The 87,865-nt window shown below is 71.4% G+C and carries 83 protein-coding genes; 55 read left to right on the top strand and 28 right to left on the bottom strand.

Annotated features, from left to right (window positions below; genetic code table 11):
- Positions 1-1,370 (bottom strand): helix-turn-helix domain-containing protein (locus AB0P41_RS33850; RefSeq protein ID WP_365935970.1); only part of this gene is annotated, 1,370 nt, incomplete at its 3' end.
- A gap of 131 nt (positions 1,371-1,501) precedes the next feature.
- Between AB0P41_RS33850 and AB0P41_RS33845 the strand changes: the two genes are divergently transcribed.
- A complete protein-coding gene (locus AB0P41_RS33845) occupies positions 1,502-3,352 on the top strand; it encodes a DUF6350 family protein (RefSeq protein ID WP_365935972.1) in 1,851 nt (616 codons plus the stop codon).
- A 24-nt stretch (positions 3,353-3,376) separates the two neighbouring features.
- Here AB0P41_RS33845 and AB0P41_RS33840 read toward each other — a convergent pair whose 3' ends face one another.
- Positions 3,377-4,309 carry a hypothetical protein gene (locus AB0P41_RS33840; RefSeq protein WP_365935969.1) on the bottom strand — a complete coding sequence of 311 codons (933 nt, stop codon included), beginning with the start codon at positions 4,307-4,309 and terminating at the stop codon, positions 3,377-3,379.
- Positions 4,310-4,547: 238 nt separating this feature from the next.
- On the opposite strand from AB0P41_RS33840, the gene purN reads away from it, so the two are divergent.
- The 3 genes from purN to AB0P41_RS33825 all read left to right on the top strand — a co-directional run bounded on the left by purN (position 4,548) and on the right by AB0P41_RS33825 (position 8,388).
- Entirely contained in the window at positions 4,548-5,204 is a 657-nt protein-coding gene (gene purN / locus AB0P41_RS33835; protein WP_356712748.1) for a phosphoribosylglycinamide formyltransferase, read from the top strand.
- Positions 5,191-6,762, top strand: coding sequence for a bifunctional phosphoribosylaminoimidazolecarboxamide formyltransferase/IMP cyclohydrolase (gene purH, locus AB0P41_RS33830; RefSeq protein ID WP_365935968.1), 1,572 nt, complete (start codon positions 5,191-5,193; stop codon positions 6,760-6,762). The genes purN and purH overlap by 14 nt, the downstream gene beginning before the upstream one ends.
- Before the next feature lie 168 nt (positions 6,763-6,930).
- Positions 6,931-8,388, top strand: a complete 1,458-nt coding sequence (locus tag AB0P41_RS33825) for a DUF2079 domain-containing protein (RefSeq protein WP_365935967.1) — start codon at positions 6,931-6,933, stop codon at positions 8,386-8,388.
- Positions 8,389-8,449: 61 nt separating this feature from the next.
- On the opposite strand, the gene AB0P41_RS33820 is transcribed toward AB0P41_RS33825, so the two are convergent.
- On the bottom strand, positions 8,450-9,058 hold the full coding sequence (locus tag AB0P41_RS33820; protein WP_356712754.1) for a hypothetical protein: 609 nt from the start codon (positions 9,056-9,058) through the stop codon (positions 8,450-8,452).
- 233 nt (positions 9,059-9,291) lie between these two features.
- Between AB0P41_RS33820 and AB0P41_RS33815 the strand changes: the two genes are divergently transcribed.
- The 4 genes from AB0P41_RS33815 to AB0P41_RS33800 all read left to right on the top strand — a co-directional run bounded on the left by AB0P41_RS33815 (position 9,292) and on the right by AB0P41_RS33800 (position 13,466).
- Complete coding sequence (locus tag AB0P41_RS33815; RefSeq protein ID WP_365935966.1) at positions 9,292-10,170, top strand: bifunctional methylenetetrahydrofolate dehydrogenase/methenyltetrahydrofolate cyclohydrolase; 879 nt, start codon at positions 9,292-9,294, stop codon at positions 10,168-10,170.
- Between the two features lie 19 nt (positions 10,171-10,189).
- Positions 10,190-10,828 carry a DUF3017 domain-containing protein gene (locus AB0P41_RS33810; protein WP_356712758.1) on the top strand — a complete coding sequence of 213 codons (639 nt, stop codon included), beginning with the start codon at positions 10,190-10,192 and terminating at the stop codon, positions 10,826-10,828.
- Positions 10,829-11,245: 417 nt separating this feature from the next.
- The gene (locus tag AB0P41_RS33805) at positions 11,246-12,304 is read left to right on the top strand and encodes a DUF2690 domain-containing protein (RefSeq protein ID WP_365935965.1); all 1,059 of its coding nucleotides are present in this window, start codon (positions 11,246-11,248) and stop codon (positions 12,302-12,304) included.
- A 172-nt stretch (positions 12,305-12,476) separates the two neighbouring features.
- Entirely contained in the window at positions 12,477-13,466 is a 990-nt protein-coding gene (locus AB0P41_RS33800) for a malate dehydrogenase (protein WP_365935963.1), read from the top strand.
- Between the two features lie 84 nt (positions 13,467-13,550).
- On the opposite strand, the gene AB0P41_RS33795 is transcribed toward AB0P41_RS33800, so the two are convergent.
- Together AB0P41_RS33795 and AB0P41_RS33790 are read right to left on the bottom strand one after the other, a co-directional pair.
- Positions 13,551-14,288 (bottom strand): isocitrate lyase/phosphoenolpyruvate mutase family protein, encoded by a 738-nt coding sequence (locus AB0P41_RS33795; protein WP_356712763.1) that lies wholly within the window; start codon positions 14,286-14,288, stop codon positions 13,551-13,553.
- Positions 14,289-14,328: 40 nt separating this feature from the next.
- Positions 14,329-14,841, bottom strand: a complete 513-nt coding sequence (locus AB0P41_RS33790) for a carboxymuconolactone decarboxylase family protein (RefSeq protein WP_365935961.1) — start codon at positions 14,839-14,841, stop codon at positions 14,329-14,331.
- Between the two features lie 46 nt (positions 14,842-14,887).
- Here AB0P41_RS33790 and AB0P41_RS33785 point away from each other — a divergent pair, with 46 nt between their 5' ends.
- The 3 genes from AB0P41_RS33785 to AB0P41_RS33775 all read left to right on the top strand — a co-directional run bounded on the left by AB0P41_RS33785 (position 14,888) and on the right by AB0P41_RS33775 (position 17,880).
- On the top strand, positions 14,888-16,294 hold the full coding sequence (locus tag AB0P41_RS33785) for a PLP-dependent aminotransferase family protein (protein WP_365935959.1): 1,407 nt from the start codon (positions 14,888-14,890) through the stop codon (positions 16,292-16,294).
- A 114-nt stretch (positions 16,295-16,408) separates the two neighbouring features.
- On the top strand, positions 16,409-16,684 hold the full coding sequence (locus AB0P41_RS33780; RefSeq protein WP_365935957.1) for a hypothetical protein: 276 nt from the start codon (positions 16,409-16,411) through the stop codon (positions 16,682-16,684).
- Positions 16,685-16,692: 8 nt separating this feature from the next.
- Positions 16,693-17,880 (top strand): glutathionylspermidine synthase family protein, encoded by a 1,188-nt coding sequence (locus tag AB0P41_RS33775; protein WP_365935955.1) that lies wholly within the window; start codon positions 16,693-16,695, stop codon positions 17,878-17,880.
- Positions 17,881-17,902: 22 nt separating this feature from the next.
- Here AB0P41_RS33775 and rocD read toward each other — a convergent pair whose 3' ends face one another.
- Positions 17,903-19,108, bottom strand: coding sequence for an ornithine--oxo-acid transaminase (gene rocD / locus AB0P41_RS33770; protein WP_365935953.1), 1,206 nt, complete (start codon positions 19,106-19,108; stop codon positions 17,903-17,905).
- A gap of 292 nt (positions 19,109-19,400) precedes the next feature.
- Between rocD and trpS the strand changes: the two genes are divergently transcribed.
- On the top strand, positions 19,401-20,414 hold the full coding sequence (trpS, locus tag AB0P41_RS33765; protein WP_365935951.1) for a tryptophan--tRNA ligase: 1,014 nt from the start codon (positions 19,401-19,403) through the stop codon (positions 20,412-20,414).
- 89 nt (positions 20,415-20,503) lie between these two features.
- On the top strand, positions 20,504-21,094 hold the full coding sequence (locus AB0P41_RS33760) for a 2'-5' RNA ligase family protein (protein WP_365935949.1): 591 nt from the start codon (positions 20,504-20,506) through the stop codon (positions 21,092-21,094).
- Positions 21,095-21,118: 24 nt separating this feature from the next.
- Here AB0P41_RS33760 and AB0P41_RS33755 read toward each other — a convergent pair whose 3' ends face one another.
- Positions 21,119-21,877, bottom strand: coding sequence for a decaprenylphospho-beta-D-erythro-pentofuranosid-2-ulose 2-reductase (locus AB0P41_RS33755; protein ID WP_356712778.1), 759 nt, complete (start codon positions 21,875-21,877; stop codon positions 21,119-21,121).
- A gap of 160 nt (positions 21,878-22,037) precedes the next feature.
- Between AB0P41_RS33755 and AB0P41_RS33750 the strand changes: the two genes are divergently transcribed.
- Positions 22,038-22,970, top strand: a complete 933-nt coding sequence (locus AB0P41_RS33750) for a YihY/virulence factor BrkB family protein (protein ID WP_365935947.1) — start codon at positions 22,038-22,040, stop codon at positions 22,968-22,970.
- Here AB0P41_RS33750 and AB0P41_RS33745 read toward each other — a convergent pair.
- Entirely contained in the window at positions 22,918-24,165 is a 1,248-nt protein-coding gene (locus AB0P41_RS33745; protein WP_365935946.1) for a D-alanyl-D-alanine carboxypeptidase, read from the bottom strand. The genes AB0P41_RS33750 and AB0P41_RS33745 overlap by 53 nt on opposite strands.
- A gap of 121 nt (positions 24,166-24,286) precedes the next feature.
- Here AB0P41_RS33745 and AB0P41_RS33740 point away from each other — a divergent pair, with 121 nt between their 5' ends.
- From AB0P41_RS33740 to AB0P41_RS33730, 3 genes are all read left to right on the top strand, one after another.
- Positions 24,287-24,532, top strand: coding sequence for a hypothetical protein (locus AB0P41_RS33740; RefSeq protein WP_365935944.1), 246 nt, complete (start codon positions 24,287-24,289; stop codon positions 24,530-24,532).
- 54 nt (positions 24,533-24,586) lie between these two features.
- The gene (locus AB0P41_RS33735) at positions 24,587-25,918 is read left to right on the top strand and encodes a metallophosphoesterase (RefSeq protein WP_365935942.1); all 1,332 of its coding nucleotides are present in this window, start codon (positions 24,587-24,589) and stop codon (positions 25,916-25,918) included.
- A 134-nt stretch (positions 25,919-26,052) separates the two neighbouring features.
- Positions 26,053-27,606: an ABC transporter substrate-binding protein gene (locus AB0P41_RS33730; RefSeq protein ID WP_356712788.1), complete on the top strand. Its 1,554-nt coding sequence runs from the start codon at positions 26,053-26,055 to the stop codon at positions 27,604-27,606.
- On the opposite strand, the gene AB0P41_RS33725 is transcribed toward AB0P41_RS33730, so the two are convergent.
- From AB0P41_RS33725 to AB0P41_RS33695, 7 genes are all read right to left on the bottom strand, one after another.
- Complete coding sequence (locus AB0P41_RS33725; RefSeq protein ID WP_356712790.1) at positions 27,593-28,300, bottom strand: TetR family transcriptional regulator; 708 nt, start codon at positions 28,298-28,300, stop codon at positions 27,593-27,595. The genes AB0P41_RS33730 and AB0P41_RS33725 overlap by 14 nt on opposite strands.
- A 71-nt stretch (positions 28,301-28,371) precedes the next feature.
- Positions 28,372-28,962, bottom strand: a complete 591-nt coding sequence (locus AB0P41_RS33720) for a hypothetical protein (protein ID WP_356712792.1) — start codon at positions 28,960-28,962, stop codon at positions 28,372-28,374.
- Between the two features lie 176 nt (positions 28,963-29,138).
- The gene (locus AB0P41_RS33715; RefSeq protein ID WP_356712793.1) at positions 29,139-29,906 is read right to left on the bottom strand and encodes a succinate dehydrogenase iron-sulfur subunit; all 768 of its coding nucleotides are present in this window, start codon (positions 29,904-29,906) and stop codon (positions 29,139-29,141) included.
- Entirely contained in the window at positions 29,906-31,660 is a 1,755-nt protein-coding gene (sdhA, locus tag AB0P41_RS33710) for a succinate dehydrogenase flavoprotein subunit (protein WP_356712795.1), read from the bottom strand. Before sdhA ends, AB0P41_RS33715 begins: the two co-directional genes overlap by 1 nt.
- Positions 31,661-31,690: 30 nt before the next feature.
- Positions 31,691-32,170: a succinate dehydrogenase hydrophobic membrane anchor subunit gene (locus AB0P41_RS33705; protein ID WP_356712797.1), complete on the bottom strand. Its 480-nt coding sequence runs from the start codon at positions 32,168-32,170 to the stop codon at positions 31,691-31,693.
- 5 nt (positions 32,171-32,175) lie between these two features.
- Positions 32,176-32,556: a succinate dehydrogenase, cytochrome b556 subunit gene (gene sdhC / locus AB0P41_RS33700; RefSeq protein WP_356712799.1), complete on the bottom strand. Its 381-nt coding sequence runs from the start codon at positions 32,554-32,556 to the stop codon at positions 32,176-32,178.
- 166 nt (positions 32,557-32,722) lie between these two features.
- A complete protein-coding gene (locus AB0P41_RS33695) occupies positions 32,723-33,253 on the bottom strand; it encodes a 2-oxo-4-hydroxy-4-carboxy-5-ureidoimidazoline decarboxylase (protein ID WP_365935938.1) in 531 nt (176 codons plus the stop codon).
- A 401-nt stretch (positions 33,254-33,654) separates the two neighbouring features.
- Here AB0P41_RS33695 and AB0P41_RS33690 point away from each other — a divergent pair, with 401 nt between their 5' ends.
- The 6 genes from AB0P41_RS33690 to AB0P41_RS33665 all read left to right on the top strand — a co-directional run bounded on the left by AB0P41_RS33690 (position 33,655) and on the right by AB0P41_RS33665 (position 39,489).
- Complete coding sequence (locus AB0P41_RS33690; RefSeq protein WP_356712803.1) at positions 33,655-35,235, top strand: glycoside hydrolase family 20 protein; 1,581 nt, start codon at positions 33,655-33,657, stop codon at positions 35,233-35,235.
- Positions 35,236-35,402: 167 nt separating this feature from the next.
- Positions 35,403-36,155: a DUF4328 domain-containing protein gene (locus tag AB0P41_RS33685; protein ID WP_365935936.1), complete on the top strand. Its 753-nt coding sequence runs from the start codon at positions 35,403-35,405 to the stop codon at positions 36,153-36,155.
- 71 nt (positions 36,156-36,226) lie between these two features.
- On the top strand, positions 36,227-36,733 hold the full coding sequence (locus AB0P41_RS33680) for a hypothetical protein (protein ID WP_356712807.1): 507 nt from the start codon (positions 36,227-36,229) through the stop codon (positions 36,731-36,733).
- 125 nt (positions 36,734-36,858) lie between these two features.
- Entirely contained in the window at positions 36,859-37,449 is a 591-nt protein-coding gene (locus AB0P41_RS33675) for a hypothetical protein (RefSeq protein WP_356712808.1), read from the top strand.
- 265 nt (positions 37,450-37,714) lie between these two features.
- Positions 37,715-38,398, top strand: a complete 684-nt coding sequence (locus AB0P41_RS33670) for an RNA polymerase sigma factor (protein ID WP_365935934.1) — start codon at positions 37,715-37,717, stop codon at positions 38,396-38,398.
- Entirely contained in the window at positions 38,398-39,489 is a 1,092-nt protein-coding gene (locus AB0P41_RS33665) for a hypothetical protein (protein ID WP_365935933.1), read from the top strand. The genes AB0P41_RS33670 and AB0P41_RS33665 overlap by 1 nt, the downstream gene beginning before the upstream one ends.
- Before the next feature lie 177 nt (positions 39,490-39,666).
- Here AB0P41_RS33665 and AB0P41_RS33660 read toward each other — a convergent pair whose 3' ends face one another.
- Positions 39,667-40,575 carry a L,D-transpeptidase family protein gene (locus tag AB0P41_RS33660; RefSeq protein WP_365935931.1) on the bottom strand — a complete coding sequence of 303 codons (909 nt, stop codon included), beginning with the start codon at positions 40,573-40,575 and terminating at the stop codon, positions 39,667-39,669.
- 255 nt (positions 40,576-40,830) lie between these two features.
- On the opposite strand from AB0P41_RS33660, the gene AB0P41_RS33655 reads away from it, so the two are divergent.
- The 4 genes from AB0P41_RS33655 (at position 40,831) to leuE (ending at position 43,628) form a co-directional block, all read left to right on the top strand.
- Positions 40,831-42,411, top strand: coding sequence for a methylmalonyl-CoA mutase family protein (locus AB0P41_RS33655; protein WP_356712816.1), 1,581 nt, complete (start codon positions 40,831-40,833; stop codon positions 42,409-42,411).
- Positions 42,412-42,500: 89 nt separating this feature from the next.
- Positions 42,501-42,662 (top strand): hypothetical protein, encoded by a 162-nt coding sequence (locus tag AB0P41_RS33650; RefSeq protein ID WP_356712818.1) that lies wholly within the window; start codon positions 42,501-42,503, stop codon positions 42,660-42,662.
- A gap of 1 nt (position 42,663) precedes the next feature.
- A complete protein-coding gene (locus AB0P41_RS33645; protein WP_356712820.1) occupies positions 42,664-42,909 on the top strand; it encodes a Uma2 family endonuclease in 246 nt (81 codons plus the stop codon).
- 59 nt (positions 42,910-42,968) lie between these two features.
- Entirely contained in the window at positions 42,969-43,628 is a 660-nt protein-coding gene (gene leuE, locus AB0P41_RS33640) for a leucine efflux protein LeuE (protein ID WP_365935928.1), read from the top strand.
- Between the two features lie 12 nt (positions 43,629-43,640).
- Here leuE and AB0P41_RS33635 read toward each other — a convergent pair whose 3' ends face one another.
- Both AB0P41_RS33635 and AB0P41_RS33630 read right to left on the bottom strand, forming a co-directional pair.
- Positions 43,641-44,099: a MarR family winged helix-turn-helix transcriptional regulator gene (locus AB0P41_RS33635; protein WP_356712824.1), complete on the bottom strand. Its 459-nt coding sequence runs from the start codon at positions 44,097-44,099 to the stop codon at positions 43,641-43,643.
- 18 nt (positions 44,100-44,117) lie between these two features.
- Entirely contained in the window at positions 44,118-45,542 is a 1,425-nt protein-coding gene (locus AB0P41_RS33630; RefSeq protein ID WP_365935926.1) for an FAD-dependent monooxygenase, read from the bottom strand.
- Positions 45,543-45,580: 38 nt separating this feature from the next.
- Here AB0P41_RS33630 and AB0P41_RS33625 point away from each other — a divergent pair, with 38 nt between their 5' ends.
- From AB0P41_RS33625 to AB0P41_RS33600, 6 genes are all read left to right on the top strand, one after another.
- Positions 45,581-46,225, top strand: a complete 645-nt coding sequence (locus AB0P41_RS33625) for a TetR/AcrR family transcriptional regulator C-terminal domain-containing protein (protein ID WP_356712828.1) — start codon at positions 45,581-45,583, stop codon at positions 46,223-46,225.
- Positions 46,226-46,353: 128 nt separating this feature from the next.
- The gene (locus AB0P41_RS33620) at positions 46,354-47,319 is read left to right on the top strand and encodes a glycosyltransferase family 2 protein (RefSeq protein ID WP_365935923.1); all 966 of its coding nucleotides are present in this window, start codon (positions 46,354-46,356) and stop codon (positions 47,317-47,319) included.
- A 3-nt stretch (positions 47,320-47,322) separates the two neighbouring features.
- The gene (locus AB0P41_RS33615) at positions 47,323-48,669 is read left to right on the top strand and encodes a polysialyltransferase family glycosyltransferase (RefSeq protein WP_365935921.1); all 1,347 of its coding nucleotides are present in this window, start codon (positions 47,323-47,325) and stop codon (positions 48,667-48,669) included.
- Between the two features lie 57 nt (positions 48,670-48,726).
- Positions 48,727-50,016, top strand: a complete 1,290-nt coding sequence (locus tag AB0P41_RS33610; protein ID WP_365935919.1) for a hypothetical protein — start codon at positions 48,727-48,729, stop codon at positions 50,014-50,016.
- On the top strand, positions 50,013-52,361 hold the full coding sequence (locus tag AB0P41_RS33605) for a polysaccharide pyruvyl transferase family protein (protein WP_365935917.1): 2,349 nt from the start codon (positions 50,013-50,015) through the stop codon (positions 52,359-52,361). Before AB0P41_RS33610 ends, AB0P41_RS33605 begins: the two co-directional genes overlap by 4 nt.
- 56 nt (positions 52,362-52,417) lie before the next feature.
- A complete protein-coding gene (locus tag AB0P41_RS33600; protein ID WP_365935915.1) occupies positions 52,418-53,512 on the top strand; it encodes an acyltransferase in 1,095 nt (364 codons plus the stop codon).
- Here the strand turns inward: AB0P41_RS33600 and AB0P41_RS33595 are convergent, their stop codons facing one another.
- Positions 53,513-54,838 carry a polysialyltransferase family glycosyltransferase gene (locus tag AB0P41_RS33595; protein WP_365935913.1) on the bottom strand — a complete coding sequence of 442 codons (1,326 nt, stop codon included), beginning with the start codon at positions 54,836-54,838 and terminating at the stop codon, positions 53,513-53,515.
- On the bottom strand, positions 54,835-55,818 hold the full coding sequence (locus AB0P41_RS33590; RefSeq protein WP_356712842.1) for a glycosyltransferase family 2 protein: 984 nt from the start codon (positions 55,816-55,818) through the stop codon (positions 54,835-54,837). The genes AB0P41_RS33595 and AB0P41_RS33590 overlap by 4 nt, the downstream gene beginning before the upstream one ends.
- Positions 55,819-56,026: 208 nt before the next feature.
- Between AB0P41_RS33590 and AB0P41_RS33585 the strand changes: the two genes are divergently transcribed.
- The 5 genes from AB0P41_RS33585 (at position 56,027) to AB0P41_RS33565 (ending at position 62,104) form a co-directional block, all read left to right on the top strand.
- The gene (locus AB0P41_RS33585; RefSeq protein ID WP_356712844.1) at positions 56,027-57,412 is read left to right on the top strand and encodes a DUF6716 putative glycosyltransferase; all 1,386 of its coding nucleotides are present in this window, start codon (positions 56,027-56,029) and stop codon (positions 57,410-57,412) included.
- A 20-nt stretch (positions 57,413-57,432) separates the two neighbouring features.
- Positions 57,433-58,674 (top strand): acylneuraminate cytidylyltransferase, encoded by a 1,242-nt coding sequence (locus AB0P41_RS33580; protein WP_365935910.1) that lies wholly within the window; start codon positions 57,433-57,435, stop codon positions 58,672-58,674.
- 12 nt (positions 58,675-58,686) lie between these two features.
- Positions 58,687-59,622, top strand: coding sequence for an N-acetylneuraminate synthase family protein (locus AB0P41_RS33575; protein ID WP_104788487.1), 936 nt, complete (start codon positions 58,687-58,689; stop codon positions 59,620-59,622).
- A gap of 11 nt (positions 59,623-59,633) precedes the next feature.
- Positions 59,634-60,674, top strand: a complete 1,041-nt coding sequence (locus AB0P41_RS33570; protein WP_365935908.1) for a hypothetical protein — start codon at positions 59,634-59,636, stop codon at positions 60,672-60,674.
- 512 nt (positions 60,675-61,186) lie between these two features.
- Positions 61,187-62,104, top strand: a complete 918-nt coding sequence (locus AB0P41_RS33565; RefSeq protein ID WP_356712852.1) for a hypothetical protein — start codon at positions 61,187-61,189, stop codon at positions 62,102-62,104.
- Between the two features lie 20 nt (positions 62,105-62,124).
- Here AB0P41_RS33565 and AB0P41_RS33560 read toward each other — a convergent pair whose 3' ends face one another.
- The 3 genes from AB0P41_RS33560 to AB0P41_RS33550 all read right to left on the bottom strand — a co-directional run bounded on the left by AB0P41_RS33560 (position 62,125) and on the right by AB0P41_RS33550 (position 65,543).
- Positions 62,125-63,855 (bottom strand): serine/threonine-protein kinase, encoded by a 1,731-nt coding sequence (locus AB0P41_RS33560; protein ID WP_365935906.1) that lies wholly within the window; start codon positions 63,853-63,855, stop codon positions 62,125-62,127.
- Between the two features lie 113 nt (positions 63,856-63,968).
- Entirely contained in the window at positions 63,969-64,787 is an 819-nt protein-coding gene (locus AB0P41_RS33555) for an SGNH/GDSL hydrolase family protein (RefSeq protein WP_365935904.1), read from the bottom strand.
- Positions 64,788-64,898: 111 nt separating this feature from the next.
- Positions 64,899-65,543 carry a macro domain-containing protein gene (locus AB0P41_RS33550; protein WP_356712858.1) on the bottom strand — a complete coding sequence of 215 codons (645 nt, stop codon included), beginning with the start codon at positions 65,541-65,543 and terminating at the stop codon, positions 64,899-64,901.
- Positions 65,544-65,800: 257 nt separating this feature from the next.
- Here AB0P41_RS33550 and AB0P41_RS33545 point away from each other — a divergent pair, with 257 nt between their 5' ends.
- The 14 genes from AB0P41_RS33545 (at position 65,801) to AB0P41_RS33480 (ending at position 80,731) form a co-directional block, all read left to right on the top strand.
- Complete coding sequence (locus tag AB0P41_RS33545) at positions 65,801-67,417, top strand: ADP-ribosyltransferase domain-containing protein (RefSeq protein ID WP_365935902.1); 1,617 nt, start codon at positions 65,801-65,803, stop codon at positions 67,415-67,417.
- A 109-nt stretch (positions 67,418-67,526) separates the two neighbouring features.
- Positions 67,527-68,714 (top strand): hypothetical protein, encoded by a 1,188-nt coding sequence (locus tag AB0P41_RS33540; RefSeq protein ID WP_365935900.1) that lies wholly within the window; start codon positions 67,527-67,529, stop codon positions 68,712-68,714.
- A 582-nt stretch (positions 68,715-69,296) separates the two neighbouring features.
- The gene (locus tag AB0P41_RS33535) at positions 69,297-70,265 is read left to right on the top strand and encodes a MarR family transcriptional regulator (protein ID WP_365935899.1); all 969 of its coding nucleotides are present in this window, start codon (positions 69,297-69,299) and stop codon (positions 70,263-70,265) included.
- Positions 70,266-70,344: 79 nt separating this feature from the next.
- Complete coding sequence (locus tag AB0P41_RS33530) at positions 70,345-70,566, top strand: hypothetical protein (protein ID WP_365935897.1); 222 nt, start codon at positions 70,345-70,347, stop codon at positions 70,564-70,566.
- Between the two features lie 76 nt (positions 70,567-70,642).
- Complete coding sequence (locus AB0P41_RS33525; protein WP_365935896.1) at positions 70,643-70,969, top strand: type II toxin-antitoxin system VapC family toxin; 327 nt, start codon at positions 70,643-70,645, stop codon at positions 70,967-70,969.
- A 160-nt stretch (positions 70,970-71,129) separates the two neighbouring features.
- Positions 71,130-72,344 carry an amidohydrolase gene (locus AB0P41_RS33520; protein WP_356712865.1) on the top strand — a complete coding sequence of 405 codons (1,215 nt, stop codon included), beginning with the start codon at positions 71,130-71,132 and terminating at the stop codon, positions 72,342-72,344.
- Positions 72,345-72,551: 207 nt separating this feature from the next.
- Positions 72,552-73,592, top strand: coding sequence for a BMP family ABC transporter substrate-binding protein (locus AB0P41_RS33515; RefSeq protein ID WP_356712867.1), 1,041 nt, complete (start codon positions 72,552-72,554; stop codon positions 73,590-73,592).
- Between the two features lie 255 nt (positions 73,593-73,847).
- On the top strand, positions 73,848-75,464 hold the full coding sequence (locus tag AB0P41_RS33510) for an ABC transporter ATP-binding protein (protein WP_365935971.1): 1,617 nt from the start codon (positions 73,848-73,850) through the stop codon (positions 75,462-75,464).
- Complete coding sequence (locus AB0P41_RS33505; protein ID WP_356712869.1) at positions 75,461-76,576, top strand: ABC transporter permease; 1,116 nt, start codon at positions 75,461-75,463, stop codon at positions 76,574-76,576. Before AB0P41_RS33510 ends, AB0P41_RS33505 begins: the two co-directional genes overlap by 4 nt.
- Positions 76,573-77,862: an ABC transporter permease gene (locus AB0P41_RS33500; RefSeq protein WP_365935893.1), complete on the top strand. Its 1,290-nt coding sequence runs from the start codon at positions 76,573-76,575 to the stop codon at positions 77,860-77,862. Before AB0P41_RS33505 ends, AB0P41_RS33500 begins: the two co-directional genes overlap by 4 nt.
- Complete coding sequence (locus AB0P41_RS33495; protein ID WP_365935891.1) at positions 77,859-78,260, top strand: cytidine deaminase; 402 nt, start codon at positions 77,859-77,861, stop codon at positions 78,258-78,260. Before AB0P41_RS33500 ends, AB0P41_RS33495 begins: the two co-directional genes overlap by 4 nt.
- Before the next feature lie 138 nt (positions 78,261-78,398).
- The gene (locus AB0P41_RS33490) at positions 78,399-79,676 is read left to right on the top strand and encodes a thymidine phosphorylase (RefSeq protein ID WP_365935889.1); all 1,278 of its coding nucleotides are present in this window, start codon (positions 78,399-78,401) and stop codon (positions 79,674-79,676) included.
- A gap of 98 nt (positions 79,677-79,774) precedes the next feature.
- Positions 79,775-80,365, top strand: a complete 591-nt coding sequence (locus AB0P41_RS33485) for a Uma2 family endonuclease (protein WP_365935887.1) — start codon at positions 79,775-79,777, stop codon at positions 80,363-80,365.
- A gap of 21 nt (positions 80,366-80,386) precedes the next feature.
- Entirely contained in the window at positions 80,387-80,731 is a 345-nt protein-coding gene (locus tag AB0P41_RS33480) for an STAS domain-containing protein (protein ID WP_356712879.1), read from the top strand.
- A 7-nt stretch (positions 80,732-80,738) separates the two neighbouring features.
- Here the strand turns inward: AB0P41_RS33480 and AB0P41_RS33475 are convergent, their stop codons facing one another.
- The 4 genes from AB0P41_RS33475 to AB0P41_RS33460 form a co-directional block, all read right to left on the bottom strand.
- The gene (locus AB0P41_RS33475) at positions 80,739-81,059 is read right to left on the bottom strand and encodes a hypothetical protein (protein WP_365935884.1); all 321 of its coding nucleotides are present in this window, start codon (positions 81,057-81,059) and stop codon (positions 80,739-80,741) included.
- A complete protein-coding gene (locus tag AB0P41_RS33470; protein WP_356712883.1) occupies positions 81,056-82,042 on the bottom strand; it encodes a sigma-70 family RNA polymerase sigma factor in 987 nt (328 codons plus the stop codon). Before AB0P41_RS33470 ends, AB0P41_RS33475 begins: the two co-directional genes overlap by 4 nt.
- Positions 82,043-82,138: 96 nt before the next feature.
- On the bottom strand, positions 82,139-82,855 hold the full coding sequence (locus AB0P41_RS33465) for a L,D-transpeptidase (RefSeq protein WP_365935883.1): 717 nt from the start codon (positions 82,853-82,855) through the stop codon (positions 82,139-82,141).
- A gap of 89 nt (positions 82,856-82,944) precedes the next feature.
- The gene (locus AB0P41_RS33460; RefSeq protein ID WP_365935882.1) at positions 82,945-84,252 is read right to left on the bottom strand and encodes an MFS transporter; all 1,308 of its coding nucleotides are present in this window, start codon (positions 84,250-84,252) and stop codon (positions 82,945-82,947) included.
- 62 nt (positions 84,253-84,314) lie between these two features.
- On the opposite strand from AB0P41_RS33460, the gene AB0P41_RS33455 reads away from it, so the two are divergent.
- Positions 84,315-85,268, top strand: coding sequence for a LysR family transcriptional regulator (locus AB0P41_RS33455; protein ID WP_356712889.1), 954 nt, complete (start codon positions 84,315-84,317; stop codon positions 85,266-85,268).
- A 16-nt stretch (positions 85,269-85,284) separates the two neighbouring features.
- Here AB0P41_RS33455 and AB0P41_RS33450 read toward each other — a convergent pair whose 3' ends face one another.
- Positions 85,285-86,043 carry an alpha/beta hydrolase gene (locus tag AB0P41_RS33450; RefSeq protein WP_356712891.1) on the bottom strand — a complete coding sequence of 253 codons (759 nt, stop codon included), beginning with the start codon at positions 86,041-86,043 and terminating at the stop codon, positions 85,285-85,287.
- 103 nt (positions 86,044-86,146) lie between these two features.
- On the opposite strand from AB0P41_RS33450, the gene AB0P41_RS33445 reads away from it, so the two are divergent.
- Together AB0P41_RS33445 and AB0P41_RS33440 are read left to right on the top strand one after the other, a co-directional pair.
- Positions 86,147-87,301, top strand: a complete 1,155-nt coding sequence (locus tag AB0P41_RS33445; protein WP_356712893.1) for an adenosine deaminase — start codon at positions 86,147-86,149, stop codon at positions 87,299-87,301.
- A 134-nt stretch (positions 87,302-87,435) separates the two neighbouring features.
- The gene (locus tag AB0P41_RS33440) at positions 87,436-87,732 is read left to right on the top strand and encodes a hypothetical protein (protein WP_356712895.1); all 297 of its coding nucleotides are present in this window, start codon (positions 87,436-87,438) and stop codon (positions 87,730-87,732) included.
- Positions 87,733-87,865: the final 133 nt, after the last annotated feature.

The raw sequence follows: 87,865 nt of genomic DNA, 5'->3' as shown, positions 1-87,865 counted from the left end.
GCGCACGCTGGAACGCCTGCACATTGCGGCGGTCCGCCTCCGTCCAGCGCGGGCCGGGGCCGGTCACGTAGTGGGTGCCGAACCCTTTCTTCACCCTGCGGCGTCAGCTTCTCCGGCCCGCCCCGCGGCGGGACGCCGCCGACGCGTTCGGCGGGTGCCAGCGGCTGCTCGTACTGGGTGGGGGCCGTGTGCAGGGTGAAGGCGGTCGTGCCGATGAGCAGCACCCCGAAGCAGAGCGCCGCCCGGGTCCAGAGTTCGGCGACGCGCTCGCCGCCCGCGCGGACGACGGGTGCCGGTGGCGGTTCGGGTACCTCTTCGGCGAGGGCGAGCGCCCCCAGCGGGTCGTGGAGTGCCGGCTTGCCGCCGGGCTCCGTCGGTTCCACGGTCCCGGGCAGCCGCTCGGCGACGGCGGCCCGGGCGTTCAGCAGCCTGCTCGCCGTGGCGGGAGTGCTCGCCTCCGTCTCCGCCGCCGTCTCGGGCAGTCCGAGACCCACCCCGTCGTGGAGGAGCAGGGTGCGCCGGTACGCGGGGGGCAGGCCGAGCAGAGCGTCGAGCAGCGCACGCCGCGCCGGGTCGTCGGGCATCGGGTCGGGCAGGCGGTGGGAGCGGCGCAGCCGGTGCCAGGGCGACATCGCGTACTCGTACGACGCCGCCCGCACCCAGCCCGCCGGATCGCGGTCCCTGGCCACCTCCGGCCAGCGCTGCCAGGCGGTCCGGAAGGCGTGTCCGACGGCTTCCCGGGCGAGCTTCCGGCGGCCGGTCAGCAGGTACATCTGGCGGGTGAGACCCGGTGCGATGCGGCTGTACAGCGCGTCGTACGCCTCCTCGGCGGTGAGGGCCGGCGGGGGCTGCGGGGCGGGGGCGTTCGCGGCCGGCGCCGTGGGCACGGGCAGGCACCCCTCCTGGGCAGGGACGCCCAGGGCCGGCGCCTTCGGCGTGGGCGCCTCCGAGGCCGGCGTCTTCGGGGTGGGCGCCTTCGGGGCGGGAGCCGTCGGGGTGGGTACGTCCGAGGCCGGTGCCGTCGGGGTGGGCACAGCCGAGGCCGGTGCTTTCGGCGTGGGAGCCTCCGAAGCGGTGCCTGTGCCGATGCCGGGCTCGGCCGGGGGCATCGTGCTGCTCCCCGGGGCTTCGACGGAGGGGGACGGCGCAGGGCGGTGTCCTTCGCAGCCGAGGAGCTTGGCGTAGGCCGTGCGCCGCCGGCCCCGCGGGTCCATGCGCCCTGTCTCCCAGGCGCGGACGGTGGCGGGCGTCACTCCCACGGCCGCCGCGACCTGTTCCTCACTCAGTGCCCTGGCCTCGCGCAGCCTGCGACGCTCCTTCGGGGAGGGCAGAGGGGCGGCGGGGGCCGGACCGGTCGTACTCCGCGTCATGCCCGGCCTCCGTCCCCGAGGGCACTGCACTGGGTGAAAAAGTACATAAACGTATATTGGGCGACACAACGGCCATTCGCCCGTTACACGGAATAAGCGCGTGTCGTTGGCAGCATGGCCGCGTGAGCCAAGTGACCGAACGCAGCCCGATGTTGCCGGCCGAGCGGACCAGGTCCGCCGCGCTGGCCTCCGCCTTCGTGCGCGGGGCACTGGCCGCCGGGCTCGGGCTGGGCGCGCTGGCCGTCCTGGTGATGGTGCTGTGGATCAGTTCTCCGTTCCCCGACAGCGGGCCCGGCGGGGCCCTCCATGTGGCCGCCGGGATCTGGCTGCTCGCCCACGGTGCCGAGCTAGTGAGAGCCGACACGGTGGGAGGCCACCCCGCGCCCGTGGCGACGGTCCCGCTGCTGCTCGTCGTGCTGCCGGTGTGGCTGCTGCACCGGGCCGGCAGGGAGTCGGCGGAGACCGAGGAGAAGGCTCCGGGCGGACAGTCGGCGGTCGGGGCGTTCTGTGCGGTGAGCGCCGGATATCTGCTGGTGGTGCTGGCGGCGGCGGCCTACGCGCGTGAGGGGGCGCTACCCGCCGACCGGTCCTCGCTCGCCTTCCCCGTCGCCTTCGTGGTTGCTGGTGCGTCCGCCGCGGGGGTGTGGACGGCCCGTGGGCGCCCGCTGACCCCGCTGCTGGTCTGGGCACCGCTGAGCCTGCAGGAGGCCGCCGCCCGCTCCCGTTTCCGGTCCGGGGCCGCGGTGGCCCTGCGGTCGGCGGCCGCGGGTGTGCTCATGCTGCTCGGCGGCGGGGCCCTGCTGGTCGCCGTGGCGCTGGCATGGCACACGGGGGCGGCGCGGGAGTCGTTCGTGGGGCTGTCGGGCGACTGGGCGGGCCGGATCTCCGTCCTTCTGCTGGCGGCGGCGCTCGTGCCGAACGCGGCGATGTGGGGCGCCGCCTACGGCCTCGGGCCGGGATTCGCCCTCGGTACGGAGTCCGTGGTCACCCCGCTCGCGTTCACCGGGCCCCCCGCACTGCCGGACTTCCCCCTGCTCGCCGCGGTGCCGGCCCACGGCCCGGGGACGGTGGCGAACTGGGCGGCGGTCGCGGTGCCGTCCGTCGCGGCCCTGGCCGTCGCCCGGTTCGTCGCCCGGGGGGCGGTCGAGGAGGGCGGGGAGCGAGAGGATGCCTGGGGACAGGCGCGTACCGCCCTGGTGGCGGGATCGGCGGCCCTCGGTTGCGGGGCCGGCGCGGCGGTACTGGCGGCGGTCTCGGGCGGCCCGCTGGGCACCGGGGCGCTCGCGGAGTTCGGCCCCGTGTGGTGGCTGGTGGGCCCGGCCGCTCTCGCATGGACGGCCGTGATCGGCGTACCGGCGGCGCTGCTGCTCAGGGCATGGCGGCTGAGGGAACACCGGTGGGGCTGGCGGTGGGATGCGGTGAAGGGGGACCGGGCAATGGCGGAAAGCGGGCAGAAGCCGGAGCCGGGTACGGAGGAGAAACCCGGGGGAACGGGGGAGGGCGCGGAGCCGTACGACTTCCTGTCGGCAGGCCCCTGGCACGAGGAGGGCGCGAGAGAGGCGCGCTGGGCCGCGCTGAAGAAGAAGTCGGGCGGACTGATGGCGGAATTCGCGGCGGACGCGGACGGAGAGCCCGCACCCGGCCCGGCACCGGCCGCACCGGCGGCCCCCACGTCCCTGTCCGCGTCGCCCCCGGCACCGGTCGCCGCGCCCACGCCGGTCGCCGCACCCGCGCCGGTCGCCGCGCCCGCGCCCGCTCCGGCGCCCGCGCCCGCGTCGGCCTCCGCGACCCCACCCGCGCCGCCACCCCCGCCCCCCGTTCCTGAGCCGAAGCCCGAGCCGAAGCCCGAGCCGAAGCCCGAGGCCCGGGCGGGGACGGGAGCGGAGGCCACGCCCACGCCCGCTGTCGGCCCGGATACGCCGAGCGGCCGGGCCCCGGATGCCGAGCGGCATCAGGAACCCGGCCGGGAAGCTGCTCCATGACGAGCGTTCCAGCGCGGGGCTGAGCTACTTCTTCACGCCGAAGAAGGGCTCCAGCGGGTCGGGCAGCTTGTCGTTGCAGGCGACGGCGCCGGTCTTGGTGAGCGCGTCGTTCACGCAGGTGTAGTAGTCGCGGTAGACCAGCTGGACCGTGTAACCGGTGGCCACGATCGCCAGGGCGAGCAGCGCCGTCACCAGGCCGCTGACGGCCGCCGTCGTCTGCTGGCGGCTGCTGATCTGCGCGACGGCGGGCGCGGCCCCCGGCTGCGGGGGCGTGGTGGCCCGGTCCGGACTGCTCGCGCCGGACACCGCCGCCTGTCCCGCGCCGGCCGCCTGGTTCTTCCGGGGCCCGCCACGGAGGGCGCTGATCGACCAGTACACGGCGAGGGCACCGAGGAGCATGGCGATCTCGGGGAAGTCGAAGAGGGCGAAGAAGAACGCCCACATGCCGCCCAGTACCGCGTAACGCGCCCGCCGCTGGGCGGGGTCGGTCGGGTCCCAGCGCAGCCCGCCGGGTCGGCCCTCCGGGCCACCGCCCTGGCCGCCCGGTCCACCGGTGCCGCCGGGCCGGTCGCCGAAGCCGCCGCTCTGCCGACCGGGCTGCCGGTCGCTCCACTGGCTGCCCCAGACGGGGCGGTCGTCGGACTGTCCCTGGCCACCGTCACCGCTTCCGCCGTTGCCGCCGTGGTTTCCCGGCGCGTGCGGAGGGTGACGAGGCTGCCAGGGCTGATCGGGCCGGTCCTCCGGCGGTGCCGCGAACGGATTGTCGTCGGACGACCCGGAGGAGGACCCCGAGCCCGAGGAGGACCCAGACCCGGACGAGCCCGACGGGGACCCGGAGCCCGAAGAGGATCCCGAGCCCGAAGAGGAGTCCGGCGATGAGGACTGGCGTTCCCGCATCAGCGTGGATGCCCGCTCGGGCAGCGGGTGGCCAAGGGCGGTGCGGAGGCGGTCCGGCATGTGGTGAACGTCTTCCCCATCTCGTCATTTCCGCCCGGGGGCGGTTCCCTGTCCCCTGACGCTACCTCCCGGCTACGCCCCCGTCCCGTGGGGGCCGCCGGGTGTGCCGGTATCGTTGCTGACGGTCGGACCGTTCGTAGAGTTCCCCGTATCCCGGGACGAGCTTCTTTCGTACGACCATACAAACGCACCTCCTGTACATCGCGTACCGCTGCACCACGCGAGAAAGGGCCCTGCCGTGGCCTCCCCGCCCCCCTCCGCCGCTCCGGCCCGTGTGGTCGTGCTCGTCTCCGGCTCAGGCACGAACCTCCAGGCACTCCTCGACGCGATCGGTGACGACCCCGATGGCTACGGCGCCCGGATCGTCGCGGTCGGCGCGGACCGTTACGGCACCCTCGGCATCGAGCGTGCCGAGAGCGCCGGGCTTCCCACCTTCGTGTGCAAGCTCGGCGAGTACGCGAGCCGCGAGGAGTGGGACGCGGCCCTGACGGCGGCCGTGGCCGAACACCGTCCGGACCTCGTCGTGTCCGCGGGGTTCATGAAGATCGTGGGCAAGGAGTTCCTCGCCGGGTTCGGCGGCCGGATCGTCAACACCCACCCCGCCCTGCTCCCCAGCTTTCCCGGTGCTCACGGCGTCCGCGACGCGCTCGCGTACGGCGTGAAGGTCACCGGGTGCACCGTCCACTTCGTCGACGACGGCGTCGACACCGGTCCGATCATCGCGCAGGGCGTGGTCGAGGTGACCGAAGAGGAAACGGCGGAGGGCGAAGCCGCCCTCCACGAACGCATCAAGGAAGTCGAGCGCAAGCTGCTCGTCGAGGCCGTGGGGCGGCTCGCCCGCGACGGCTATCGCATTGAGGGACGAAAGGTTCATCTCGGTCATGTCGGTGAATAACTCCACCCCGGTGAATAAGCCCATCCGCCGCGCCCTGGTCAGCGTCTACGACAAGACGGGGCTCGAAGACCTCGCCCGCGGTCTGCACGAGGCGGGTGTCGAGCTGGTGTCCACCGGCTCCACCGCCGGCAGGATCGCCGCCGCCGGGGTACCGGTCACCAAGGTCGAGGAGCTCACCGGCTTCCCCGAGTGCCTCGACGGTCGCGTCAAGACGCTGCACCCCCGCGTGCACGCCGGCATCCTCGCCGACCTGCGCCTGGACACCCACCGCGAGCAGCTCGCCGAGCTCGGTGTGGAGCCGTTCGACCTCGTGGTCGTCAACCTGTACCCGTTCACGCAGACCGTCGAGTCCGGCGCCTCCGACGACGAGTGCGTGGAGCAGATCGACATCGGCGGCCCGTCGATGGTCCGCGCCGCCGCCAAGAATCACCCGTCCGTGGCGGTCGTGACCAGCCCGGAGCGCTACGCCGACGTCCTCGCGGCCGTCAAGGCGGGCGGCTTCGACCTGACCGCCCGCAAGCGGCTCGCCGCCGAGGCCTTCCGGCACACCGCCGCCTACGACGTGGCCGTCGCCTCCTGGTTCGCGGCCGACTACGCGGCCTCCGGCGACTCGGACCTGCCCGAGTTCCTCGGTGACACCTTCACGCGCAAGAACGTCCTGCGCTACGGCGAGAACCCGCACCAGTCCGCCGCCCTCTACACCGAGGGCGCGGGCGGCCTCGCCGAGGCCGAGCAGTTGCACGGCAAGGAGATGTCCTACAACAACTACACGGACACCGACGCCGCCCGCCGCGCCGCCTACGACCACGCCGAGCCGTGCGTCGCGATCATCAAGCACGCCAACCCGTGCGGCATCGCCATCGCCGACGACATCGCCGAGGCCCACCGCAACGCGCACGCCTGCGACCCGCTCTCCGCCTACGGCGGCGTCATCGCCGTCAACCGCCCGGTGACCGTCGCGATGGCCGAGCAGGTCGCGGAGATCTTCACCGAGGTCATCGTCGCCCCGGCCTACGAGGACGGCGCGGTCGAGATCCTCGCCCGCAAGAAGAACATCCGCGTGCTGCGCTGCCCCGAGGCCCCGGCGTCCGCCTTCGAGGTGAAGCCGATCGACGGCGGCGCTCTCCTCCAGGTCACCGACCGGCTCCAGGCCGACGGCGACGACCCGGCCAACTGGACGCTCGCCGCAGGTGAGGCCCTGTCCGCCGAGGAGCTCAAGGAGCTCTCCTTCGCGTGGAAGGCCAGCCGCGCGGTCAAGTCCAACGCCATCCTGCTCGCCAAGGACGGCGCCTCGGTCGGCGTCGGCATGGGGCAGGTCAACCGCGTCGACTCCGCGAAGCTCGCGGTCGAGCGGGCGGGCGAGGAGCGGGCCCGGGGCGCGTACGCCGCGTCCGACGCCTTCTTCCCCTTCCCCGACGGTCTGGAGATCCTGACCGCCGCCGACGTCAAGGCCGTCGCCCAGCCGGGCGGCTCGGTCCGTGACGAGCTCGTCGTCGAGGCCGCGCAGAAGGCAGGCGTGACCATGTACTTCACGGGCACGCGCCACTTCTTCCACTGACCGGACCCGCAGTGACGGACCGCAGGCCGCACCCGGAAGGGGTGCGGCCTGCGGTGCGTCCCGGCGTACGGAGATCAGTCGTCCCTCTGTTCTAATGAATGGCCTTGTCGGGCCGTGCGGGACCGGTGCGACCGGCAGACCAGTGAGGGATTCCGTTGCGGGGGCACCGTGCTTGACCTGAACAAGAGCGAGACCGGGACGCCCGGAAAGCATGCCCCGGAGCCTGCCGTCGGTACGCACCCGGTGCCCTTGCGCCCGTACCTGATCGCCGCCGCGGTGCTGTGCGCGCTCTACTTCCTCTACGCCTACCTGCGGTACAGCCACTTCCAGTCGCCCTCCTGGGACCTCGGCATCTTCGAGCAGGAGGTGCGTGCGTACGCCGGTTTCGACGCGCCGGTCGTCGACATCAAGGGCCCGGGCTATCTGATACTCGGCGACCACTTCAGCCCCGTGGTGGCCCTCCTGGCCCCGCTCTACTGGATCTGGCCGTCCGCCGCAGCCCTGCTCTTCGCCCAGGCCGCGCTCTTCGCCGCCTCCGCGGTCGTCGTCGGGCGCACCGTCCAGCAGATGCTGGGCGGCCGCTCCGGCCTCTGCGTCACCGTCGCGTACGGGTTGTCGTGGGGACTCCAGGAAGCGGTGAAGGCCGACTTCCACGAGATAGCGTTCGCCGTCCCGCTGCTGGCCCTCGTCTGCCGGGCCCTGCTCATGGAGCGCTGGCGGGCCGTCGTCCTGTGGTCGCTGCCGCTGGTCCTCGTCAAGGAGGACCTCGGGATCACCGTCGCCGTCGTCGGCCTGCTCCTCGCGCTGTACGGGCGTCGGCTCCAGGGTTTCCTGCTGGCGGCCTTCGGCGTGTTCGCCTTCGCGCTGACCGTGCTGGTGCTCATTCCGGCGGCCAGCAGCGCGGGGACGTACGACTACTGGAAGAAGATCGAGGAGAACGGCGGGCAGGAGGTCTCCCCGCTCGACTCCGTCCTCGGTGTGCTCGACTCCTCCGTCAAGCTGGAGATGCTGGTCTTCCTCGTCGGCATCACCGCCTTCATGGCGCTCCGCTCACCCCTGGTCCTGCTCGTCCTGCCCACGATCGGCTGGCGTCTGCTCTCCCAGGACTCCAACCACTGGGGCATGGTCTGGCACTACAGCGCGATCCTGATGCCGGTGGTCTTCCTGGCCATGGCCGACGGCATCCGGCGCAGCCAGGACTCGAAGCGGCCCTGGCTCGTCTCGTACGCGAACGTCGCCGTGCCCGTCGCGGTGGCGATCGCCGTCGCCCTCACCCAGCACCTTCCGCTCCGCGACCTGCTGCGCCCGGAGACGTACCGCGCCGACGCCCGCACCCACGACGCCGAAGCGGCGCTGGAGGCGATCCCCGTGGGCGCGCGGGTGGAGACGGACATCACGCTGATGGCGCACCTGACGGCGGACCGCACGGTCTACTGGGTCGGCGGGGCCCCCGGCACCGCGCCCGACGTCGTCGCGATCAACCTGGACTTCAGCTGGTCGCGGCCGATCGACGACCCGGTGAAGTACGCGCAGCAGCTGCATCCCGAGGCGCGCTACCGGGTCACCCGCGAGGTGGGCTCCTTCGTCGTCATGGAGCGGACCACGCCGGCGCCCGGAAACGGCTGAAGGCCGCGCGCCCGCCGGTGAGCGGGTGCTACGGCCTTCACGCGGACGTGTGCGCGGCGCGTCAGTACTGCGGCTGCCGCTGGCGGTTGAACCACGCGCCGCCGTCCGACTTCGCCACGAAGACGACGACCAGGATCGCGAGAATCGTGTGGACGAGGCCCATCACGATGAAGGGGTAGATGCCGAGGATCGCGGTGATGACACCGAAGACGATGGTCGCGATGCGGATGCCGTTGCCCCCCTTGCCGAACTTGGCGGCGAAGACGACCGCGAGGATCCCCCACAGCACGGCGAAGACGACGATGCCCCACAGGGCGTTGCCCGAGTAGTCGGCCAGCTCCTGGAACTGGACGTCCTCCTGCAGCGTCGGGTCGTCCTTGGCGGCGTTCACGGCCACGGCGGCGAGGGCGACGAAGATCGTCCCGATGACCTGGAGGCCGGCGATCACGTAGAGCATGACGCGCGCGGCCTTCACGCCGCCGGGCATCTCGGTGGGTCCGCCGGGGAAGCCGTAGCCGCCCTGGACCGGCGGCGCCTGCGGGTAGCCGTAACCCTGCTGCGGAACGCCCTGCGGGGCCTGCTGAGGATAGCCGTAGCCCGGCTGCTGCCCGCCCGGCTGCTGGCCACCCTGCTGCTGGCCGTAGGGGTTGTTGGGGTCGCCGAAGCTCATGGCGGGTTTCCTCCGTTGTGATGTGGGGACGACGCGGTCCTGACGGAGGAAAGCTGCGCGATCCGAACGGTTGGTCCCCCCGACACTGCCCGCGGTGATGCGGGCCTTATCGTCGTCGTGACATCCACCTTTTGTCCAGCCGATCGCCGAATGTGTTGTGCAAGTGCAATCTCGCGTCCACGTGGCAAGCCAGGATTGGTACGGGGGCGGGGTCATCCGCGAGGATGGGTGTCATGAGCGCCCAGATTCTCGATGGCAAGGCCACCGCAGCTGCGATCAAGTCCGATCTGACCGTCCGCGTGGCGGCCCTCAAGGCACAGGGCGTCACACCCGGCCTGGGAACCCTGCTCGTCGGTGACGACCCGGGCAGCCGCTGGTACGTGAACGGCAAACACCGTGACTGCGCCCAGGTCGGCATGGGTTCGATCCAGCGTGAACTCCCCGACACCGCCACCCAGGAGGAGATCGAGGAGGTCGTACGGGAGCTCAACGCCAACCCGGAGTGCACGGGCTACATCGTGCAGCTCCCCCTCCCCAAGGGGATCGACACCAACCGCATCCTGGAGCTGATGGACCCGGCCAAGGACGCGGACGGCCTCCACCCGATGAACCTGGGCAAGCTCGTGCTGAACGAGAGCGGCCCGCTGCCCTGCACCCCGCAGGGCGTCGTCACCCTGCTCCGCCGCCACGGCGTGGAGATCAACGGCGCCCATGTGGTCGTCGTCGGCCGGGGCGTCACCATCGGCCGGCCCCTCCCGCTGCTGCTGACGCGCAGGTCCGAGAACGCGACCGTCACCCAGTGCCACACCGGCACCCGTGACCTCTCCGCGCACCTCAGGCAGGCCGACATCATCGTCGCGGCCGCCGGGGTGCCCCACCTGATCAAGCCCGAGGACGTGAAGCCGGGCGCGGCCGTGCTGGACGTCGGCGTCAGCCGGGACGAGAACGGCAAGATCGTCGGCGATGTCCACCCCGGAGTGGCGGAGGTGGCCGCATGGGTCGCCCCGAACCCGGGTGGCGTCGGCCCCATGACCAGGGCCCAGCTGCTCGTCAACGTCGTCGAGGCGGCCGAGCGCGCCGCCGCCGAGGCCTCCGCCGCATCCGCCGGCTGACCCGGACCGGAGGAACGTCATGGGCGCTGGTACGAGTCCGGCGGGCGGTACGCACGCGGACGGGCCGGCCGAGGATGCAGACACGGCCGAGGAGGCCCGGGTGTCCGAGAAGGTCCAGGTGACCGGGGAGACCGGTGCCACGGGAGAGACGGTGCGGGACGAGGCCGGTACCCCCGTGGAGGAGGGGGCGGGGGCGCCCGTCACCGCTGACGCGGACGGGGCCTCCGGGGAAGCGGCGACAGGAGAGAGCGGTTCGACCTGGGCGCCCTCGCGCCGCTTCTCGCTGACCCGGGACACCGCGCGTCCCGAGGGCGGCGGCCGGGCAGCTCCGGGGGACGCCCCCGCGCCCGCCCGGCAGTGGCCGCTGCTCACGGTGCTCTGCACCGCCGGGCTCGGGCTGCTGATCGTGGCGGTCGACCCCTTCGCCGAGGCGTTCAGGGTAGGCGCCATGATCATGGGCGTCGCCCTGCTCGGGGGTGCGGTGCTGCGCTGGACGGTCCCCTCGGTCGGCATGCTCGCCGTGCGGTCCCGCTTCACCGACCTGGTCACCTACGGCCTGATGGGCGCGCTGATCGTGCTGCTCGCGCTGATGACACAGCCCGGCCCGTGGCTGCGGGTCCCGTTCCTGCAGGACGTGGTCCACTTCACGATCCGCTGAGGGGTGTCCGTCCCCTCCCCCGAGAAGGGACGGACACCGGACAGGGCGCCGGTGCAAGAAGCACCGGAATGCGGTGACTTGAGCGGCCTTGCCCTGTCCTGAATCAAGCGTCATGGACATGAGGTGCCGGGTTCAAGGGATGCCCGGCGCCTGTGGCACGGAAGTGACCATTCCGCCATCGTGTGATCGTCACGCAACGAGGGGCCCCCTGCGCGAGGGGCGCTACGGCGCACAACGGAGCCCGCGCTCATACCGAATGCCCCTGTGCGCCCCTTGGTCCGGAACTGCCGCCCCGCGTCCGTGCATTCTTCTGGTAGTCCGGAGCACAGGACCGGACGTTCCGTCGGCGGGGGAAGGGCCCGATGCCGGGATCGGGCGGGCGTGCCGGGGACGTCGGGGGAATCGACTGGGGGAGCAATGCCTCGTTGGAAGGCACTACCGGAAGAACTCGATCCGCAGGTGCGGGAGTTCGCGATCCAGTTACGCGGACTCGTGGACCGCAGCGGCCTGGGCCTGGCCGCGGTCGCCGACCGCACGGGCTACAGCAGGACGTCGTGGGAGCGTTATCTCAACGGCAGGCTGCTCGCGCCCAAGGGCGCTGTCGTCGCGCTCGCCGAGGTGACGGATGTCCAGCAGCACCGTCTGACGACCATGTGGGAGCCGGCCGAGCGGGCCTGGAGCCGCTCCGAGACGCGCCACGAGATGACGATGGAGGCCATCAGGGTCTCCCGGGCGCGCGCGGCGCCCGGCGAGGCGGGCGTGGCCGCCGCCCCCGTGGTGAGCGGGCGGGCGGCCGGCGGTACGGGAGTCTCCACCGCCGCGGAACCGGGAGGCGGAGGACGCGGCAGCGGCCGTGCGTCGTCCCTACCCCTCCGGCGCGGGACGGTTCCGCGGATTCCGCGGCAGCCGCAGGCCGGACCGGTCCCGGACCCCACCGGCGGGGGACAGCACCCGGGCGGCGGCCCCGGGCCACGGAAGGACGGCCGGCGCAGGCTGACGCTCTCCCTGGCGGGGCTCGTGGCCGTGCTGCTGCTGATATCCGGGGCCGTGCTGCTGGCCGATCAGGGTGGCGACGAGGACACCGGTGCGGTCGCCGCGACACCGTCCGCCGAGCCGGCCGCCGGCGCGCCCCGGCTGCCCGCCGGGGGCGGGTGCACCGGCGCCGACTGCACCGGCCAGGACCCGGAGGCCATGGGCTGCGGAGGCCGGTTCGCCTCCACGGTGGCCAGGGAGACCGTCGGCGGCGGTCTCGTCGAGGTCCGCCACAGCGAGACCTGCGGCGCCGCCTGGGCCCGGATCACCCAGGCGTCCCCGGGAGACACCGTGAAGATCACCGCCGGGGAGTCGGAGCAGGACGGCACGGTGGACGCCGACGCCGAGGCGTACACCCCGATGGTCGCCGTGCGGAAGGCGTCCGACGCCGAGGCATGCGCGACCCTCGCCTCCGGGACGACCGGCTGCACCACGCCGGAGTGAGGCCGGCCGCTGCGCTGTGTGACCGACTGTGCGCGGTGCCACAGGGGGCCGGGCGGCTCCTGCGGCGAGGGTCGGATAGCCTGACCGCTGGATATCTCTTCACATCAAGATTCAGAGGTGTCCAGCACCAGGGGCAGGGACCCCTACCGCCAGCTGTCTAACGGAGACCGCCATGACCCGCACTCCCGTGAATGTCACCGTGACCGGCGCAGCCGGCCAGATCGGCTACGCGCTGCTCTTCCGCATCGCCTCCGGCCACCTGCTCGGCCCGGATGTGCCGGTCAACCTGCGACTCCTCGAGATCCCGCAGGGCCTGAAGGCCGCCGAGGGCACCGCCATGGAGCTCGACGACTGCGCCTTCCCGCTGCTGCGCGGCATCGAGATCACGGACGACGCCAACGTCGGCTTCGCCGGCGCCAACGTCGCCCTCCTGGTCGGCGCCCGCCCGCGCACGAAGGGCATGGAGCGCGGCGACCTGCTGTCCGCCAACGGTGGCATCTTCAAGCCGCAGGGCAAGGCCATCAACGACAACGCCGCGGACGACATCAAGGTCCTCGTCGTCGGCAACCCGGCCAACACCAACGCCCTCATCGCGCAGGCCGCGGCCCCGGACGTGCCGGCCGAGCGCTTCACCGCGATGACCCGTCTGGACCACAACCGCGCGATCTCGCAGCTGGCCGCGAAGACCGGTGCCGCCGTCTCCGACATCAAGCGGCTGACGATCTGGGGCAACCACTCGGCGACCCAGTACCCGGACGTCTTCCACGCGGAGATCGCCGGCAAGAACGCCGCCGAGGTCGTCAACGACGAGGCATGGCTGGCCGACACCTTCATCCCGACCGTCGCCAAGCGCGGCGCCGCGATCATCGAGGCCCGTGGCGCGTCCTCGGCCGCCTCGGCCGCCAACGCCGCCATCGACCACGTGCACACCTGGGTCAACGGCACCGCCGAGGGCGACTGGACCTCGATGGGTATCCCGTCGGACGGCTCCTACGGCGTGCCCGAGGGCATCATCTCCTCCTTCCCGGTCACCACGAAGGACGGGAAGTACGAGATCGTCCAGGGCCTGGACATCAACGAGTTCTCCCGTGCGCGCATCGACGCGTCGGTGAAGGAGCTCACCGAGGAGCGCGACGCGGTCCGCGAGCTCGGCCTGATCTGACCGGAGCCCGGCCACCGGCCGGCCCCGAGGTCGTACGAGGGCGCCCCCGCAGCAGTTGCCGCGGGGGCGCCCTCGTACGTCCGCTCAGTCGCCGAGCAGCCGGCCTGCCAGGTCCCGCACGGCGTCCGCCGCCCTGCGCTGCAGCTGCGGGCCGAAGGTGATCCGTGCCGCTCCGAGCTCGCCGAGCCGGCGGGTGGCGGCCGGGCCGTCGGGTGCGCCGAGCGCGTTGACCGGGACCGGAACCGCTGCGGCCAGAGCGGGCAGGGTGTCCGGCGGGGCCATGATCGGGTAGACGCAGCCGGCGCCGGCCCCGGCGTAGAGCAGGGCGCGGGCCACCGTGTCAGCCGCCACGTCCGTGGCGGCGGGATCCCCGTGTACGTACGTGTCGATGCGGGCGTTGACGAAGAGGCGCCCGCCCGCCGCCGCGCACACCTCGGCGAGCCGGTCGGCCTGGCGCCGCGGGTCGACGAGGACGCCGTCCACCGAGTCCTCCAGGTTGCAGCCGACGACCCCGGCCTCCAGGAGGCGGTCGACGAGCTCGTCCGGGGCCAGACCGTAACCGGCCTCGACGTCCGCCGAGACGGGGACGGACACCGCCCGGGCGATCCGCGCCACCGCCGCGAACATCTCGTCCGGCGGCGTCTCCCCGTCGGCGTGGCCGAGCGAGGCGGCGACACCCGCGCTCGGGGTGGCCAGGGCCGGGAAACCGGCTTCCTCGAACACGCGGGCGCTCGCGGCGTCCCACGGTCCGGGCAGGACCAGGGGGTCGCCAGGGGGACGGCCGTGGTGCAGCGCCCGGAAGACGGACGCGGGCTCGGTCATGAGGGCTCCGGGGTGGGAGGTGCGTACGGGAGGGCGGCGGTCAGTGCTTGATGTCGCCGGGCGTGTAGTGCCCCGGGGCCATCCGGCAGGTCACACCGAACCGGTTCCAGGCGTTGATCACCGTGATCGCGGCGATCAGCCGGGCGAGCTCGGCCTCCTCGAACTGCTTCGCGGCCTTCGCGTAGACCTCGTCCGGCACGAAACCGTCGGTCAGGACCGTCACCGCCTCCGTCAGCTGGATCGCGGCGATCTCCTTCTCCGTGTAGAAGTGCTGCGACTCCTCCCAGGCGTCGAGCTGGATGATCCGCTCGACGGACTCGCCCGCCGCGAGGGCGTCCTTCGAGTGCATGTCCAGGCAGAGGGCGCAGTGGTTGAGCTGCGAGGCACGGATCTTCACCAGTTCGAGCAGTGTCGGGTCCAGCCCCTGACGGGACGTGGCGTCCAGCCGGACCATGGCCTTGTAGACGTCCGGGACGAGCTGGGCCCACTGCAGGCGGGCGGGGTGCTCGGGGGCGTTCTCGGCGGGCGTGTGGTGCTGCGGGTTCGTGGTCATGATTCGAAGCTAACGGTCGGATGGCGCACCGGTATGGTCCATTTCCATGACAGATTCCTGGGCCGCTTTCGGCGCCGACCTGCACATCGAACCGGTCGGCACGGGCCTGCGCAGCGGGCTGATGAACGCACTGCGTGAGGCCGTGCGCACCGGACGGCTGACACCGGGCACCCGGCTCCCTTCCTCCCGGATGCTCGCCGTGGATCTCGGGGTCGCCCGCAACACCGTCGCGGACGCCTACGCCGAGCTCGTGGCCGAGGGCTGGCTCACCGCACGGCAGGGTTCGGGGACCAGGGTCGCGCAGCGGGCCGACGCGCCGGGACCGGCCGTCCGGGGGGCCGGCGGCCGGCAGGTGCGCCGGCGCCCCGTCCACAACCTGATGCCGGGGTCGCCGGACCTCTCGGCGTTCCCCCGCGCGGAGTGGCTCAAGGCCGCCAGGCGCGCCCTCACCGCGGCCCCCGACGCGGCCTTCGGCTACGACGACCCGCAGGGCCGCTCCGAGCTGCGGAACGTGCTGGCGGACTACCTGGCACGGGCACGCGGGGTGTACGCCGGCCCGGAGCGCATCGTGATCTGCTCCGGGTTCGTCCACGGGCTCACGCTGATGGGCAAGGTGCTGCGGCGCCGCGAGGTGCGGGCCGCGGCCGTCGAGTCGTACGGACTGGACATCCACCGGAACCTCCTGGCCGACACCGGACTGCGCACCCCCTGCCTCCCGGTGGACGAGCTCGGGGCCAGGACCGGGGAGCTGGGAGGGGCACCGGGCGTGGGCGCGGTGCTGCTGACCCCCGCCCACCAGTTCCCCACGGGTGTCCCGCTCCATCCCGACCGGCGGGCCGCGGCGGTCGACTGGGCGCGGTCCTCGGGCGGTCTGATCCTGGAGGACGACTACGACGGCGAGTTCCGCTACGACCGCCAGCCGGTGGGCGCCCTCCAGGGGCTCGACCCGGAACGGGTGGTCTACATGGGGACGGCCAGCAAGTCCCTGGCGCCCGGGCTGCGGCTGGCCTGGATGGTGCTGCCGGAAGGACTGGTCGACGAGGTCTGCGACGCGAAGGGCGGCTTCGACTGGATGTCCGCGGCGCCGGACCAGCTGACCCTCGCGGAGCTCATCGCATCGGGGGCGTACGACCGGCACGTGCGGGCGATGCGGCTGCGCTACCGGCGCCGTCGCGACCAGCTCGTCGAGGCGCTCGCCGAGCGGGCCCCCGACTTCGAGGTGAGCGGCATCGCGGCAGGACTGCACGCCGTGCTCGAACTCCCGGAGGGCACCGAGCAGTCGGTCGTCCAGGCGGCCACCTGGCAGGGGCTCGCGCTGGAGCGGCTCTCGCGCTTCCGGCACCAGGACGCGGCCCCCGGCCGCGACGGGCTGGTCATCGGTTACGGCACGCCGTCGGAGAGCGGCTGGGCGGGTGCGCTGGACGCGCTCTGCCGGGTGCTGCCGCAGGCGTGAGGCCGGGCAGCGGGCGGCACCGGGTTTCAGTCGGGGGGCTCATGCATCTAATCTGACTGGCAGTTGGCGGGTGGGCGTACACCGGCCCGTGGGTACGACGGGGGAGAACAGGACATGGACAGGCGCAGGCTGAGGTCGGGCACCGTCGTGCTCGGCGGCATGGGACTGCTCGCGGCGACGCTCACCGCGTGCGGCTCGGAACCGGACGAGCGGTGCGTCGACCGGGTCACCCAGGAGATCCTGCCGGAGTACGAGTGCGAGGACGACGACGGCAGCGGGAAGTACTACTACGGCGGCAGCAGCCACAACAACCGCGTCTCCGGCGGCAGTTTCGACAAGTCCGCGGTCGAACGCGACGGATTCGGCTCCTCCGGCTCCAGCGGCGGCTGAGCCCCCTCATGGAACGCCGCACCACACAACCGCGCCCCGGCTGGCAGGAGACCGTCGAGGAGCAGGGGCTCATCTACCCCCTGACCCGCTACCCGGACGGCTCCCTGCGCCCCTACTGGGACGAGAGCGCCTACTACGTCTTCTCCCTGCCCGAGGTCGAGGCGCTGGAGGAGGTCGTGGAGGAGCTGCACACGATGTGTCTGGCCGCCGCCGCGCACATCGTCGAGCACGACCGCTTCGCCGATCTCGGCATCACGGACCCCCGGCTGGCGGGCCTGATCGCCGAGTCCTGGCGGCGCCGCGCCGAACTGCCCTCGCTGTACGGCAGGTTCGACCTGCGCTACGACGGGACCGGACCGGCCAAGATGCTGGAGTACAACGCCGACACCCCCACCTCGCTGGTGGAGGCCGCCAGCCCCCAGTGGTTCTGGATGGAGGACCGCTTCCCCGGCGCCGACCAGTGGAACTCCCTGCACGAGCGCCTCGTCGACGCCTGGAAGCGGCAGGCCCCGCTGCTGCCGCCCGGCCCCCTCCACTTCGCCCACTCCGACGGCGACGAGCTGGGCGAGGACCTGATGACGGTCGCGTATCTGCGGGAGACCGCCGAGCAGGCAGGGATCGAGACCCGGGCGCTCTCCGTCGAGCGGATCGGCTGGGACCGGCTGTCCCGCCGCTTCGTCGACGAGCGGCTCCGCTTCATCCGCAGCTGCTTCAAGCTGTACCCGTGGGAATGGCTGACGACGGACCGCTTCGGGCCGCACGTGCTGGAGACCCTGGACAACGGCGGGGGCACCGGCAGCACCTGCTGGATCGAACCCGCCTGGAAGATGCTCCTCTCCAACAAGGCGCTGCTGCCCGTCCTCTGGGAGCTGTACCCGGGCCACCCCAACCTCCTCCCCGCCTACCTCGACGGACCCCGTGAGCTGGCCGGCCCGGACGGCGCGGGTTACGTCGCCAAGCCGCTGCTCGGCCGGGAGGGTGCCGGGGTCACCGTCCACGAGCCGGGCAGCGCCCCGGTCCTGCGCGAGGAGCCCTGCTGCTACCAGGAGCTGGCCCCGCTGCCCGACTTCTCGGGCAACCGCGTGGTGCTCGGCGCCTGGGTCGTCGAGGACGAGGCCGCCGGGCTCGGCATCAGGGAATCGGCGGGGCTGGTCACGGACGAGTACGCACGCTTCCTGCCCCACGTCATCCTCTGACCGGCGCCCCGCCGGACCGCCTTCAGCCGGCCAGTACGCCGCGGAGCTGGTCCAGACCCCAGTCCAGGTCCTCCTTGCTGATCACCAGGGGCGGGGCGATCCGGATGGTGGAGCCATGGGTGTCCTTGACCAGCACCCCGCGCTCCATCAGCTTCTCCGAGATCTCCCGGCCCGTCCCGAGGGCCGGGGAGACGTCGACCCCCGCCCACAGGCCCCGGCCCCGCACGGCCTCCACCGCGCCGCCGCCGGCCAGCAGCCCCAGCTCGTGGTGGAGATGGTCGCCCAGCTCCGCCGCCCGCTGCTGGAACTCACCGGTGCGCAGCATCGCGATCACCTCCAGAGCGACCGCGCAGGCCAGCGGATTCCCGCCGAAGGTGGACCCGTGCTCGCCCGGCCTGTACACACCGAGGACCGCGGAGGACGACACGACGGCCGAGACGGGCACCACGCCACCGCCCAGCGCCTTGCCCAGCACGTACATGTCGGGGACGACGCCCTCGTGTTCACACGCGAAGGTCCGGCCCGTGCGGCCCAGCCCCGACTGGATCTCGTCCGCGACGAACAGCACGTTCCGCTTCCGGGTCATCTCCCGCACCCCGGCCAGATAGCCCGGCGGCGGGACCAGCACCCCGGCCTCGCCCTGGATCGGCTCCATCAGCACCGCGACGGTGTTCTCCGTCATCGCTTCCGAGAGCGCGGTGAGATCCCCGTACGGCACGATCTCGAACCCCGGGGTGTACGGCCCGTAGTCGGCCCGCGCCTCCTGGTCCGTGGAGAAGCTGATGACCGTGGTCGTCCTGCCGTGGAAGTTGTCGGCGGCGACGATGATCTTCGCCATGCCGTCCGGGACGCCCTTGACGCGGTAGCCCCACTTGCGGGCCGTCTTCACGGCCGTCTCCACGGCCTCGGCCCCCGTGTTCATGGGGAGGACCATCTCCATGCCGCAGAGCTCGGCGAGCCGCGTACAGAACTCCGCGAACCGGTCGTGGTGGAAGGCGCGGGAGGTCAGGGTCACGCGTTCGAGCTGAGCCTTGGCCGCGTCGATCAGGCGCCGGTTGCCGTGCCCGAAGTTGAGCGCCGAGTAGCCGGCGAGCATGTCGAGGTAGCGGCGCCCCTCGACATCGGTCATCCAGGCGCCGTCCGCCGAGGCGACGACGACGGGCAACGGGTGGTAGTTGTGCGCGCTGTGCGCCTCGGCGGAGGCGATGGCGGTTTCCGTGGTCGACACGGGATCTCCGTTCGTCGTGCGGCGGGGGCGGGGGTATCGCCCACTTTGTATCGTCGGTCGGATTCAGGACCTGGAAACCTTCCGCGCGCGGCGCGCCTCGCGGTCGCACGCGCACGCCGTGCCCGGCAGGACCGTGTTTCTCGTCTCATCCGTCGCGGCGCCCCGGCGCGCGCACGGCTGATCACCAGGTCCCCGCCACCGCGGTGACCCGCGGCAGGGCCCCTCTCCGCGTCCTCACATCTTTCCCACACCGGTTGCCGGAGATCGGTTCCGCACCTGAGACAATGGCTCCATGGCCTCTGATCGACCCCGCGTGCTCTCCGGAATCCAGCCCACCGCAGGCTCGTTCCACCTCGGCAACTACCTCGGTGCGGTCCGCCAGTGGGTGGCGCTCCAGGAGTCCCACGACGCCTTCTACATGGTGGTGGACCTGCACGCGATCACCGTGCCGCAGGACCCGAAGGAGCTCCGGGCCAACACCCGGCTCGCCGCCGCGCAGTTGCTGGCGGCCGGGCTCGATCCGGAGCGGTGCACGCTCTTCGTCCAGAGCCACGTCCCCGAACACGCCCAGCTCGGCTGGATCATGAACTGCCTCACCGGGTTCGGCGAGGCGTCCCGCATGACGCAGTTCAAGGACAAGTCCGCGAAGCAGGGCGCCGACCGGGCGACCGTGGGCCTCTTCACCTACCCGGTCCTCCAGGTCGCCGACATCCTGCTCTACCAGGCCAACCAGGTCCCGGTCGGTGAGGACCAGCGCCAGCACATCGAGCTGACCCGGGACCTCGCCGAGCGTTTCAACGGCCGCTTCGGCGAGACGTTCACGGTGCCGGCGCCGTACATCCTCAAGGAGACGGCGAAGATCTTCGACCTGCAGGACCCGTCGGTCAAGATGAGCAAGTCGGCGTCCACGCCGAAGGGCCTGATCAACCTCCTCGACGACCCGAAGGTCACCGCCAAGAAGGTCAGGAGCGCGGTGACCGACACGGACACGGTGATCCGCTACGACACGGAGAAGAAGCCCGGGGTCAGCAACCTCCTGAGCATCTACTCCACCCTCACCGGCGCCGCCGTGACCGATCTTGAACGGAAGTACGAAGGCAAGGGTTACGGCGCGCTCAAGACCGACCTCGCCGAGGCCATGGTGGAGTTCGTCACCCCGTTCCGGACCCGGACCCAGGAGTACCTGGACGACCCGGAGACCCTGGACGCCCTGCTGGCCAAGGGGGCCGAGAAGGCCAGGACCGTCGCCGCCGAGACGCTGGCGCGGACCTATGACCGGATGGGCCTTCTGCCTGCGAAGCACTGAGTCCAAGGACCCTGGCCCGACCACGGCCGAAGGGGTCACACTGGCGTCGGCACGACCGAAGAACTGCCTTCGAAGATGAGGAGAACGATGTGGGGACCGTAACGCTTGGCGTTTCGATCGCGGTCCCGGAGCCTTACGGCAGCCTGCTCCAGGAGCTGCGCGCGAGCTTCGGGGACCCTGCCGCCTACGGCATCCCCACCCACGTCACCCTTCTTCCGCCCACCGAGGCCGAGGCGGCCGACCTGCCGGCGATCGAGACCCACCTCTCCCAGATCGCCGCGGCCGGCCGTCCCTTCCCGATGCGGCTGTCGGGCACGGGCACCTTCCGCCCGCTCTCCCCGGTCGTCTTCGTCCAGGTCGTCGAGGGCGCCTCTGCCTGCTCCTGGCTCCAGAAGCGGGTCCGGGAGGCGTCCGGACCGCTGGTGCGCGAGCTGCAGTTCCCGTACCACCCGCATGTGACCGTGGCGCACGGCATCGGTGAGGAGGCCATGGACCGGGCGTACGAGGAGCTCTCCTCGTACGAGGCGGCCTGGACCTGCGGTTCCTTCGCGCTGTACGAACAGGGCACGGACGGCGTCTGGCGCAAGATCAACGAGTTCCCGTTCGGCGGGGGCGGCGCCGCCCCCGCCGTGCCCGCCCAGGGCGGCAGCTCCATGGACCAGCCGTCCCTGCGCCCCTGAACCCGGCCTGACCCGGACGCGGGGCTACCGGACCGGCAGCAGCCGGAACAGCGGACGCGGCACGTGCCGCAGGGCCGACATCACCACCCGCAGCGCCCCGGGGACCCACACCGTCTCCGAGCGCCGCCCCAGCCCCGTCACGATCGCGTCCGCGACCGCGCCCGGGGTCGTGGCCAGCGGAGCCTCCTCGCGCCCGGCGGTCATCCGCGACCGTACGAAACCGGGGCGTACGACCATCACGTGCACCCCCGTCCCGTGCAGCGCGTCGCCGAGCCCCTGTGCGAAGGCGTCCAGGCCCGCCTTGCTCGAGCCGTAGATGAAGTCCGCGCGCCGGGCGCGCTCGCCCGCCACCGAGGAGAGCACCACCAGCGACCCATGACCCTGCGCCTGGAGCGCGCCGGCGCACACCAGGCCGGAGGAGACCGCTCCCGTGTAGTTGGTCTGCGCCACCCGGACCGCGGCCAGGGGCTCCTCCTCGTCGCGCGCCTGGTCTCCCAGGACCCCGAAGGCCAGCAGCACCATGTCGATGTCCCCGTCGGCGAAGAGCTTCCCGAGCACCTCCTCGTGGGAGGCGGAGTCGAGCGCGTCGAAGGCGACGGTACGGACGTCGGCGCCCAGCTCGCGCAGCCCGGCCGCGGCGCGCTCCAGGGCGGGGGAGGGCCGTCCGGCCAGGTGGACGGTCCGGGTGCGGCGGGCGATCAGCCGCCGCGCGGTGGCCAGCCCGATCTCCGAGGTGCCGCCGAGGACGAGCAGGGACTGCGGGGCACCGAAGGCGTCCTTCACGGGATAACTCCTAGCACGGTGTCGACGGACATCGTCGTGACCGTATCGCCCGGGAAAACCCCTTCGAGGGATTTGTTACAACACTCACCGAAATGGGTGATTGGTGATCCGGGCGGCCGCGGACGACGGTTTTCCGGGCCCGCGAGGGTACGCGTACTGCATGGACTGGCTGAGAAAACTCCCCGTGGTCGGGCCGTTCGCCGCACGGCTGATGGAGACGCACGCCTGGCGCTCCTACGAGACGCTGGAACGGGTCCACTGGGCCCGGCTCGCCGCCGCGATCACCTTCCTCAGCTTCCTGGCGCTCTTCCCGCTGATCGCCGTCGGTGCCGCCGTCGGCGCCGCGCTGCTCTCCCCCCGGCAGCTCGACACGATCGAGGACAAGCTCGCGGAGCAGGTGCCCGGCATCTCGGACCAGCTCGGCATCGACAGCCTGGTGGCCCACGCGGGCACGGTGGGGGTCGTCGCCGGTGTGCTGCTGCTCTTCACCGGCGTCGGCTGGATCGGCTCGATGCGGGACTGCCTGCGCGCCGTGTGGGAGAAGGACGACGTGGACGAGGGGAACCCGGTCGTCCGCAAACTCAAGGACGCCGGTCTGCTGCTCGGTCTCGGTGGAGCGGTGCTCGCGACCCTCGCGGTCTCCACCGTCGCGTCCACGGCCATCGGCTGGACGGCCGACCGCCTGGGCATCCCCGAGGACGGTGTGGGCGGAGTGCTGCTCCAGGCGGCCGCCGTGGTCGTGGCCGTCCTCGCCGACTTCCTGATCCTGCTCTACCTGCTCACCCTGCTGCCCGGGGTGGAGCCGCCGCGCCGGCGGCTGATCGTGGCGGGACTGGTCGGCGCGGTCGGCTTTGAACTCCTCAAGCTGCTGCTCGGCAGCTACATGAGCGGTGTCGCCTCCAAGAGCATGTACGGCGCCTTCGGCGTGCCGATCGCACTCCTCCTGTGGATCAACTTCAGCGCGAAGCTGCTGCTGGTCTGTGCTGCCTGGACGGCGACGCCGAGCAAGGACGGCACAGCGCAGGCGGAGGGAGCGGAGGTCAGCGACGGGGGAGGCGACGCACCAGGTCGGGCAGCGGCCAGCGCCGGTTGACCAGGAACACCGCGGCCGCCAGGGCCACCAGCGCTCCGCCGGCCACCGACAGCGCGGTCCAGACCCCGTTGGTACCGGCAGCGGCGGCGTGGGCCGTCGTGGCCGGCTGCTTCTCCTTCGCGGCACCCTTGCCGGTGCCCGCCGGCTCCGAGCCCTTGGAGACCACGGCGGACTTCGGCGGCACCAGTTCGCCGACCGGGGTCACCTTGCCGCTGGCGGAGAAGCCCCAGTCGAGCAGGCCGGCGGCCTCCTTGTAGACGGCGTGGCTCTCCTCGGACGACGGGTTCATCACCGTCACCAACAGCACCTTCCCGTCGCGCTCGGCGATCCCCGTGAAGGTGTTGCCCGCGTGGGTGGTGTAGCCGTTCTTGACGCCCGCGATGCCCTTGTACGGCTCCACCCCGAGGTCGCCGGTGATCAGCCGGTTGGTGTTCTGGATCTCGAAGCTCTCCCGCTTCTTGCCCTTCTTCTTGGCGCCGGGGAACTCGGCCGTCGCCGTCGCGGCGTACTCGCGGAAGTCGGCCTTCTGCATCCCGCTCCGGGCGAACAGCGTCAGGTCGTACGCGCTGGAGACCTGGTGCGGGGCGTCGTAGCCGTCGGGTGAGACGACCGTGGTGTCCAGCGCCTGCAGCTCCTCGGCGTGCCGCTGCATCGCGGCGACCGTCGCGGGCACGCCGCCGTACATCTCGGAGAGCACGTGCACCGCGTCGTTGCCGGAGCGCAGGAAGACGCCGAGCCACAGGTCGTGGACCGTGTAGGAGTGGTCCTCCTTGACTCCCACCAGGCTGCTCCCCTCACCGACGCCGGCGAGTTCGTCCTCGGTCACCAGATGGGTGAGGGACTTCGGCTGAAGGGCGGGCAGGACCGTGTCGGCGAAGAGCATCTTCAGGGTGGAGGCGGGCGGCAGCCGCCAGTGCGAATTGTGCGACGCGAGCACCTGCCCGCTCTCCGCGTCCGCGACGATCCACGACCGTGCGGTGAGGTCCTTCGGCAGGACCGGGGCGCCAGGGCCCAGCTCGACCTGCGTGCCCACCTCGCCCAGCCGCTTGCCGCCCACGGTCGACATCGGACCGGTCGGCTTCGGCAGTTTGTCGTCGGTCTTGTCCTTGTCGGCCGCCCCGGCGGGACTGACGACGCATACGGACAGCAACGCGGCAGAGAGGACCGTCATTACGGTCTTTTTCAGAGCAGGCACGGTCGGAAACGTACATGGCGTGGCTGGGGATGGGGACCCGGATGGCCTGACCCGCCGTGCATACCGCCGGGACAGCCCACCCCGGGCGATCGGCCGGGCGCGCGGCGGCGATACTGATTCCATGAAGCTCAGCCGCCCCGTCTCCTGGTTCCTGCTCGTCTTCGGAGTGTGGAGCTGGGTCATCTGGGTCACCTTTGTCAAGAATCTCTGGAAGGACGGCAGCGGGCTCGCGTTCGACAACGCGGGCGATCCGACCGCGTACTTCTGGGTCCATCTCCTGCTCGCCATCACCTCGTTTCTTCTGGGGACGGCTGTGGGGGTCATCGGGTTCCGTGGCGTCAGGGCTTTGCGTCGCGAAGGCAGATGACGGCCCGGGCGTGGGCCGCCGTCCGTACAGAATCGTTTCAGCGGGGGAGCGTACGTGGTTGTGGTCTTCGTACTGGTGGCGGTCGCGGTTCTCGCGCTGCTCGTGGCAGTACACCGGTATGTGTGGCGCCGGCTGATCGGTGACACGACGGCGCAGGGCAGCCTCGCGCGCCGGGCGGGCACCGTCGCGGCCTTCGTGCTGCCGCTGCTGAGTGTGGGGGCCCTGGTCTCCAGCCGCGCCGGGGTCCCCTTCCCGGTGCAGCAGGTGCTCGCCTGGCCAGGTTACCTCTGGCTGGCCGCCCTGCTCTACCTGACGCTGGCCCTGCTGGTGGGCGAGGCCGTCCGGCCGCTGCTGCGCAGGCTGCTCGCCCGCCGGGCCGGGGAGGCGCCCACGGGCGGGGCCACCACGTCCGAGGACCGGACCGAGGACCAGGCCGCTCCGGCCGCCGGGCGCCCTCACCGGGCCACCGCCACCGCCACCGCTGCCGGCCCGGGCGGCGGCAGCACCCGTACGGACCTCGCGCCGCCGCCCCCCGAGACCCCCGTCCCGGCCGTCGCCGACCCCTCACGCAGGCTCTTCGTCGCCCGTGCCGTCGGCGGAGCGGCGGCCGTCGCCGGATTCGGCACCGTCGGTCACGGCACCTACGGGGTGCTGCGCGGCCCCCGCACCAAGCGGATCACCGTGCCCCTCGCCGGGCTCCCGCGCTCCGCCCACGGCTTCCGCATCGCCGTGGTCAGCGACATCCACCTCGGCCCCATCCTGGGCCGCGCCCACACCCGGCGGATCGTCGACGCGATCAATGCCACCGGCTCCGACCTGGTCGCCGTCGTCGGGGACCTCGTCGACGGATCCGTCGCCGATCTCGGTCCTGCGGCCGAGCCGCTCGCCGGGCTCGAAGCCCGCCACGGCAGCTACTTCGTCACCGGCAACCACGAGTACTTCTCCGGCGCGGCCGAATGGGTCGACCACGTACGCGAGCTGGGTCTGCACCCGCTGGAGAACGCCCGCGTCGAGATCGCCGGCTTCGACCTCGCCGGAGTCAACGACGTGGCGGGCGAGAGCGAGGGCCAGGGCCCCGACTTCGCCCGCGCGCTCGGCGACCGCGACCGCAGCCGCGCCTCCGTCCTCCTCGCGCACCAGCCCGTCGTCATCGACGAGGCCGTCGAGTACGGCGTCGGTCTCCAGCTCTCCGGCCACACGCACGGGGGCCAGCTCTGGCCGGGGAACCTCCTGGCGGAGTTCGCCAACCCCACCGTCGCCGGATACGAACGCTACGGGGACACGCAGCTGTACGTCTCGCGGGGCGCGGGCGCCTGGGGCCCGCCCGTGCGCGTCGGCGCCCCCTCCGACATCACCGTGGTGGAGCTCGCTTCCCCGCAGGCCTGACCCCGAAACCTGTGAGTGCCCGCCCTGGCCTTCCATATGTGAATATCGTGTGATTGGGTAAGGGCGATCATGCGGCGATGATGTGCCTCTCTGCGCACGCGAGCCGGGGTGGGGTTGGCAAGGGAGCACGGCACATGCGGTTCATCCGTCTACGGATTCTCGCGATTCTGGCGGTACTGGTCATCGCGGGCGTCGGCGCCTGGCAGCTGCTTCCCTCGGACGAGGTGAACGAGTCCCCGATCACGGTCGGTACGTCCGACGAGGTCACCTCGCTCGACCCGGCCGGTGCGTACGACGCCGGCTCCTGGGCGATCTACAGCAACCTCTACCAGTCCCTGATGACCTTCAGGTCCGGGGCGGTCGTGCCGGAGCCGGACGCCGCCGAGAGCTGCGACTTCGTCGGCCAGAAGCTCCAGACCTACCAGTGCAGGCTGCGGGACGACCTGACCTTCTCCAACGGCCGCAAGATCACGGCCGAGGACGTCAAGTACTCTTTCGACCGCATGCTGAGGATCAAGGCGGACGCCGGCCCCTCCGTGCTGTTCCCCAGCCTCGACACCATCGTGACCGAGGGCCGCACGATCACCTTCAACCTCTCGGCCAGGGACGCGACGTTCCCGCAGAAGCTGGCCACCGGCGCCGGGTCCATCGTCGATCCCACCAAGTACCCGAAGGACAAGCTCCGCACGGGCAGCAAGGCCGACGGTTCGGGCCCGTACACACTGAAGTCGTTCGAGGCCGGCGTCCAGGCCGAGCTGGTGCCCAACCCGTCGTACAAGGGCGCGCTGAAGAAGAAGGGTGTCGCGGTCGACATCCGCTACTTCGAGGGGTCCGAGGCGCTCCAGGCGGCCTGGAAGGCCGGGGACGTCGACGTCACGCACCGTCAGCTCCCCTCCGAGCAGCTCGCCGAGCTCGACCCGGCCGCCGACGAGCAGCGCGTCACCGAGGCGGACAGCGCCGAGATCCGCAACCTCGTCTTCAACGTCCGGGACGGCGCGCCGCTCGCCGACAAGAAGGTCCGCCAGGCCATCGCCTGGCTCATCGACCGCGGGCCACTGGTCACCAAGGCCTACCGGAGCACCGTCGAACCGCTGTACTCGCTCATCCCGCAGGGCTACATCGGACACAGCACCCCCTTCTTCGACTCCTACCCGGAGTCGGACCCGGAGCGGGCCAGGGACCTGATGGAGGAGGCCGGTGTGGACCTTCCGCTGCACATCACCTTCGCCCACCGGGACGACGACGCCAACAAGGCGGAGTCCGCCGAACTGGTCCGTCAGCTGGAGAAGGACGGGCTCTTCGAGGTCAAGGAGAAGGCCGTCGAGTGGCAGGCCTTCCAGAAGGGCTACGCGGCCGGTGAGTACGACGCGTACACCCTGGGATGGCTCCCCGACTACCCGGACCCCGACACCTTCAGCCAGCCGCTGGTCGGCAGCGAGAACTCCCTCCACAACGGCTACAGCAGCGAGAAGATGGACGCGCTGATCGCGGCCACGCAGCAGTACAGCGACCGCGGACGGACCTCGGACGACTTCAAGGAGATGCAGAAGCTGGTCGGCGAGGACGTGCCGCTGGTCCCGCTGTGGCAGAAGAAGGACTACGTCGTCAGCAAGCAGTCCGTGTCCGGCTCCCAGTACCTCTCCGACGGCACCGGGATCTGGCGGCTGTGGGAGCTCAGCTGGATCTGATGTCCCGGGCGCCGCGCGCCCCGGGCATGAACTCCACCAGCACGTCGTGGATCTGCCGCACGAGCGGTCGCAGCACCCGGAAGCGGGAGAGTGCGATCGCCCGGGCGGCGATCGGCGCGGTGCGCTCGACGAGCCGGCGGCTGCGGCCGGTGCCCTCGGACCGGTCGTAGACCCAGAACAGCACCAGGCCCATCTGCATCAGCCACATCAGCTGCGGCAGTATCCCGCCCAGCTCCGGGTCGTACTTGGTGCTCGATCCGGCCAGGCAGCGTTCGTGCACGGAGATCACCGCCTCGCGGGCGCCCACGGAGTCCTCCGAGAAGGGGGAGAGCGGGCTCTCCGGGTCGGCGGCGTTCTTGAAGAACTGGGCGGCGAAGCGGTGGTACGGCTCGGCCACGTCCAGCCAGCGGAGCAGGACGCCCCGGATGCGCAGGGCGAGATCCGTCTCGTCGGCCAGGACCGGCCGGACCGCCACCTCGTGCTCGGCGGCGATCCGGTCGTAGAAGCCCTGGACCAGGTGTTCCTTGGAGGAGAAGTAGTAGTAGGCGTTCCCTACGGAGACGCCGGCCTCCTGGGCGATGGCCCGCATCGTCGTCCGGTCGTACCCGCGCTCCTCGAAGAGCCGGAGCGCGGTCTCCAGGATCAGGGTGCGGGTCTGCTCGCTCTTCGGGGCCTTCTTCTCTTGCTTCGCCACGCTCCCAAGGCTATCGGGGCGAGGGGGAGCGACCGCCCCGGACTCAGGCGGCCGTCCTCAGGCGCTCGTCCTCAGGCGCTCATCGAACGCGCGGTGTTGACCTGCGACATGACCCACTGGAAGGTCTCGGGGCCCGTAGCCGGGATCATCGTCTGGTGGTGCCGGCCGCCGCTGGTGACGGTGATCTGCACGAAGCCGGTCGTGCGCTTCTCCTTCATCAGGAGGAACAGCAGGCCGATGAGGCAGAACAGCGCGAAGACGATCGCGAGCACGATGCCCACGGTCGGGATCTTCTCCTCCGTGCGCGACATGTCGGTCGCCGTCCACACCGCGCCCTTGAGCGGCAGGGTGCCGGACGGGGTCACGATCCCGTCGTTCATCACCGTGATGTCACCGAGCGAGAGCACCGGGACCCCGTTGCCGCCCTGCTGCACCGGCAGGTTGAAGCCGGGCTCCGTCGGCTGTCCGGGGCCCGGATAGCCGTAACCGGGGCCGGGCTGGGCCGCGGAGTCGGGCAGCGGCTGCGGATAGCCGTACGCCGGAGCGGCGCCCGGCGCCGGATAGCCGTAACCCTGGCCGTCCGGCATCGTGGGCGGGTTGCCCGGCGGCTGGGGCGGGCCCCACTTGTATGAGTCGTCCGCGTACGGATTCGGATCGCTCACAACGTTCCCCGTTCTCCATCAAGCCGTCTGCTCCCGTGCTGTCCTGCGCCGGGAGAGGGTGAGCCGGTCGACGGCTCCGCACGACCGTACCGTCCCGGCCCGCTCCACCGCACCAAGAGGCCCCGCTTCCCGCACTGTCCGTGCGGGGAACGGGGCCTTCCGGTGCGACGCGTGGGTCAGAAGCGACGGGTGATCAGCGCGCGCTTCACTTCCTGGATCGCCTTAGTGACCTCGATGCCACGCGGGCAGGCGTCCGTGCAGTTGAACGTCGTGCGGCAACGCCACACACCGTCACGGTCGTTGAGGATCTCCAGGCGCTGCTCCCCGGCCTCGTCACGCGAGTCGAAGATGAAGCGGTGCGCGTTGACGATCGCCGCCGGGCCGAAGTACTGGCCGTCGTTCCAGAACACCGGGCACGAGGACGTGCACGCGGCGCACAGGATGCACTTGGTGGTGTCGTCGAAGCGCTCGCGGTCCTCGGGGGACTGCAGACGCTCGCGGGTCGGCTCGTTCCCCTTGGTGACGAGGAAGGGCATGACATCGCGGTAGGCCTGGAAGAACGGGTCCATGTCGACCACGAGGTCCTTGAGGACCGTGAGGCCCTTGATGGCCTCGACCGTGATCGGCTTCTCCGGGTTGATGTCCTTGATCAGCGTCTTGCAGGCGAGCCTGTTCTTGCCGTTGATCCGCATCGCGTCGGAGCCGCAGATGCCGTGCGCGCAGGAGCGCCGGAACGTCAGCGTGCCGTCCTGCTCCCACTTGATCTTGTGAAGGGCGTCGAGCACACGCTCCTTCGGGTCGATCGAGAGCTGGAAGTCCTGCCACTGGACCTCGTCGGAGACCTCGGGGTTGAAGCGGCGGATCCGGAACGTGGCCGTGATGTACGGGGTGTCGGCGAAGCCGGCCTCGGGCTTGTCGGTCTTTTCCAGGGTCGGGGTAGCCATCAGTACTTACGCTCCATCGGCTGGTAGCGGGTCGTGACGACCGGCTTGTAGTCGAGCCGGATCGACTCGGTGCCGTCGTCCGCGACCTCGCGGTACGCCATGGTGTGGCGCATGAAGTTGACGTCGTCGCGGTTCGGGAAGTCCTCGCGGTAGTGACCGCCGCGGGACTCCTTGCGGGCCAGCGCGGAGGTCGCCATGACCTCGGCCAGGTCGAGCAGGTTCCCCAGCTCGATGGCCTCCAGCAGGTCGGTGTTGAACCGCTTGCCCTTGTCCTGGATGGACACGTTGAGGTAGCGCGCCCGCAGCTCGGCGATCTTGTCGACCGCCGTCTTGATGGTCTGCTCGGTGCGGAACACCATCACGTTGGCGTCCATGCACTCCTGCAGCTCCGTGCGGAGCGCGTGGACCCGCTCGGTGCCCGTGGAGTTGCGCAGCCGCTCGACCTGCTCCTGGACCAGCTGGGCCGGGTTCTCGGGAAGCTCGACGAAGTCGTTCTTCGCGGAGTACTCGGCGGCGGCGATGCCCGAGCGGCGTCCGAAGACGTTGATGTCGAGCAGCGAGTTGGTGCCGAGGCGGTTGGCGCCGTGCACGGAGACACAGGCGACCTCGCCGGCGGCGTACAGGCCCGGAACGACGGTGGTGTTGTCGGCCAGCACCTCGCCCTCGACGTTGGTCGGGATGCCGCCCATGGCGTAGTGCGCGGTCGGCTGGATCGGGATCGGGTCCGTGTAGGGCTCGATACCGAGGTACGTACGCGCGAACTCGGTGATGTCCGGGAGCTTCGCGTCCAGTTGCTCCGGCGGGAGGTGCGTGAGGTCGAGGTAGACGTGGTCGCCCTCGGGACCGCAGCCGCGGCCCTCACGGATCTCCGTGTAGATGGAGCGGGACACGACGTCACGGGACGCGAGGTCCTTCATGACCGGCGCGTACTTCTCCATGAAGCGCTCGCCGTCCTTGTTGCGGAGGATGCCGCCCTCACCACGGGCGCCCTCCGTCAGCAGGATGCCCATGCGCCAGATGCCCGTCGGGTGGAACTGGAAGAACTCCATGTCCTCCAGCGGCAGGCCCCGGCGGTAGCAGGCGGCCTGGCCGTCACCGGTCAGGGTGTGCGCGTTCGACGTCACCTTGAAGAACTTGCCGGTGCCGCCCGAGGCGTAGATGACCGACTTCGCCTGGAAGACGTGGATCTCGCCGGTGGCCAGCTCGTAGGCGACGACGCCGGCGGACTTCTTGACGCCGTCCACCTCGACGACCAGCTGGTCCAGGACGTAGAACTCGTTGAAGAACTCCACGCCCTCCTTGACGCAGTTCTGGTACAGCGTCTGGAGGATCATGTGGCCGGTGCGGTCGCCCGAGTAGCAGGCGCGGCGGACCGGGGCCTCACCGTGGTTGCGGGAGTGACCGCCGAACCGTCGCTGGTCGATCTTGCCCTCGGGCGTACGGCCGAACGGCAGGCCCATCTTCTCGAGGTCGAGGACCGCGTCGATGGCCTCCTTCGCCAGGATCTCGGCGGCGTCCTGGTCGACCAGGTAGTCGCCGCCCTTGATCGTGTCGAAGGTGTGCCACTCCCAGTTGTCCTCCTCCACGTTCGCCAGCGCGGCGGCCATGCCGCCCTGCGCGGCGCCCGTGTGGGAGCGGGTGGGGTAGAGCTTCGTCAGCACGGCGGTGCGGCTGCGCTTGGTCGACTCGATGGCCGCGCGCATGCCGGCGCCGCCGGCGCCGACGATGACTGTGTCGTACTTGTGGATCTGCATGGTTTCCCTCTGGTCCCTCTGTCCCGGCGCCTAGCGGATGTTCGGGTCGAAGGTGAAGATCACCAGCGTGCCCAGCAGGACGGTGAACACCGTGGCGGTGTACAGGAGCATCTTCAGCCAGAAGCGGGTGTTGTCCCGTTCGGCGTAGTCGTTGATGACCGTACGGAGGCCGTTGGCGCCGTGCAGCATGGCCAGCCACAGCATCGCCAGGTCCCAGACCTGCCAGAACGGCGAGGCCCAGCGGCCCGCGACGAAGGCGAAGCCGATCTTGGACACACCGCCGTCGAGCACCAGCTGGATCAGCAGGTGGCCGATGACGAGGACGACCAGCACGATGCCCGACAGGCGCATGAAGAGCCAGGCGTACATCTCGAAGTTCGTGCGCGAACCCTTGGGGGTCTTGCCCGTGCGCTTGCGCGGGGGCTCGATCACCGGGGCCGGGTTGTCGACGTCGAACAGGCTTACGCCCTCGACGTCACCGATCGCGGAAGAAGGAGTCTCGGTGGACATCGGCCTCAGCTCCCGAAGACTTCACGTACGGCGTGACCGAGGACGGGGTACAGGGCCCCGACCATCAGCACGATCCAGATACCCAGGACGGTCCAGAGCATCTGCTTCTGATAGCGCGCGCCCTTGGACCAGAAGTCCACGGCGACGATGCGGAGACCGTTCAGCGCGTGAAACAGGATCGCGGCCACCAGGCCGTACTCGAGCAGTGCGACGAGCGGGGTCTTGTAGGTGGCCACGACCTCGTCGTACGCCTCGGGGGAGACACGCACGAGAGCGGTGTCCAGGACGTGTACGAACAGGAAGAAGAAAATGAGGACACCGGTGACTCGATGAGCCACCCAGGACCACATGCCTTCCCGGCCGCGGTACAGCGTTCCAGCCGGCACGGAAGAACCCTCCGGGAGCGGGGATTGGGGCCGGCCGGCTTGACTGTCGGTCTGACCCGGCCGGGTACGGTCCACCGGCCCTGGCCATCGTAGCGACGCTTTGTCGGTTCCATCGCGGCGGGGCCTCCGGTGTGATCAAAGCGGCAGGCAAACAGGCACGGACGGGCTACCGCGGGTCATATGCCACCGGGGGGAACGGGTCGGGCGCCGGTCCCGCCTCCGTCACGAGCCCGGCGATGCGGCCCCGGGCGAGTCGCCGCATCTCCTCCGCGGTCAGGGAGCGCTCCTCGTCCGGTTCGTGCGCCAGCCGGGTGCGGATGGCGGCCAGCACCTGGTCGACGTGCTGGGAGGGCCGCAGGCCGTCGAGGCAGATGACGAAGGCGTGGCCGAACCGGCTCTCGTACGCCGCGTGCGCGGCGTGCAGGGCCAGGTGGGCCGCCCGGGGCGCGTCGCGGTGCAGGCAGGGGCCGCTCTCCGCGGCGAGCGCCTCGGAGAGATCGGCCGGTCCGAGGTCGTACCCCGCCTCGTCGGAGGCGGCGAGCAGCGTCTCCAGGTCCGGATAGGGGCGGTGGGCGGCCAGTCGCTGCGCCCAGCGGCGGCTCCCGCAGCACTCCAGCAGGGCGGCCTCGGCCAGGTCCCGGGGCCAGGCGTTGAAGCGGCCGAGGCCGTTCGAGTGGGCACCGGGGCGCCGGCTCACGGACACTGGTTCCGGAACGGGGGCCTCCACCGGGGCCTCGCGAAGGGCCGGGGCGCCGCCGCGGTTCTGGACGGGTACGGCCGCCGGGCCGGGCTGCTGCGGCGGTTTCGGCAGGCCGGCGTGGGACTCGCTGGACCTGGACAGCGGGACTCCTCGAATGAATGACATCTGTGACCCTGGAGAGGGACCGGAGAGCGACGAGGTTGCGCGGAAGGTGGAGTGAGGCTTGGAGTCAGGTGCCGCCACGCTATCGAGGGCGGGCGACGCGCAGTCGAATGATGCGAGAAATTCACCCGGACGGGAGAGTTTCGGAACGCTTGATGGACGAATCAGCGGGGGAAATGCCCGACTTTCTCATCTTCTTTGAACTGTTTCTCCCCCGATCCGGAGGTTTCTGACCGATGTCGCCCTCACGCGCACCCCTGGTCGCCGGCGCCGCCGTCGCGGTGGCAGCCGCCGTCACCCTCACCGTCGTCGTCTGGCCCGAGGACTCCGGCCCCGGAGCGGGCAACGGCGCGTCGGCCTCGTCCCGCACGTCCGCCGCCCCGTCACCCAGCCGGTCCTACCCGCTCTCCACGACGCCTCGGACCATACCCGCGGTCCGGGAGCACACCGCCGCGCGCGGGCCCGGCTGGAAACCGGCCAAGGACAGCACGGTCGTCGCGGCCGACCCCCAGCTCGCCGACGAGGCGAAACTGCTCGCCCAGGAGCTGAACATCGGCTACCGAGGCGAGAAGGCCGCCCGCGCCGGTGACGTCGAGCTGGCGCTCGGCGGCAAGGGAGGCCAGGAGTCCTACACCCTGAGGACCGAGGACAACCGGGTCAGGATCAGCGGTCCCGGCCAGGCGGGTGTCTTCTACGGGACCAGGACCCTCAAGCAGTCGCTGAGCGCCGACAGCACCGTCCCCGAGGGCGTCGTGCGTGACACGCCCGACCGCCCGCAGCGCGGGCTCAACCTCGACATCGCGCGCAAGCACTACGACGCGGACTGGATCGAGACCCGGCTGCGCGAGATGGCCGACCTCAAGCTCAACCAGCTCGGTCTCCACTTCTCCGACGACCAGGCCTTCCGGATCGAGTCCGACTCGCACCCCGAGGTCGTCTCCGACGAGCACCTCACCAAGGCGGAGGTCCGCCGGATCGTGAAGCTAGCGCAGAGCCTCCACATCACGATCGTCGCCGAGATCGACTCGCCCGGACACCTGGGCGCGGTCCTGGAGGCCCACCCCGACCTGCGGCTGCGGAACACGCAGGGAGTCGTACGGGAGGGCGCCGTCGACATCTCGAAGCCGGAATCGGCACAGATCGTCGACGACCTGATCGAGGAGTACGCGGAGCTCTTCCCCGGCGACTGGTTCCACGTCGGCGCGGACGAGTACCAGGCGCTCACCGTGAGCGATCCGGCCGCCTCCTACCCGCAGCTGGCCGCCGCCGCACGGGAGAAGTACGGAAGCGACGCCACCGTCCAGGACCTGGCGGAGGGCTGGCTGAACGACCGTGCCGCGGTCGTCACCAAGGCGAAGAAGATCCCCAAGGCGTGGAACGACGGCTTCTTCAGCGGCGGGACGGTCACCGGCGACAAGGGCATCGAGGTCGAGTACTGGACGGGCAAGGAGATCGGCGCCCGGCCGCCGCAGGACTACCTCGCCGAGGGCCGCAAGGTGATCAACCTCAACGACGAGTACCTCTACTACGTGCTCGGCGAGCCCAACGACTTCACGTACCCGACGGGTGAGCGGATCTACGAGCAGTGGACGCCGTTCGTCCTGCGTGGGACGGAGCCGGTGGCGAAGCGCTACTCGAAGCAGATCCTGGGCGGCCGGTTCGCGGTCTGGGGCGACTTCCCGAACGCGCAGACGCAGGCGCAGGTAGCCGAGGGGATCCGGATGCCGCTCAACGCGGTCTCCCAGAAGCTGTGGGACCCCCGCGAGCCGAAGCTGACCTGGGCACAGTTCGAGCAGCTCGCCGACGAGACCAGCTGATCCGTGGCGGCGTAGTCTCCGTGGTCCTTGTGCCGCGCGCCCTGGGGAGGGGCGCGCGGCTCGTGCGTCACCGACGAAGCCCGGGGGGCTCCACTGTCATGAAGTGCACCAGATGTGGTCAGAGACCCGTCGCGTCGAACGTGGGGCGCTGCACCCGCTGTGCGGCCATGTATCCCTCACCGCCGAACGGCCTGATGGCCGCCACGCCGGCCCCGCCCACGGAAGCGGGGCACCGGCTGCGTTCACCGCTCGGGCTGAGCAGGGCGGTGGCCGCCCTGCTGGGCGCCGTCATCGTGTCCGACGTGGTCGCGCTCGCCGCGGGGGCTCACTTGCGGAGCGAGTTCGCGGGGCTCGGCGGGACGCTGCCGTTCGACCCCGGCCCGGCCATCCGTGCCGAGAACCTCTACGGGATGGCCGGAGGCCTCCAGGCGCTGGCGCTGCTGGCCACCGCAGTCGTCTTCATCATCTGGTTCCACCGGGTGCGGGTGAATGCGGAGGTGTTCGACGCCGGGCTGCAGCCCATGAGGCCGGGCTGGGCGATCGGCGCCTGGTTCATCCCCTTCGGTAACTTCTGGCTGCCGCGCCGGGTCGCCGGCGGTGTCTGGGCGGCGAGCGCGCAGACGAACCCGGACGGAAGCTGGCGCAAGGTCTCCCACGCGCCTCTGGATCTGTGGTGGACGCTCTGGGTCGTCGCCACCCTCTTCTCCCAGGTCGCGTCCAGGATCTACGCCGGGTCGGAGCTGCCCTCCGAGGTGAGGGACGCCGTGACCATGGTCATGGCCGCCGACGCCCTCGACGTCGCCGCGGCCGTCCTCGCCATCCTCTTCGTACGGAAACTGACCCGGATGCAGGGCGAGCGCGCGGCCCTCGGTGCGACCCCGCTGTCCGCCCCCTCCCCGGCCGGCCCGGCGCCCGTCTGAGTTGACCCGTTTTCGCGCTTCCCCGCGGTTCCGGGCGGGAAGGATGGCCCGGACCGCGGGGGGAGCAGGGCGTGGGTTTCTGGGGCTTGTATCTGGTGGGCCGCAGCGGGGAGCCGCTCATAGGCCACCCCGCGCTGCGCGACGCGCGCGAACGGCTCACGCTGCGGGAGTACCGCGCGGACGGCTGGCAGGTCTGGTCCCACCCCACCGAGCCCTCGCCCGTCAGCATGACCGCACTGGCCGCCGCCGCACGGGCGCCGGTCCTCCTCGGCTTCGTCATGGACGGAGTCTGCGTGGCCGTCGAGGCGGCTGCGCCGCACAGCGGATCCTGGTACGCCTGCCTCGGCAGGGTGCCGATGGCCGAGCGCATCGGCCGGGACGGCCTGACGCCGGAGGACCTGTTCCTGCCACCGGAGGACGCCGCGGCACGGGCCGTCGCCTGGGCGGCCGAATCCGGCCAGGCCGTCCGTGAGGGTCCCCTGCTCGAACTGCTGCGAGTCGAGCGGCCCGAGTGGTCCGCGGAGGAACTTTTCTTCGCTTTCCTGGACCGTCTGGGCATCCGGAGTCTGTCCGACTGAGTCCCGCTGTGATCTTCCGTGTCGGAAGAGTGACGCTTTTCGGCCATCTGACGCTGTACGCGGTAACGGGGAGCGGAGCGCTCCCCGAGAACCGAGTGACCGGTGAACCGGATGGGGAGGCGTCGATGAGTCTGCTGGAGCTGATCGCTCGTGCCGACGAGCGGGGTCTGGCGGCGAGCGCGGTCGCCTGTCTGGACCGCTGTCTTCCGCCGCAGGAGGACGGGGGAGACCCGGAGCCGCTGCGCCCGCTCTGGGCGGGCTGCGAGAGCGGCGCGGAATGGGCCGCCCGGCTGGACGCCGCGCACGCGGCACTGGACGGTGTGGCGGACCGGGACGCCACGGCCCGCGTCCGGGCGCTGCTGGCCGCCGCACCCCGGGACTTCGCCGACGGGCCGCTCCGCACGTGGGCGGACGCCTGCTCACTCCTCGCGCTGGACATCCACCGGGAGTGGGACTTCCCGGCCGGTGACGCCGCACGGACGGCCGAGGTCTGCCGGGCCGACGGCGCCGTGGGCGACGGCCCTCTCGTCACGGGAGAACTCCGCAGGCAGACCGCGATTCTGGAGAGCCTCGCCGGGACCGCGGCGACGCCGGGCGGCGCGACCGGACTGCGACGGGCCCTGGATCTGTCGGCCGAGGGCCGTCGGGTGCTGCGCGCGGTGATGTCCCGCCGCGCTCGCGGCCGTGAGAGGCCCGGCGGCGTGACCCTGACGTGACGTCATGAGGGGAGGGGACGACGACCGGGGCCGCCACCCCCCACAGGAGAGGCCCCGGCCGTCTTCCACGGGGCCGCAGAACGACCCCGTACTCATCTCAGCGCCATAGGTGCGTTTTCTGTCACACCGCACTGAGTCAGGAGACAGTTGCGGGTTGTACAAGTCATGGACGGGGCACCGTCCGACCACGTAGCGTGCTGAGACGCGCAGCGTGGCGCAGTAGTGGTGACCAGCTACGATTCGGATCAGCAGGGCGGGTTGGGGAGTGCTGGGGGACGACGCGGAGCTGACCGCCGCGGTGCTCGCGGCACAGGACGGGGACGAGGACGCCTTCCGGACTGTGTACCGCGCCGTGCACCCACGGCTGCTCGGCTACATACGGACGCTGGTCGGTGAACCGGACGCCGAGGACGTGGCGTCCGAGTCCTGGCTGCAGATAGCGCGTGACCTCGACCGCTTCAGCGGCGACGCCGACCGGTTCCGCGGCTGGGCGGCCCGGATAGCGCGCAACCGCTCGCTCGACCACATACGGATGCGGGGCAGGCGCCCCGCGATCGGCGGCGACGAGAGCGAACTGGCCGGTGAGGCCGCCGAGTCCGACACCGCGGGCGAGGCGCTGGAGTCGCTGGCCACCGGGCGCACCATGTCCCTCATCGCACAGCTCCCCCAGGACCAGGCCGAGGCCGTCGTGCTCCGGGTGGTGATCGGTCTCGACGCGAAGAGCGCGGCACTGACGCTGGGCAAACGCCCCGGCGCGGTGCGCACCGCCGCACACCGGGGTCTGAAACGGCTGGCGGAGCTCGTCCGCGCCGACAACGGCCCGGAGGACGAGATTCCGGCGGCGGGAGCGGAGCTCGGCGCCGTACCCCTGCAACGCCCCGGCCGTCAGGGCGCGGTGGCGCCCGCCGGTGTGACGCATTCGCGTCCGTGGACGCAGAAGGACATGTGATGGCCGACGAGCAGCACGAGTGGCTTGACGCGGACGTGGCGGAGATGTTGCTCCGCGGCGAGTCCGTCGAGCCCGTCGGCGATCACGCGAGGACCGAGGCCCGCCGGATGGAGGCGGCGCTGCGCGCGCTGCGGGCACCCGGCCCGTCCGGTGGCGAACTGCCCGGTGAGGCCGCGGCGCTGGCCGCCTTCCGCGAGGCGTCCCGGAGCGGGGAGCGGGCCGGAGCGGCGAGCCCCACCGGGAGCACGCGGCAGCCGGACGCCCTGCACACCGTACGGATCGGGGCCGCGCGCACGGCCCCGGTCCGGCGCCCGCGATGGACCCGCCCGCTGCGCTACGGCCTCGCCGTCTCGCTCGCCGGGTGCGCGCTCGGCGGCGTGGCGGTCGCCGGGGGCACGGGCATGCTGCCCGCACCGTTCGGCGGCAAGGACGCGCCCCTTCCGGCCGCGTCCGTCTCGGCGGCCGCGTCTCCCGAGGAGCTGGGCGTCGAGGTGCCCGACGCCGGCGAACCGCCTTCGCCACTGCCCTCCGGCACGCCCGGTGCGCCCAGCTCTCCGGCGCCCCCCGACGTGCCGGACGGCGGGGCGCCCGGCGGCGATCCGGGCACCGGGCAGGAGGGCGGCGGGGCGCCGGACCGCGAGGAGACCGGCCGGGACGGCGCGACCGGCGGTAGGCAGGACGGCACGGCCGTACCCGAGACGCCCGGACGCCCCCCGGCCGACGTGCTCAAGAAGTCGGTCAAGGCATGCCGCGCCTACCGCGAGGACACCCTGAGCCAGGAGGAGAGGTCCCGGATCGTCGAACTGGCCGACGGGGAACGCAACCTGGACCGCTTCTGCGACCGCCTGCTCGGTACGGACGGCCGTGACGGCGGAAGCGGTGAGGACGGCCAGGACGACGACAGGAACAACGGCAAGGGCGACGGCAAGGACAGCGAGGGCTCCCTGCCGGCGATCACCTTCCGTACGCCGTCCGAGGCGGCCACGCGGCAGGACACGCGGCAGGACGACACGCCGCAGGACGGCACCGGGCGGCCGGCAGCGGAACCCACTGCGAGCCCGGCGTCCCCGCTTCTGTCGGCAACGCGCTGACCTGCGAGGACAACTCGCCAGTAACACTTTTCGGCGGTGCGGCGCAGTAGTAAGTGCCGACTGGTCATCGGCCGCGCAACGAGCCGGGGTTCCCCCCGTACCTTCGGCTCAGCGCATCCGGCGCGGGCGGGACACGTTCCCCCGGTCCCGCCCGCGCCTCTCATTCGGTTGAACTCTCTACTGATAGACGACGACCTTGTCGCCGTTCTCCACCTGGGCGAAGAGCGACGCGATCTTCCCTTCGTCCCGCACGTTCACGCAGCCGTGCGAGGCGCCGTCGTAACCGCGTGCCGCGAAGTCGGACGAGTAGTGCACCGCCTGGCCGCCGCTGAAGAACATGGCGTACGGCATGGGCGAGTCGTAGAGCGTCGACACGTGGTGGCGTGACTTCCAGTACACCGAGAAGGTGCCTTCACGGGTGGGTGTGTACTGCGAGCCGAACCGCACGTCCATCGTCGAGACGACCCGGCCGTCGATCATCCAGGACAGCGACCGGCTGTTCTTGCTGATGCACAGGACGCGGCCCTTCATGCAGCGGGCGTCGGGCTTCGCGGCCGCCGGCGTGGCCGGCGGGTCGAGCTCCTTCGCCGTCGGCCGGCGCGTCATCGCGAGCAGCCGGTCCCAGGTCACCGTGTCGGTCCGCCCCGTGCGGGGCAGGCCACGCTTGCCCTGGAAGGACTGCACGGACGCGACGGTCACCGTGCCGTAGTAGCCGGTGGGGCTGCGGTCGAAGTGGCCGATCTGACGCAGCCGCGCCTGGAGCTCGCGTACGCGCTTGCTGCTGTCGCCGAGGGACATCAGGGTGCTCGGCCCCGGAGAGGGGCGCGCGCTCGGTGTCCGGGAGGGCGTGGCGGAGGGGGTCGCCGTCCGGTCGCCGCCCGGCTTGGCGTCGTCCGGTGGGTGCGAGGCCGCAGGGGATGGGGACGCGGGGACCGGGGGCGCCTCCACCGGGCCGGCGGTGGGCTCGGCCGCTCCCACCGTCTCGACCTTGCAGCCCGCCGTCAGCGTGGCCAGCGCGAGTACGCCCACGGCTGCCGCCCCCGCCGTGCGCACCCGTCGCGCGTATCTGTCCGTCCGTGTGCGCATCGTCCTCGGCCCCCTGCTTCTCGCCCGTCACCGCCCCGGTCGCGCATGACCCTTCGCGCGGCACGGATATCTCATGAGACGGATTCCCGTCCTGCCCGGTTGCCGAATCCTGTCCATGATGGAGACATGCGTCCAGTACTCCGGGCCCGGGCTGTGAGCAAGGTCCCAGCGGAGGGGCCCCAAGGGCCCGGGCGCCGGGGCTAGAGTCCGTCGCGAGGTCGTTACCGATAAGTAGCTTGAACGGGAGGCACAGCAATGACGCGTGAGTCCGAGTCGGGACTGCCCATCGAGCCGGTCTACGGGCCGGAGGCCCTCGACGGCTGGCGGGCCGAGGAGAAGCTCGGCGACCCGGGCGCCTTCCCCTTCACGCGTGGTGTGTACCCGTCGATGTACACGGGCCGGCCGTGGACGATGCGGCAGTACGCGGGCTTCGGCACCGCCACCGAGTCCAACGCCCGCTACAAGCAGCTGATCGCCAACGGCACGACCGGGCTCTCCGTCGCGTTCGACCTGCCCACCCAGATGGGGCACGACTCGGACGCCCCCATCGCCGCCGGTGAGGTCGGGAAGGTCGGCGTGGCGATCGACTCGCTCGACGACATGCGCGTCCTGTTCGGCGGGATCCCGCTGGACGAGGTCTCCACCTCGATGACCATCAACGCCCCGGCCGCGCTTCTCCTCCTGCTCTACCAACTGGTCGCGGAGGAGCAGGGCGTCCCGGCGGACCGGCTGACGGGCACCATCCAGAACGACGTGCTCAAGGAGTACATCGCCCGGGGCACGTACATCTTCCCGCCGAAGCCCTCGCTGCGGCTGATCGCCGACATCTTCAAGTACTGCCGGACCGAGATCCCCAGGTGGAACACGATCTCCATCTCCGGCTACCACATGGCGGAGGCCGGTGCCTCGCCCGCGCAGGAGATCGCCTTCACCCTCGCGGACGGCATCGAGTACGTCCGCACCGCCGTCTCGGCCGGCATGGACGTGGACGACTTCGCGCCCCGGCTCTCCTTCTTCTTCGTCGCCCGTACGACCATCCTGGAGGAGGTCGCCAAGTTCCGTGCCGCGCGCCGGATCTGGGCGAAGGTGATGCGGGAGGAGTTCGGCGCGAAGAACCCGAAGTCCCTGATGCTGCGCTTCCACACCCAGACCGCCGGGGTCCAGCTCACCGCCCAGCAGCCCGAGGTCAATCTGGTCCGGGTCGCCGTGCAGGGCCTGGGCGCGGTCCTCGGCGGCACGCAGTCGCTGCACACCAACTCCTTCGACGAGGCCATCGCCCTGCCGACGGACAAGTCGGCCCGCCTCGCGCTGCGCACCCAGCAGGTCCTGGCGTACGAGACGGACGTGACGGCGACGGTGGACCCCTTCGCCGGGTCGTACGTCGTCGAGAAGATGACCGACGACGTCGAGGCGGCGGCACTGGAACTGATGCTCAAGGTCGAGGACATGGGCGGCGCGGTCGACGCCATCGAACGCGGCTTCCAGAAGGGCGAGATCGAGCGCAGCGCCTACCGCATCGCCCAGGAGACGGACAGCGGTGAACGCGTCGTCGTCGGCGTCAACCGCTTCCGCCTCGACGAGGAGGAGCCGTACGAGCCGCTCCGCGTCGACCCGGCGATCGAGGCCCAGCAGGCGGCCCGGCTGGCGAAGCTCCGCGCCGAACGCGACCAGGGAGTGGTGGACGCGGCACTGGGGGAACTGAAGAAGGCGGCCGAGGGCACGGACAACGTGCTCTACCCGATGAAGGACGCCCTCAGGGCCCGGGCCACGGTGGGCGAGGTCTGCGACGCGCTGCGGGAGGTCTGGGGGGCGTACGTCCCGACGGACGCGTTCTGAGGGGCCGCCACCCGCGCGGGTGATCTCCTGCCGGTCGGCCGCGCCCGTGGATAGGCTTCCTGAACAGTGGTCTCCGAAAGGAGGATGCCGTGGCTGTGATACAGCACGAGGAGCTGGTGACGATGCAGTCGGAGCTGACGATCGGCGAGGCGGCCGAACAGGCCGCACGCTCGCTGCCTGGGCATCGCGTGGAGATTCTCCAGGGGAGGCTCACTGTGACACCACCGGCCGACGGATCGCATGGTCCTTGAGGTGACCTCCACCAACTGGGCGGACGGTCTCGGCCCCAAGGTGGAGGGCTACGCACAGGCCGGCATCCCGGTCTACGTGGTGGCCGACCGCAAGCACGACCAGGTGCTGGTCTGCACCGACCCGCGCGGCGGTGAGTACCGGAACCGGACGCCCCACAAGCGGGGCACGGCGTTCACCGTGCCGGACGCGGTCGGGGTGGAGATGAAGCTTTCCGTGGACCGTCTGCTGGACGGCGACGAGGACTGACCGGCCGCATCTTGGACCGCCCTGCCGGGGTGTCGTACCGGCGTGCGACACTCCGTTTCATGCTGGGCGTCACCGATCTTCCGACCTATCTCGCCGGCCTCGTGCTGATCATTCTGCTGCCGGGGCCGAACTCGCTGTACGTGCTCTCCGTCGCCGCCAGACGCGGGGTGCGCAACGGCTATGTGGCCGCCGCCGGGGTGTGGACCGGGGACACGATCCTGATGACGCTGGCCGCGCTGGGCGCCGCCTCCCTGCTGCAGACGACGCCCCTGCTCTTCGCCGTCGTCAAGTTCGCCGGTGCGGGTTACCTGACCTGGATGGCGATCGGGATGATGCGGACGGCCCTGTCGATGTGGCGCGAGCGGCACCAGCACATGGCCGAGCTGACGGTGGAGGACCAGGCGCCCGTGAAGGAGGCGGAGCATCCCTACCGGCGCGCGCTCGTGGTCAGCCTGCTCAATCCGAAGCTGATCCTGTTCCTCATCTCCTTCTTCGTGCAGTTCGTCGATCCGGGTTACGCCTATCCCGCGCTCTCCTTCCTGCTGCTGGGCACGCTGCTGCAGATCGGCAGTTTCCTCTACCTCTCCGCGCTCATATTCGGCGGCACCCGCCTGGCCGCCGCCTTCCGCCGCCGTAAGCGGCTGTCGGCGGGGGCCACTTCGGCGGCGGGTGTGCTGTTCCTCGGGTTCGCGGCGAAGCTGTCCTTCAGCAGCGTGTGAGCCCGGCCGGGCTCAGTGGTGCCAGGCCTTGCCGCCCACGTTGTGGATCATGCGCTGGAGGACCTTGAGCGCGGCGACGAACTCCTCGTCGGGGATGCCCGCGTGGATCTCCGCGATGGCCCTGCCGACCCGCTCGGCCGCCTTGTCGCGCAGAGCGTGTCCTTCGGGGGTCAGCCGCAGGCGGGTTGTGGGGTCCTCGGTGACGAGGCCCTGGACGACGAGGGTGTCGATCTCGGGTTCCAGGGAGCCGCCGGTGTTCAGATAGCCGCTGAGCATCGCGACCACCTCGGCGCGCGGACGGCCGTGTTCGTCCGCGTCGGTGAGCTGGTTGAGGACCCACCAGGGGGGCTGGGTCAGGCCGTGTTCGGCCAGTGCGGCCCGGATGTGGGTCACGGTCGCGTCGTGGGCCGCCCAGCTCCAGTAGCCGATGGGCTGCCGTGCCAGTCCTGCGTCGTCATGTGAGTAGTCCATGTCCTGGACCGTAGAACCTCAAGCAACGTTGAGGTCAAGGCCCAGTGCTGCGGCGTACTCCGTGAGTCCGGTGGTGTCCTCGCCCGCCCACCCGATGTAGCCGTCGGGCCGGACCAGGAACAGGCCCTTGCCGTAGGCCCCGGGCGCCTCCGTGCGGAAGGTCACCAGCGGTTCGTCGTCGTGCGCGGGCAGTGCGGCATCCGTGGCGACGGCGAGCAGGGTGAAGTGCGGGCCCCGGAAGACGTCGAAGAGCCGCCGGTCCTCGCCGGCCGGCCCGTCCGGCGCGCGGTCGCCGGCCTCCAGGACCCCCGCCCGGCCGGATGCCAGCGGGCCCTCGCGGTAGCCGAGCCCCAGCTGCTGGGCCGCTGAACCGCGTTCCTGTTCGCCCCGGTGGATGCGGGTCGAGAGGCCCAGCATCTCGGCGGCCACCGGGCGGCGTTCCTGCTCGTAGGTCTCCAGCAGGGTGGCGGGCGCGCCGTGCCGCAGCACCTGGCCGAGCTTCCAGCCCAGGTTGTACGCGTCCTGGACGCTCGTGTTCAGGCCCTGGCCGCCGGCCGGGGAGTGGACGTGCGCGGCGTCGCCCGCGAGGAAGACCCGGCCGTCACGGAACCGCCCGGCCAGCGCGGCGCGCGGCCGGAAGTCCGACGACCAGCGCACCTCGGTGACGTCGTCCGCCTCCAGGTGGGTGCGGGCGGCGACGAGGGCCCGTACGCCCTCCGGCGTGGTGTCGGGCGTCCCTTCCTTGAACTGGGCGACCAGCTGGAAGTCCGGTGTGCCGGGCAGCGGGCAGAGCGTGAGCAGGCCCGCCTCGACCGGGAAGACGTGCCAGTGGTCCCTGTCGAGGGCCGCCTCCGCGATCCGTACGTCCGCCACCAGGCTGGGCGACGGGTCGACGGTCTCGCCCTCCATCGGGATGGAGAGCAGGCGCCGGACCGTGGAGCGTCCGCCGTCCGCCGCGACCAGGTAGGAGGCGCGCACCTCGCCGGTGGTGAGCCGTGCCGTGACTCCGTCGGCGTCCTGGGACAGATCCGTGAGCGCGGAAGAGAAGAGGACGTCGCCGCCCAGCTCGCGCAGGCGCCCGATCAGGATCTCCTGGGTGCGCCACTGCGGCATCGCCCAGGGCTCCCCGTACGGCTCCGCCTCGGTGGGCGCGGCGCGGCGGAAGATCTCGTGCTCGCCCTGGCGCTCGCCGTCCTTCCAGATCATCCCGACAAGCGCGGGGCCGCCGTGCTCCCGTACCGCGCCGCCCACCCCGAGGTCGTCGAAGACCTCCCGGGTGCGCGGCTGGATGCCCTTGCCGCGCGAGCCGGGGAAGAGCGAGGGGGCCTGTTCGACGACGAGGGTGCGCACTCCCCGGCGCGCGAGGTCGCATGCCAGGGCGAGGCCGCAGGGTCCCGCGCCGACGACCAGGACCTCGGTTTCCTTAACGCTGTTAAGTTCCATGGTCGGGAGTGTGTGCTTAACGCTGTTAAATTGTCAAGGTGGGTACGACGAAGATCGACCGGGCGCGTGTCGCGGACGCCGCCCTGGAACTGCTGAACGAGGTGGGCCTCGACGGGCTGACCCTGCGCGCCATCGCCAGGGAGCTGGACGTCAAGGCGCCCGCGCTCTACTGGCACTTCAAGGACAAGCAGGCGCTGCTCGACGAGATGGCCACGGTGATGTACCGCCGGATGCTGACGCAGGAGCTGCCCGGGCCCACGCCCCGCACCTGGCAGCAGCAGATGGTCGCGTACCAGAGCGCGCTGCGCGGCGCGCTGCTGCGCTACCGCGACGGCGCCAAGGTCTACAGCGGGTCCCGGTTCACCGGGACCGACCACGCCGACGGCCTGGAGAACCACCTCCGCACCATGGTCGACGCCGGGTTCGAGCTGTGGCAGGCCGTGCGCGCCGGCACGACGGTGACCGCGTACACGATGGGCTTCGTCACGGAGGAACAGGGCGTCCGGCCCATGCCGGACGAGCGCCGGGAGGGTTACGACATCGAGGAACGGGCCGGACGTCTGGAGCGCTATCCGCTCGCTGCGGCGGCCGGGGCCGAGATCTTCGCCAACTACGACGAACGCTTCGAGGACGGCCTGTGGATCGTCGTCGCGGGCATCGAGGCGCGGTACGGCGTGACGTAGGGCCCGCCCCGCCCGGTCCGGGTCACTTCGGCGACGCCCAGAGTTCACCGTTCGTCGGGTCGTGCGACACCCGCCCCTTCATCCGCGTCACTAGCGTGTGCGGACCATGATCGAAGGTGAGGGCCCGCGTGCCGAAGCTGTCCGTTGTCGTTCCGTTCCACAATGTCGGTGCCTACGCCGACACGACGCTGGGCAGTCTTGCCCGTAACGCGGGCCCGGACATCGAGTTCCTGCTGGTCGACGACTGTTCCACGGACGAGACGCCGGCCGTCGTCGACCGCTGGGCCGACAGACTCCCGCACGCCGAGGTCATCCGGCACGAGAAGAACGTGGGCATCGCGGCGGCCCGCAACAGCGGCATCGACGCGGCCCGCGGCGACTTCGTCACCTTCCTCGACGGCGACGACTGGTACGCCCCCGGCCACCTCGGCCGGCTGCTGCACGCCGCCGCCGAGCTGGACTGCGACTTCGCCCGCACCGACCACGTCCAGGCCACCGGGACCAGCCGCGTCGTGAAGCGGGCGCCCGCCCGGCTCCGTGACACCGTGCTGGATCCACGCGAGGGCATCGCGGCCCCCGAGTGGGAGACCATGGTCGACTACCCCTTCGTCTGGGCGGGCGTCTACCACCGGCGGCTCTTCGAGGACGGCGGCCACCGCTTCACCACCCGGCTGCGCACCGCGGAGGACCGGCTGTGGATCTGGCAGCTGCACCTGCGGGCCCGCACCTACGCCGCCCTCAACCTGTACGGCATCTTCTACCGGCGCGGTGTCACCACGTCCCTGACGCAGATCAAGGACTCCCGCCAGCTGGACTTCTTCCCCGCCTACGACACGCTGATCGAGGAGATACTCGGGGACCCGGACGCGGAGATCCTCCTCCCCAAGGCGGTCCGCACCTACTGCGCGATGATCGCCTTCCACAACGAGAAGGCGGACGCCTACGAACCCGCGACGTTCCGGCGTCTGCGCCACGAGTCGGCAGCCGCGCTGCACCGCATGCCGCAGCAGGTGCTCGAACACACCCTGACGATGATGGACACCAGGCGCAGCACCCTGCTCAACCGCCTGCGTGACAAGCAGAAGGCCGCCTGACCCATGCCCACGCGCACCCAGATCTTCCAGGTGTCGACCCTCTACGGGGCGGCCACACTCGCGGCGGCGCTGGACGCCGGCCAGTTCGGCCCCGGGCAGGACAGCCACCGCGTCCTGCTCGTGACCAACAACGCGGCGATCCCCGAGACCGCCCTCCGGCTGGAGGAGATGCGGGGCTACGGGGACATCGCCGCCCGCTTCGACTCCGTCGTCGACTGGAACGAAGCCATCAGCCCGCACCACCCGAGCGGCTGGGGGCCGCGCGCCGAGGAGACCGAGCTCTGGCAGCGCGCCTTCCGCCTCGCCTGGGGCATCGCCCCCGAGGCCCCCGTCGACCTCGCCGTCGAGTCCATCCAGGTCAACCCGGCCCGCGCGCTGGCCGCGATCTTCTCCGAGAGCGCCGTGCACGTCTACGCGGACGGGCTGATGAGCTACGGCCCGACCCGCAACAAGGTGCCGCGGTCCATCGCCTGCCGCATCCAGCGGGTGCTCCACCTGGATCTCGTTCCGGGACTGCGACCGCTCCTCCTCGCCGAGTCCGGTGTCGAACCCGAGCTCGTCCCGAACGACGCCTTCCGCAAGGTCCTCGGCGAGATCGCCGGCGCGGCGGACGGCGACCGCCGGCTCGCGGAGGCCGAGGCCGAGGCGCCCACGGCCGTGCTCCTCGGCCAGTACCTCGCGGCGCTGAACATCCTCACGGCCGAGGAGGAGGAGGACCTGCACCTGCGCATGCTGCGCGGTGCGGCGCGCGCCGGCCACACCTCCGTCCTCTTCAAGCCCCACCCCACCGCACCGGCCCGCTACTCCAGGGCCCTGGACGACGCGGCCGCCGCACTGGGGATACGGCTGACCACCCTCGACAGCCCGCTGCTCGCCGAGACCCTCTACGAGCGGTGCGCGCCCACGCTCGTCGTCGGCTGCTTCTCGACCGCGATGTTCACCGCAGCCGCGTACTACGGCATCCCCGTCGCCCGGGTCGGTACCCGTCTGGTCCTGGACCGCATCACCCCGTACGAGAACAGCAACCGAATCCCGCTGACGATCGTCGACCACCTCGTGCCCGACCTGGACGAGCAGGCCGGCGAGCCCGTGCCCGAGCTCCCCTCCACGGCACCGGAGACCCTCGCGCCGCTGGTCAGGACCGTCGGCTACTGCATGCAGTCCGGCCTCCACCCCGGGCTGCGCGCCGAGGCCGAGTCCTGGCTGCGGGAGCACCTCGACACCAGCACGCAGCACTACTTCAAACGGCGCCGCCTGCAGAAGCTCACGCTGCCCGGCGGCGGCCCGCGAGGAGCGGCGATCCGGCTGCGCCGCACCGTGCGGCGCACCCGCACCAGCCTGGGCCTCTGACCCGGAACCGGGGCGCGCGCCCCGGCCGGCCACTGATGACAGAACGGCGGAACGAGCATGGGCCAGACCTTCACGGGGCTGCTCAAGGCAGTGCGGTCGAGAACCGGCCATGGCTCCACGGCGCGGCCCGCCCCCACGGCCGCACTGCGCCTGTGCGGCGACTACCTCACGGGCCTCACCGCAGGCGGTCCCACGGGTGACGCCCCGCAGACCCGGCTCCTCGCAGCCATCGGCGGCCTCACCACGGCCTGCGGAAGCGACGGGGACGACCTCTTCGACGCCTTGCTCCGCACCGGGCAGCGCGCCCTGGAAGCAGGCGGGGAGACGGAGACGCGCCTCGCCCTGGACATCGCCGTCGAGGCCACCGCGCTGCGCACCAGGTCCAAGGGCGCGTGGCGGCTGCGTGGAAGCGCCCTGGACGCGCTGGGCCGCCGGGACGAGGCGGAACAGGCGTACGGAGAACACCTGGCGCTTCAGCAGAACCCGGCGGCGGCCGAGGACATCGCGCGCCGAGTCGCCACGCTCCGGGACCTCCGCGCCTGCCTGGACGAGGCCGCCGTGCTGCTCCCCGGCGAGGACGGCGCCGCCCTGCGGGCGCTGCACAACGCCCCCGCCGGACAGGCCCGTACGGCCTTCGCCGAGCTCGTGCGACGGCACACCGCCGAACGCGGCGGCACGGCCGACCCGGCCGTCCGCCGCCTCACCGCGCGGTACGCCGCCTACCGCAGGCTCCTGGACCGGGACAGGATGGCCGACCCTCTGCTCGGCGGCGCTGAGCCCGCCGGGGCCGGCGCCCTGCGCCGCACGGTCGACGGCCGCTCCGTCTGCCTGGTCGCCGGCGCGGCACGCATCGCCGACGAGGAAAGGGACCCCGACAGCGCGCTCCGCAAGCTGATCGACGGCTACGACCTGGTGGTGCGCTGCGACACCCTCCCGTCCACGGCCCCGCGCACCGACCTGCACGCGGTCACCCTGCGGGGTGACACCCCGTGGACGGGCCCCGCCTGGGACCGCCCGGCGGGCACCCGGCTGGTCTTCGGCGACCCGCTGTCGCAGTGGCGCCGCTCGCTGCGCACCCGCCTGGTCGCCGGCGCGCAGGACCAGGTCGGTGACGCCTCCCTGCGGCGTCCCCTGGACGATCCGGCGCTGCTCGGCGAGGACGGCTGGGGGACCCGGACCACCACCGCGTTCACCGTGCTCAGGCTCCTGGACTTCCTGGACGCGGCCGACCGCCTGGACCTCATCGGCTTCGGGCTGCCGGGGCAGCTGCTGCCGCGCGAGCGGGAGTGGGTCGCCGCCCGGGCCACACACCAGGACGAGACCGAGATGAGGACCGAGCTGCGATGAACAGCCCCGCCGAGCCCACCGACGACAGACGGCCGGGGCCCGCTCCGGCCCTGCCCCTGTCCGGCGCCGACGACCGGAGCGCCGTCACCGGGAAGCGGAGGATCGCCTTCGCGGCCTACGCCGACGAGGAGCGGATGCCCGGCCTGCTGGTGCTGCTGCGCAGCCTCGCGCTGGCGGACCCGGCGGTCTGCGAGGACTTCCTCCTCCTGCACCCCGGACTGCCCGACTCCGCGCTCGACGCCGCCCGCCGGCTGCACCCGCGCCTCGTCCCCCGTACCGCGGAGAGCCGACTCGACGTCTTCCGGGCGACCGGCTACGACACCGTCATCGCGCTCGGTCCCGGCATGGTCGTCCTCCGCTCCCTCCGCCCGCTGCTGTCCCTGCGCTTCGGAGTGGCCGCCGTGCCGCAGCCCGCCCCCGGCGGCGGACGGACCGTACGGGACGAGGGGCTGCTGGTCATCCAGCGCCAGGACGTGACGGACGACCTGCTCGACACCCTCGCCCGAGGCGGCGAGGACGTGGTGGACCGCGCGCTGACGCGGGCGGGAATCCTTGAAGCGCTCGGCGCCCCCTACGACTTCCCGGCCGGCCGGCTGTACGACGGCATCCCCGTGCCGGACAGCACCGTCGTCCTGCACCTCGGTGAGGACCCCGCCCCCGGCACCCCGGCGCACGAGGCGCGCGCACGCTTCGAGCTGGACGACGCGGCGTTCCGCGCCGCCTACTGCGCCCTCCCGGGCACCACCCACCCCGAAATGCTTCTCCACTGCGCCCTGCCGTTCCCCGAGGAGGGGCGTGCGCCGGTGGACCTGGTCCGCCGCGTCGCTGAGGTGCACCGGCAGCAGGGCCGTTACGAGGAGGCCGTCGCCCTGCTGACCGCCGCCGTCGCGGACCGGCCGGACCTGCCGCGCTGCCAGGAGACGCTGGGCGTCAGCCTCATGGCGCTGTCCCGCTACGAGGAGGCCGAGGCCCATCTCCTCCTGGCCACCGTGTCACCGGACTTCGCCGCCCGCGCCTACGGCCAGCTCGCCCGGCTCGCCTGGCTGCTGGGCCGGACCGAGGACGCTGCGGCGTACGCGCGGGAGGGCCTCGACGCCGACCCCACCGACGGCAACTGCCACGCCTGGTACGTCCGTACGCGCTCCGCCACGGCCCCCGACGAGGGCCCCGCCGACGAACAGCTCGCCCATGTTGCGCTGTTCGCCGACGGCCAGGAGAACGCGGGTGACAAGGTGCTCCCCGAAGCGGTGCGCATGTGCTTCGGCCCGGACACCGGGCCCGCCCGCTGGCACGAGCGGTCCGTGCACCGGCTGGTCGACGGACCCGCGCTGGAGGAGCTCAACGCCCGGCGCGGCATCGTCGTCGGGGGTGGCGGGCTCTTCCTCCCGGACACCGCGCCCAACAGCAACAGCGGCTGGCAGTGGAACATCCCCGACGACCTCCTGGTCCGGATCACCGCACCGCTCGCCGTCTTCGCGGTCGGCTACAACGTCTTCGACGGCCAGCGCTACCGCAGGGAGCGCTTCGCGGAGAGCCTGCGCACCCTGGTCGCGAAATCCGCCTTCTTCGGCCTGCGGAACCACGGCTCGGTGGACCGGGTCAGGGAACTCCTCCCCGAGGAGCTACGGGACCGGGTCCGCTACCAGCCGTGTCCCACGACCGTGGCCCGACACCTCGACCCCGGCCTGGACGACGGCGTGAGCCGGGACGACACCGTGCTGCTCAACTGCGCCTACGACCGCGCCGGCCTGCGCTTCGGCCATGACTACGGCCACTTCCTGGCCGAGACGGCCGCCGCCGTGCGCGCCGTCGGCGAGCGCGCCGAGGTCCGCTACGCGGCCCATATGCCGGCCGACGAGAAGTTCGTCCACGACCTGCGCAGGGAGCACGGCATCGCCCTCCCGGTGGAGCCGCTGTACCTGTTCTCCAACGACCGCATCCGCGAGCTCTACCGGCGTACGCGGCTGGTCATCGGCATGCGCGGGCACGCGGGCATGATCCCCTTCGGCTGCGGCACGCCGGTCATCAGCCTGGTCTCGCACCCCAAGCTCGCCTACTTCCTCGCCGACATCGACCGCCCCGACTGGGGGGTCTCCGTCCACGACCGTGCGCTGGGCGCCCGCCTCGCCGAGCGTGCGGCGGCCGTGCTCGACGACCACGGGGCGGCCGTGGCCGACGTACACGGCCGGCAGGAGCACCTGTGGTCGGTCACCCGCGCCAACCTCGCCGAACTGCGGGACGTCTTCGGACTGCCGGACCCGGCCCCCAGGGGTACGCGTGTCCCCGGCCCCAGGGCCGCCGAGCCGGCACGGGGCCTTCACCTGCCGGACACCCGGACGAAGTGACTGTTCACCTGACCGGAGTTCACCCGGGACCCGCCCGTTCATAGCCTTCGTTGACCATGTCTTCCTCTGTCTCCCCGGCCGGCCCGCCTGCCCCCGCGCAGTCGCCCGAGCCCGCCCCCGCACCCCGCCCGCGCCGCGAACACCGGTACGACATCGATCTGATCCGGCTGCTCTGCTCCGTCGGCGTGATCCTCTGCCACACGGGCTCCGCGTTCGTGAGCACGGCGGGCCGGGACGCCGCCAACGGGCCGGGCACCTACTGGGCGGGCCTGGCGGCGGACTCGGCGGGCCGCTTCGCCGTCCCGCTGTTCTTCGCGATCGCCGGATGGGTCGTCCTCGTCGGCGCACCCGTCCGGGACGGCCGGCAGCTGTGGCAGCGCCTCGTGCGGATCGTGGTGCCGCTCGCCGTGTGGACGGTGCTCTACGTCGCCTGGGGCCGGCTGCGCGGCACCAACGACGCCCCGGCCGGTGAGCTGGCGTTCGACGCGCTGTTCGCCTCGGTGCGTCCGGCGTACCACCTCTGGTACCTGTACGCCTACATCCCCGTGATCCTGCTGCTGGCCTTCGCCGCCCTGGTGAAGTCCGGCAAGCGCCCCTGGGGCCTCGGAATCGCCCTCCTCGTCCTGGGCGCCGCCCCGACCCTCTTCGGCGACCTGGGGAAGGTCACGGACCTGGAACTTCCGCGCTTCGGCTGGAGCTTCGGCCCCTACCAGGTGATCTACGCGGTCCTCGGCGCGCTGGTCCTCGCCCTCCCCGCCGGGACGTTCGGCAGGCGGAGCCTGTGGTGGCTGCTCCCGGCGGGGGCGTTCCTGGCCGCCGTCATCGCCTACCAGCACGAGGTGCACTACGCGATCCCGTACGCGAGCGTCCTGGTGGCCCTGTTCAGCGCGGGTGTGCTGGTCTCCCTGCACCGGCTGCGCGTCCCGGAGCGTCTGCGTCCGGCGCTGACCCGGCTGGCGGGCGCCTCGTTCGGCGCGTACATGGTCCACGTGCTGGTGCTGGGTGTCCTCACCGACGTACTCGTCGACGCCGACCTGTCGCTGCCGGTGGCGGCGGTCCTGGTCGTCACCGTGACCGCCGCCACGACGGCCCTCTCCTTCGGCGCGGCCATGCTGTGGACCCGCCTCGGACTGACACGGCTGCTGGGCTGATCAGCGGCGCTTCAGGGCGCGTGCGCGCCGCGCGAGCCGGCGCAGTGTGGCGTTCCTGCGGACGAAGGCGAGACGGGCGGGTACGACGCCGGGGAGGGCCAGCGAACCGAGGCGGCGGCGTTTGAAGTAGCGCCAGGTCCGGGCGTTCAGGTGGGCCGACAGGAAGCGCTCCGCCGCCGGGCGGAGGTCCGGACGGACGCGTGGCTGCATGGCGAAGGCGACGGCCGGCAGCAGGCCGTCGAGGGCTTCGGCCACGGTGTCCTCCGTCAGCGGCGCCCGGTCCGCCACGGCGGCGGGGCCGGCCAGGTCGGGCAGCAGCGCGTCGACGATCGTGACCGGGATCCTCGCCGGGTTCTCGTACGGGGTGAGGCGCTCCAGGAGGGTGTCCGTCCCGGTCCTCGCCACCGGCAGGCCGTAGTACGCGGCCGCGGTGAGCAGCGCCGTCGAGTGCGTGCCGACGACGAGCGCGGGCCGCAGCCTCTCGTGGAGGACCTCGGCCGGGAGGACGGAGTCCGCGACGGTCAGCTCGACACCGAGGCGTACGGCTTCCGCCCGCAGGGCCGCCATGGAGGGCGGCGGGCCGCCGGGGTGGGGCCGCAGGACGAGGTGGGAGTGGCCGAGGGCGGCAGTGCCACGCACCATCCGCAGGTGGAGCTCCGTCTCCTCGGCGGCGGGGAGTGCCCCGGCCCGGGAGAGGAGCAGCACCGCGGCGCCCTGCGGGGCCCCCGGCTCCGGCGCGGACTCCGCGAGTTCCGCGAAGACCTTGAGCAGGGCCGGAGCCGGCAGCGGGCGGGGTACGGCGTCGAACTCGCCGAGCAGCAGCGGGGCCAGGCCGGGGAGCAGGTCGGGGTGGAGCAGCTGCCGGACGCGGGTGCCGATCAGCGGCGGGATCTTGCCCCCGGTCGGGCCGTAGCCGGTCAGCCCGTCCGCGTACACGGTCACCGGTCCGCCGGTGAAGATCTGGGCGAGGGCCTGGGAGGGGGAGGTGTGCGGGGATTCCAGGGCCAGCTCGACCTCCTCGTCCCCGAGGTCCCACGCGCGCCGCAGGTGGCGTTCCCACAGGGGCACGTCGTCGGGCCTGGGGGTCCAGGCACCCGGGTGCAGCGGGAAGACGGCTTCGTTCCACGAGAGCACCTCGTCGAAGCGGCTGCGCAGCCGGTCGAAGCCGGGTGCCGCGTCGAGCGGCGGTGCCGCCTCGGGGACGGCCGAGTCGTCGCACAGCAGGAGGATGCGGCGTCCGGAGCTCTCGAAGCAGCCCGAGTCGAGTGCCGCGGCGAGCACGGCCGTGCCGTGGAGGCCGGTGGCGACGAAGATCTGGACGGTCACGCGGCGGTCGCTCCCTCGGTGTCGGCGGCCCGGCGGCGCAGCTTGCGCAACACGGTCGCCCTTTCGGTGTCCATCGAGTCCAGGACGTCGTCGAGCACGCGCCGTGGCATGCTTCCGAGCGCCGCCGACGCGAGTGATTTCAGCCTGCGGGCCACCGGCGGTTCGAATTTCTCCATCGATCCGACGTGATGCGAAATAACGGCGCAGTACGTCCGCACGGCTTTCGGCATCAGGATGTCGGCGTCGCGGTCCTTCGCGGTGTCGGACACCACCTGGTCGTATGCCCGGATGAAATCGAGCTGGCGTTCATCCCCGATCTGGGTGAGGGACGAAGCGACTCCCCGCCGGTAGAAATGCCCCAGCGTTCCCAGGACCGCGAAGGATTCCGCCTCCCGGTGCAGCCGCCAGATCCACGGCCGGTCCTCCGCGGTGCGCAGTCCGTCGGTGAAATGCAGCAGCCCCCGGTCCAGCAGGCCGCGGTGGTAGAGCCCCGCCCAGGCGAAGGCGTAGTCGACCGACGTCGTCCGGCCGGCCGGCAGGATCGCGTCCCGGGGGTCGCTCACCACGCCGCGCAGACCGTGCGGGACACGGCGCACCGTGCGGGACGTGCCGGTGACCTGGACGTGGTCCGTGCGGACGAACGCGCAGCCCAGCGCCTCGGTCCGGGCGAGCAGACGGTCGTAGTGGCCGGGTGCGAGCCAGTCGTCGCCGTCCAGGAAGGCGACGTACTCGCCCCTGGCGGCGTCCAGACCGGTGTTGCGGGCGGTGGCCAGACCGGCGTTGCGCTCGTGCCGGTGCACGACCACCCCCTCGATCTCCTCCTGGGCCCGGCGCAACAGCGCAGGCGTCCCGTCGGTCGAGCAGTCGTCGACGAGGATGAACTCGAAATCCTCACGGGTATTGGCCCGCAGACTTCTGAGTGTGTCGGGTGCGTATGCCTGGACGTTGTAGAACGGCACGATGACGGAGAGCTTGACCACCCGCTTCACGCTAGGGGCGGCCCCGGCATTCGCCCTGACTCCCGCCCGTACGGAAAGTGAACGGCACGCATCAGGCAAGTGAACCAGGCGGCTTACGGGGCCGATTCGGCCCCTCGGAGAGCCAAATCCCCAAGCGTCGACCGGCTGTTAACCATCTGTTGCCATCACGTTGGGCCGCGGATCGGAATGGCTTCCTAACTTTTACGACGTGCCCCCCCGTACCGATGACGCGGCCGCTCCGGCCGCCACACCAGCAGCCGGCCGTACGGCCCTCCGCATCGCCGTGCTCGCCGACTCCGACACCCGGTGGAAGTGGGGCGCGCTCACCGCGCGCCGCCTCGCCACCGACCCGGAGGCCGGAGCAGCCGGGCGTCCCGTGGAGATCAGCGGACTGCTGCTGCGTGGCCGGGCCACCCCGACACCCCGCCAGCTCGCCGAAGTGGGCGAGGTCGGCGTCGACGCCGACCGGGTGCGCGAGGTGACAGCGGTCGAGTTCCTGCACACGGTGCGGGACGAGGCGTACGACGTCGTCGTCCTCGCCCTCGTGGGCGGCGCGGTCCAGGCGATGCTGCACGGCCTGGCCGCCCTGGACCTGCCCCGCAGGCCCGTCGTCGTCACCGGATACGTCGGGGTCGTCTACGAGAAGCTCGCCGACGGACTGCTGTTGCGCCACGGCGCGGACGTCGTCCTCGCCAACTCCCGCCACGACGGGGAGCGGTTCCGCGCGGTGTACGAAGGGGTCGGCGCCGACGCGTCGTCCGTCACGGAGGCCGCCCTGCCGTTCCTCGGCGGGGAGCCGCACCGGGCGGAGGAGGGGCGCGACACGGTCGTGTTCGCCGCCCAGCCGTCCGTGCCCGCCTCCCGCGCCGACCGCACCTACCTGCTGCGCCGGCTCGTCGAGCACGCCCGGCTGCACCCCGCCCGCGAGGTGCTGCTGAAGCTGCGCTCCAAGCCCGGTGAGCACACCACGCACATCGAGGAGCTGCCCTACCAGCGGCTCGCCGAGCGGATCCCCGGCGGCCTGCCGCCGAACTTCCGCCTCGTGTACGGGCACATGGGCGAGGTCCTGGACCGCACCGACCTGTTGGTCACCGTGTCCTCGACCGCCGCACTGGAGTCCCTGCACCGGCGGATCCCGACCGCGATCCTCTCCGACCTCGGCGTACGCGAGGCACTCGGCAACCACCACTTCATCGGATCGGGACTCATCACGTCCTGGGACCACCTCGACGGCGGCCTGCGCCCCGAGCCCGACGAGGAGTGGCTCTCCGGCCAGGGCGTCGCCGCCGACGGCACCTACGGGACGGCCTACGACACCGCCCGCGCCCGGGTGGCGGCCCTGCTCGCCGCCGGGCCGCTTCCCCGCCTCGCCCCCTACTACACGCCCGCCACCGCGCCCGGATACCTCCCCGGCATCCTCGCCCGCTACCACCTGGGCCCCGACGGCCACCCGCTGCCGGGCGCCGTCACACCCAGGGAGACGGGCCGGGTCCGGGGCGCGGTCCGCGAAACCGTACGCAACGCGGCGCGCGGCGCCTACCGCCACGGCGTCCAGCGCGTCGCCCCCGTGATCCGGCGGATGGGCGAGCTGTGACCACCGATTCAGGAGCATCCATGACCCCGCCCCCCACCGTGCTCGCCGTGATCCCCGCCCGCGGCGGATCCAAGGGCGTGCCCGCGAAGAACCTCGCCCGTGTCGGCGGCGTACCGCTCGTCGCCCGCGCCGTCCGCGCCTGCCTCGCCTCGCCCGAGGTCACGGACGTCGTCGTCACCACCGACGACCCGGCCATCTCCGCGGCGGCCGTCGCCGCCGCGGAGGCCCTGGGGGAGGACTCCCGGCTGCTCTGCGTGCAGCGCCCCGCCGCCATCGCGGGCGACACGGCCACCAGCGAGGACGCGGTCCTGCACGCCCTGCACAGCTACGAGACGAGCTCGCACGGCCGGAAGGCCGACGTGGTGCTCCTGGTCCAGTGCACGAGCCCCTTCATCACCCGCGAGGACATCGACGGCGTCGCCACCGCGGTCGCCCGCGACGGCGCCGACACCGCCGTCACCGTGGCGCCGTTCCACGGCTTCGTGTGGCGCGACGGCAGCGCGGTCGAGGAGGACACCTACGGCGTCAACCACGACAAGGCCGTACGCCCCCGCCGCCAGGACCGCCCCCAGGACCACCTGGAGACCGGCGCCGCGTACGCCATGGACGTCGAGGGCTTCCGCACCCACCGCCACCGCTTCTTCGGCCACACGGCGCTCGTGCCGACCGACCCGGCCCGGGTCCTGGAGATCGACGACCCGCACGACCTGGCCCGCGCCCGCGCCCTCGCGCCGCTCCTGGACCCCTCGCCCTTCCCCACCCGGGCGGACATCGACGCCGTCGTCCTCGACTTCGACGGCACACAGACCGACGACCGCGTCCTCATCGACTCCGACGGCCGCGAGATCGTCTCCGTGCACCGGGGCGACGGCCTCGGCATCGCCGCCCTGCGCCGGGCCGGCGTACCGATCCTGATCCTGTCGACGGAACAGAACCCGGTCGTCGCCGCCCGCGCCCGCAAACTCCAGGTCCCCGTCCTGCACGGCATCGACCGCAAGGACCTGGCTCTCAAGCAGTGGTGCGAGGAGCAGTCCATCGCTCCCGACCGCGTGCTCTACGTCGGCAACGACGTCAACGACCTGGCCTGCTTCGGCCTGGCGGGCTGGCCCGTCGCCGTCGCGAGCGCCCACGACTCGGTACGCGCCGCCGCGCGCGCCGTGACCACCAACCCCGGCGGCTCCGGCGCCATCCGCGAGATCGCGGCCTGGCTGCTGGGCCCCACCCTCACCACCGAAGCCCCTGCCACCACCCCCACCAAGTAAGGACGCACCACCATGAGCAACACCTCCCGTCTGCGCACGTTCGGCTCCCGCACCGCCGGCCCCGGCCACCCCGTCTACGTCACCGGCGAGATCGGCATCAACCACAACGGCGACCTCGACAACGCCATCGCGCTGATCGACGTGGCCGCCGAAGCCGGCTGCGACGCCGTCAAGTTCCAGAAGCGCACCCCGGAGATCTGCACCCCGCGCGACCAGTGGGACATCGAGCGCGACACCCCCTGGGGCCGGATGACGTACATCGACTACCGCCACCGCGTCGAGTTCGGCGAGGCCGAGTACACCGCCATCGCCGAGCACTGCGCCGAGCGCGGCATCGACTGGTTCGCCTCCCCGTGGGACACCGAGGCCGTCGCCTTCCTGGAGAAGTTCGACGTCCCCGCGCACAAGGTCGCCTCCGCCTCGCTCACCGACGACGAGCTGCTCCGCGCCCTGCGCGCCACCGGCCGCACGGTCATCCTCTCCACCGGCATGTCGACGCCGAAGCAGATCCGCCACGCGGTCGAGGTCCTCGGCAGCGACAACATCCTGCTCTGCCACGCCACCTCGACGTACCCGGCGAAGGCCGAGGAGCTCAACCTGCGGGTCATCAACACCCTGCAGCAGGAGTACCCGAACGTCCCGATCGGCTACAGCGGTCACGAGACCGGCCTCCAGACGACCCTCGCCGCCGTCGCGCTGGGCGCCACCTTCGTCGAGCGCCACATCACCCTGGACCGCGCCATGTGGGGTTCCGACCAGGCCGCCTCCGTCGAGCCGCAGGGCCTCACGCGCCTCGTCCGCGACATCCGTACCATCGAGGCGTCGCTCGGCGACGGAGTCAAGAAGGTGTACGAGTCCGAGCTCGGCCCGATGAAGAAGCTCCGCCGGGTCGCGGGCGTCGTCGCCGAGGGCGAGAACGCGCCGGCCGCCGAGCCGGTCGCGGTCTGACGGGCCGACCGGTGAACCTCGCCTTCGTCGAGAGCCCGGTCCAGCTCCTGAACGTCCTGGAGTGGACCCACACCCGGGGAGGACCCGACACCACGGTCGTCGTCCTCCCCCCGGTCGACCCGATGTCGCGCGGACAGCTGCGCAGGATGGCGGAGCTGGCCCGCGACGAGGGCATCACCGTCCGCTGGCAGGAGGCGCGCGGGGAGACCGGCGCGCCCCTGAAGGCCCTGCGGGCGCTGACCGGCCTGATCCGCAAGGCCGACCGCATCGTCATCGGGGACCCCTTCTCCCGGTATGTGCAACTGCTGCTCTCCCTGGTCCGCGCCCGCCGGATCACGGTCGTCGACGACGGCACGGCCACCATGGAGTTCGTCGCCCAGCTGGCCCGCGGCGAACGCCTGGTGCGGTGGCACCGCCGGGGGAGCGGGGGCCCGCGCGAGCTGCTCCTGGCCCCCGTCACCACCGCGGCGCGCCGCAGCTTCACCCCGTCGGCGTCCCGCACCGTCGAGGTGTTCACCGCGATGCCGGTGGACGCTCCCGAAGGCATCGAGGTCACGGCGAACACCTTCGCCTGGACGCGGGAGCGCTTCGGCCCGCCCCTCATCACCAAGGGTGCCGACCTGGTCGGCACCTCCCTCGTGGAGACGGGCGTGGTCGACCCCGTCCCGTACGAGGAAGCGGTCACCTCGCTGGCCCGTACCCACGGCGCGACCCGCTACTTCGCCCACCGCCGTGAGTCCGCGGACAAGCTCCACGCCCTGGAAGCCGCCACCGGCCTGGAGATAGTCCGCCCCGACCTGCCGCTGGAACTCATCGCCCGCAGAGGCCCGATCGGCCACACGGTGCTGAGTTTCCCGTCCACCGTGGTCCACACCCTCCCGCTGGCCCTGGCGGGCACGGGCGTGAAGGTCGCGGTGTGCGACATAGCGCCCGAGTGGCTCCGCGACACGGCGTCCCCGCGCGCCCAGGGCTTCCTGAGCGGAGTCACGGAGACGGCCAAGGACGCCCAGCGCCTGGCCCCCTGGCGGGCCACGGCGGTGGCGGAGGGCTGACAAGGAGCGGCTGCCGACGGCCGGCACGGCTGCCGGCCGTCCTGAGGGCGGTGGCGACGCCGCCCCCTGCTCACTTCATCGACTGCTGCACCCCCCGGCGCTGCTGCATGATGTGCGTCGGCTCATGGGCAAGGGTGTGCCCGGTCCGAGCCGCCGACCCCTGGCCGCCGCCCCCTGACGCCTGCCGGGGACTGCCCCGGCCGGGTTCGTCCGGGGTCTGATGCGCGCATGGGTGGCCTTTCGGGCAGCGACGACGGCGGTCCCGGCCGTGTCTACGGGCTTTCCGAGCTGCCCGGTAGAGCCCCAGGGGCAGACTTTCTGTCCGAACGGGTGCAGGGGCGTCCGGGGCGGCCCGGCGGCCTGATCGTCCAATAGAGTGACGACACTGCATATGGGCATGTACATCGGAGGTGGATGAATGGTCCACGTTCCACGGCCCGGACGCTCGACGACGAGCGGGCCGCCGGCCTTCCTGCCCGTTTCCGGCGCGGTCCGACCTGGAGTCTGAGCGGATGCCCCACTCGCTGACACCCCGTGACACGGGGAACCTGCCCGCGCTCAGCGCGCCACCGCTGATCCGTCTCGACGCGTACGTCGCCGAGGACGGTTCGACGGTGGTCAACGGCCATCTGCTGGAGATGGGCGGCACGCTCCAGCCGAACGAGGCGATCCTCGACGCCGTAGCCATGTTCGCCCGCGCGGTGGGCGCTCCGGTGGCGGCGACCGTCATCGACCGCAGCGCACGGCAGGTGGCGCGGCTCCGGGTGTACCCCGACGGCTCCAGCCGGACCATCGCCGAGGAGGAGGACCTGCCGCCCGGGCGTGAACGAACCGCCGCGGAGGAGGAGGCGTTTCCTCCGCTCGCCCGCGTCGAGCGGATCATCCGGCACGCTCGGCGCGAGGAGCTGCACGTCGCCTTCGTCCTCGCCAGCGCCCTGCGGGAGCATCTGACGCTGCGCCGGGGCGCGGAGGACGAACTGTCGCTGGAGGCCAGGGCGATCGAGGCGTACATCGCCTATCTCCGAGGCGACTACATGATCTCCACCGCCCTCGCGCTGACCGTCGCCCGCATTCGCTGCCGCACCGACCTGAGCCGGTCCGTACCCGAGGTCGCCCGTGCCACCGCCGCGTGGCAACGGATGCGGGACGAGAGCCAGATAGCGACCCGGGGAAAGGAACTGCTCAACATGTGGGAGCGGTTGTCCGCAGAGGGTCTGTTGCGTGAACCGTCCCACCACGCGATGGCCCAGGCCGTCCGGAGCCGGATCGAACGGGGCATCCTGCACGTGGAAGGGCGGGCCCCCGTCTCCGCCCCGGCGGCGGCCCTGCCCACGGCTCAGGGTCCGGCCGCCCCCGAGGACGCACCGCTCAAGCCCACGCGCAGGGGGCTACGGCGCTTCACCAGGCGGCCGAACCGGTCGGAGGGCTGAGAGAAGAGAGGGCACCTGATCTACCGGTCCGCGTTGCGCCAGACGGTCAGGTCTCCGGTGAGGAAGGCGATGTCCGGCAGGGCGGTCGACTTCGTCTGGATCACGTACAGCCCGATGTTGCCCTCGTCGTCCTTCATGCAGAATTCGGAGCCGGCCGCCGCCGCGGCCAGCGTCCAGCTGTGTTTGTCGGCGCTCCTGAGCATGAGCCGGCACTCGTCGAGGGTCGTGCCATGCCCGAAGATCTGCATGAACACGGCGCTGTCGCTCTTCAGTTCGCAGCCGTTCGGCTCGCAACCGAAGCGAATGTCGCCCTTCCGGCCCTCCAGCCGCGGCTCGGCACTCTTGAGACTCAGCGAGTTGTTCGCGTCCAGCAGCGCCCCGGGGAACGGCTCCGGCCGCGGATCCTGGGGCGTGCCCGACGGGAACACGGCGTCGTCGGACGCGTCGTCATCGGCCCCGACCGCGGTCGGATCCGAGCCGTTCGACTGATCCGAGGCGCCGGACGAATTTGAGGAGGGGCCCGGCGCCACTCCCGGAGCGGATGCCGAGGACCGTGCGGCCGGTCCCGTCGCGGACGCGGTGGAACCGGCCGTGTCACGGTCGCCGAACCGGTCCATCGCGTCCATGAGTGACCACGCCAGTGCCCCCACGGCCAGTGCCCCTCCTGTCACACCGACGGCCGCGATCAGCGCTGTGCGCCGCCTGCGGGCCTTACGCTGCTCCGGTGTCGGCGTCGGCGTCGGCGGTGTCGGCCACACGGACTGTGGCTGCGGAAGCGCATGGGCGAGCGTCCGGGTGGACGCCGGCGCGGGAACCGGCGGCTGCGGGAGGGCCGGGGTCGGTTCCGGCACCGGTGCCGGAACCACAGGCTCGGGCCCGGTGATCTCCCGCCACACGGCAGGTCCACCACCCGCGTCGGCGTCCGCCCCCAGCCGGGCCCGGCACCACTCCACGACCTCCGCCGGTGTGGCCCGGTCCGTCGGGTCGGCGGCCAGGCACCGGGCGAACAGCGGGCGCAGCGACTGGGGCAGCAGGGACAGCTCGGGTTCGGAGTGCACGATCCGGTACTGCACGTTGACGGCCGGCCCGTCGCCGTAGAGCGGTTTGCCCAGCGCGGCGAACGCCGCGGTCTGGCCCAGCGCGAAGATGTCGGTCGCCGCCGTGACCTCACCCCCGGATGCCTGCTCCGGGGCCATGAAGGAGGGGGTGCCGATCGTGTTCCCCGTCGCCGTGTACGCGGTCCCGTCGGCGGCCAGCGCGATACCGAAGTCGATCACCCGTGGGCCGTCGGCGGCCAGCAGCACGTTCGACGGCTTCAGGTCCCGGTGCACGATGCCCTCGGCGTGGATGGCCTGCAATGCCTCGGCCACCCCCGCCATAAGCCACAGCACGGCGGGCACCGGCAGTGGTCCGTTCCGGGTCACCGCCTCCGTCAGCGACGGCCCCGGTACGTACAGCGTGGCCAGCCACGGTGGTACGGCGTCCGCGTCGGCGTCGATCAGTTCGGCGGTGTACGCCCCCTTGACCTGCCGGGCCGCCTTGATCTCCCGGCCGAACCGCCGACGGAAGCCCGGATCGTCGGCGAGTTCCGGCCGCACGACCTTGACCGCCACGGGACGGCCGCCCTGCGTATGGGCCAGATACACCCGGCCCATACCCCCGGCCCCCAGCCGCGCGGCGAGCCGGTAGCCCGCCACCACGGGCGGGTCGTCGGCCTGAAGTGGCTCGAAGACATCCCTCGCATGGCTCATCAGCCCTGTACCCCCCACGGTGATGCGTTGGCCAACGGCAGCAGCCTATGCGGGCTGTCGGCGCACCCCGTCACGGGATCTCCCCATGACCGGACACCTAGGAGGGGCCCCTCCTAGGTCAGTTGCTCCTGACCGGTGTCCGCAGGCGAGCCGGGCGTGACGTGCAGGGGCTGGAGCAGGGGGCGTTTCGCGGTGCGGCCGTCGCCGGAGGACCGGCCCCGCAGACGGCGGCCGAGCCAGGGGCCGAGGAACGCTGCGGCCCAGCGCACTTCGGCGGCCGCCGCTCGCCCACGCGAAGGAAGCTGTTGTTCCGGCAGCGGGCGGGTCCAGGCGTCGTCGCTTCCGGGCAGATGGAGTGCCTGCGCGACGGCGGCGGCTATCCGCTCGTGACCGAGAGGGCTGGTGTGGAGTCGGTCCGTACTCCACAGACGTGGGTCGGCCGCGGCGGCGTGCAGGTCGATCTCGGCGACCGCGACCCCGTGGCGGGCGGCCGCGGCGCGGATCCGGTCGTTGAGCTCGAACACCCGGCCTCGGACCGGCCGGGCAAGGGGCGCGATCTTCCCCACATCGGGGAAGGTCATCGTCGCCACCCGGGCCCCGGCGGCCGTGAGCGCGGCGAACATCTCCTCCAGGTGCCCGGCCACCTCCACGGCGTCGAACCGGGGCCGGAGCAGGTCGTTGACCCCGGCGACGACGGTGGCCAGATCGGGCCGCAGAGCCAGGGCGGGCCCCAGCTGCCCGTCGCGTACCTGGGCCGCGACACGGCCGCGTACGGCCAGGTTGGCGTACTGGAGAGCGGGATCGACGGCGGCGAGCCGCTCGGCGAGCCGGTCGGCCCAGCCGCGCAGCCCGGTGCTGTCGTCCCCGTCGCCGACGCCCTCGGTCTGACTGTCGCCCAGGGCGACGTAACGCACGTATTCACCGCTCGGCACGGGTGGACTGCCTTTCCTTGAGGACGGACGCGATCCGCAGGCACCAGTCCCGGTGGTCCTGCTCGAAGGAGAGGCCGCCGCGATCAGCCCTCCCTCCGACAGTGTCTCCCGTCAGCGGCGCGCCGCGCCGCGCCTGGTGGGGTCGATGCGGACACGCTCCGTGACGGGCGCGGCCTCGATGTCGTCGAGCTGCGCGACGATCGTGCTGCGCAGCTCGTCGTAGTCCGCGAAGCGGTGGTCGTTGAACAAGGTGTAGCCCGACCACATCAGGTTGGCGCACACCCGCGCAGGCACCCGGCCCGTACGGGCGCCCATGCCGACCAGCGCCACCGAGCCGATGCTGCCCGGCGCCTCCTGGTTCTGCCGGTGGATCGCCTGGAAGGCGGCGGCGCAGGCCAGGGCCACGTTCAGGGTCTCGCTGACGTTCTGCGAGGAGCCCTCCATCGTCGGCGTCGGTATGAGGAACTTCGGGTTGACCGCTCCGGACGGCACGCACACCGCGCTCCCCACGGGGAGGTTTCCGCCGAACCCGTCACGGATCGCCCGCTGCACGCGCAACTGGATGCCGGCGCCCAGGTGCCGCTTGACGGCGGCGTCGGTGCCACCGTCCATACGGCCCCGGGAGTTGGTGGGGTTGACCCAGGCGTCGACCCGCTGGTCGAGGATCGATCCCTTGCGGATCTCGATCTCAGGGGTGTCGGCGAAGGCGGCCTGCCACGCCTCGACGACATCGGCGCTGAGGTCGGTCAGAACCACGCGGACAGGGGGCGACTGCAAGCGGCCGGCGGTCATCATTCGCTCCGATCGAGAGGTGGTTTCTCAGTTTCTCCACTGATCAGGACGCTACCGGGCCCCACTGACAACGCGTCCCCGAGCGCAAGTCGGGCGCAGTCCCGCTGTCAGTGGCGACGGATATAACTCGTCACATGTGGGGCACGGTGCGGACGGCGCCGGGCCCGCCGACGACTCTCCCCCGCCCTCAGCACGGACCTACACCGCGGAGCGCCTTGACCATGAGCGATGCCAACACCCCGGCCCAGCCCGACCCGAGCGACCCGCTGGCTCTCGCCGATCTGTTCAAGGGCGGCGGCGAACCATGGCTTCCGCTGCTGAAGCCGGTCATCGAGTCCCGCCCGGACGCCGCGGATTTCATCGGACCTGCCCGCGGGCCCGGGGTCGTACCGGTGCGCGAACTGACCTTCCAGGCGCTCAAGCCGAATCCGCCGCACAAGTGGAAGGTCGTCGTCTTCGGTCAGAACCCTTACCCCAGGCCGGAGAGCGCCACCGGTATCGCCATGTTCGACAACACCTTCCACGACTGGAAGGACAGCCAGTTCGGCCGGGTCGTCAGCATCCGCTGCATCATCAAGGCAGCGGCGATGTGGAAGTACGGCATACCGAAGAAGACCCCGATCGCCGACGTGCGCGCGCTGCTGAAGAAGCAGGACACCGTCCAGCCGCCCGAGTGGTTCCAGGCGATGCTCACGCAGGGCGTGCTGCTGCTCAACGCGGCTCTCACCGCCAGCAGCGACGGCGCGATGGCCACCGATCAGCACACCAGGTTCTGGCGGCCGGCGGTCGAGCGGATCGTCGAGGAGATCCTCACGGCCAAGCAGAACGCCGAGGAGGAGGACCGCTACGTCGTCTTCGCCTGGTGGGGCGCTCACGCCCGCAGTCTGAAGAACGTCGTCCTCCGGCTGCAGAAGAAGTATCCCGGCGTCGAGGTCCGGCACATCGACCACCCCAACCCCGCCGCGCAGGGCGACATCTTCTGCGAAGGCGAGCACTTCGGGACGGTCAACGCCGCACTCACCTCGCTCGGCGCCGACGAGATCGACTGGCTGCCAAGCAAGGGATGGAACACGTCGGCGGAGGGGCCCGGTGGAGACGGCGACGGGGTCGCGGACCGGATGGGTGCGTTCATCGCGTCCACCATGGAGCTGCACCAGCTCTATCTGGACCGGCTCGCAAGCGTCAAGGACGAGGGGCTCGTCCTGCCGGCGATCACCGGCGTCTTCGACACCCCGCTCCTGGACTTCCAGGAGGCCGTCAGCCCGGTCGCGTCCTTGCTCGCCGGCATCGGCCGGCACGTCGAGCAGTCGCACGAATTCGGCAAGCGGCGCGCGGACGAGGCGGCCGGTGAGCTGACCGCCGACGCGATCGCCGCCCTCTACCTCTACACCTGCGAGTCCGCCTTCTACCGGGAGATCAACGCGGTCCTGCGCTCCCCGGACCGGGCGAAGGTCGTTCCGTATCTCCCCTATCTCCGGCTGCTGTTCTCGGCGGTCTCCCGACTCCCGGCCCACACCCGGCCGTTGTGGCGTGGAGTCGCGCTGGACCTCCGTGCGCAGTACCCGCTCGGCCGGACGGTGACCTGGTGGGGTGTGTCCTCGTGCACGTCCGAGGTCGGAGTCGCGCGGTCGTTCCTCGGCAGCCGTGGCAAGCGGACGCTCTTCGAAGTCACCCCGGTCAAGGCCGTGGGCATCCGCCGCTTCTCGGCCTTCACGGGCGAGGAGGAGTTCATCCTGTCGCCCGGCACCCAGCTGAAGGTGACGGACGTGAAGGCCGAGCGCGGCGGCCTGTGCACCGTGAAGCTGACGGAGCTGGAGGAACAGAGCCTCGTGTCCTGAACGGGGCGGGTGCTCCCTTCGCCCGGACGATTCACGAGCCACGCACCTGCGTGGCGTGCACCGCTCAGGGCCCCTCCTCCCGGGACACTGCCCGTGGTCGTCGCCGAGCTTGCGTGGCGAGATCCGCGTGGTCGGTCGGCACAGGCCGCGCCCGGCAGAAGGACAGGACATGGTCACACGCAGGGGATTCATCGACGGACTGTCGGCCGCTGGTGCCGCAACGCTCTTCAATATCGCCCCGTCGGTCGCCACTTCGGCTGACGGCGCGAAGAAGGCGGACGCCCGACTGAAGGCGCGCGACGCGATGCGCGCCACCAACGTCGGTATGCGGTCGAGCTATGCCGCACTCAAATCCGCACTGATCAGCCGCTTGAGTCCCGTGATCGTCGTCCAGAACGATGCCACGGGCGGCAGGTTCACGCTGATCCACCAGGGCAGCGAACGGGAATCCGTGAGCCCCGTGCCCGAGCTGTTCGAGCTGGCGAAGTCGATCAGCCATGTACCTCAGGGGATCTTCTCGATCATCGCCGCCTACTTGAGCGACGAGGTGCCCAACGTTCCCAACGCCGAACGCATCGACCCCCACGACCTGGACATGGTCGCGTCGGAGGGACCCCGGTCGGACGGCTGGACCGGCCCACTCCAGGGCTACGCCGCCACACTCAGGACCGCACGCCGACAGCTCGGGAACGCTCATCTGCCCCAGGAGCTGGAAGCTTCCTGCGGGAAGATCCTCGACGAAGCACTCGCGTTCATCGGTGATTCCGTGAAGGACGGAACGTTCGACATGGCGTCGTTCGAGGAGTTCTCGGGCAGGACGTACCCCAGTATCCGCACGAACATGAAGTTCGCGGCCGAAGCGCAGATCTCCGGTGTGGAAGGTCTCATGCGCAAGTGGCGGGGCGAGATCGGCGAGCAGGCATGGAAGGACCTGTACACGGTCGTGCTCTCGATCTGGACGACGTCCGAACTCAATCAGGCTTCGATCATCATCAGACGATGCATGAATCCGGCGAAGGTCGCCACTCACCTGATCGACCTGCCGACCGTCGAAGTCCCCCGGGACCCGGTCTTTGTCGCTCTGGACAACCTCGCCCGGATCGTCCAGGACAACGTCTCGGCAGAGCTGGTCTTCCCCACTGATCCGGTGGTCGCGGACGCTTTCAAGGGCAAGGAGGACTTGCTCTCCGTCGAGATCCTGCATCAGACCGGGGCGACGGCGGGAGCATCAACCACTGCCTTTCGGGCGACGGGCAGGTCCGGTTGTCCGGTTCGGGAGGGGAAGGCCCGAAGCTGATTCTCCGGGGCTGTCGCCCGGCATACGCGTACAACTCGGCGACAGCGGCGTGCTGGCGATGTGCTGCGAAGCGGTCCACCGTGGCGTCGGCCAGTTCGACGCAGCGCGACGCCTGGGTGAAGGGGGCGAGCCGCAGCGCCTCGCGTGCCTGGGCGGCGGCGGCCGGCAGGTCGTGGCGGTGAGAGTCGCGGCCAGTCGTGGGGGACGGATGCGCGAAGCCGAATGAACGGGCCCCGCCCGAAGCTCGAACCCCGAGTTTCGATCGCCGAGCGTCGGGTCCGGACGGTTCACTCGTTCGGGGGTACGGGGAGGGGCGCGGGCCCGACGCTTGAGCTTCGGGATCCGAGGGTCGGGGTTCGAGGGCCGGGATCCGAGACGTGTAGTCAACCGGTAGGAAAAGAAGGGTAGGGAAAAACCTCCCCACCCTCCCGAACCCGTAACGGCCAGCAAGTATGACTAATCGTGACCGGCTTGCGGCGCAACGTCACGAGTGCTTACGGTGCCCACAACTGATCGACCCCGACCTGGTGTTGGTAGCACCGCGCCGGGGTCTCACCCCAAGATCGACAAGGACCCGATCTCGTGGCTACGCAGCACATTAACTCCGCCCTCCGCGCCCCCGCACCCCCCTCCCGCCCGTACGCGAAGGCCAATCCAGGCTTCGGCAAGCGCTCCACGCCGGACCAACGCCCGCCCCGGCCCGACGATTTCGCGCTGCTGCCGGAGCGTGAGCGGTACGTCGCCGGATACGTCGACCACCTGCCCGACGGTGCGGCCATGGACATCAAGTCCCTGGCCAAGTCGCTCCCGCTGTACGGGCAGATGGCCGTCGGCAGCGCGCTCCGGGCCCTGGGGGTGGCCGGACACCTGCGCCACGTGCGGTGCCCCGCAGACGCCGGGGGCGGTCAGATCCGCTGGATCACCCGCACCTACTGGTCCCGTACCGCCCGCGACAACAAATGGTGGGCCACGTTCCTCGGCGGCGGTGCCCCGGCCACCCCCGCGGGACCGCAGCACCCGCCTGCGCCCGCCGTACCGCAGCAGCGGACGCCGGTTCGCACCACGGAGGAGACCCCGCAGGAGACCCCGGCCGACGCCCCCTCGCCCGCCTACCTCGCTCTCGCCCAGCTCGGCCGTGCCGACGCCCGTCTCGCCCTCTCCGCGGCCGACTGCGCCGCGCTGGAGGAGGCTGCCGCCGCCTGGCTCGCGCGGGGCGTGGATGCCGAGTACCTGGTCCGGACGCTCACGGCAGGGCTTCCGGCAGCCGTCGAATCGCCGGTGGGGCTCGTCAGGCGACGGCTCCGCGACAAGCTCCCGCCGCTGCCTCCCACCGTCGCCCAGGCCCCCGCGACGGGCGTCCTCGGACACCGCCCGATGGTCGAATGCACGGAGTGCGGCGCACCGGGCCGCCCCGAGGCGCTCCCGGACGGCCTTTGCCGCGCCTGCCGTACCCCGGTCCCGACAGACGCAACGACCACCCCGGAGCCGCCCGCCGAACGCGATGTCGCGGCGTATGTGGACACCCTCCGTGACCTGCTCAAGCTGCCATGACGGGAGAGGCGGCGACGTCGGGCCGAGCCCGCCCCGGCAGAGGACGTAGCCCGTATCGTGAGGCATGCAGGCGGTGACCATGTCGGCAACGGAGGTTCACATCATGGGCGCGGTAGAGAAGCAGCATCCTGTTCAGCCTCCACCCAGGCCGAGACTGACGGTCGAGGAACTTCTGGCTGCGAAAGGTACCCAGCCGATCAGATCCCTTAAGGACCTGAGGGCGGACACCTTCGAGTCCGACGAGGAGCTGGAGGACTTTCTCGCCTTCACCCACGCCGAGCGTCAACGCGACGTAGCTTGAGCCGCCGCCATGCAGCCGGTCATTCTCGATACAGACGTAGCCTCCCTTACGAACAAGGGCCGCCTTGTCGGCCCGGTTGATCGGCCGCAAGCCGCTGATCACCTTTGTCACCTTCGGCGAACTGACCCAGTGGACCGAAATTCGTGACTGGGGCAACCTTCGTCGCCAGGCACTCGCCGACTGGCTCTCAGGCATTCCCGTCCTGCCCGGTGATGACGCTGTTGCCGCGACCTGGGAGAGACTGTCCGCCGCTGGGCGGAAGGCAGGCAGGCCGCAGCCGGTCAACGATATGTGGATCGCGGCGTGCTGCCTTACCCATGACCTGCCGCTGGCGACCTTGAATCTCAAGGACTACGCGTACTTCAGAGACGTGCACGGCCTGCGCGTTCTGGCTGAGGAATAAGGCCGGCCAGGTATGGATCGCGCCGGCCGGGGAGAACGGCGCAGCTTACCCATCGAGCTCCCTCGCCACACGCCACAACGCCGCTTTTTGTTCCCCTGAGCGGCTGAACTTTTGTCGATCAGTGGGCAGTTGTGGGTACCAGGGGCCTACCCTTGACTGGGTGAACCAGTTGAAGTCCCGTGCGCCCCACGCCGAGGCCGTCCTGCCCGGCGCCCTGCCCGACGACCTGCGTGCCGAGCTCATCGCCTTCCGCCGTGATCTGCACATGCACCCGGAGCTCGGGAACCAGGAGTTCCGTACGACCGCGGCCATCAAGGCGAGGCTGGAGAAGGCCGGCCTGGAGCCGCAGGTGCTGCCCGGTGGCACGGGGCTCGTCTGTGACGTGGGGGAGTGGGACGGTGTGACCCCGATGCTGGCGCTCCGGGGCGACATCGACGCGCTGCCGATCCCGGACACCAAGGCGGGGGTCTCCTACCGGTCAACCGTGCCCGACCGTGCGCACGCCTGCGGGCACGACGTCCACACGAGCTGCGTCCTGGGCGCGGGACTCGTCCTGAGCGACCTGGACCGCCAGGGGCTGCTGCCCCGACCGGTCCGGCTGCTGTTCCAGCCCGCCGAGGAGGTGCTGCCCGGCGGCGCTGCCGACGCGGTGGCGGCCGGGGTACTGGAAGGCGTGGGGCGGATCATCGGGGTGCACTGCGACCCCAAGGTGGACGTGGGCAGGATCGGGCTCCGGATCGGGCCGATCACCTCCGCCTGCGACCGCGTGGAGATCTCCCTCGACGGACCCGGCGGACACACCGCCCGGCCGCACCTCACCACCGACCTGGTCACCGCCGCGGCCCGGGTGGCCACCGATGTCCCCGCGCTGCTCGCCCGGCGCGTCGACGCGCGCGCCGGACTCGCGGTCACCTGGGGCCGGCTGCAGACCGGCCACGCCCCCAACGTCATCCCACAGCACGCCGAGCTGTCCGGGACGGTCCGCTGCCTCGACCTGGCGAGCTGGCGCCAGGCCCCCGACCTGGTGCACGCGGCGATCGACGAGGTGGCCGGAATGTACCGGGCCAAGACGGTGATCGACTACGTCCGAGGTGTGCCGCCCGTGGTGAACGAGGCGGAGACGATCGGCCTGCTCGACGCAGCGATGACCATCCGCCGCGGATCGTATGCGATCGAGGACACCGAGCAGAGCCTGGGCGGCGAGGACTTCTCCTGGTACCTGGAGAAGATCCCCGGCGCCATGGCGAGGCTCGGCGTCCGCACTCCGGGCGACACCCGGGGCCTGGACCTGCACCGCGGCAACTTCGACGTGGACGAGGAGGCCATCACGGTCGGCGTGGAACTCTTCACCGCCGCCGCACTGCTGGACGCCTGACCCGAGGTCCGGCTGAGATGCGGCGGTTCGTCGGTCAGCCGCGCGTCACCTTCGGGCAACCGCTCGTAACCGGACATGACACCTCCTGTTCGCGACGATCCGATAACGGCTTCCGTAGGGGTCCTTATCTGACATCTACGCGCGTTACGATCGCCGCGAAACCAGCGCCGGAAGAGGCGCTTCGGTCAGGTTTGAAGGAGCCTTCCCTTGCGCCGCGTATCCAAGATCGCTGCTGCGTGTACCGTCTCCGCGGCTCTCGCCTTCACTGCTACCGCCTGTGGTGAATCGTCCACCGAGAGCACCGGTTCCGACAAGGACCAGATGAAGATCGGCATGGCCTACGACGTCGGCGGCCGTGGCGACAACTCGTTCAACGATTCCGCCGCCCGCGGACTGGACAAGGCCAAGGCCGAGTTCGACGCCGAGACCAAGGAGCTCACCGCCAAGAGCGGCGAGACCCCGGCCGACCGCGAGCAGCGCCTCGCCTCGCTCGCCGAGGGTGGCTACAACCCGGTGATCGGCGTCGGATTCGCCTACCAGGCCGCGCTCGAGAAGGTGGCCAAGGCGCACCCCGACACCACCTTCGGTCTGATCGACTCGGTGTCCGACGCCAAGAACGTGTCGTCCATCGTCTTCACCGAGGAGCAGGGCTCCTACCTCGCCGGTGTCGCGGCGGCGCTGAAGTCCAAGGACGGCCAGGTCGGTTTCATCGGTGGCGTCGACCTTCCCCTGATCAAGAAGTTCGCGGCCGGCTTCCAGCAGGGCGTCATGGAGACGAACCCGAAGGCCAAGGTCCAGATCCAGTACCTGTCCACCGGTTCGGACCTGTCCGGCTTCGGCAGCCCGGACAAGGGTGAGGCCGCTGCCAAGGGCATGCTGGACAAGGGTGCCGACGTGATCTTCGCCGCCGCCGGCGGTTCCGGTGCCGGTGCCATCGAGGCCGTGGCCGGCAAGAAGGGCGCCTGGTCCATCGGCGTCGACTCCGACCAGGCCAAGGACCCGGCCCTGTCGAAGTACGCCGACACGATCATGACGTCGGTCGTCAAGAACGTCGACAGCGGTGTCTACGACCTGGTCAAGTCCGTCAAGGACGGCAAGCCCCTCACGGGTACGCAGACCTACTCGCTGGCTGAGGACGGCGTCAGCCTGACCACCACGGGTGACCACCTCAAGGACGTCCAGGCCAAGCTCGACGAGGCGAAGAAGAAGATCGTCGACGGCTCGATCAAGGTCAAGACCACGACCTGATCCGTTCGCTGAACCCGGGGTCCGCGGGCGCGGTTTCCACCGTGCCCGCGGACCCCGGTTCACGTATACCTCCGGGCCGGAACCCCCTCGGCACCTGTCGGTATCGTGCCCCTGGTCCGCCACCTGTTGCCGGGTGGCCAACGATTCGGTGGCGCTACGCGCGTAGTGCCCGCCGAGCGCGGTATTTTTCGCCACCGGTCCCCGCGCTGTGTCCGTACATCGCCCGCCCTCCGCTCCTGCCAAGGAGAGTGCGCCATCAAAGCGTCCAGCAGTCCTCATGCCGTAGAGCTCCGCGGCATCACGAAACGATTCCCCGGCGTCGTGGCCAACCACGACATCGACATCACGGTCAGCCGTGGCACCGTCCATGCCCTCGTCGGCGAGAACGGCGCCGGCAAGTCCACCCTGATGAAGATCCTCTACGGGATGCAGAAGCCGGACGAGGGCACCATCTCCGTGGATGGTGAACAGGTGTCGTTCAGCAGCCCGGGCGACGCCATCGAACGCGGTATCGGCATGGTGCACCAGCACTTCATGCTCGCCGACTACCTCACGGTCCTGGAGAACGTAGTTCTCGGATCCGAGAAGCTGCACGGCATCGGGGACAAGGCACGGGCGAAGATCAGGGAGATCTCCGACGCCTACGGCCTCGGTATCCGCCCCGATGCCGTCGTCGAGGACCTCGGAGTCGCCGACCGCCAACGGGTGGAGATCCTCAAGGTCCTCTACCGCGGCGCCCGCACCCTGATCCTCGACGAACCGACAGCGGTCCTCGTGCCGCAGGAGGTCGACGCGCTCTTCGACAACCTTCGCGAGCTGAAGGCGGAGGGCCTCACCGTCATCTTCATCTCCCACAAGCTTGGCGAGGTGCTGTCGGTCGCGGACGAGATCACCGTGATCCGGCGCGGTACGACGGTGGGCACCGCCGACCCCGCGCACACCACCAGCAAGCAGCTCGCCGAGCTCATGGTGGGCAGTGAACTCCCCTCGCCCGAGACCCGGGAGTCGACCGTCACCGACGTGCCGATGCTGGCCGTGGAAGACCTGCGGCTGACGGCGACCGATCCCGACGGTGTGGTGCGCGCCGTGCTCGACGGCATCACGTTCACCATCCACAAGGGCGAAGTCCTCGGCATCGCGGGCGTCGAGGGCAACGGCCAGTCCGAACTCGTCGACGCCATCATGGGCATGCGCACCCTCGACAAGGGGACGCTCACGCTCGACGGCGCGGACATCTCCCGCACCGCGACGCGCAAGCGACGCGAGGACGGCATGGCCGTCATCCCCGAGGACCGGCACCGCCACGGCCTTCTCCTGGACGCGCCGCTCTGGGAGAACCGCATGCTGGGTCACGTCACCGAGAGGCCCAACAGCAAGGGCGCCTTCCTCGACCTCAAGGCCGCGCGCGCCGACACCGAGCGCATCGTGCGCGAGTACGACGTCCGCACCCCGGGCATCGAGGTCACCGCCGCCTCGCTCTCCGGCGGCAACCAGCAGAAGCTGATCGTCGGCCGCGAGATGAGCCACAACCCGAAGCTCCTGATCGCCGCCCACCCTACCCGCGGGGTGGACGTCGGTGCGCAGGCGCAGATCTGGGACCAGATCCGCGAGGCACGGCACGAGGGCCTCGCCGTGCTGCTGATCTCCGCCGACCTCGACGAGCTCATCGGCCTCTCCGACACGCTGCGCGTCATGTACCGCGGCAAGCTCGTGGCCGACGCCGACCCGGCGACCGTCACCCCGGAGGAGCTCGGCTCGGCGATGACCGGCGCTGCCGCCGGCCATCTGGAAGCGCCTGGCACCACGGGCAGCGACAACTCCGGGGCCGACGGATCCGAAACCGACCCCCGGGACGGGGGAGAGGACCGATGAAGAAGTTCGACAAGGAGCGGTTGCTCCTGGGGATCGCCGCCCCGCTGCTCGCCATCGTGGTCGCGTTCCTGGTGACCGCCCTGGTGCTCGCCGCCACCGGCAAGGAACCGTTCAGCGCCTTCGGCATCATGTTCGACTACGGACTGAAGTCGGACAGCCAGGTCTACATCCTCAACAAGGGGACGACCTACTACCTCGCGGGTCTCGCGGTCGCCGTCGGCTTCCGCATGAACCTCTTCAACATCGGTGTCGACGGCCAGTACCGCCTCGCCGCGTTCTTCGCCGCCGCCCTCGGCGGCGCGCTGACGCTGCCCGGCGTCCTCCAGATCCCGCTGATCATCCTCACCGCGATGATCGTCGGGGCGATGTGGGCAGGCATCGCCGGTGTCCTCAAGGTCACCCGCGGAGTCAGCGAGGTCGTCTCGACGATCATGCTGAACTCGATCGCGACGGCCATCATCGGCTACCTCCTCCAGCAGGGCCGGCTGGGCCACCTCGACGAGGCGGGCACCAAGGTGTCCACCACCCCGATCCCGGAGTCCTCGCACTTCTTCGAGTTCCCGACCACGCCGACGCCCGTCTGGGGCTTCATCGTGATCGCGGCAGTCGCCGGTGTCGCCTACTGGTTCACGCTCACCCGCACCCGCTTCGGGTTCGATCTCCGTACGGTCGGACAGTCCGGTTCGGCCGCCGAGGCCAGCGGTGTCGACGTCAAGAAGATGGTCGTCACGTCCATGCTGATCTCCGGCGGCATGGCCGGCCTGATCGGCATGCCGACGCTGCTCAACGACAGTTACGAGTACAGCGGCGACTTCCCGATCGGCATCGGCTTCACCGGGATCGCCATCGCGCTCCTCGGCCGTAACCACCCCATCGGCATCGCGCTCGGCGCGCTGCTCTGGGGCTTCCTCGAACGCGGCACGGGCAAGCTCGAATTCGAGGGCTACGACAAGGAGATCGTCGGCGTCATCCAGGGCGTCATCGTCCTCTGCGTCGTCATCGCCTACGAAGTCGTCCGCCGATACGGCCTCAAGCGCCAGCAGAGCAAGGTCGGCGCGGAACTCGCCGCCAAGGCCGCACGTAACTCCGACCAGCAGGAGGTGTCGGCGTGAGCGCCACGGCGACTTCCACCCCGCCGCCCGCGGCCCCCAAGGCCTCCGGCGGCAAGGGCGGCCGCACCCGCTTCAGCTTCCCCGTCGTACTGCTGATCATCGCGGGCGCCCTGCTCGCGCTGTCCGCCGTACGGGCCATCACCGGGGCCCAGGACGTCACTTCGGCCGGGCAGATCAGCGCGGCCCTCGCGATGGCCGTGCCGATCGGGCTCGCCGGTCTCGGCGGCCTGTGGTCCGAGCGGGCCGGCGTGGTCAACATCGGCCTCGAAGGCATGATGATCCTCGGCACCTTCTTCGGTGCCTGGGCCGGCTGGCAGACCGACCCCTGGATCGGTGTCCTGGCCGGAGCCGTGGGCGGCATGCTCGGTGGGCTGCTGCACGCCTTCGCGACCGTCACCTTCGGCGTCGACCACATCATCTCCGGTATCGCCATCAACATCCTGGCCCTCGGCTTCACGACGTATCTGGCCAAGCTCTGGTTCAACACCGGCGACGCGGCCGAGAAGGGCGGCAGCCCCAAGCAGTCGCCGCCGGCCGACAGCATCACGCAGGTCACGGTGCCCGGCCTCTCGGACTGGCTGCATTCGCTGGAGAAGCACCACTGGTTCTTCGTCTCCGACCTCGCGGGCATCCTCGGCGGTCTCGTCACCAACCTCTCGCTGCTCACCCTGGTCGCCGTGGTGCTGTTCGCGGGCACGTTCTTCGTCCTGTGGAAGACCTCGTTCGGCCTGCGGCTGCGCTCCTGCGGTGAGAACCCCGTCGCCGCCGAGTCCCTGGGCGTGAACGTCTACCGCTACAAGTACATCGCCGTGATCGTCTCCGGAGGCCTGGCCGGTCTCGGCGGCGCCTTCCTCTCCCTGGTCACCTCGCACATCTACAACGAGGGCCAGACCGGTGGCCGCGGATACATCGGCCTCGCCGCGATGATTTTCGGCAACTGGCGGCCCGGCGGACTCGCCATGGGCGCCGGACTGTTCGGCTTCGCCGACGCGCTCCAGCTGCGCAACGGCGGCGAATCGGTCCACGCACTGCTCCTGCTGCTCGTGGTGATGCTCGCGGCCCTCGCCGTCTGGAAGCTCTATCGCAAGAGCTACGTGCCCGGTGTCATCAGTGCGGTCATCGCCGCCGCGGTGCTGGTCTGGTACCTCGCCACCGACACGGTGCCCACCGAGTTCGTCAGCGCCACCCCGTACGTCGTCACCCTGTTGGTGCTCTCGCTCTCCGCGCAGCGCCTGCGGATGCCGAAGGCGGACGGCATGCGCTACCGGAAGGGGCAGGGGAAGTGACGGACGGCGCGGCCCCCGTCGACTGGGGCGCGCTCCGCGAGGCCGCCCGGGACGCGATGTCCCGGGCGTACGCCCCGTATTCGGGCTACCCGGTCGGCGTGGCCGCCCTCGTCGACGACGGCCGCATGATCACCGGGTGCAACGTCGAGAACGCCTCGTACGGCATCGGCCTGTGCGCCGAGTGCGGGCTGGTCTCGCAGCTGGCCGCCACGGGCGGTGGCCGGCTGACCCACTTCACCTGCGTGGACGGCGCGGGCGCGGTGCTCGTGCCGTGCGGGCGGTGCCGGCAGCTGCTGTACGAGTTCGGGGGGCCCGGCCTCGTCCTGGAGACACCGGACGGCCTCCGTACGCTCGACGAGATGCTGCCGCAGGCCTTCGGTCCGCAGCACCTGGGGTAGTGCCCCGCCGCCGCCGCGTTCCTCCCCGGCGGGCCAGACGGCCCGCCGGGGGAACGCGGCGGCGGAACGTTCCCTCTCTATGCGCGTAGAGTCAGCAGGACTCTCGCCCACCCCTCCGGCCGGAAGGACTCCCCTCCCATGGACGCCATCTCCGTCATCCGCACCAAGCGGGACCGAGGCGAGCTCAGCCCCGAGCAGATCGACTGGGTCATCGACGCGTACACCCGCGGCGAGGTCGCCGACGAGCAGATGTCCGCACTGGCCATGGCGATCCTGCTCAACGGCATGAACCGCACCGAGATCGCCCGTTGGACCGCCGCGATGATCGCCTCCGGCGAGCGCATGGACTTCGGCGCGCTCTCCCGTCCCACCACGGACAAGCACTCCACCGGCGGCGTCGGCGACAAGATCACCCTGCCGCTCGCCCCGCTGGTCGCCGCCTGCGGCGCCGCCGTGCCGCAGCTCAGCGGCCGGGGCCTCGGCCACACCGGCGGCACCCTCGACAAGCTGGAGTCCGTCCCCGGCTGGCGCGCGCACCTCTCCAACGCCGAGATGCTGGACGTCCTGGACACCACCGGCGCCGTGATCTGCGCGGCCGGTGACGGGCTCGCCCCCGCCGACAAGAAGCTGTACGCGCTGCGCGACGTCACCGGCACCGTCGAGGCGATCCCGCTGATCGCCAGCTCGATCATGTCCAAGAAGATCGCCGAGGGCACCGGCGCGCTCGTCCTGGACGTCAAGGTCGGCTCCGGCGCCTTCATGAAGACCATCGAGGACGCCCGCGAACTGGCCTCCACCATGGTCGCGCTGGGCACCGACAGCGGCGTACGCACCGTGGCGCTGCTCACCGACATGTCGACCCCGCTCGGCCTCACCGCGGGCAACGCCCTGGAGGTCCGCGAGTCCGTCGAGGTCCTCGCCGGGGGCGGCCCGAAGGACGTCATCGACCTGACCCTCGCGCTCGCCCGCGAGATGCTCGACGCCGCCGGACTCAAGGACGCCGACCCGGAGAAGGCCCTGGCCGACGGCTCCGCCATGGACGTCTGGCGCCGCATGATCTCCGCCCAGGGCGGCGACCCGGACGCCGCACTCCCCGTCGCCCGCGAGCAGCACGTGATCAGCGCCCCGTCCTCGGGCGTGCTGACCCGTCTCGACGCGTACGACGTCGGCGTCGCCGCCTGGCGCCTCGGCGCGGGCCGCGCACGCAAGGAGGACCCGGTGCAGGCCGGCGCGGGCGTCGAGCTGCACGCCAAGCCGGGGGACACGGTGACCGAGGGCCAGCCGCTGCTGACCCTGCACACGGACACCCCCGAGAAGTTCGAGTACGCGCTGAAGGCCCTGCCCGGCTCGTACGACATCGCACCGGCCGGCACGCCCTTCACCGCCACGCCGGTGGTGCGGGAACGTATCGCCTGACCTGCGGCTTTCCCTTTCGGCCGAATGGGACCGGTGGACCTGCACCGGTCCCATTCGGCATGCTGGACTCGGTGACGCACCGATAAGAGGAGACCGCCATGAGCGCACTCACTGTCGGTCCCGGGCCGGGCCACGGTCAGGACTGGGACGACCTCGTCCGGATCTGGGAGGAGACGGACGCACCCGAGGGCTGCAAGGTGGAGATCATCGAGGGGATCGTCACCGTGTCGCCACCGCCGTCCAAGGACCACAACACCACCGCAGCTCTGCTTCAGCGCAGGCTCTACACCGTCATCCCGGAGGACTGGGAGATCTACCAGACGCTCGGCGTCTCCGTACCCGGACGGGCAGGGCTGTACATCCCCGATCTCGTCGTGCTGCCGCGCGCGATCGCGTCCGGGCCGGGCAATCGCGTGTCGGCGGAAGACGTCCGGCTCGTCGTCGAGATCACCTCACCGGCCAATGCCAACCACGACCGCATCGGGAAGGCGCACGGGTATGCGAAGGCCGGCGTCGAGCTGTTCCTGCTGCTCGACCCGTGGCACACCGGCCGCCCGACCGCGACCCTGTACGGGGAGCCGAGCGACGGGACGTACCGGCTCCTGGAAGCGGTCGAGTACGGGGAGACGCTGACGCTGCCGAAGCCGTTCGGGCTGGACCTGGACACCGGGGCATTCCCTGTCAGCTGAGTCACAGGCGCGCGGGCGGCGATGAGTTTCGGGCATCCCGCCGGTCTCCCTGGTGTGGATGCCATGACACCGAACGCCCTCGTCCTCACCGGTCGCGTCACCCGCACCGATGTGCCGGGCCTCTGCGCCCGCCTGGAGGCGCTGCTCAGCGGCGCCCCCGAGACCGCCGTGGTGGACTGCGACGTCGGCGGTGTCGTGCACCCGGACCTGGCCCTGGTCGAGGCGGTCGCCCGGCTCGGGCTCGTCGCACGCCGGGCCGGAGGCGTCGAGCTGCGGCTGCGCAACGTCCCGGCCGAACTCGGGGCGCTGCTCGACCTGGTGGGGCTCGGCGACGTGGTGGGCAACGTGCGGACGGTCCCGGAGTGACCGGCGCTCAGCGGGCCACAACGGTGTCGCGGGCCTCGGAGTAGGAACAGTCGACCAGCGTCCCTTGTATCTCGCTGGAGTACGCCTCCTCCTTCGGCCACGACGTGGCGCTCGCCGCCGGTGTCCCCTCCGCCCTCGGCGTCTCGCACCCGCCGCTCTCCGGCTGCGGTCCCGGTTCGGGGTTGCCGGCGGAGACGCCGGACGACGCGGGGGCCGGGCCCGGCCCCGGCCCCGCCGTGGCGGACGGCTCGCCCAGCCACAGCGTCGCCGCCCAGCCACCCGCCACCAGCAGGGCCCAGCCGATCACCACAGGACGTCCCACACTCACGCCGCGTCGTCCAGGTGGTCCGGCAGCCCGAACAGCGGGAACCAGCGCGGGGTGTCCAGGAAGCAGTGCATCCCGGTGATCGCACCGTCCGAGATGTCGATGACCTGCACCGCCCAGGGGACGAACCCCGGCCCGTCCGGATTCGGCTTGTAGTGTGCGAAGGCCGGGGACCCGTTGGCCTCGGTCGCCACCAGCCGGGAACCCGCGCAGCTCGCGCCGATGCTGAGCATGAAGCCGGTGATGTCGTCGTGCCCCTGGAGCCAGAGGTCGAACGGCGGCATGGTCATCACGGCGTCCTCATGGAGCAGCGCCGTCAGCGCCGCCATGTCGTACCCCTCGAACGCCGCCACATAGCGGTCCAGCAGCTTGCGCTGCTCGTCGTCCAGCGGGTTCGCGGTGTCCGGTGCCGTGGTCTCGGTGTCGGACAGCGTCGCCCGGGCGCGCTGCAGGGCGCTGTTGACCGAGGCGACGGACGTGTCGAGCAGCTCGGCGACCTCGCTCGCCTTCCACGCCAGGACCTCGCGCAGGATCAGCACCGCACGCTGCTTGGGCGGCAGGTGCTGGAGCGCGGCGACGAACGCGAGGCGCACCGACTCGCGGGCCACGGCCGCCTCCGCCGGGTCGGCCACCGAGGGCAGGATGCGCCCGTCCGGCATCGGCTCCAGCCAGGTGTTCTCCGGGAGAGGGTTCAGCGCGGCCTGGGCCAGCGGTGTCGGGCCGGTCAGGTCCACCGGCCTGGCCCGCTTGTTGCCCGCGTTCAGCATGTCGAGGCAGACGTTCGTCGCGATGCGGTACAGCCAGGAGCGAAGGGAGGAACGGCCCTCGAACTTGTCGAAGTTGCGCCAGGCGCGCACCAGCGTGTCCTGGACCGCGTCCTCCGCCTCGAAGGCCGAGCCGAGCATCCGGTAGCAGTAACCCGTCAGCTCGACCCGGTGTCCCTCCAGGCGGCTGTCGACGTCCGCTGTCGCTGTCTGTTCACTCATCGCTCACCCCTGTTGCGCTGTGACACCGCTCACTCAGCACTGTGGAAGCTACCGCAGGGCACTGACAACCGGGGCGGGAAGCGTGGAAACCGCTGCTCAGGTGCCGGGCTTGCGTCCGTAGACGAAGACGTCGTCGCCGTTCCTCAACAGGTTCCAGTATGACTTCGCGTCCGCGGGGCGCATGTTGACGCAGCCCGCCGACCCCGGGTTGTTGTACATGGACTTGGTGACCGAGTGGAACGCCTGCCCGCCGTCGAAGAACTGGGCGTACGGCATGCGGACGTCGTAGAGCGTCGACCAGTGGTCGATGTTGCGCCAGTAGATCTTCTTGGCGCCGGTCCGCGTCTCGTCGCCGTTACGGCCCGTGCGCACCGGCACGGGGCCGAACTTCAGCTTGGACCCGTCCTGGATCCAGCTCAGCTGCCTGGTCAGGTCCACGCACGCGATGCGCCCCTTGTTCGTGGGGCACTTCTTCGCCTTGTTCGGGGTCTTGCCCGCGGCCTTCTGGGCGGTGATCGTCTTCATCGTGCGCCAGGTGACCGGCCCCGCGTACCCGATGTCCGGGGTGATGCCCCTGGCGGTCTGGAACGAGCGGATCGCCTTGCAGTCGGCCGTCGACTGCCGGCCGTCGGCCGTCCGCCCCAGCCACTTCTCGACCTGCTTCTGGTACGGCCCGGCGGAGGTCGTGCAGGACGCCGCCTGGGCGGCCGTGCCCGTGCCCAGGACCAGGGCCGGTGCGGCCACCAGCCCGGCGACGGACAGGACGGCCCCGCGCCGCACCCGTACGCCGCGTGTGTTCCCCGTGATCGTCATGTACGCCTGCTCCCCTTCGCGTTCGCCCGCGGTGTGTGACTCCGCTTGTTGGACGTGCGTCGGGGAGCTGCGGTTGTGCCGGGAAGGTCTCAGTTGTGCACCGGTGCCGGGACCGCGGCGCGGAGCCGTTCGGTCCGGGCCGCGCGGCTCCCGAAGAGGGTGATCGACAGGACGCCGAGGACCGCCAGGACGCCCAGCACGACCGTGCCGGCCCAGCCTCCGGCGTGGAACGCGACGGCACCGAGCGTGCCGCCCGCGCTGGATCCCAGGTAGTACGCGGACTGGTAGAGCGCCGAAGCCTGGGCGCGGCCCGTCGTCGCCGTACGGCTCACCGAGGACGAGGCGACCGCGTGCCCGGCGAAGAAGCCCGCCGTGATCAGGACGAGGCCGGCCAGGACGGCGGCCAGCTGGTCCGCCAGGGAGACGAGCAGACCCGCGGCCGTCGTGGAGACGGCGAGGTAGAGCGCCCCCCGGCGGCCCAGCCGGGCGACCAGCCGGCCCGCGGCGGCGGAGGAGACCGTACCGACGAGGTAGACGAGGAAGACCGAGCCGACGATGCCCTGCGGAAGGCTGAAGGGTTCCTCGACGAGCCGGTAGCCGATCACGGTGTAGACCGCGCCGAACACCGTCATGAACAGGGCGCCGATCGCGTACAGCCTGCGCAGCAGCGGGTCGGAGAGGTGGCCGGTGACGGTCTTGCCCAGCGCCCTCGGGTTGAGCGAGGCGGGGCTGAAGTGCCGAGCCCTGGGGATCAGGAAGTGGAAGACCGCCGCGCAGGCCACGGCGAGCAGCCCGATCGCGCCGAGCGCCATCCGCCAGCCCCACAGCTGGGCGACCCAGCCGGCGAGGATGCGGCCGCTCATGCCGCCGATGCTGTTGCCCGCCACGAACAGTCCGATCGCGGCCACCAGCGCCTTGGGCCGCACCTCCTCGGCCAGATACGCCATCGCGGAGGCGGGCAGCCCCGCCAGGGCCGCGCCCTGGATCGCGCGCAGCGCGATCAGCCAGCCGAGCGACGGGGCGAAGGGCACGAGCAGCCCGATCACCACGGCGACCGACAGGGAGGCCGTCATCATCTGGCGCCGCCCGAAGCGCTCGGAGAGTGCGCTCAGCGGCAGCACGCAGAGGGCCAGCGCACCCGTCGCCGCGGAGACCGTCCAGCTCGCCTGGCCGGCCGTCGCGCCGAAGGACGCGGAGACGGCGGGCAGCAGGGCCTGGGTGGAGTAGAGGAGGGCGAAGGTCGCGATCCCCGCCGCGAAGAGCGCGAAGCTCATCCGGCGGTAGCCGGGGCCGCCGGGCGCGAGGCGGTCCGGGACGGTCGGGGAGACGGCGGCGGTGGATGACGGAACGGCGGCGCCCAGCACGGTGGTGGACGCCCCGGTACTGGCAGGAGGCATGCGTCGAACGTAGACCGCACGGTTTCATGCGTCCAATGCATGAAACCCTCATAATCGTTCCCATGGCGCATCAATACAGCTCACAGCCTCGGCTGTCACCGAGCAGTTACGAAGAAGACATCCGGGCCGTGCTCGCGCCTCGCCTCGCGTACTTCGAGGCGGTGGCCCGCCACGAACACGTCACGCGTGCCGCGCACGAGCTCGGTGTCCCGCAGTCGACGCTGTCGCGGGCCATGGTGAGGCTGGAACAGGACCTGGGTGTCGCCCTGTTCGCCCGCAGGGGCCGCACCGTCTCGCTCACCCCCGCGGGCCGCACCTTCCTCGGCTCCGCCGAACGCGCGCTGGCCGAGGTGGAGAAGGCCGCCGACTCGGTACGCGCCGACGCCGACCCCACGGCCGGCAAGGTCGCCTTCGGCTTCCTCCACACCATGGGCTCCGAGACGGTGCCGGCCCTGATCCGCGCCTTCCGCGCCGACCACCCCCGGGTCCGCTTCCAGCTCGTCCAGAACTACGGCGAGGCGATGATCGAACGCCTGCGGGCGGGCGGCCTCGACCTCTGCCTCACCTCGCCCGTCCCCGACGCCCCGGACCTCGTGGCCATGCGCCTGGACGAACAGCGCCTCCGCCTGGTCGTCCCCGACGACCACCGGCTGGCGGGACGCCGGCGCATCCGCCTCGCCGAGGCCGCCGACGAAACGTTCGTCACCCTCGAACCCGGCTACGGACTGCGGCGGATCACGGACGACCTCTGTGCCGAGGCGGGCTTCACCCCGCGCGTCGCGTTCGAGGGCGAGGAGGCGGAGACCCTGCGCGGGCTGGTCGCGGCCGGGCTCGGGGTGGCGCTGCTGCCGCCGCCCGCGGTCGCCCGGCCCGGCGTGGTCGAGCTGACGGTGACCGCGCCGCGCGCGGCCCGCGAGATCGGCGTCGCGTGGCTGGACGGCCACCCCGACACGCCGCCGGTGGCGGCCTTCAAGCGGTTCCTGCTCTCGCGCCGGGGCAGCCTGCTGCCGGACTGAGCCGCAGGCTGCCCCCTCAGTGCCGCAGCGACCGCCCGAACCCCGCCGCGAGCGGCATCCGCAGCCCCAGCGGCGGGGGTGCGGCGAAGGCGTCGGCGACCGGGCGCGCGTACGACCGGGCGAACAGCGACCCCCGTACGAAGTCCGAGGCCAGCGCCATCACTTCGGACCGGTGCTGGCGCAGGGCGTGCCCGTCCGAGTGGACCTCGAAGCGGCAGGTGTCCCGGTTGGCCTTCTTGGCCCGCTCGGCCAGCCGGTAGGAGAGCTCCGGATTCGTCCGCGCGTCGTTCGTGCCGTGGACGATCAGCACCCGGCGCCCCGCCAGATGTTTCACCGGTTCGGGTTCGGGCTCCGTGTCCTGCGGAAGCCAGGGTGCCATCGCCAGCACGGAGTTGACGGCCGTGTGCCCGGCGCCCCGCAGCGCGGCCCGGCCCCCCATGCCGTGCCCCACGAGGCACACGGGGATGTCGCCGTAACGGCGTACGACCTCGTCGGCCGCCCAGCCGGCGTCGGCCGCCGGATCGGCGTCGGCGTTCCACCCCCGGGTGCGGTAGCGCACGACGTGCACCGCGAGCCCGTCGTCCTGCCCGGCGCGGGCCAGAGTCCGGGCGAACGGCAGCTGTGCCGCGTACGAGAAGGTGGAGGGACGGCGCCGTGAATCGGTCTCGCCGTCCGGGAGCAGCAGGACCACGCCGCTGACCTCGGGTGCTGCTCCGGCCGTGAGGACGGCCCGTCCCAGCCTGGCGGCAGGCAGGGGAAGTGCGCGCTGTGCCATGACAGAACAGTGTCAGAAGGGCAGGTGTATTCCACCCGGCTTCGCGGTCACTGTTACGCATCGACGCCCAGCGCTCTACGCGCGTAGGCGCTACAGTGCCCCAATGACGAGCCAGACCCTGAACGTCCCCGGTCCCGACCAGATTCGCCGTGCGCCCAAGGTGCTCCTCCACGACCATCTCGACGGTGGCCTGCGCCCCGGCACCGTCGTCGACCTGGCGTTGGAACAGGGCTACGACGCCCTCCCCGAGACAGAGCCCGACAAGCTCGGCGTCTGGTTCCGCGAGGCCGCCGACTCGGGCTCGCTGGAGCGCTACCTGGAGACGTTCGCCCACACCTGCGCCGTGATGCAGACCCGTGACGCGCTTTTCCGGGTGGCGGCGGAGTGCGCCGAGGACCTGGCCGAGGACGGTGTCGTCTACGCCGAGGTGCGGTACGCGCCCGAGCAGCACCTCACCGCGGGCCTGTCCCTCGAAGAGGTCGTCGAGGCGGTCAACGAGGGTTTCCGCGAGGGTGAGCGCCGGGCCCGTGCCGCCGGCCACCGCATCCGCGTCGGCGCCCTCCTCACCGCCATGCGGCACGCCGCCCGCGCGCTGGAGATCGCCGAACTCGCCAACCGCTACCGCGACCTGGGCGTCGTCGGCTTCGACATCGCGGGCGCCGAGGCGGGCTTCCCGCCCACCCGCCACCTGGACGCCTTCGAGTACCTCAAGCGCGAGAACAACCACTTCACCATCCACGCGGGCGAGGCCTTCGGCCTGCCCTCGATCTGGCAGGCCCTGCAGTGGTGCGGAGCCGACCGGCTCGGCCACGGTGTCCGCATCATCGACGACATCGAGATCGCCGACGACGGCAGCGTGACGCTCGGCCGCCTCGCCTCCTACGTACGCGACAAGCGCATTCCGCTGGAGCTCTGCCCGACCTCCAACCTCCAGACCGGCGCCGCGGCCTCGTACGCCGACCATCCCATCGGGCTGCTGCGGAAGCTTCATTTCCGCGCCACCGTGAACACGGACAACCGGCTGATGAGCGGGACGAGCATGAGCCGGGAATTCGAGCGGCTGACCGAGACCTTCGGATACACGCTCGACGACATGCAGTGGTTCACAGTCAATGCGATGAAATCAGCGTTCATTCCTTTCGATGAACGTCTGGCGATGATCAATGACGTGGTGAAGCCCGGATACGCCGAACTCAAATCCGAGTGGCTCTTCCGTCAGACGGCTGTGACCAGCGCTTCTTCATCCGTCGCCGGCTGAGTAAAGCAGAAACGGAACGGCCGGGAGCGCGATATCCCGGCCGTTTTCCGTGTCCCGGCATGTTTGCGGGACGGGTGGGGAGCTGGCTACGTTGCAGAGCCGCTCACATCCCCTTCCCCAAGGATGAATTTCCCATGAAGCAGTCTGCCGTCAGGACCCTCGGTGTCGCCGCTCTCGGTGCCGCTTTCGCCGCCGCCGGCGCGGGCAGCGCCTCCGCCGTCGCCGTGCCCGTCGACTCCCTGGCCGGCGCCCTGCCCGCCAATGTGGCGCTCGACTCCGTCACCGACGCGCTGCCCGCCGTGCAGAAGGCGGCCGGCGGTCTGCTCGACCAGCAGCAGCGCGGCAGCGGCGACCTGTCGACCCCCGGCAACAACCTGCTCGGCGGACTGCCCGCCGGCGGCCTGACCGGCGCCCTGCCGATCGGCGGCTGATCACCGCACACGCATGTGGGGGGGGGGCCCCCCCCCCCCCGGGCCCCCCCCCCCCCCCCCCACAGAAACCCCGCGGACGCGCCACGATCGCGGGGCACGGCCCCGGGGCGCGGGGCGCTCATGTCGGCGAACC

The sequence above is a fragment of the Streptomyces sp. NPDC079167 genome, from assembly GCF_040686735.1.
Lineage (GTDB): Bacteria > Actinomycetota > Actinomycetes > Streptomycetales > Streptomycetaceae > Streptomyces.
The sequence above is the reverse complement of the archived record's forward strand: the minus strand, read 5'-3'. Positions and strand labels throughout refer to the sequence as shown.

Excerpts from the sequence above, each read along its gene's own strand:
- AB0P41_RS33485 (WP_365935887.1), top strand. The coding sequence starts at position 79,775 with ATGAGCGCACTCACTGTCGGTCCCGGGCCGGGCCACGGTCAGGACTGG.
- AB0P41_RS33610 (WP_365935919.1), top strand. The coding sequence starts at position 48,727 with ATGGGCCAGACCTTCACGGGGCTGCTCAAGGCAGTGCGGTCGAGAACC.
- AB0P41_RS33455 (WP_356712889.1), top strand. The coding sequence starts at position 84,315 with ATGGCGCATCAATACAGCTCACAGCCTCGGCTGTCACCGAGCAGTTAC.
- AB0P41_RS33505 (WP_356712869.1), top strand. The coding sequence starts at position 75,461 with ATGAAGAAGTTCGACAAGGAGCGGTTGCTCCTGGGGATCGCCGCCCCG.
- AB0P41_RS33785 (WP_365935959.1), top strand. The coding sequence starts at position 14,888 with ATGACAGATTCCTGGGCCGCTTTCGGCGCCGACCTGCACATCGAACCG.
- AB0P41_RS33655 (WP_356712816.1), top strand. The coding sequence starts at position 40,831 with ATGACGCGTGAGTCCGAGTCGGGACTGCCCATCGAGCCGGTCTACGGG.
- AB0P41_RS33615 (WP_365935921.1), top strand. The coding sequence starts at position 47,323 with ATGCCCACGCGCACCCAGATCTTCCAGGTGTCGACCCTCTACGGGGCG.
- AB0P41_RS33715 (WP_356712793.1), bottom strand. The coding sequence starts at position 29,906 with ATGGCTACCCCGACCCTGGAAAAGACCGACAAGCCCGAGGCCGGCTTC.
- AB0P41_RS33445 (WP_356712893.1), top strand. The coding sequence starts at position 86,147 with ATGACGAGCCAGACCCTGAACGTCCCCGGTCCCGACCAGATTCGCCGT.
- AB0P41_RS33470 (WP_356712883.1), bottom strand. The coding sequence starts at position 82,042 with ATGAGTGAACAGACAGCGACAGCGGACGTCGACAGCCGCCTGGAGGGA.
- trpS (WP_365935951.1), top strand. The coding sequence starts at position 19,401 with ATGGCCTCTGATCGACCCCGCGTGCTCTCCGGAATCCAGCCCACCGCA.
- AB0P41_RS33840 (WP_365935969.1), bottom strand. The coding sequence starts at position 4,309 with ATGCCGGACCGCCTCCGCACCGCCCTTGGCCACCCGCTGCCCGAGCGG.
- leuE (WP_365935928.1), top strand. The coding sequence starts at position 42,969 with ATGCTGGGCGTCACCGATCTTCCGACCTATCTCGCCGGCCTCGTGCTG.
- AB0P41_RS33750 (WP_365935947.1), top strand. The coding sequence starts at position 22,038 with ATGGACTGGCTGAGAAAACTCCCCGTGGTCGGGCCGTTCGCCGCACGG.
- AB0P41_RS33795 (WP_356712763.1), bottom strand. The coding sequence starts at position 14,288 with ATGACCGAGCCCGCGTCCGTCTTCCGGGCGCTGCACCACGGCCGTCCC.
- AB0P41_RS33460 (WP_365935882.1), bottom strand. The coding sequence starts at position 84,252 with ATGCCTCCTGCCAGTACCGGGGCGTCCACCACCGTGCTGGGCGCCGCC.
- AB0P41_RS33775 (WP_365935955.1), top strand. The coding sequence starts at position 16,693 with ATGGAACGCCGCACCACACAACCGCGCCCCGGCTGGCAGGAGACCGTC.
- sdhA (WP_356712795.1), bottom strand. The coding sequence starts at position 31,660 with ATGCAGATCCACAAGTACGACACAGTCATCGTCGGCGCCGGCGGCGCC.
- AB0P41_RS33450 (WP_356712891.1), bottom strand. The coding sequence starts at position 86,043 with ATGGCACAGCGCGCACTTCCCCTGCCTGCCGCCAGGCTGGGACGGGCC.
- AB0P41_RS33815 (WP_365935966.1), top strand. The coding sequence starts at position 9,292 with ATGAGCGCCCAGATTCTCGATGGCAAGGCCACCGCAGCTGCGATCAAG.
- AB0P41_RS33665 (WP_365935933.1), top strand. The coding sequence starts at position 38,398 with ATGGCCGACGAGCAGCACGAGTGGCTTGACGCGGACGTGGCGGAGATG.
- AB0P41_RS33575 (WP_104788487.1), top strand. The coding sequence starts at position 58,687 with ATGAGCAACACCTCCCGTCTGCGCACGTTCGGCTCCCGCACCGCCGGC.
- AB0P41_RS33805 (WP_365935965.1), top strand. The coding sequence starts at position 11,246 with ATGCCTCGTTGGAAGGCACTACCGGAAGAACTCGATCCGCAGGTGCGG.
- AB0P41_RS33730 (WP_356712788.1), top strand. The coding sequence starts at position 26,053 with ATGCGGTTCATCCGTCTACGGATTCTCGCGATTCTGGCGGTACTGGTC.
- AB0P41_RS33440 (WP_356712895.1), top strand. The coding sequence starts at position 87,436 with ATGAAGCAGTCTGCCGTCAGGACCCTCGGTGTCGCCGCTCTCGGTGCC.
- AB0P41_RS33780 (WP_365935957.1), top strand. The coding sequence starts at position 16,409 with ATGGACAGGCGCAGGCTGAGGTCGGGCACCGTCGTGCTCGGCGGCATG.
- AB0P41_RS33800 (WP_365935963.1), top strand. The coding sequence starts at position 12,477 with ATGACCCGCACTCCCGTGAATGTCACCGTGACCGGCGCAGCCGGCCAG.
- AB0P41_RS33565 (WP_356712852.1), top strand. The coding sequence starts at position 61,187 with ATGCCCCACTCGCTGACACCCCGTGACACGGGGAACCTGCCCGCGCTC.
- AB0P41_RS33600 (WP_365935915.1), top strand. The coding sequence starts at position 52,418 with ATGTCTTCCTCTGTCTCCCCGGCCGGCCCGCCTGCCCCCGCGCAGTCG.
- AB0P41_RS33685 (WP_365935936.1), top strand. The coding sequence starts at position 35,403 with ATGTATCCCTCACCGCCGAACGGCCTGATGGCCGCCACGCCGGCCCCG.
- AB0P41_RS33480 (WP_356712879.1), top strand. The coding sequence starts at position 80,387 with ATGAGTTTCGGGCATCCCGCCGGTCTCCCTGGTGTGGATGCCATGACA.
- AB0P41_RS33530 (WP_365935897.1), top strand. The coding sequence starts at position 70,345 with ATGTCGGCAACGGAGGTTCACATCATGGGCGCGGTAGAGAAGCAGCAT.
- AB0P41_RS33705 (WP_356712797.1), bottom strand. The coding sequence starts at position 32,170 with ATGTCCACCGAGACTCCTTCTTCCGCGATCGGTGACGTCGAGGGCGTA.
- AB0P41_RS33560 (WP_365935906.1), bottom strand. The coding sequence starts at position 63,855 with ATGAGCCATGCGAGGGATGTCTTCGAGCCACTTCAGGCCGACGACCCG.
- AB0P41_RS33630 (WP_365935926.1), bottom strand. The coding sequence starts at position 45,542 with ATGGAACTTAACAGCGTTAAGGAAACCGAGGTCCTGGTCGTCGGCGCG.
- AB0P41_RS33580 (WP_365935910.1), top strand. The coding sequence starts at position 57,433 with ATGACCCCGCCCCCCACCGTGCTCGCCGTGATCCCCGCCCGCGGCGGA.
- AB0P41_RS33790 (WP_365935961.1), bottom strand. The coding sequence starts at position 14,841 with ATGACCACGAACCCGCAGCACCACACGCCCGCCGAGAACGCCCCCGAG.
- AB0P41_RS33605 (WP_365935917.1), top strand. The coding sequence starts at position 50,013 with ATGAACAGCCCCGCCGAGCCCACCGACGACAGACGGCCGGGGCCCGCT.
- AB0P41_RS33545 (WP_365935902.1), top strand. The coding sequence starts at position 65,801 with ATGAGCGATGCCAACACCCCGGCCCAGCCCGACCCGAGCGACCCGCTG.
- AB0P41_RS33740 (WP_365935944.1), top strand. The coding sequence starts at position 24,287 with ATGAAGCTCAGCCGCCCCGTCTCCTGGTTCCTGCTCGTCTTCGGAGTG.
- AB0P41_RS33820 (WP_356712754.1), bottom strand. The coding sequence starts at position 9,058 with ATGAGCTTCGGCGACCCCAACAACCCCTACGGCCAGCAGCAGGGTGGC.
- AB0P41_RS33675 (WP_356712808.1), top strand. The coding sequence starts at position 36,859 with ATGAGTCTGCTGGAGCTGATCGCTCGTGCCGACGAGCGGGGTCTGGCG.
- AB0P41_RS33810 (WP_356712758.1), top strand. The coding sequence starts at position 10,190 with ATGGGCGCTGGTACGAGTCCGGCGGGCGGTACGCACGCGGACGGGCCG.
- AB0P41_RS33635 (WP_356712824.1), bottom strand. The coding sequence starts at position 44,099 with ATGGACTACTCACATGACGACGCAGGACTGGCACGGCAGCCCATCGGC.
- purH (WP_365935968.1), top strand. The coding sequence starts at position 5,191 with ATGTCGGTGAATAACTCCACCCCGGTGAATAAGCCCATCCGCCGCGCC.
- AB0P41_RS33490 (WP_365935889.1), top strand. The coding sequence starts at position 78,399 with ATGGACGCCATCTCCGTCATCCGCACCAAGCGGGACCGAGGCGAGCTC.
- AB0P41_RS33660 (WP_365935931.1), bottom strand. The coding sequence starts at position 40,575 with ATGCGCACACGGACGGACAGATACGCGCGACGGGTGCGCACGGCGGGG.
- AB0P41_RS33690 (WP_356712803.1), top strand. The coding sequence starts at position 33,655 with ATGTCGCCCTCACGCGCACCCCTGGTCGCCGGCGCCGCCGTCGCGGTG.
- AB0P41_RS33465 (WP_365935883.1), bottom strand. The coding sequence starts at position 82,855 with ATGACGATCACGGGGAACACACGCGGCGTACGGGTGCGGCGCGGGGCC.